This window comes from Luethyella okanaganae, from assembly GCF_042660285.1.
GTDB classification, from domain to species: domain Bacteria; phylum Actinomycetota; class Actinomycetes; order Actinomycetales; family Microbacteriaceae; genus Luethyella; species Luethyella okanaganae.
In genome coordinates this window covers 224,999-339,479 of record NZ_JBHSTP010000002.1, presented here as the reverse complement: position 1 = coordinate 339,479, position 114,481 = coordinate 224,999, and the positions used below count along the sequence as shown (strand labels likewise).

Below are 114,481 nucleotides of genomic sequence, written 5' to 3'. Positions count from 1 at the left end.
GCCGAGACTGCCCATCGCCGAGAGCAGCGAGACGCGCATCCGCTGGTTGAGCATGCTCGCGGTGAAGTCGTTCGGAACCTCGAGGTAGAAGGTGCCAGCTGCGATGCCCTTGGGCTCGACCAGGTTGAGGAAGCCGTAGAGCATCGGCGTGATGCTCTCGTCGTTGTCGAGTTTGGTGAGCACATTACGCCAGGTGTGCTCGATAGGCTGTTCCCCATCCGCCATAGTTCCCCACAATCGTCATGATGCGCCGGCCGGACCACGGATGTGGTGGTCGCTCGCCGTTGAGCAGCCCGGACAGACAAAGTACTCACAAAGTTATCCACTGCCTGTGTGTAAGACAGGCAGGTCTTCAGGTTTCACATACTCGAAGCTGGGGATAACTCGGTCACTCACGGTAGCCAATCCGATGGTTTAGACCAAATTCACCCTAGTTTCCCCCGCGTGTCGGTGCCAGAGGAACATTAGAAATTGTGAAGAATAGCTCTTTCGACGGTATTTCGGTTTGACCAGAACCGGACGAGGCCGTAGCTTTAATCAGTTGACTTCAGTCCTAGGACTGCCCCATTCTTTCCCGGCCGTTCGATCTGGCCTGCGGAGATCCAAAACGTGGAGATCAGACTATGAGCAAGAGAACGTTCCAGCCGAACAACCGTCGTCGTGCCAAGGTGCATGGCTTCCGTCTGCGTATGCGCACCCGCGCCGGGCGCGCCATCCTCGCCGCCCGTCGCCGCAAGGGTCGCTCCGAACTCTCCGCCTGAGCACTCCGGTGCTCGCCAAAGCGAACCGCATCACGAGCGCCGGCGACTACAAGATCGTTGTGCGCAGAGGACGTCGATTCGTCGCTGCCAATACCGTGACATACGTGCGTGCGAACTCGGGAGGTTCCGATGCTCGCTTCGGCTTCATCGTCGCCAAGTCCGTCGGGGGCGCGACGCGACGCAATCGGGTGCGCCGACAACTCAAGGCAGCGAGTCACCTTCTGGTGGGGTCGACGAACGCCGGAACGGATGTCGTGATCCGTGCGCTTCCGGGATCATTCGAGGCTTCGTGGGATACCCTGCGAGCTGAAGTGATCCAGGCAGTGAGCAAAGGCAGTGCACGGAGTGAATAAGACGGTGACGACGGCGCTCCTGTTGCCGCGCAATGCGGCCGTTCTCACCTTGCGCGGCTATCGTGCCGTTATCTCTCCTCTCTATGGGGATGTCTGCCGGTATTACCCGTCGTGCTCTGCGTACGCCTTGAAGGCGGTGCAGGAGCACGGGGTCGTCATCGGTTCGGCTCTCGCGGCCCGTAGGCTCTCGCGGTGTCATCCATGGGCCGAAGGAGGCATCGACGATGTTCCCCTCAAACAGGTTCGCAAGTACGGCGTGACGCCGTTCGGTTTTGTTGTAGCAGCTGGCCAAGGAAAGGGCTGACCCCGACGATGGACTTGATCTCTACGATTCTCTGGCCGCTGAAGTGGGTCGTCGAACTCCTTCTCGTCGGCTGGCACTGGTTGTTCTCCCAGCTCGGGCTAGACCCTGCGGCGGGGATCACCTGGGTGCTGTCGATCGTCGGACTCGTGCTTGTCGTGCGGGCCGCGCTCATCCCGGTTTTCGTGCGTCAGATCAAGAACCAGCGGCGCATGTTGGAGGTCGCTCCGCAACTCAAGAAGATCCAAGAGAAGTACAAGGGCAAGAAGGACCAGTTCTCCCGTGAGGCGATGTCGCGCGAGACGATGGAGCTCTACAAGAAGACAGGCACGAATCCGCTGAGCTCGTGTCTGCCCCTGCTGCTGCAGATGCCGATCTTCTTCGCGCTGTTCTCGGTGCTCAACGACGCCCAGAAGAGCAAGGCCGGTGTCGGCCCGCTGAACGCGACCCTCGCAGAGCAGTTCGGGGGCGCGTCGCTCTTCGGCATCGCTCCCCTGCATAGCTCCTTCGCGGGCGAGTGGGGCAAGATGACGGCGGGCGACCCCTACAGCGTCGCTGTCATGGTCATCGCGGCTGTCATGGTCGTGCTCATGACCGCTTCGCAGTTCATCACCCAGCTGCAGATTGTCTCCAAGAACATGTCTCCGGAGACCAAGGCGAGCCCGATGTTCCGCCAGCAGCGCATTCTGCTCTACCTGCTCCCCCTCGTCTTCGCCTTCTCGGGAGTGGCCTTCCCTCTCGGCGTCATGTTCTACTGGCTCACCTCCAACATCTGGACCATGGGGCAGCAGTTCCTCGTCATCCGCAACATGCCGACGCCGGGCAGCGAGGCCGCGAAGGCGCGCGAGGCCCGCCTCGCGCGCAAGGGCAAGCTCATCGCGACCGATGGCGACATCATCACGGTCGAGGAGCCGAAGAAGACCCAGCGGCAGCAGCCGATCAGCAAGAACCGGGCCAAAAAGCAGTCCGGTGACAAGAAGTAGGGCAGGCAATGACTGACGTTCACGAAGACCTCGTGCAGGAGAATCTCGATCAAGGAACCGTGGTTCAGGAGGATTCTGTGCCAGAGACCGGCTCTCCTACCGTCGAACAGCTCGAGAAGGAGGGCGATGTCGCCGCAGACTACATCGAGGAGTTTCTCGACATCTGCGATCTCGACGGCGACATCGACATCGATGCGCGCAATGGACGGGCTTACCTCTCGGTGAACGCGGGCGATGGCGCCAATATCTCCGTGCTGTCGAAGCCAGACACGGTGAACGCGTTGCAGGAGCTCACTCGCCTCGCCGTGCAGAACAGGACCGGTGAGTTCTCCCGGCTGATCCTGGACATCGGCGGTTCGCGCGAAGCCCGCGAAAGCGAGCTCGCTGCCCTCGTCGCGCACGCCGCCGAGCGTCTGCAGGCGGGTGCCGCCGAGGCGGCACTTCCTCCGATGTCCTCCTACGAGCGCAAGCTCGTGCACGACATTGTCGCCGCACAAGGGTTCGTGTCGGAATCGCGCGGCGAAGGTCGCGACCGCCACACCGTCATCACGCCCGCATAGTTTCACGTGAAACATTGACCGACGTGCTCGAGACAGAACCGGCTGCTGCCGAGTTCGTCTTCGGCGAGCACATCGAGAAGGTGCGGGCGTTCACCGCGAATCTCGCGGAACAGGGCGAGAGGCTCGGCCTGATCGGACCTCTGGAACTCCCCCGGTTGTGGACCCGTCACATCCTGAACTGCGGAGTCGTCGCGCCGCTGCTGCGTCCGGGCCGAGTCGGCGATGTCGGCAGCGGAGCAGGACTCCCCGGACTCGTGCTTGCAATCGCCCGCTCGGACGTCTCCTTCGTTTTGATCGAGCCCATGGAGCGTCGGGTCGCGTGGCTCGACGACCAGGTGGCTGTCCTGGGTCTCGATAACGTCGAGGTTCTGCGTGCCCGCGCGGAGGATACCAGTCTCAACGGAAGGCTCGACCAGGTGACCGCCCGCGCCGTCAGTGCTTTCCGCACTCTGATCCCTCTTACCGCTCCCCTGCTTCGCCCGGGAGGTGAGCTCGTGCTCATGAAGGGTGCGGGCGCGGCGAACGAGATCTCTGCGGCCGAGAAGGCTATCCGCAAGCATCGGCTCCGCGATGTGGAGGTCATTGTGCTCGGTGAGGGCCTCTTGCAGGAGGTCACCCGGGTCATCCGGGCTACAGTGGATTAGTCATCCGTCGACATCGCATCGTGGCACTATCCGCTCGGTGCCGTGCAACGGATGCTTCTCTGATCGAGTCTCCCGAGTGTGAACTGAACGGAAGTTGCTGTAGATGTCGAATGGCGCCGGGCGCGGGTGGTTTCAACGAAAGCAGCGCACCCCTGTGCGCGACGGCCATGACGGTCCGATCGGTGAAACGGGAGGAACCGAGGCTCCCTCTGAAGCGAGCGAGAACCGTGAGTCGCAGGATCACCACTCCGAAGCAGGAGGCGCAGAGTTCGCCACGACAGAGGAAAGGTTTCACGTGAAACAATCCGATCCGAAAGTCGATGGCCACGTCTCGGAGGTCATCGGTGAGACGGAGGCGATCGGCTCGTCGGGATTCGTGGCTCGCCGGAGCGATGTCGTCGGGGTCGCTTCCAGTGGAGCGGGAGAGCCCGCTGTCGTGGAAGCGTTTCACGTGAAACAATCCGGCCTCCCACACTCCGACTCTGTGATCGACTGGGACGCGGCTACGCACGCAGCGCTCTCTGCCGACGTACAGTCGACCGTGGGGCAGGCTGCTGAGAACGCCCATCAATCCGGAGGCGCCCGTCAAGAGCGGTCCAGTGAGCTCCTGGCATCCGAGACCACCCCCCTTGCCGAGGAGATCGCGAGTCTCACCCGGCGACGCCAGGCGGTCGCGGAGTCGCGACTGCCGCTCCCAGAGCGCACCCGCATCCTCACGATCTCGAATCAGAAAGGCGGCGTCGGCAAGACCACCACCACCGTCAACCTCGCAGCTGCCCTTGCGCGTTCCGGCGCCAAGGTGCTCGTGATCGATCTCGATCCGCAGGGGAACGCATCCACTGCATTGGGTGTCGAGCATCGTTCCGACACGAGGAGCGTCTACGACGTGATCATCGACGATCTGCCTCTCGCCGATGTCGTGCAGGAGAGTCCGGAGGAAGGCGCGCTCTACTGCGTGCCGGCGACGATCCATCTCGCCGGAGCCGAGATCGAACTCGTGTCCCTGGTTGCCCGTGAGCAACGGCTCCGTCGCGCGCTCGATCTTCATGTGAAGGAGATGGCGGAGCCCTACGACTACGTCTTCATCGACTGCCCGCCGTCGCTCGGCCTGCTCACGATCAATGCTTTCGTCGCGGCGGGCGAAGTGCTCATCCCTATCCAATGCGAGTACTACGCACTAGAGGGACTCAGCCAGCTGCTCAAGAACATCGAGCTGATCGAGAGGCACCTCAACCCGGAGCTTCGAGTGTCGACGATCCTGCTGACCATGCATGACTCGCGCACGAATCTCGCCAATCAGGTGGCTCAGGACGTGCGGGACCACTTTCCGGATCAGGTTCTCGAGACGATCATCCCCCGTTCCGTGCGCGTCTCGGAGGCGCCGAGCTACGGGCAGAGCGTCATCAGTTACGACATGAATTCCTCGGGATCCCTTTCCTACCAGGAGGCGGCGGCCGAGTTGGCACGGCGGGGTGCGCCCCGCAGCGGAGGAGGCAGCTAATGGCGAAGCGCACTGGTCTGGGACGCGGTATCGGCGCGCTCATCCCGACGAATGACGAGGGCAGACCGGCTCGACCGGTCGATGTCTTCTTTCCCGACGGTTCCGAGGTTCAGGACTCCGGATCGGACGGTCTCGTGGCGGTTCCCGGCGCCCGCCTCGCCCATCTCGATCCGAACGACATCGTTCCGAACGCGGTTCAGCCGCGTATCAACTTCGATGAGCAGGATCTCGCCGAACTCGTGCACAGCATCCGTGAGATCGGTGTGCTGCAGCCCATCGTCGTGCGCCCGCATCCCAGCCTTCCCGGCAAGTACGAGCTCGTCATGGGCGAGCGCCGCCTCCGAGCGACCAAGGAGGTCGGCCTCGACAGCATCCCGGCTGTCGTCAAGGACACCGCCGACGAAGACATGCTGCGGGATGCCCTGCTCGAGAACCTGCATCGCTCGCAACTCAACCCGCTCGAGGAGGCCTCGGCCTATCAACAGCTCCTGAGCGACTTCGGGATCACTCAGGAGGAGCTCGCGACGCGCATCGGCCGCTCTCGCCCGCAGATCACCAACACGATCCGTCTGCTCAAGCTGCCGTCGGCCGTGCAGGTGCGCGTCGCCGCCGGGGTGCTCACGGCGGGGCATGCCCGCGCGATCCTCTCGGTCGGCGACGCGGACGGCATGCAACGTCTCGCGGACAAGATCGTCAACGAAGATCTTTCGGTGCGAGCGGCCGAGGCTGCGGCGAACTCGACACCGCGTCTTTCGAAGCCGACAACGAGCGCAGGACGACGTCAGGGGCATCTCGATGAGATCGCCGAGCGTCTGGGTGATCGCCTCAATACGCGTGTGAAGATCGCGCTAGGGGCAAGAAAAGGCCAGATCACGGTGGATTTTGCGACGATTCAAGATCTCAATCGCATCCTCGGCGAGCTTGGTGAACCCGGTTACGGCAGCTTGTAAGAGGCGGCTCGTAAGAACCGCCTCGCCAGCCGCTCCCACCCGTAGCTGCGGTATCTGTGGCATCCTCGGTTCTTCCCGCATTATATGTTTCGTCTGCGTATGTTTCGTCTGCGCGATTTTCTGCGTTCCGCGCCACCCTAGACCGCCCGGAACGCAAGAAATGACGTAGAAGGAAGGTGGGTGGGATCAGGACCGGGCGGCCTCGGCGATCGCTGCGTAGACCGTCTTCGTTTCACGCCCGGATGCCTCGATCGCTTGCGGCAGCAAGGAGGTCTCGGTCAGACCCGGCAGGACATTGGCCTCGAGGAACCAGGCCGTCCCCGACTCGTCGACGATGAAGTCGATGCGTGAGAAGTGGCGCAACTTGAACAGTTCGTGCACGGCGACCGCGGTCTCGGCGACGTGAGCCGCGACATCAGGGGCTATCCGGGCCGGTGTGAAGAAGGTCGTCTCCCCCGCGTTGTAGCGCGCGTCGAAGCTGTAGATGCCGCCATCCGCCTGGATCTCCACCGCCGGGAGCGCGACAGCACCATCGCCTGCGTCGAGAACCGCCACGGCGAGCTCCGTGCCGACGATCCGACGTTCGATCAGTGCGACGTCGGAGTAGGTGTAGGCCTCGACCATGGCACGCGGCAGTGCCGAGCCGTCTTCGACGATCGTGACGCCCTGCGCCGAGCCGCCCACCGACGGCTTGACCACGAGCGAAGAACCGAGGTGCGCGAGAACCCGTTCGAGCACGTTGGCGGCACCGAGGTCGCGGAACGTCTCCTTGGCGAGTGTGATCGAGCCCGGCGTCGAGATCCCGGCGCGACGCGCGAGCGTCTTGGCGACGGGCTTCGACCACGCGAGCGCGGCGTCCTCCCCGCGCGCGCCGACGAACGGGATCCCCGTCGTCTCGAGCAGTGCCAGCAGGGCGCCATCCTCGCCGCTTGCCCCATGCAGAGCCGGCCAGATCACGTCAGGACGGCTCTCTGCGAGCTGCGCGAGCAGGTTCGCATCGGGATCGAGCACGGTGACCCGGTGCCCGGATGCGCCGAGCGCGTCGGCGACCCGACGTCCTGAACGCAGGGAGACGTCGCGCTCATGCGAGATTCCGCCGGCGAGCACGATGATGTCTAGAAACGATGATTCGCTCATGATCTGGGGTTTTCCTTGCTCCTAGAGGACTCACTGGCCACGTTATGACACATTGGGCGGCGGCGAGGTGAACTGCGCGCCACCCTGGACCATGTCGAGCGCTCCCGTTCCGGCGAAGGTCTCGAGCAGATCGAGTTCACCCTGGATCACGGTCGTCAGGCGACGGATACCGAGGCGGATCTGCTCCGGGGTCGGGTAGCAGAACGAGAGTCGGATGTTCTGCCGTCCGTTGCCGTCGGCGTAGAACGCGGTGCCCGGCGTGTATGCGACGAGCTCCTTGACGGCGCGCGGCAGCATGGCCTTGGAGTCGAGGGGTTCCGGGAGGGTGACCCACACGTAGAACCCGCCAGCGGGGTTCGTCCAGCTCAATTGCGGCAGATACTCGCCGAGCGCCGAGACCATGGCCTGCTTGCGTTCGGCGTACACGCCACGGAAGGTGTCGATCTGCGCCTTCCAGTCGGCCCGTGACAGGTACTCCGAGATCACGAGCTGGCTGAACGAGCTCGGCGAGAGCACGGCAGCTTCGTTCGCGAGCACGAGCTTCTCGCGGATCGCATGCGGGGCGAGCGCCCAGCCCATGCGAAACCCTGGGGCGAGGGTCTTGGAGAAGGTGCCGAGGTAGATGACGCCGTCCTCCTCGACCGAGCGCATCGCATCCGGAGCCTTGCGGTCGAAGTAGAGCAGTCCGTATGGGTTGTCCTCGAGGACCAGGATGCCGTTCTCTCGAGCGATCTCGAGGATCTCGAGCCGGCGCTCCCAGCTGAGGGTGACGCCGGCCGGGTTCTGGAAGGTGGGAACGGTGTAGAGCAGCTTGATGGTGCGACCGGTCGCCCGCAGTCGTGCGATGTGCTCGCGCAGCGCCTCGGGGATCATGCCGTGCTCGTCCATGGGCACGTGGTCGACATCCGCCTGGTATGAGCGGAAGATCACCATCGCCGTGACGTAGCTGGGACCCTCGGCGATCACGATGTCACCAGGGTCGAGAAAGAGCTTGCTCACGAGTTCGAGTGCATGCTGCGAACCGGTCGTCACGACCACATCGTCGGCGTTCGCGGATATCCCCTCGAGTGCCATCACTTCGAGGATCTGCTCCCGAAACCTCGGGATTCCCTGACCAGAGCCGTATTGCAGCGCGACGGCACCCTGCTCGACCATGACGCGGTCCATCGCGTCGATCACGAGGTCCTGCGGCAGCGCTGAGACGAACGGCATGCCGCCGGCGAGCGAGACGACCTCGGGTCGGGAGGCAACGGCGAACAGGGCGCGCACCTCGGAGGCGCGCAGGCCGGCGGCTCGCTCCGAGTAGTGGTGGTACCACGGGTCGAGGTTGTTACCGGCCTGCTGCTGTTCAGTCACTGGTCATCCGTTCTCATGCGGTGTCAATGTTAGTTGCTGTCTGTGAGATGGTCCGTCTGTGAGATGGTCTCCGTCCGTGCAAGCCCCTCCCCTGGAACTTCCCAGGAAAAGAAAGAACCCCCGGCCGTGTGGCCGAGGGTTCCCTGTAGGGTGGTCGGCTACGCGAGGTAGGCGGCCAGGTCTGCTTCGAGAGCGGGCTTCGGCTTGGCGCCGATGACGGTCTTGACGACCTCTCCGCCCCGGTACACCTTCATCGCTGGGATGGAGGTGATCTGGTACTTCATGGCGAGCTGCGGGTTCTCGTCGACATTCACCTTGACGATGTCGAGCTTGTCCGAGTGCTCCGTGGCGATCTGGTCGAGGATCGGGCTGACGGCGCGACACGGACCGCACCACTCGGCCCAGAAGTCCACGAGCACGGTCTTCTCGCTCTTGAGCACTTCCTGCTCGAAGGTTGCGTCGGTTACGGCGCGTGCGGTCATTTCATTCTCCTTTGTGGGGGTCTTCCGCGGGGTCGAGGTCGGGATCGGCTAGTTCGCCGCCACGAGCTGTTCTGTGCCGCTCGCCTGTGCGAGAGCGTTGGTGTCGCCGGCCTCGTCCAGCAATTCCTTAGGGAGTGTCGCGAGGTAGTGCTCGGCGTCGAGCGCTGCCACCGTGCCGGAACCGGCTGCGGTGACCGCCTGGCGATAAGTGGGGTCGACGACGTCTCCGGCGGCAAAAACACCGGTCAATGATGTTTTCGAGGTGCGACCGGCAACGGCGATCGTACCTTCGGGAGCCAGGTCGAGCTGTCCGTGGATGAGGTGGGTGCGCGGATCGTTGCCGATCGCGATGAACAGCCCGCCGAGCTCCAGCTCCGACTCGGCACCGGTCACCGTGTCGCGGAGAGTGACGCCGGTGACGGCATCCGCACCCGTGATGCCGATGACCTCGGAGTTCCAGACGAACTCGATCTTGGGGTCGTCGAACGCACGCTCCTGCATGATCTTCGAGGCGCGCAGGGCGTCTTTGCGATGGATGACGTAGACCTTCGAGGCGAAACGCGTAAGAAAGGTCGCCTCCTCCATGGCCGAGTCTCCTCCTCCGACCACGGCGATCGTCTTGTCGCGGAAGAAGAAGCCGTCGCACGTCGCACACCAGGAGACGCCGTGACCGGAGAGTCTCTCCTCATCGGCGAAGCCGAGCTTGCGGTAGGCGGAGCCCGTGGCGAAGATCACGGCGAGTGCTTCGTGGATGACGCCGGATCCGAGGGTGACGGTCTTGACCGCGCCCTTCAGGTCGAGGCTCGTCACGTCGTCGTAGACGACCTCTGTGCCGAAGCGCTCGGCCTGCTGTTGCATCTGCGTCATGAGTTCCGGGCCCTGGATGCCGTCTGGGAAGCCAGGGAAGTTCTCGACATCGGTCGTGTTCATCAGTTCTCCGCCGGCCTCGACGGAACTCGCGATGAGCAGTGGCTTGAGGTTGGCGCGTGCGGCGTAGATCGCAGCGGTGTAGCCGGCGGGGCCGGAGCCGATGATGATGATCTGGCGCAAGCTGTGCTCCCTCACTCGTGCGATGAGACGCCGTGTAGGCGCCGCGCAAAGATGTGAACACAGTCTAGGCGGTGGATATTCCGGATGACCTGGGTGGGCGTGGCGCGGTGTGGTTCAGGCTCGACGATGGCCCGTGGGCATCAGCGGCGGATGCGAGCGAGCAGCGGGTCGATCACGGGCTGCAACTCGGGGACACGGAACAGCGCGAGCAACCCGAAGTAGACGATCCCCATCGTCGCTCCGGTGGCGGTCATGCAGAGCACAGCGCCGGGGAAGCTCGCGGTTCCGAACCCTCCAGCGCCCACTCCGTCGGTGAGCACGAGCACGACGAAGCCGGCGAAGAGGGCCGGGAGTGCTGCGATCGCATAGCGCAGCAGGCTCGACACGATGCGATGTGACTCGAGGCCGTCGAGACGCTTGCTCAACAGGCGCCAGGCCAGCACCATCTGTGCCGTGCCCGCGATGCTCATGACGAGGGCGATGCCCAGGCCGATGACGACCTTCGGCAGTAGAAGGCCGACGAGTAGCGCTCCGCCCGAGAACAGCACGACCTGGAAGAGGGTGAAGAAGAACGGTGTCCGCGTGTCTCCGAGGGCGTAGAACCCGCGCTGGATCACGAACAGGATGCAGAACGGCACGAGTCCGAGCACGAAAGCGATGATGATGAGCCCCATGGCGACAATGTCGTCGTAACTAACGGTGAACAGGCTTGCGAACGGATAGGCGACGACGATGAGCACCGCGGCCGAGAAGACGATGAGCAGAGACGTCACGCGCACCGCGGCCGAGATATCCGCGCGCAACGATGCCCTGTCGTCGCCGCGGGTGTGTTCGGCCATGCGGGTAAAGTATGCCGTGGCGATCGAGACCGTGATCACCGAGTGCGGCAGCATGAAGATGAGCCAGGAGAACTGCAGCGTCGTCACCGATGCGTCGCCGGATGCGATGCTTGCCACCTGGGTCTCCACGAGACCGGCCAGCTGGGTGAGCAGCAGCATGCCGAAGGTCCATCCGGCCAGTCTTCCGGCCGCTCCGAGCCCAACGCCGCGCCAGGCGAAGTCTGGGCGGTAACTGAGCCCGGCCCGACGCCAGAACACGAACAGGATGAGCGCCTGTGCGGCGACGCCGAGCGTCGCGGATCCGCCGATCAAGGCGATCATGCCGGGCGTCCAGTCGGTGACCGCTCTGGCCGTGTTCGCGGCGGAGCCGAAGAGGGCGATGAAGCCGAGGAGCCCGAGGATGGCGACGACGTTGTTGAGCACGGGAGCCCAGGTGAACGGGCCGAACATCTTGCGTGCGTTGAGGATCTCGCCGAGTACCGTGTACAGGCCGTAGAAGAAGATCTGCGGTAGGCACCAGTAGGCGAAGGCGGTCGCGAGCGCCTGCTGTTCCCGTTCCCAGCTCGGGGCGTAGACGGTGACCAGCACAGGAGCGATGAGCACGGCGACGACAGTGGCCCCGCCGATGATGACGAGTGTGATGGTGAGTAGCTTGTTGATGTATCCGCGTCCACCATCGGGGTGGATGCTCGCTCGAACGATCTGCGGAACGAGCACAGCGCTCAGCACGCCGCCTGCGATGATCACGTAGAGGTTGTTCGGCAGCTGGTTGGCCACGGCGAACGCGTCGGCGCTCCTGCCGATGGTGCCGATCGTCTGGGCGAGCACGATCGCCTTCACGAAACCGAGCAGCCGTGAGACGATCGTGCCGGAGGCGAGGAAGGCGCTCGCGCGTCCGATACCGGACTCACTCACGAGGCGAGTTCCTCTGCGCGTCCGGAGTCGTTGAGGTGCCATCGCCGTCGCGCGAACCGTCGTTCGATGGCGGAGAGGTCTCCTGCTCGTCGCCGGCCTGGCGCGTTGAAGAAGCCTTGCCGGCTCCGGCCTCGCCCACCACGGAGCCTTCTGCGGCCGCGGCCGCCTGATCGGCGCCGGCCGCACGCTCCCGTCGGCGTCGCCGGATGTTGCGCCAGATGCCGAAACCGAAGAAGAGCACGACGAGGGACGCCAGGATCGCCGCCCCCAGCCCCTCCCAGTCGGCCTGGACGTTCACGGGGATGGTCGAGACCGAGCCGAGTTGCGTCCCGGTCGAGGAGAAGAGCGTGACGCTCAGCACCACTTGGCCATTGCCGACCTTCGCACTCACGGGAACCTGCACCGTGTTGCTCGACTCCGCGGCGATCGTCGCGCCCACCTGTTGTTCGACGACGAGGCGAGGGTTCGACGGCACGACCTGCACCCGCACGGTCACGGGCTGGTCGAACTTGTTGTTGACCGCGATGGGAATCTGGGCCGTGCTGCCAACGACATTGATCGAACTGCTCTGCACGACCGAGACGGAATCAAGGATCCCTCGGGTCAGGCTCAGGTGGTCGGCGACGGCCGTGTGCCAATCCTCCTCGTTCGCCCTCCAAGAGTTCGCGAGCAGTGCAAGGAGCCGCGCCCGCTCGCGCCCCGTGAGCACGGTCGGATCGGCGAGGGTGGTGGAGAAGTCGCCGATCTCGCCTTCGCGAGCCGCGAGCATGGAGACGGCGCCGACTCGTGCCTCGGACTCCGGCGAGTCACGGAGCGCCACGGCCGTCGGCGTCTCCGTGAGCATGTGCGAGAAGGCGCTCGGCGCCGCGAATGGGAGCGTTGCGAGCGCATCGAGCGTCTGCGTGAGGCGGGTGGTGGTCGGTGGCCAGCCCCGGCCGAGCGTAGCGAGGACCGTGCTCGTCGAAGTGGGATCCTCCGCTGCGGCGACCGCGAGGACGGCGGTCGCCCGTGCCATGGCTCCCTGCCACGCGACATCCGTCACGGCCGTGACCGCGTCGCGCACGGCGGCGGAGAGCTCCGTGTCGGAGACGGCCGCTTTCATCTCGCCGACCGTCGTCGATCCCCGCGGGGTCCACTGACTCGTCACGTTGGAACTCGAGAGGATGGTCGTGGTGACGGCGTTCGCACCGAACACCTTCAGGTCGCCCGTCGTCACCGTGGCGTCTCCCGGCCAGGCGATTCCGGTGACGGTGTACGGCCAGGTGAGCAGCTCGTCGAGCGTCGGAACAGCTCCGGGAGCGGGCGCCGGTGTCGGTGTCGCGTCGCCAGGAGCGGGCATCGGGGTCTTGTCCGCGACGGGTCCCGCGAAGTTCGCCGGGTCGAGCGTGTAGTCGAACGATGTCGGCGCGAGCAGGGTGGTCAAGCCCGCCTGCACCTGCACCGCTGGATCCGCGTCTGCATAGGCGAGGGGGAACACTTCGTTGCCGAGCCGGTAGAGCTGCTCGAGCCAGTCCAGGGCTGACTGCGGTGCGCTGGTGCCGAGTGCACGGATCGACACGATGATCATCGGGTCGATGCCGAGGGCGACGGGGCGGTTGGCGACGCTCTCGAGCTGGCGTGTCAGCAGGCCGTTGGGCGCGGTGAGGGTCTCGAGCGTACTTGCGGGAATGAGTCCATCGGATCCAGACGGCGTCGTGATCGGCATGGCTATGGCGAGGCGCGTGGGAACGACGGCATCGCCGGGGGACCAGACGATGATGCCGCGTCCTGAGGCCGTCGCGTTCGCGGTGGCGTCGACGGTCAGTTTCGCGGTGAGGCCGTATGCGCCGAGCGGCGAGCCGTCGAGCCCGACGGATGCCGCAGGCACGGTGACCGGAACGACCGCGCTCGTAGCCTGCGCAATGGTGGGCGTCGGCACGCTGGCTACGATGTCGCCCGGGGTCGATGGGGAGTCATCCGGATGCAGCCAGGACTCAAGCGCGGAACGGGTGTCGATCGGCGTATCGTCGAGGATCACGTGGACTGTTCCCGGATCGAGGGACTGCTCGGTCGAGTTCGTGATCGTAACGTTCACGGCGAGGTCGTGGGCCGGGCCGAGCACGGCGGAGTCGCTCGGTGCGACGGCGATCCTCACCCGATCGTCCGTGTTCGCAGCGGCCGGCAGGATCGTCGTGCCGGCGGTCGTCGTGCCGGCCAGTGCCGATACCGGCGCGAACGACAGCGCGGCAGCTGCGGCGGCCGCGGCGATTCGCATGCTCAATGGCGACCGCGTCCTCGACGGCGATCCTGTGCCGGAGCGCGCGGCGGCTCCCCGTGAGAGTGCAGGCCGACGCTCGTCAGTCGTCTCGGCCACCATGCAGGAGATTCTACGGCGTCGAACCGGGGAGCGACCCGCGGCATCTTGAGGAGTCGGATGCCGGGCAGCTCTCCGGCATTGAACATGGGGCGCCGTCATCGGCGGCCCGTCGGATGCGGGCCGGAGCAGGCGTCCGGCACCTCGGCGTGATGTTCACAGCTCAGGCGGTTTCGACTCGAACGTGAAGGCGGCCCGGGCCGGCGTGAAGCGCCGGACCCATCGCCCGGGAACCGCCTGAGCTGTGAACACGGCGACGACGCGCCCTCTAACATGGTCAGCATGCAGAGTGTCGCGGCAGCCCTCGCCAGGCTGGGCGAGCTGGCAGCCTCCCCCGCCGTTTCGCGCCTGGCGTCAACGTTCAGGGCGGCCGGTCATGAGCTCGCCCTCGTCGGCGGGCCTGTTCGCGACGCCTTCCTCGACCGGGGCACGAACGACCTGGACTTCGCCACCGATGCGACGCCCGACCAGATCCTCGCGATCGTCACCCCGATCAGCGAGGCGCACTGGGACATCGGCCGCCAGTTCGGCACCATCGGTGCCAAGGTCGCCGGTGAGACCGTCGAGATCACGACCTATCGCAGCGACAGCTACGACGGCGAGACACGCAAGCCAGAGGTCGTCTTCGGCGACTCGCTCGAAGATGATCTCGGGCGCCGCGATTTCACGGTCAACGCTCTTGCGCTCCGGCTTCCCGAGATGACTCTCGCCGATCCGTCCGGCGGCATCGAAGATCTGCTGGCCAGGCGGCTGCGCACCCCGTCGGCTCCGGAGGTCTCGTTCGGCGACGACCCCCTGCGCATGATGCGCGCCGCCCGCTTCACCTCGCAGCTTGGCTTCGAAGTCGACGATGGGGTGCGTGAGGCGATGACGGCGCTCGCCGAGCGCATCCGACGCATCTCGGCCGAGCGCGTCAGAGACGAGCTCTCCAAACTTCTGAAGACCGATGCCCCGCGCGCGGGGATCGAGCTGCTCGTCGACTCCGGTCTCGCCACCATCGTGCTGCCTGAGGTGCCCGCGTTGCGGCTCGAGGTCGACGAGCACCACAGTCACAAGGATGTCTACCGGCACAGCCTCACCGTTCTCGATCAGGCCATCGACTACGAGGGATCGAGGGGCCGCCTCGACTCCCCCGACCTCATCGTGCGCCTCGCCGCCCTCTTACACGACATCGGCAAGCCGGCGACGCGCCGACTCGAACCCGGCGGCTCCGTCAGTTTCTACCACCACGATCTCGTCGGGGCGAAACTCGCGAAGAAACGGCTTCGCGAGCTTCGCTACGACAATGACACGATCGCGGCCGTCTCCCGGCTCATCGAGTTGCACCTGCGCTTCTTCGGCTACACGGAGGGCGCATGGACGGCCTCGGCGGTGCGTCGTTATGTGCGGGATGCCGGTGACCAGCTTGAGCGGCTGCACATCCTGACCCGCGCCGATGTGACGACGCGCAACAGGCGCAAGGCGGACAGGCTCGGTTTCGCCTACGACGACCTCGAGCAGCGCATCGCAGCGCTCGCCGAAGAGGAGGAGATCGCTGCGGTCCGTCCCGATCTCGACGGGGAGCGGATCATGGCGATCCTCGGCATCAGGCCCGGCCGGGAGGTCGGGGAGGCCTACCGCTTCCTCCTGGAACAACGTCTCGACGACGGACCGCTTGGCGAGGAGGAGGCGACCAAGCGGCTGCGTGCATGGTGGGCGAACCGGGTGGGCTGAGCGGTATCCGCGGTTTCGGATGCCGCGAGCACGACCCGATGTCTCGCTCCGGTTCGACCCGGACTGCTACCGTCCCAGTGGAGGACTGATAGATGGCAACGCGCTCACGCACATTCGTGACGATCGCGGCCGCGATCTCGGTGCTGGTCGCCGCGGTCGCTCTGGGCGGCGGCATCGCCCTCGTCGGCGGCATCGTGGGATCCGGCAAGACGGTCGTGACCGTCCGGCTGTGGGACGACAAGGTCGCCGCAGCCTACGAGGCGTCCTTCGCCGAGTTCGAGCAGAGCAACTCCGATATCGCGATCGACGTCACCGTCATCCCCTGGTCGCAGTATTGGACTCAGTTGGAGTCCGATGTCTTAGCGGGCTCCGCCGCCGACATCTTCTGGATCAACAGCTCCTACTACGCCGACTACGCCGACAAGGGTGCGCTTCTCGACATCGACCGATCGTTCGGCACGAACGCCAAGAGCGGTTGGGCGCCGAGCGTCGTCGATCAGTTCACGCGCAACGGGTCGCTGTGGGGCATCCCGCAGCTCTCCGACGCGGGAATCGCTATCTACTACAACAAGGCGGCGCTCGCGGCGAGCGGGGTCTCCGCCGAGTCGCTCGAGGCTCTCGTGTGGAACCCCGATCCGGCGGCGGATACCTTCCTGCCGGTCGTACAGGCTCTGACGAAGGACACCTCCGGCCGTCCGGCGAACGATCCAGAATTCGACGCTTCGGCGCTCGCTCAGTTCGGATACAACGCAGCGAACGAGCTGCAGGCGATCCAGTTGCCGTTCATCGGTTCGAACGGTGGCCGGTTCCAGGATGGCGAGGAGTTCACCTTCACCAGCCCCCGGACGGCCGAGGCGATGCAATACCTCGTCGATCTCGTCAACCGCTACCGGGTGAGCCCGCCGGCCGCCGCCACGAATGCCGACGGCGACTACAGCCTCGACCAGTTCGTCGGGGGCAGGATGGCGCTCTTCCAATCCGGTCTCTACAATCTCGCCAGTGTCGCCGAGGCGGCGAATTTCGACTGGGGCGTCGCGTCGATCCCCGCGGGGCCGGCCGGCCGGGTCTCGGTCACGAACGGTGTCGCGGCCGCAGGCAACACCGCGTCGAGTCATCCGGGCGCGACCCGCAAGGTGCTCGCCTGGCTCGGCTCGGAGAGAGGGAACCGCTTCATCGGGGCGAACGGTGCGGCCGTTCCCGGCGGCGTCGACGCTCAGCAGGCCTACTTCGACTATTGGACCTCGAAGGGCGTCGACGTGTCGAAGTTCTTCGACGTCGTCGCCGGCGACGCCACGACGATCTCTCCACCACAGGGCACGAACTTCAACGCGGTGGTCGCGGTGTACGACCCGATCTTCGATGAGGTCTTCGCGAACGGCATCCCGGTCGCCGAGGGCCTGGAGCGTGCGGAGGCGGAGGCGAACGCCGTGATCGCGAAGTAGCCCGTCTCGTGCGGCCCGCGTTGCTCGGCCACCCCCGCGAGTGTGCCCATTTCCGACGAGACAGCCCGGTATACCGGGCACACTCGTCGGAAATGGGCACACTCGGTGCCGCCGAGACGGTTATCCACAGGTGCCCTCGTCCGCGAGTTGTGCACAGATTTCTCGCGCCGAGGATTTCGCGGTATCCCGTCCCGCCAGGCTCGAGATATGGCTCACACTCCTCCTCCCCACCCAGACGGGTTTGCCACGCCGTCTGCTCTCCAGGTGCTGCTGACCCGAGAACAGGGGCTCCGCGGGGCGGACGGTCGTGATCTTCAGAGGGGTGCGGACGCTGGCGCGCTCGAGCGCATCCGCCGTGGCGTGTTCCTCCCGAGCGAGGAGTGGCGGAATCTCGACGGGCGAGCAAGACATCTGATGCGGATGCGGGCGGTAGCGGAGACTCGCCACAGCCAGCCGGTCTACTCACACGTTTCGGCCGCCGCGCTCTGGGGGTTGCCGATCATTGGTCACTGGTCGGAGCAGGTGCATCTGTTGGCGCCGTTCAACTCGGGCGCACGCTCGAAGAACGGGGTGATATGGCATCATGATGCGTTCGTCGACGACGATGTCGTAGAACTCGACGGTGTGTTCGTCACTTCGTTGCAGCGCACGTTGATCGACCTCGCGCGCACGTCGTCGTTTCTCTCTGCGGTTGCATCGCTCGACCACGGAACGCGGCGTCAGCTCGTTGTGCCGCATGGTTCCCCCTGGAACGGGGTTCCGAAAGAGGTCCTCCTCGAACGATTGGCCAGGGAGGGGAAGCGGCGCGGGAGCAGCCGGGCCCGTGCGGCAGTGGCATTCTCCGACAATAGATCCGGCTCGCCGGGCGAATCGCTCAGTCGCGGGCAGATCCACCTCTGTGACTTTCCGCCGCCGCTTCTGCAGGTCGCTTTTGAACGAAGCGACGGTGGGAACGACGTCGTCGACTTCGATTGGCCGGACTTCGCGCTGATCGGTGAATTCGACGGCAAGGCCAAGTACCGGCGTGAGGAGTACACCGCCGGACTCCCGATCGAAGAGATCGTGTGGCGGGAGAAGCTTCGAGAGGATCGCTTGAGGAGTCAGGATCGGCGCGTTGTGCGCTGGGTCTGGGATGAGGCGATGCGGCGCGCAACGCTTCGCGCGATCCTCCTCAAAGCGGGACTGCGCCCGGCCCGATGACGGCTCATGGCTCACGCTCTTTTTTGAGTGAGTGGGTCCTTTTCCGACGAGTGTTCCCGATATGCCGGACCGTTTCGTCGAAAATAGCCACACTCGGCAGGGTAGGGATGCGGGGGTGCGAATGGAGTGCAGGGGTGGTGCAGGTGCAGGTGCAGGTGCAGGTGCAGGTGCAGTGCGGGGGCAGTTGCGGGTGCAGGTGCAGTGCAGGTGCAGGTGCAGTGCGGGGGCGGGTACAGTGCGGGGGCGGGTGCAGTGCGGGTGCGGGTGCAGTGCGGGTGCGGGTGCGGGTGGCGTGAGCGGCCGGCATCCGCTAGCCTATGAAGGTTGTTCACGTGCCGAGATCTTCGGCCTCCGTGTTCCACACATGCACAACCCTCCTGTTGCAGACAGTCTGCAACCGTTTAGTCCGAAGGAGGTGGGTTAGTCATGCATCAGTACGAGTTGATGGTCATCCTCGATCCAGAGATCGATGAGCGCGCCGTTGCTCCCAGCCTTGACAAGTTCCTCAACGTCGTTCGTAGCGATGGCGGAACCGTCGACAAGGTCGACATCTGGGGTCGTCGTCGTCTGGCTTACGAGATCAACAAGAAGACCGAGGGCATCTATGCCGTCGTCAACTTCACCGCCGAGGCTGCAACCACCACGGAGCTCGACCGCCAGCTGAAGCTCAGCGAAGCCGTCATGCGCACCAAGGTGCTGCGTGCCGAAGAAGCGATCGCCCAGGTTGCCGCCGCCGCTAAGCTTGCCGACGAGAAGGCCGCCCGCAAGGCTGCCGCTCCCGCCAAGGCCGCTGCGAAGGACGCCTAGTCCTCATGGCAGGCGAGACAATAGTCACCGTGGTGGGCAACCTCACCGCAGACCCGGAGCTGCGCTACACGCAGAACGGACTGGCGGTTGCCAACTTCACCATCGCATCCACTCCGCGCAATTTCGATCGTGCGGCGAACGAGTGGAAAGACGGCGAAGCGCTGTTCCTGCGCGCGAGTGTCTGGCGTGAATTCGCCGAGCACGTTGCCGGTTCATTGACCAAGGGTTCCCGCGTCATCGCTACCGGGCGTCTCAAGCAGCGTTCGTACGAGACGAAGGAAGGCGAGAAGCGCACCAGCATCGAGCTGGAGATCGACGAGATCGGCCCTTCCCTCCGCTATGCGACGGCCTCGCTCACGCGTGTGCAGTCCTCTGGTCCTCGCGGAGGCGGCCCCGCCGGCGGCGGCGGCGAGCCCTGGGCTCCCAGCGCACCTGCCGCCGCCCCCGGTGGCGGAGATGTCTGGAACACTCCGGGCAGCTACAGCGAAGAGACACCCTTCTAGGTCACCGGGCCGACTAGGCCCACCCCGGCGAACGGATTCCAGGATTCGAGGGCTTCCTCGAGCCGGTCGAAGGATCCCGACGCCATCGACAACTTCTTCATTAGACAAAGGAAAGACCATGGCTGGAAAGAGCAGCGGCGACCGCCGCAAGCCACTCCGCGGAGCCAAGGGTGGCAAGAACGCCGCCCCCGCGAAGTCGATCCGCGTTGGTGTCATCGACTACAAAGACGTCGCGACCCTGCGCAAGTTCATCTCCGAGCGCGGAAAGATCCGTGCCCGCCGCATCACCGGCGTTTCCGTTCAGGAACAGCGCCTCATCGCCCGTGCCGTCAAGAACGCCCGCGAAATGGCCCTGCTGCCTTACGCCGGCAGCGGCCGCTAAGGAGCACCGACATGTCAAAACTGATTCTGACGCACGAGGTCTCCGGCCTCGGCGCCCCGGGTGACGTCGTCGAGGTCAAGAACGGCTACGGTCGCAACTACCTCATCCCGCAGGGCTTCGCCGTGCGCTGGACCCGTGGTGGCGAGAAGCAGGTCGAGCAGATCAAGGCCGCTCGCGCGGCTCGTGAGCTCGCCACTCTCGAGGAAGCGCAGGCACTCAAGGCTGCCCTCGAGAACACCAAGGTCACGTTGACCGTCAAGGCCGGTGCCGAAGGCCGTCTGTTCGGCTCGGTGAAGACCGCGGATGTCGCAGAGGCGGTGGCTGCAGCCGGCCTCGGCTCACTCGACAAGCGCAAGATCGAGCTGCCGAACGCGATCAAGGTCGTCGGCGAACACGAAGCCACGATTCGTCTGCGCGACGAGCTGTCGGCCACCATCACCCTTCAGGTGGTTGCCGCCAAGTAGCTTGAGCATTTCGGTGTAGCGGCGAGCTTCAGCTCGCCGCTACACCTTTTTAAGCTGGCTGGGCAAGCAGGAAACCTGCTTGATTCCTCATCTCCATGCACAGGTCGCTGTGAAAACAGCCAACGTTCAAGTCGAAGTCTAAGCAACTTTCTACACACAACTGTGAGTGATTTTTATCCCTGATGAGGGCAGATAATTTTCTGAAAGTTTCTTCGTTACCCACAGCTTTACCCACAGCCTTTGCACACGTCGTCCGGCGTTTCGCGCAGATTCCTCACAGCGTTATCCACAGGTCTGTTTGTGGTGGAGGGCCGGCGTCCGTATGGTGGCAAGGCGTCGGTGTCGCGGGGGTGCGCAACGACTGAGATCCCCGCCGATGTCGGCGGAAGCTGATAACCCTGAACCAGGCACGGAATGGTGCCGGGTTCATTTTGCTGTTCGCTGCGCCCGCGCAGCGACACCCTGAGCACGCTGAGGAGGCGCGGAGTGTCGATCGCCCATCTTGGCCTCGCCGACCAGCGACAGTCCGGTGACAGTCGCCAGTCGGAACGCACTCCCCCTCACGATCTCCTCGCTGAGCAGAGCACCCTCGGCGGAATGCTTCTCAGCAAGGATGCCGTCGCCGATGTCGTTGAGACCCTGCGTGGGCCAGACTTCTACATCCCGAAGCACGAGATAATCTTCGACGCGATTCTCTCTCTCTACTCGCACGGCGAGCCGACCGATGTCATTGCAGTCACCGACGAGCTCACCAAACAGGGCGAGCTCTCCCGGGCCGGCGGAGCCGACTACCTGCACACCCTCACGAGCCTCGTGCCAACGGCCGCGAACGCCGGCTACTATGCGTCGATCGTCGCCGAACGCGCCCTGCTGCGCCGCCTCGTCGAGGCGGGCACCCGCATCGTCCAGATGGGCTACGCGGGCGAGGGCGAGGTTCTCGACCTGGTGAACAACGCCCAGGCCGAGATCTACTCGGTGACGGGCAGCACCGAAACCGAGGACTACGTTCCGCTCACCGAGGCGGTCACCGTCGCTATCGACGAGATCGAGGCCGCCAAGCACACTGATGGCAAGATGACCGGGGTTCCGACGGGCTTCGCAGATCTCGACGACCTCACCAACGGCTTCCATCCCGGCCAGATGATCATCGTCGCCGCACGACCCGCTCTCGGAAAGTCGACGCTCGCCCTCGACTTCGCCCGCTCCGCGGCGATTCACAACGACATGCCCACGATCTTCTTCTCACTCGAGATGGGTCGTTCGGAGATCGCGATGCGCCTACTCTCCGCCGAGTCATCCGTTCCCCTACAGAACATGCGCAAGGGGACGGTCGACAGCCGCGACTGGACGACGATCGCCTCGACGCGCGGCCGGATCAACGACGCCCCCCTCTACATCGACGACAGCCCCAACATGACCCTCGTCGAGATCCGGGCGAAGTGCCGTCGACTTAAGCAGCGCGTCGGACTCAAGATGGTCATCATCGACTACCTGCAGCTCATGACCTCGGGCAAGCGCGTCGAGAGCCGTCAGCAAGAAGTCAGCGAGTTCTCGCGGGCGCTCAAGCTCCTCGCCAAGGAGTTGCAGGTTCCCGTCATCGCGCTGTCGCAGTTGAATCGTGGACCGGAGCAGCGTGCCGACAAGCTTCCGGCGATCAGCGATCTGCGCGAATCCGGCTCGATCGAGCAGGATGCCGACATGGTCATCCTGCTGCACCGTGAGAGCGCCTACGAGAAGGACAACCCGCGTGCCGGCGAGGCCGACCTCATTGTCGCCAAGCACCGCAACGGTCCGACCCGCACCGTGACGGTCGCCTTCCACGGGCACTTCTCGCGTTTCGCGGACCTCGCCAGGGGCTGAGGCGGGTTGTAGGTTCTCGCGCAACCTGTCATATTCTCAGACGACGTGTCACGCACTTGGCAGAATGACAAGTATCTGAGAATCGAAGCCTCTGACCGGGGTGGCCGCCCGCGCGGGTCGTTGAGCAACTCCGCGGCATGGTCAGCTGCCTGCGATGATCTCGGCGATCGGGATTGTGCTGGCGCTGAGGCGATGAATCCGGTGGCAGCTATGCTGACTGCTGCGTCGGCAACCATCGCACTGGAAGGGATCCCCGCCGCGGCTGGGTCCGCGGCCGCGACGGGCCCAGGATGGTTGCCGGCAGCAGGGTCACCATCACGGGCGTTGTCCACCGGCCAGTGAGCCCCCGCGCGAACACCGGGCCGACCGTGAGCAGGTTCTCTGCGCATACTGCGACTGAGCTGGTCACGGTCGGCCCGGTGTCCGCGGCGGCGGGCTTCACGCCGTAGGGCTTAACACGGACACCTACTGTCGAAGGTCCTGTCGAAGGTCGGTCGCCGCGGGACCGGCTGGGACGGCGGGGGTTCGAGGCCAGGTCCAGGCGGAGCGCAGGATGAAGGCCAGGAGCAGCACCTCGACTCCGATGGAGAGGCCGTAGAAGAAGGCCCAGTCCCAGGACTCCCCTGCCGCGTTGAACACCGAGTAGGGGATGTAGAGCATTGCAACAACGAGGTTCGTGGCGCGGTTCACCCGGGCGGGCAGCGTCATGGAGAGCATCACCATTAGAGCCGGGATCGCCACGGACGCGAGCATAACGGTCAACAACGTCGGGCTGATGTCGTACTCAAAGACGACGCCGGCGCGGAGGTTGTCGATGACGCCGGGCTTGTGGAGGTGGAAGTAGTCGACGTAGATGTAGAGGAACATGAAGCTGGTCCATGCGGCGGCGAGCTTGGCCTGCACGGGGATCGGTGGGTTGTCGAGCAGGTTCGGGGTGTTCGTTCGGATGGTCATCGGTTCTTCTTTCGTGAGGAGCGGTCCGTCCGCCGGAGTGGCGGCAGGTCTGGGCGTGCATACGCACGGGTTGGGTCGTTCTCGTCGGTCCGGTCGTCAGACGGTGACGACGACCTTCCCTCGGGTGTGGCCGGCCGCGACGTGGCGGAGGGCGTCGGCTGCTTCGTCGAGGGGGTAGGTGCGGTCGATGACGGGCGTGACCTGCCCGGTCGTGAGCAGGTCGGCCAGGGTGAGCAGGTCCTGGCGCTTCTCGACCGACAGGAAGGGCTTCAGCTGCTGACGGGTGAACCCGGACAGCACGCGCGCTTTGACGATCCGACCGAGGGGGCCGAGCCAGCGGCCGCCGCGTCCGCTGTTGGGGATGAGGATGCCGGTGGGCGTCAGCGCTCGGCGGACAGCCGCCAGGGGCTGGGCTTCCACGTTGTCGAGGATGACGTCGTAGCGCATCTCGGTGCGGGTGAAGTCGGTCCTCGTGTAGTCAACGACGTGGTCGGCGCCGAGCGACCGAACCAAGTCGACGTTGCGGGTGCTGCACACAGCCGTCACCTCGGCGTCAAACGCTTTGGCGATCTGTACGGCGAAGGAGCCCACGCCGCCCGACGCGCCCGTGACCAGCACCGTCTGGCCCGGTCGAACGTTCGCGATCTCGCGCAATGCCTGCAACGCCGCCATGGCCGACGTGGGCACCGCTGCCGCGTCCACGACCGACAGGTTGGCAGGCACGGACACGAGGTTGTCCGCCGGGACGCAGGCGTACTCCGCGAGCGTTCCAGCGGTGCTCCAGCCGAACACCTCGTCGCCGGGGCGGAGAGCGGTGACATCCTTCCCGACCGCTGCCACCACGCCGGCGAGGTCCCTGCCAGGGATGCCGTGGCGCGGCCGGCGGAGCCCGAACGCCAGGCGCACCACGTACGGCTCACCGGTCATGACGAAGTAGTCGCCGGGATGTACCGAGGCCGCGCCCATCTGGACGAGCACATCGCCTCGACCGGGCAGCGGTAACCCGACCTCGGACGGCTCGAGCACTGAGGGCGGGCCGTAGCGGTGCTGGACGGCGGCCCGCATCGTCGCCGCCCGGGCCGGAGTCGCCCCCGGCACCAGGCGTGCTCCGGCATTCGATCGCTGTTCGATTCCCACAGGGGCCTCCTCACGTCCGAGCTGCGACTCTCACTGTTTCGTACGTCGTACGTCGTACACTGTACTATGATCGTACGTTGTACGATTGTCAAGCCGTTCGAGCGAGCGAGGAGAGCCGTGTCTGCGAGGGAACAACGCCAGGTCGCGTCAGACGCGGGGCTGAGCAAGCAGCGGGTGGTGGTCGAGGCGGTCCGGCTCGCCGACCGCGAGGGGGTCGACGGGCTGAGCATGCGCCGGCTGGCTGGCGCGCTCGGCGCGGGCGCGATGTCGCTCTACCACTACGTGGCGAGCAAGGAGGAGCTGCTGGACGCCATGATCGACATCGTGTTCGAGGAGGTCGAGCTCCCGCCTGAAGGGACCAACTGGCAGTCGGCGATGCGACGGCGGGCGGTATCCGCCCGACAGGTTCTCGCGCGCCACCCGTGGGCGATCGGCCTGATGGAGTCGCGGACATCGCCGGGGCCCGCGAACCTCCGCCACCGCGAAGCGGTCACCGCCTGCCTGCGGAGGGCTGGCTTCCCGGTCTTGATGGCGACGCACGCCAACTGGTTGCTTGACAGCTATGTCTACGGTTTCGCCCTGCAGGAAGCCAGCCTGCCGTTCGACACTGCCGATGAGCTCGCGGACATGGCCGAGGCCGTCTTCCTGCCCCAGCTTCCTCCTGACGAGTTCCCCTACCTCAACGAGTCCGCAGCGGCGCTCGTCGCTGCCGGCTACGACCCGGCGGAGGAGTTCATCTTCGGCCTCGACCTTGTCCTCGCCGCCCTCGAGCCCCTGAGAGCCTCCGCATAGCGACGCTCACGGACTGCGCGCGGCCCTCTGCACCGCAGTTCCGATCCATAGCCGCCGTGTTGTAGTGGGCTCGTAGCGGCCGTGCGCCTGGGGTGCCTACGTGACTTCGTCGATTGACTCTGCTGCACTGGCAACAGCAGCCACGGCCAGTTGTCCTTATCTAACAACACTCGCTGCCGAACCCACCTCGCGTTGTGGTGCCGCGACGCGCTGAGCGACCTCCTTGATGCGTCGGTGATCGAGGCTGGATACGGGATCGTTCTTGTAGGTTCCGCGGGTAGTTGCCAAGTCGAGAGACAGGGAGGTGAGTTCGTCTGTGGGCTCGTCCATCCACGGAACGAATATTTGGTGAGAAATCACGTCGAATAGGCACTCGACGTCGCGGTTTTGTCGGGACACCGAGCGCGCCGGTGCGATCGGCGTCAAGGGCAGCCCGGATTAGGTCTGCGGCAATCTCTCCACCCTCGTGAGGGTCGCGGGCAGCAAATCAGCTTCGGTCCAATTGTTCCCGTGGAGGTGCGTGTGACACGGGGATCACGTCAGGTCCACAGATTGCCCCTGAACAGCCTGGAGCTCGTTCTCGAGGTACATGCTGATTCGATCACGCGCATCGGCGCCTACTACAACACGGAAAGGAGTGCCCGGGTTATCCACCGCCCTCACGATCGCGCTCGCGACATCAAACGTCGAGCTGACCTGAGTGCCACTCGACCGAGCCAGTATTTGCTCGGTTCTCCGTACGGCGACATACTCGGAGCCGCTACCACCGCTCGTCGCCAGAGCCTGGTCCACCCACGCGGTTCGAATTCCGCCGGGCTCGATCACAGTGACTTTGATGCCAAGGTCGGTCAATTCGGATGCGAGGGCTTCCGACATTCCTTCCAAGGCAAATTTGCTTGCCGCGTAAATGCTGACACCAGCGGCACCCGTACGCCCAGAGAGAGAGCTGACGTTGACGATGTGTCCGGATTGCTGCTGTCGAAGGAAAGGAAGCGCGGATCGAATGAGGTGCACGGGTCCCCAGAAGTTGGTCTCCATTACACGGTGAGCGAGCTCGAGGTCCATCTCCTCCAGCGATGAGACGGCGCCAACACCAGCCACATTGGCGAGCACATCAATCCGACCATGGATCGCAACAACGCGCTCCACGGCATTCCGACATGACTGGGCGTCGGTCAGGTCTAGATAGACGGAGCTGTCGCTGTTGGTTGCACCACGGGCGCCTCCGACAACGATGTGGCCTCGATCGCGCGCCAGTTCGGTCACCGCTCGGCCGACCCCTCTGCTGGCACCCGAGACGAGCCATACCAGACTGCGATCATCATGCGCATGAAAAGTTTTTATCATGTATAAACGCTAACACGAACAATATTTGTACGACACTTGCGCGCCAGCACAGGCGCGACGTAGCCCGAGCCGAGGGCGCCCGCGGAGGGGAGTCTCCAAATTGGGGCCGTCGCTTGAGTATGGGGGCTCACAACGAGCGGCGAGCGCATCGACGACCAGCGCTGAAAGCGGCCGGCGGCTCCCGATTCCAGCGACCGACTTGTATGTTGCAGTCGTCGGCCCGTACCAAACCAACTCGGCGATGCCCGTGTATGCCATCTCCTCGGTCTGAGTGTCTGGCGCAATAAATCACGGAAGAATCGGGCGTTCACAGGTGGTTATTGCGGATGTCTTGTTCATCAGACGTTCCGGGCCGAGCGGCCGACACGGCGACACCGGTGATGTGTGCGACGAGCTCGTTCTGGCCCATCGATATAAGGTCGCTGGTAGCGACGTGCTTGCCGCGTCGCATCACGATGACTCGGTCCGCTATGCGGTACACCTGGTCAAGATTGTGACTGACCACCAAGACCGCAAGGCCTTTACGCTTGAGTGAGACAATCAAGTCCTCGACACGTGCCGTTTCCGCGACGCCCAGAGCAGCGGTGGGTTCGTCGAGAAGTACCAGACCTTTCGCCCAGTGAGTTGCACGGGCGATCGCGACGGCCTGTCTCTGGCCTCCGGATAGGTGCCGGATAGCCGTCCTTACGCCGGGAATCCGCACATCGAGTTCATCGATTAGCCGCTGCGCCTCGGCCGCCATCAGCTTGCGATCTAGCTGCCCGGTGAAGCGTCGGACTCGTTCTCTGCCGAGGAAAAGATTCATGTATACCGGCTGCCAGTCGGCGAGCGCTAGATCCTGGTAGACGACCTCGATCCCGCGGTCGCGCGCATGTGACCTGCTCCGAGCCGGGTCGCCATTGATAAGGATCTCGCCTCCGCTGGGGGAGTAGACCCCCGAGATCAGCTTGACGAGAGTCGACTTTCCTGCGCCGTTGTCACCGACAAGTGCGACGACTTCTCCCTTCCTGACCTCGAAGGACGCGTCGTCAACTGCGACAACACCTCCGAACTCCTTCCTCAGATTGCGCACAATAAGAGGAGTCACGCCCATTGTCAACGTTTCCGCTCCCTCAGGGTCAAGGCAACGGCTGCCAAGATCAAGATTCCTCGAAAAATCATCTGCTGCGAGACGGCCAGTCCGGCCAGAATTAGTCCATTGTTCAGCGTGGACATCAGCAGCGCTCCGAAGACGGTACCGATCACCGATCCGCGGCCTCCGAACAATCGGGTTCCACCGATGATGACCGCCGTGATGACGGTCATCAGGTCTAGGGCTGCGAAGTCGTAGCGTCCGACCTGCAATCTGCTGGCCAGGAGCAATCCTGTGAACGCTGCAGTAGTGGCGGCGACGACGAACACTGTGATTCGCACGCGTGTTACGCGGATTCCGCTCACCTCGGCGGCGAGCCTGTTGTCCCCTACAACCAGGACGTGAGCGCCGAATCTACGAGATCGGAGAAAGTATTGCGCAATGGCTGTAACGCCGGCCGCCCACAGAATGATGCTGGGAACTCCAAGGACCTCTCCGCCGCCTAATGCGTGTATGAAGCCTTCGGAATTGACTACGACCGATCGTTGGTCGGATAGCGTCATTGAGATGCCGGCGATCACCCCAGCTGTCGCTAGTGTCACGACAAACGAGGGCAGCCTTGCCAGCGTCACGAGAGCGCCGTTGATTGCCCCGACGATGACTCCGGCGGCAAGCGCGCTGCCCACCGCCAAGGCCGGGAAACCGGTTGCCTGCAGAACGAGCGCGGCTACTACTGCCGAAAGTCCCACAACGAATGTGAAGGAGAGATCGAGTTCTCCGGCGGAGAGTACAAAAACCACTCCAACGCCCATGACCACAAGCGGCGCAGCCTGAATAACGATGTTCTCGATGTTGTAGAGCGTGAGGAACCCCGCCGGTCCAAGCCACACCGCAAACACGATGAAGACCAAGGCCAATGCCAGGGGTGCGACGAGGAACTCTCGATCCTTCATGAGCAACGGACTTCGTCCGTTCGACTTTTTCGTTCGCGTCACAGCGCTCGCCCGCTCATCGACAGTCACTGTGTTGTGCTCCTTAGCCTTAATCAACGGCTATTCGCGGAGCGCGGCGGGAGCCTCAACGTTCAACGACTTCATCCACGCCTCTTGCAGGTTGTTGGCCGAGATAGGGACAGCCGGCACTATGACAAATGGTGGTGCTTCCTTCTGCAGGAGCCCGTATGCGGCAAGTTTTGCCAATGTCCGACCCAAGGTATAGGCCTCGTCTGCGACGATCCCGGCAACGTTCCCGCCACTTACCAGATCGAGAGCGATCGGTTCACTCAGATCAAGGGTGACCAGCTTCGTTTTCGTGTTACCCGCAGATCGCAAAGCGCTGAGAACTCCCTCTGCTGGCTGTGACCACGTGACGTAAATGCCATCGAGGTCAGGATTACGTAGAAGCATTGCGTTCGCCGTCTCTTCCGCGGACGACGGGTCTGTCAAGCCAGCCTCAGCGACAAGTTCAATGGAGGGATACTTGCTTTCAATTGTCGACTTGAACGCCTGGTCACGCTGATTTGTGACATAGAACTCGGCGTCGTGGTAGATGTAGCCGATCTTTCCGCTTCCCCCGATCGCCTCCGCGAGAGCATCCGCGGCTAGCGACCCCATCGCCGCGAGGTCGTCGGTTGCAACTGATACGTATTTGTCACCTTGAGTCCACCCGACCGGCACGTTGGACATGAAAACGATCTTGGATCCTGCGTCCAGGAGCGGTTGGTATGCCACGGCTCCTGAACTCGGATCGACGGGAAGCGAAAGAACAGCAGAGGGGCGTAGTGCTGTGGCCGTGGCGATGTCGTTCTGCTGCTTGGCCGGATCGAACTGTGCGTCCGTCGTCGCGACGACTTTGACGCCGAGATCGCCAAACTCGTCCGTCGCTCCCCGATTGACGGCATCGATGAAATCTCCCGATGCTGGCCACAGAAGTGCGGCAGTGTAACTGCCCGCGCGGAGCCGCTCCTTCTCGCTGTCCGACAGTGTGATATCGGACGACGGAGTGGCCTCCTCTCCGTTTGGCCCCCTCGTTGTGATCGAGGGCGAGCTTCCGCCTCCGGCCGGCTTGTCCGTGGCCGTTGGGGTGCATGCTGTCAGCGCGAGGCACGAGACCGCGATCAGTGCCGACAGGGCAATCGATTGTGAACGCATGAGGTCTCCTCGAGTACGGCGGGCGGGGCCCAACAATGGTTATGGAATGAATATACCTCAAACCAACGATACGCAATAATTTTTTTTATCTCGCCCTGCTGTCCCTTAGGCTTGCCTCATATGGCACTTTGGGGTCGACGACTCTGGCGGTTGAGTTTGGACTGCCTACGGGACACGAGATTCGCATGTCCCTGAGGTCTTCTCGTTCATTCACTTCTCGAATGTTGTGGTGGTCTGAATAAAGGGCAGGCATGGCCTCGGCCCATGACGACAAAGAAGTGGCTCGTTGGCGTAATTGCGCTAGGGGTCGTGGCCGTCGGCATACCGGCCCCCGCGCACGGTGATGAACGCAACGAGGTGATGTTCCGGATGCATCAGCGGCCTTGAACGGGACGTTCCAGACCCAAGATGGTTCCGCAGTCGAGATTGTCTCCTCGAGGAGCTCGGCGTCGGTTTCGATAGTGGTGCCGTTGACGTTGAGCCGGCCGACGATCGCGGAGGGCAGAGACCTATCGACCACTGGGTCGATGACGATGTCCTTCAGGAAACGCCTGCCGAGATGATCTCCAAGGATCCTTCATCGGGCGAAAGTCGGGCCATCACGCCGAGTGGAACGGTCACCTTGTCGCGCGTGTGACCGAGATCGATCCCGCTAAGAATCGGGAAATCGGATCCGTCACACGCTCGCGCAATGACGTCTGATAGGTCTTCCGATGACGTCCAGTAGCGCTCTCGAACGTCGACGCACGTGCCGACAACCAGGCCAGAGATCTGGTCGAGGACACCTGCGAGGCGCAGGTGAGTGAGCGAGGCGTCGACATCGTGAAACTCACAATCGATCTCCTCGACAAAAAGGATCGCGCCGGTCCAATCCGGCTCATAGGGAGTGCCGATGAGAGTCTGCAGGGTGCGGAGGTGACCACCAAGAATTCGTCCCTCGACCGCCGGCCCCCGTCTCACTACTTCTCGGGTGGAAACCTCAGGGATCTGGCCGAGCGGCTCCGCGCGCGTGATCACGCTATTCATCATCTGTTCGGAGAATTCCGTCACCCCCAACCGCCCGAAGTCCATACCGTTTGGTCCGTGGAAAGTGGTGACGTTGCAGCGGGTCGTGAGTGCGACTAATAGCGCGGATCCATCGCTGTGACCAAGAACGATTTTCGGGTCTGCCCGGAGAGCATCGAAATCGATCAATGGCAATAGCTGGGTTGACCCTTTTCCGCCCATCGACGGAACGATAACCCTCACATCAGGGTCTCGGAGCATCTCGTTGAAGTCATCTGCCCGTGCGCGCGCTGTTCCGGCCAGGAATCCTCCCTCGACGTCGCGCGCGTGACGACCGACCTTGACCGGGTTTCCGCGGGAGGTCCAGTAGTCGACCATACCTTCAATGCATCCAGGGCGCGGGGGAGAGGAAGGCGAGACGATTCCGACTGTGTCACCCTCGGAAAGCCTTGGCGGCAATTCAATGCTGGTGTCCATTCTTTTGCTCCGTTCAATTCCATCTTTGGCTGAAGTGGACCGGAATGCCAACATGGAGTCGCCCGTCCGGGTTTGGCGACATGCCGGCAGGGCCGGTTTGGATACAACGGGTCCGTGCTCAGTGAACTCGACGTGCTCAGTGAACTCGGCCTGATTCAAGGAGTAGTGGCGATCGCTTCTACCTCGATGAGCATTCTTGGATCGACAAGGGCACTGACGACGGTCGTGCTCGCAGGCGGGATCGACGTGAAGTACTTAGTACGAATGCGTGCATAATCTTTGGCGTAAGACGCATCAGTAACCCAAGCCATGAGCTTCACAACGTTGGCGGTCGACGCACCAGCCGCCTTCAGCAGCGATATCAGATTCTCCAGGGTTTGCTCCACTTGAGTCTCGATGTCGTTCTCGCCGACGAGAACTCCGTCTCGAAACGAGCATTGCCCAGACAGAAAAATCCACCGAGCCGGTGTGGGGACCACCACAGCAGCGGACCCGGGTACGGGTTCTCCGTCGATTTCGAAAGGCCTGACTGCGGGGGACCACACCTGCTCCAATTGTCCTTATCCTTCCTGGCTGTTCAAGCCGTCAAAGCGAACCGTGGCGAATGGAAAGCACGAACCACGCGAACATCGTCGAGTTCAATGCTCACTCGCGGCACGAAGTTGCTGAACCGCGCGGCGTGTGTGCGCGAGCGCGGCGGCACTCACGCGGTGGGTTCGACTAGCGGTCGCGACAAAGAGGCAGTCCACAACGAATAGTTGGGCTATCCGGCTTGAGGTAGCGCCCGATCGATATGTCGTCTCTCGAGTTGCCGAAGCCAGCACGATGTCTGCCTCGGTTGCGAGAGTGGATCGTGGATTGCTGATCGCGGCAATTGTGGTAGCACCTGACCTGGCGGCCTCCCGCTGGACAGCAACAGAAGATGCCGTTTCGCCCGACGACGAGAAGGTGATCGCCACGTCTCCCTCTCGCAGGAGGGAAGAAGCGCCGGCCGCGCGATCCGGGTCTAAGTAGCTCCAAGCCTGCAGATTCACTCTCTGGAGCTTTTGAGCAAGGTCTGACGCAACCAGCTCGCTAGCGCCGACGCCGAAGATCGAGATTCGTCCAGCCGAGGCTAGTGCGGAAGTCGCGCGCTCAAGCTGATCCATGTCGATCGTCCGAGCAGTCTCATCGATCGCGACTCGATCGGAATATGCGATCTTCTCTACGATCGCTGCAATTGGTTCGTTTGGCTCTATGTCTGAAGAGAGCGCGATGCCGCCTTCGACTGCTTCTGCCCAAGTGGAAGCTCGAGTGACGGCGAGCCGGAACTGCTTGTACCCATCGAATCCCAGTGTTCGAACCAGGCGCGACACCGTCGCTTCGCTCGTTCCACATCGTTGCGCAAGTTCTGAAATTGAAAGGCCGACGACGAGCGTGGGATCGGCGAGAACGTAATCCGCAACCCTACGTTCCGCGGGGTGAAAGGTTGCTAGCGCAGCGCGGGTACGTACGAGGGCATCGTCTGCTAACGCGCTATTGGCCATGGAGGAATATTACGCCACGTAAATGGTTTGCGCTATGCTCGTCTTGTAAGATAATTAATTACATGAACAGCGGGCGCATCACTGGCGGCTGTTGACATGAGCATTCGTGGACGAGCGCTCCGCATGCTCAGCATCCCATCGAGAAAGAGGTCCTGAGTTGAGTTCGCGATTGACGGAGGATCACCGCTCTGGCTCGGAAGACATTGAGTTGCGTCCCACCGCGGAACTCGTGCGCATCATGGTGGAGGATGTGAGCGACGTCGCCTCGGCGTTGCTTTCGATCGTCCCGGCCATGGTCTCGCTGATCGAGGAAGTCGCGTCTCGAATGGGGCGTGGAGGTCGACTCATCTACGTCGGTGCTGGCACTTCGGGACGGCTCGCTCAGCTAGACGCAGCGGAGTGCATCCCGACATTCGGATTGTCAGAAGGAACCGTGGTCGCTGTGCTGGCCGGCGGGATCGAAGCGGCCGACCGGGCTGACGAAGGGGCGGAAGACGACCAGGAAGCCGCTCGACGGCGACTTGCGCAGCTTGATCTCCACGCGAACGACACCGTGATCGGGATCAGCGCAAGCGGATCGACCCCCTTCGTTCTCGAGGCAGTGAAGGTTGCGACGGCCCGGGGAACGTTCACGGCGGGGATTACCAACAATCCCGACACACCGCTATCACGACAGGTCCAGCTTGCCGTCGAGGCTCCCGTCGGAGCCGAGATGCTGGCCGGCTCGACACGCCTGAAGGCTGGGACCGCCCAAAAGGTCATTCTGAACACTCTGTCAACTGTTGTAATGATGAAGCTTGGACGGACGTACGACGGGTACATGGTCGGTGTCCGGTCTACCAATAAGAAGCTCATCGAACGGGCACAAGGAATCACCCAGGAGATCACCGGCTTGGATGCCGCCGCTGCCCTCCTTCTTCTGAAGGACAGCGATTGGAATGTGAAGGCCGCTGTTCTTTCGCATTTTCTTGCCGTCGAGCCGCTGCAAGCACATGCGAGGCTCGCTGACGCGGCCGGCAATATTCACTCAGTTCTCGGAAAGGTACGCAAGGAGCCAGAATGACCAATCATCCCCTTGACCCGCTTTCTCTTGAGGAGGTCGCGCATGCCTCACGCCTTGTTCGCGACCTTCCTGAATACAACGCTTCTTGGCGGACGGTCTTTGTGCTTCTGCAAGAGATCGACAAAGAGGTTCTGCGTGCCTGGCAGGCTGGAGGAGCCCGTCCGCCACGTGAGGCCCTAGTAGTCATTCGCGACAAAGGTCGTAAGCTCAATGTCGATATCGTGGTCGATCTGGTGGCAAACGAAGTCGTGAGGCAGCGGGAGTACACCGGAGCCCAGCCCGCAATCATGCGCGAGGAGTCCCTTCAGGCAGAGCGGCTTGCGCGTTCCAACCCCGAGTGGCAGCAAGCCTTACGCCGGCGTGGCGTCGAGGACTTCGGACTTGCCATGCTCGACCACATGCCGCTCAGCTACCAGGACTCCGACGACGGTCCGCAATCCCGTCGCGGCATTGCTCTGACATGGATGCGATCCCCGTATGCGGAAGACAATGGGTACGCGCGCCCTGTCGAGGGTCTGATTGTGCATTTTGACCTCGACGCCATGACAATCCTCCGCGTGGAGGATCACGGCGGCGCGCCTATCCCCATGAACTCGGGGAATTACACGGCCGAGTCATTGAACCACCCCGACAACGTCGCATTTACCCCTGACGGCCCACGGCCCGAACTGGCGCCGCTAGACATCACACAACCGGCTGGCGCCGGATTCACCCTCGACGGATGGAAGCTGGAGTGGGGTAAGTGGGACCTTCGCATCGGGTTCAATGCGCGTGAAGGTCTGGTGTTATACGAGGTCGGGTACAGTGACGAAGGCCGACGTCGACCGATCGCCCATCGGCTTTCGGTCTCGGAGATGTTCGTGCCGTACGCAGATCCGAGCGTGACCCACTTCAGGAAACAGCTGTTCGACCAGGGTGAATCCGGGCTCGGACGCACCCTGAACAGCTTGCGTCTGGGGTGCGACTGTCTGGGAGAAGTGCTTTACCTAGATGGGTGCTATAACGACAACGACGGCGAGCCAGTGTTGTTGGAGAATGCAATCTGCATCCACGAGGAAGACTTCGGCGTCCTATGGCGTCATACGAACCTGCGGACGCGAGCGCCTGAATCACGCCGCTCTCGACGCCTTGTCGTCTCGACCTTCGCGACGGTCGGTAACTATGACTATGGCTTCTTTTGGTATTTCTATCTTGATGGGACCATCGAGTTCGAGACAAAGCTCACCGGAATCCTCTCAACGGGCGCTGTCGCTGTCGGTCAGGCGCCCGAGTACGGCACGCTTCTGAATGAGGGTCTTTACGCCCCGAACCATCAGCATTGGTTCAATGTGCGTCTCGACATGAGCATCGACGGTGACGCAAATCAGCTACAGGAGATCAACACGGTCTCGGTTGAAGATGACGACGTTAACTTCTTCGGCGGTGCCTGGAAAGCGGAAGTGACTTCGCTCGACTCTGAGCTCAGGGCACAGCGTAATCTCAACGCGCAAAGTTCGCGCTATTGGCGGGTCGTCAACCCGAACAAAGTGACCCCTCTCGGTGGCGTGCCTGGTTATGCGCTGATCCCTGGCGAGAATGCCGTTCATTACTACCGCCCCGATGCGCCCGCATTGGCGAGGGCCGCGTTTATCCAGCACCACCTTTGGGCCACCCGTTACCGCGTCGGTGAGCTCTACGCGGCTGGTGATCATCCCAACCAGCACCCGGGCGGCGCAGGGCTCCCGGAGTGGACAGCAGGTGATGCCTCTCTCGAGAACACTGACACCGTCGTCTGGTACACCTTTGGCGTTCATCATATTCCTCGGCCGGAAGACTGGCCGGTAATGCCCGTTCATCACGCCGGATTCAAGCTCAAGCCTTCCGGGTTCTTTCGTTCGAATCCCGCGGTAGACCTGCCCGTTGAAGATGTCACAGAGGCAGGGCACGATCACTGTTCAGTTTCGGCGCCGCACAACCCACATTCGCCAACATGATCTCTACGGTCGTGGGTGACATCGGAAAGAGCAAGATCCGGCTCGCGGTTCTTTCCGACGGTGCTTTGTCTCGAACCGTCGAAATCGAAAGTCCTGTGGCGTTGGGTCAGCCCGCGAACTCGCCCATCTTATTCGGGGTGGTGGCGGACGCTTTGTCACAATTGCGCCTTGAAGCTCCTATAGACCTTGGCTTAGGCCTGGCTGGGATGGCCACCACGACTGCCTCAGGAGCGTCGTTGGTAGAGGCCATTCGTGGCGTCGTCAACGTGAATCGCATCGTGATCGCCAGCGATGTCGTCGTAGCTCACCTGGGTGCCTTCGCCGGCGATGAGGGGACTGTGCTCATTGCGGGCACCGGGGCGGCGGCCTTGAACGTGGAGGCGGACAGCGTGCCGGTCCTGCGAGATGGACATGGACCTTACTTCGGGGACGACGGTTCTGGGGGCTGGCTGGGTGCGCGAGCAGTCAGAGCAGTAGTGAAGGCCGCCGAGGGACGTGGACCGGCAACCTCACTCACGAAGCTGCTGAGAGTCCGTACGTCGCTGGACCCTCAGACGATGGTCAGGCGCGGGAATGCAGCAGACAACCCTGCACGATGGTCGGGACAGTTTGCGCCGGACGTGTTACGAGCGTGGACCACAGGCGATCAGGTGGCAACTGGGATCGTTCGGGACGCGGTGACAGCGTTGACGACGACAGTGCTGTCAGCGCGGCGTCAGTCTCAAGCTATAGCTCTGACCGGTGGGCTGCTTCGGTGCGAGCCGTTTGCGCAGGACCTCATCCGCTCGATTACGTCCGCGACCCCGGAGGCAATCGTGACCGTGACCGAGGGGCGTTGGATGCAGGGCGCCAACGTGCTCCTCGAGCTCGAGCGGACCCGGATCGCAGGGTCGCTTCAATCGCTCACCGAAATACACGTCATAGCTGGTGGATGACAACGCATCCTGCTGGGCGTGTCAGAACTGTGGCCAAGAGCAATGCTGCCGCTGTCGGTAACTGTGGTCCTGCTCGCCACCTTCGGCTTCTCGACCTTGGCGGCTGGCGTGCAGCTCTTTCGAGCTGAGTCGAGGGACACGAGACTGGATGAGTTCTCGAAGTCGGCGGCCGGAGTAGCCTGCGGTGCGATGGTGATCCTCTCCCCGATCGGGTTGCTCGCAGTTGCGGAACTCATATTCTTCATCGCCGCCTCGGTTTGGTTCGCCACTCGAGTCGCCGGCGCTGTTACAGGATCGAATGCGTCCGAGCGCACCCTGATGGTGTCCAACCACATCCATTCGATGTCGATGATGGCCGCCATGTCCGCTATGGCGTTTCGATCGATGACGATGGAGCACTCAGACCTGCCACTTGGACCGCAGGTGGCACACCACTCCTTGGTCGTTGCCACGGCGAGTCAGTCCGCAACCACTTGGGGGGTTCTGCTGTTGGTGATCACCGAAGTCGTCTTCGCCGCCGCCGCAGTGGTTTCCTTCGGCGTCGCGCTCCCGAGATCAGGAGGCCGTTCTGGCTGGCGCCATGGGACCATGTGGGGGATCGGCATCCTCGAATCGCTGGGAACAATCGTGCTGATCATGGCGATGCTGTGGCACTGAACCTGTCGTTGTCGCCCGAGGACGGGCCTAACGAGAGGTTCTAGGGAAGATCCGCGTCTCAAGCGCTGCGGCGAGGGTATATCTCCGAAACGTGGATGCAACGCACCAGATGTCCAGTGCTGGTCGCTGCCGTGAGCTTCATCGGAGTCGTCGCGCACAAGCTCTCGACAACAGGACAACGCGGATGGAATCGACATCCGCCGGGGGGATTCGCAGGGTTCGGCACCTCACCCGCGAGCTCAGTCGGTAGTTCGCCGCTCCCATCCGGAAGGGGAACAGCTCCTAAGAGGGCTTGTGAATATGGGTGTTCGGGGGCCAACCCGACCTGCTCGCTCTGTCCGATCTCAACGAGTTGTCCGAGGTACATCACGGCAATACGATCTGCGAGCTCCCGCACCACGGCGAGGTCATGGGAGATGAAGATGATACCGATCCCGTGCTGATCGGCCAGGCGCCGGAATAGACCGGCGATGCTTGCCTGCGCAGAAGCATCGAGTCCGCTGATGGGCTCGTCGGCGACGATGAAGTCTGGCGCGCTCGCGAGGGTACGAGCGATAGCTACCCTTTGTCGCTGACCCCCACTCAGCTGGTGAGGGTAGCGATCCGCGAACGAGTAAGGCAGGCCAACCACCTCCAGAAGCCGGAGAACCTCAGCTGACGTCTCGACTCGGCCCATCGGACGATTCGCCTTGATCCCATCGGCAAGCTGACTACCGACCCTGCGGCGATAATTGAGCGAAGCGCTCGGATCTTGGAACACCATTTGTAGCGGTCTGAGCGAACGAGGCCGTTGTCCGCGGCCAAACGCCACACTCTGCCCCGAGAATAGGATCTGCCCGGCGGCAATATCGTTCAGACCGACGATCGCACGCGCCAGGCTCGATTTGCCGCAGCCGGATTCTCCTATCACACCGAGGATCTCGCCGGAACGAACCGAAATCGTGACCCCGTCGACTGCGCGTACTCGCTGTTCTCCGACCCGATACTCGACTACTACATCTTGAACCTCAAGCACGTCAGTCATAACCTGCCCCTAGACACCGCTTCAAGAAGGCTTCGAGTGTAGGGATGCGTCGGAGTGCTGAGCACCTGACGGCGACTTCCGTGCTCGACGACCACCCCTTGAGCCATAACGATCACCTTGTCGGATAGTGCGCTGATAACCCCGAGATCGTGCGAAATCAATGCGACCCCAATCCCAAGTTGACGTCGTATGCGGTCGAACAGGCCGATCACGGTTGCCTGCACCGTCGCATCGAGGGCGGTGGTCGGCTCGTCGGCGATCAACAGGCTCGGGTCGCAAGCGAGAGCAACCGCAATCATGATGCGTTGGCGCATCCCGCCGGAGAACTCCCCGGGACGTTTGTGCAGCGCTCCGACAGGGTCCGGGATCCGCATCAGGTCGAGCAGCTCGATGGCGCGTTGAGTGGCCGGTTTCATGCCGATTCCCAGATTGATCCGTTGATGCTCAGTGATGAGTGTCTGCACTGTCAGCAGCGGATGCAGACTTGCGCGCGCATCCTGCGCCACGTAGCCGATGTCGTGCGCTCGTGCGAGGCGGTGGGACTTTTCGGAGGATCCGACGAGTTCGGTTCCGTGTAGTCGAATCGATCCACTCACGGTCGCGGACGGCGGTTGCAGGCCGAGAATGCAGCGTGCGGTCAGTGTTTTTCCACTTCCGCTCTCTCCGACGATGCCGAGCACTTCGCCTTTCTCGATCGCGAATGAGACGCCTCTGATGACCGGAAGCGACGTTCCGAACCGTAGGCCTAGATTCTCCACCGCAAGCACGGCTGTCATGGATTGATTCCGATCTGGCTATCACGACGGTCGATGTGTCCCCGTACCTCGTCGCCTAAGAGGTTCCACGCCACTACTGTGAGGAAGATCGCCAGCCCGGGGAAGAGCGCGATCCACCACGAATCGAAGTTCGCAAACCCGTCAGCCACCATCGAGCCCCATTCGGGGGTGGGTGGCTGCACTCCAAGTCCGAGGAAAGACAGGCCGGCGAGGAGAAGGATGGCGGTTGCCACTTCGATGGCGGCGAAAACGACTAGCTGACTTGCGACTAGTGGTATCAGATCGGTGCGGATGATCGTGAGATTGCTTCGCCCGAGGAGGCGGCTAGCTTTCACGTAATCCGAGTTGCGAGCGGACATGACGAGCGAGCGTCCCAACCGGGCGTACGCAGGCCAAGATACGATCACGAGCGCGATGACGGCGTTGGTTACTCCTGCTCCTAACGCCGCGGTAACCGCCATCGCCAGGATGATCGCCGGGAAGGCGAACACCATGTCGGCTATCCGCATCAGCATGGCATCGACAACGCCACCGAAATAGCCGGCGACGACACCGATGATCCCGCCCACCAGCATGGATGCAACGACAACTGAGAGCGCGAGCGGAACGGTCGCACGCGCGGCGTAAACCAGTCGGGAGAATACGTCTCTGCCGAGCTGGTCCGTTCCCATCAAGAACTCTGAAGACGGGGGTCGCAAGCGCGGTCCGCTGGCTGCTAGCGGGTCGAAGGTGGCGATGAGGTTCGGGATGAGCATCGCTGTCAGAGCAACCCCGAGAATGGTCACGCTGACCAAGACATTCGGATTTACGCGACTGAGTTGTGCTTGTGGCGCAACTAGCACGCGCCTCCACCGGCTCATGAAACGCCTGCTCTGCGATCGAAGAGCACGATGAGAAGGTCGGCGATGAGGTTGACGGTGATGTAAACGAGCGCTATCAGCAGAGTGACTCCCATGATCGCTGGTAGATCGAGGCTGACGGAGCTGGTGTAGGCATATCGCCCTACTCCGGGCCATGAGAACACGATTTCGACGAGTACTGCCCCTGACAAGAGGCTGCCGAACGCGAGACTTCCTGCTGTGATGATGGACGGAACCGCGCTGCGCAGCACGTGTCGCAGTGCGATGTAACGCGTAGGCAGCCCCTTTGCTCGAGCAGCAAGGACATAGTCCTCGGACAGGACTTCGAGCACTGCTGTTCGCGTCAGACGGACGATAAGGCCGAAAGTTGGGATGGCGAGTACGACCGCTGGGAGTACCAAGTGCGATGCGGTGGACCCGAAGGCAGCCCAGTCTCCGGCGATGACCGAGTCGATGATGAGGAATCCTGTAATGCGCGGGGGGGCGGTTATCCCCGGATCGAGCTGGCCTGGACCCGGCGCAATTCTGAGCACGAAGTAGAACAGGTAGAGAACCAGAACCGCCAGCCCGAAAGAGGGGACTGAGATCCCGGCCATGCTGGCAAGTCTTACGGCCCGATCGACCCAGCCACCTTTCCGTAGGGCGGCAATCAGCCCGAGGGAGACTCCGAAGATGAGTGCGATTATGACGGATGCGCACGCCAGCTCGATGGTTGTGGGGAAGAACTCCTTGAGATCTTCGATGACGGGCCGGTTGGTCCGTTGCGACGTGCCAAGATCTCCCCTCAGGAGTCCCGCGACGTAGGTGAAGTACTGGACTGGCAGGGGTTGATCGAGGCCGTGTTTAGCGTTGTATGCAGCGACGGCTTCGGAGTCGCTGGCGGCGCGTTCGCCGAGGTTCGCAATCGCCGGGTTCGAAGGCACCACACTTGTGAGCAGGAAGACGACGAGGGTCACACCGACCGCCAGGAGCGTACCTTGAGTAAGTCGCTTCGCTGTGAACCTCCAGATGCTGGTTGTTGAAACCCTCGTCGTCTCTGCCATGCGCGAACTACCGCTCTCAGAAGTGCAGTGACTTCAGATCAACGAGCCAGACCGGATTGGCGGTCACGCCGCGAAGATCCGGATTGGCGACGAGAACCTGAGACGGCTGGATCAAGGGGACGAAGGGACTGCGCTTGAGCATGGGCTCCTGCGCCCGCTGGTAGAGGTCCTGGCGTGTGGTGGGGTCGGTGTCAACCGCGGCGCGGCTGGCCAGATCCGCAATGAGGGGCGACGCCGTGGCTGGCCAACCTGCTCGCGTGGCGATGAGGTTGCCAGGGAAGAAGATCTGGTAGTTGCCGGCGTCCGGGAAATCTGGCGTCCACGCCCACATGCCCATCTCGTCCCGCCCGGCGATATATGACTCCCGAGCCACTGACAGGGGCTGACCGTCAAGTTTGATCGTGATCCCCACCTCAGCGAGGCTGGACTGGATCGAGATCGCCATGTCGTTGAATGAGACACCGTTGATGACGACGTCGCTGGCATAGTGGAGGGTCGCGGTCGGATCTGCGCTCATGCGGCCCAAAGCCTCTTTAGCGCGGGCCACGTCTCGTTCTGGTGCCAGGTCTGAGGCGAGTGCTCCCGCGAACATTGAGGGAACGACGCCTGCAGCTTGGATCGCTCCTTTCCCGGCAAGAGCCGTCAGAGCCTCATAGTCGAGACCGTAGCGGACCGCCTCCTGGAAGTCAGGCGACGAGCTGATGGGCGAAATTGCCGGGTTGTCGTTACTGAAGAGGAAGATCAAGTTTGGCGATGCCCCGGTGACAACGTTGAGGCCCGTATCGCCCGCTATTTGGTCCGAAGAGAGGTCAAGCGCGAGATCGGATTCGCCGGCTGAGATGTTCAGCTTCTGCACGGTTGCGTCAACGTTGCGGATCACGATCTGACTGAATGCGGGTTCTTCGCCCCAATAGTCGTCATTTCGCGTCAACGTGACGGTGTCAACCGTGCTGAACGAGGTGATGGCGTACGGGCCGCTTCCCTGCGAGTCAGCGTTGAGGCTTGCCTCGGCGGTGTCCGACTGGTCTGCGCCGGGCCCTGACTGGCCGCCGTTCGATTGGACAACAGCCGAGTTGAGCACGCCGAGTGACGGACTGGTGACGATGGCGGGCACAGCAGGGTTGGGGGCGGTGAGGTTGATCACGAATGTTCGGGCATCGGGGGCGGCAAAGCTCATTCCCTCCACCAGGAACGACGGGCTGCCCTGGATGTTCTGAACCCGTTCGAACGAGAACAGAACGTCGGCGGCCGTCAACGGTGTCCCGTCAGCGAAGGTGACACCGTCACGAAGAGTGAAGGTGTAGCTCAGCCCATCGGAACTGACCTCATACGATTCGGCAAGGAGCCCCACGGGGGTAGTCGCATCCTCACTATCGAGGGTGAGGAGCGTCTCGTAGACCGCTTCACTGATCATGATCGCCGTCGGCTCGATGAGGCGGGCAGGATCAGCGGTGACGAGTTGGAAGCTTGTGTCGACCACGAGTGTCGAATCGCCAGGGCTCGGATCAGAGCTCGGCACACAACCTGACAAGATCAAGGCGAACAGAGCCGTCGTTGTCATTCCGATCAGATATTGCGGTGACTTCTTCATTGAATCCTCATCAGGTATGGCGCTTGGGGGGTCAGCACGTCAAGCTAGTATCCAAATAATTCACCCAATTATCAATATCGACGGAAATAAGTTACATGATGGTTGCATTCACCGGCCGCGGGAGGCGGTCGCCGTCAAACGCGGATCGAGGTGGAATACGCCCAAGGCCGCCGCTACGACGAACCGGCTGCTGCGCCACATACGAGGAGATCATCGTTGCCAGCGTTCAAAAAGGCTCTGCGCGCGGAGTGTCTCGCGCACCAATCAGAATCCCGACGCGGTGAAGAGCGGCACAACGGAAGCGATGATCGGCAAGACAAGCTGTCCGTACGCCTAAGAGACGTTCACAGCTCACCCACGCACAGAATGGAAAATCTAGCTACCGCATGGCACACGCAACCACCGCATCCACCCCGCTTCCCGCAGCGCTGGCCGCAGCTGTCGCTGAGAGCGACCGCATCAAGACCCGCGCGATTGACCTTGCTGCCTACGCGAGCGACGCTTCGCACTACCTGTTGACGCCCAACGCCGTCATCGTTGCGGCTGATTCCGCCGAGATCGCCCGCATTTTGGCGGCAGCCTCTCTCACCGGCTCGGGGATAACGTTCCGGTCAGGGGGCACAAGTCTGTCGGGGCAGTCCAGCGGTGACGGCGTGCTGATCGACGTGCGCCAGCGTTTCGGGGCAATTGAGGTGCTTGACGGCGGTCGTCTGGTGCAGGCTCAGCCCGGGGCGACCGTGCGGCAGGTAAACGCGCGACTCGCACCCTATGGCTATCGCCTCGGCCCCGACCCGGCGAGCGAGGTGGCCTGCACGGTTGGCGGTGTCGTCGCGAACAACTCCAGTGGCATGGCGTGCGGCATCGAAGAGAACACCTATCGAACGCTTGAATCAATGATCTTCGTCCTCCCGTCGGGGACGACCGTCGACACTGCAGCGCAGGACGCAGATGCGGCGCTGCGGCGGGCGGAGCCTGAGCTCGTGAACGGACTCGAGAGGCTTCGTCGGCGTGTGCTAGCCGACCCTGCTTCGGTCGCCCGTATCCGGAGCCAATTCGCCCTGAAGAACACGATGGGTTACGGCATCAATGCCTTCCTCGATTTTGAGCGTCCGGTCGACCTGCTCGCACACCTCATCATTGGATCGGAAGGCACGCTCGCGTTCGTTGCCGAAGCGACATTCCGCACCGTCAAGGTGCATTCGCTCGTCTCGACATCCATCGCCGTGTTCCCGACGATCGAATCGGCGACCACAGCGCTGCCCGACCTTGTCGCTTCCAGCGCGGCGACGCTTGAGCTGATGGACGCGGCCTCTTTGCGCGTCGGGCAGGGGCTTGCCGGTGCGCCGGACGACATCATTGGCTTTAGAGTCGAGCAGCACGCGGCGCTTCTTGTCGAGTACCGTAGCGACGATGCTGCCGAGCTCGCGGCGCTCGCCGCCGCCGGCGAACATGTTCTGGCCGCACAGCCGCTCCGTGGACTTGCTCAGTTCCGCGAGGACGCCGCCAGTCGCAGCCGTGCCTGGGCGTTCCGTAAGGGACTGTACGCCTCTGTCGCAGGAGCACGACCGTCGGGCACAACCGCCCTCCTCGAGGATGTTGTCGTGCCCGTGCCCGCACTCGCGGCGACGTGTAGGTCGTTGCAGGACCTCTTTGCGCGATACTCCTACGCGGACAGCGTCATCTTCGGTCACGCGAAAGACGGCAATATCCACTTCATGCTGACCGATCGTTTCGAGGGCGACGAGGCGCTGCGCCGGTATCTGTCGTTCACCGAAGAGATGGTTGAAGCCGTGCTCGCCGCCGGAGGCAATCTCAAGGCCGAGCACGGCACGGGGCGCGCGATGGCACCCTATGTGCGCCGGCAGTACGGAGACGAACTCTACGCCGTGATGCGGGAGCTAAAGAGTCTGTGCGACCCCGTCGGCATCATGAACCCTGGCGTCATCATTGACGAGGACATGAGAGCGCATGTCACTCACATCAAACTCCCCCTTCCGATAGAAGAAGAAGCAGACCGCTGTGTCGAATGCGGCTACTGCGAGCCGGCATGCCCGAGTCGCAACCTCACGCTGACGCCGCGTCAGCGCATCGTCGTGCGGCGTGCCGAGAAAGCGGCTCGTGAGCGCGGCGATCACGAGCTCGCTGACGAGCTGGATCGCCAGTACCAGTATGACGGCGTAGAGACGTGCGCCGTCGACGGGATGTGCCAGACAGCGTGCCCCGTGCTCATCAATACCGGGACTCTCGTCAAACGCCTCCGCCGCGAGGACGCAAGCCCGGTCGCTAAACGAGTGTGGCAGGCGGCCGCTTCTGAATGGGGCGCAGCGACGCGTATCGGATCCGCCGCTCTCACCGCTGTGAAGCATGTGCCCGCGCCGATTATCCGTGTAGCGACCTCGGTGGGTCGAGCCGTTCTCGGTGCCGATGCGGTGCCCGAGTACTCCGCCGAGCTTCCGCGTGGGGGACTTGCGCGCCGCCGCATGCGCCCACGGGTCGGCGCGCCCGACACGGAACCAATGGCCGCATACGTCCCCGCATGTGTCAACAGCATGTTTGGTCCCGCCGGAGACGGCCTCGGAGTGTCGAGTGCGTTCACGCGCCTGCTCGAGCGGGCGGGTATTGCCCTTGCCGTCCCGGAGGGCGTGGAGTCGATGTGCTGCGGAACGCCCTGGTCATCGAAGGGCTTTGTGGACGGCTACGCCATAAACCAACGCCGCACCGTGGCTGCGGTTCGGATGGCGACCGGTGACGGTGCGCTCCCGGTCATCGTTGACGCTTCCAGCTGCACGGAAGGATTCGTAAACCTCCTGAAGGGGCAAGGGATCCAGGTTGAAGATGCCGTTGCTTTCACCGTCCGCGAGATCCTGCCGCGAGTCAGCGCTGTACCGATCGTAGACTCGCTCGTGCTGCACCCGACGTGTTCGTCTGCGCAGATGGGTCTCGATCCGCAGCTTCGTGCGATCGGGATGGCAGTCGCACGCAACGTCATCGTGCCCCAGTCATGGGGATGCTGTGCTTTCGCCGGGGACCGAGGCATGCTGCATCCGGAGCTCACGGAATCCGCCACTCAAGCAGAGGCGGCTGAGGTCCGCGCCGTTGGTGCCGACGCGCATGCTTCGTGCAACCGAACGTGTGAGCTTGGCATGACTCGGGCGACTGGAGAAGAGTACAGCCATGTCATCGAGCTATTGGAGCGAGCAACCAGGCGCTCCGAAACGGGACTGGGAGCCGCCAGAAAAGGCCAGATCCGGTAGCCACATCACGTGTGTTTGCGGGATGACCATGCGACCTCCACACGGTGGACGATGCCGCGATCGGCGAGGCGTGGTCGGTGTGGCGCCCGGCACACCTAAGCCCAGGCCAACCGCATGGGACACACCGTCAACAACGCGCCTTGACTCGTAGAGGACCTCCGCGTAGCGGCGTGGCGCACCTCTCCATCGTCCCGGCCAGGCTGCGATCTCGACCGTGAAGACCGACTCCACCGTGAGACCGATGAGGCTGGGCCTAGGCGCGGGACCCATCGCCGGGTAGTTTGGTTTTGGGGGGTGGATCGCTCCCGGCGAGAAGGGGAAGCACATGGGATTTCTGGACGACGCGAAGGCGAACATCTCCGAAGGATTCGAGAAGGCGAAGGACTTCACCGAAGACACCGTCGAGAATGTCAAGGACTTCGTCGGTGATGCCGCCGACAAGACGCAGGATGTCGCAGGCGACGCGGTGGACAGGACCAAGGATGCCGCGGCCGATGTCACCGACAAGACGCAGGACGTCGCGAGCGACGCTGTCGAGAATGTCAAGCACGTCACCGGCGAGGTCGTCGACGATGTGCAGGGCTTCGCGAGCGGTGCCGTCGACAAAGCCAAAGGCGTCGCGGCCGACCTCAGGGGTGACTCGGGCGAGGCCGCCGCTGCCGTGAACCCCACAGAAGACGTGGCTGGGGGCGGTTCCGGAGTCTGACCCGTCGGCATTGCGCGCGGGGTTGGCGGTGCTCGCCACGGCCGGCACCATTGCGTCCGCCGAGCCGATCTCGGCCGACCACTCGATCGGCGTGCCGACGATAAGACCCCTTCTCGGCGAAAACGCCGCAGCTCTGGCGTACGCTACCGATAACCAGGTGCGGCAGGATCGCTCGCGCACGGGGCATCCGTTCCGCTCGGGCGTCTGTGGTGCGACGCGCAGAACGGAGCAACGGTGAGGGCAGGGGTGCCGCGCGAACGACGCGAGGGCGAGCGTCGGGTCGCCGCTACCCCCGAGACGGTGCGCCAACTCGTGGGGTTGGGACTCGAGGTCGAGGTCGAGACCGGCGCCGGGGTCGCATCCGGGCACGCAGATTCCGCCTACACGGATGCCGGAGCCGTCGTCTCACCGGAACTCGACCCGCTCGGCGTCGACGTCTACCTGCACGTGCGCCCGCTCACGCCCGAGCTCGTGGCGCAGCTGCGGCCCGGCACGGTCACCGTCGGCCTCGCCTCTCCGGCCACGGAGCTGCAGACTGTCGCCGCCCTCGCTGCCGAGCACGTCACCGCCTTCGCGCTCGAGCTCGTGCCGCGCATCTCGCGCGCGCAGTCGATGGACGCGCTCACTTCGCAGGCGCTCGTGACCGGCTACCGTTGCGTGCTGGAGGCGGCGTTGCGTTTGCCGCGTTTCTTCCCGCTCTTCATGACGGCGGCGGGAACGATTCCGCCCGCGCGTGTGCTCGTGCTCGGTGCCGGGGTCGCCGGTCTGCAGGCGATCGGCACGGCGAAGCGCCTGGGCGCCCGGGTCTCGGCCTACGACGTGCGCCCCGCGTCCGCCGATGAGGTCGCTTCGATGGGTGGGCGTTTCATTGCTCTGAACCTCGACGCGGTCGAGGGAGCCGGCGGCTACGCGCGCGAGCTGAGCGATGACCGGGCGACCCGGCAGCGCGAGCTGCTCGCCCCCCATGTGGCCGAGGCCGATGTCCTCATCACCACGGCGGCGATCCCCGGGCGCCCGGCGCCACTCCTCGTGACGGCAGACATGGTGGCCGGAATGCGTCCGGGCTCTGTCGTCGTCGATCTCGCCGCGGAGTCCGGCGGCAACGTCGAAGGGGTCGTGGCCGGCGAGGAACGCGCGGTGCGAACGAGAGCAGGTGACGGCACGGTGACGCTGCTCGGCATGAAGGACGCGGCGTCCGCGATGCCCTCTGACGCATCGCGCCTCTACGCCAAGAACGTCGCCAATCTGCTTGAACTGATGGTGGCCGATGGTGTGGTCGCACCGGACTTCGGCGACGAGGTCGTGGCCGGCGCGTGCCTGACCCATGACGGTGTGGTGCGGCATCCGCCGACCGCGGAGGCCGTCTCCGCCCAGACGCGGGAGGGGGAACGCTGATGGACGGCATCGCAATGCTCACGGTCGTGGTGCTCGCGGTCGTCGTGGGCTTCGAGGTCGTGTCGAAGGTGTCGAGCACCTTGCACACGCCGCTCATGTCCGGCGCGAACGCCATCCACGGCATCATCCTCGTCGGTGCGATCGTCGTGGCAGGCCAGGCGCAGAACGGTTGGGTACTGTCCGTCGCTCTCCTCGCCGTCGTGCTCGCGACCGCGAACCTCGTCGGCGGTTTCGTCGTGACCGACCGGATGCTCGAGATGTTCCGGGGCGGGAGCGGGGCGAAGCGCGGTGGCAGAGGCCGGGGCGCTGAATCGGAGAGGGGTGCCGGAGAATGACCGTGCTTTCCCCCACCTGGACAGCCCTGCTCTACTTGGTCGCCGCGGTCTGCTTCATCCTCGCGCTCAAGGGTCTCAGCTCGCCGCGCACCGCTCGTCGTGGCAACCTCGTCGGCGCGGCCGGCGCGCTCCTCGCCGTCGTGACCGTCTTCCTCTCCACCCGACTGGAGAACGTTCCGGCGATCCTCGCCGCGATCGTCGTGGGGTCGGCGATCGCCGCCCCGGTCGCACGTCGCGTGAAGATGACGCAGATGCCCCAGCTCGTCGCCCTCTTCAACGGGGTCGGTGGCGGCGCGGCCGCGCTCGTCGCCCTGCTCGAGCTCTCCCACAACGCGGACCCATGGGCGCGGCTCGCGATCGTGTTCACGGTGCTCATCGGCGCGATCTCCTTTGCGGGCTCCGGTGTCACCTTCGCCAAGCTGCAGGAGCTCATCACGACCAGGCCGGTGGTCTTCGCCGGCATGCGCTGGGTCATGTCCGCCGTGTTGCTGCTCGCCGTCGGCGGTGGTGCCGCAATCGTACCGACCGGTTCGGTCGTGCTCGCTGTCGTGCTGCTGGCCATCGGTCTCGCCGCCGGGGTGCTGCTGGTGTTGCCGGTCGGCGGAGCCGATGTGCCGATCGTCATCTCTCTGCTCAACGCGTTCACGGGGCTCGCGGTCGCGGCATCCGGGATCGTGCTCGGCAATGTGCTGCTCGTCGTGGCCGGAACGCTCGTGGGGGCGAGCGGAACGATCCTCACCCGTGCCATGGCGTCCGCGATGGGGCGCAGCGTCTCCGGTATCCTGTTCGGGGCGTTCCGGGGCGGCTCGACCGCCGGCTCGACGGTGCTCAGCGAGCGTCCGGTGCGATCCTCGAGTGCCGAGGATGTGGCCGTGCTGCTCGGCTATGCGCAGCGGGTCGTGGTGGTGCCTGGCTATGGGCTGGCCGTCGCGCAAGGGCAGCACACCATGGTGGAGCTCGCCGCCGCACTAGAGGCGCGCGGGGTCGAGGTCGTGTATGGCATCCACCCGGTCGCCGGTCGCATGCCCGGTCATATGAACGTGCTGCTCGCCGAGGCGAACGTGCCCTATGAATCGCTCAGGGAGATGGCGGAGGTGAATCCCGAGTTCAAGACGACGGATGTCGCGCTCGTCGTCGGTGCGAACGACGTGGTCAATCCGGCAGCCAAGTCCTCCCCCGGATCGCCGATCTTCGGCATGCCGATCCTCGAGGTGTCGGATGCGCGACAGGTGGTCTTCCTCAAGCGGTCGATGCGGCCGGGGTTCGCCGGCATCGAGAACGAGCTGCTCTACGATCCGAAGACGACGCTGCTCTTCGGTGACGCCAAGGAATCACTCGGAAAGGTGCTGAACGCGGTCAAAGCGCTGTAACCGGTCGCCCCGGATCCTGTGGCTGGTCGATCCCGCTCGTGGTAATCGATGCCGCTTGGTAGCCTCTATCGCACCAGCTTGCGCGTTGCGCCACCCAGGATGGCGCGGAACGCGGAAAGTGGCGCGGATGATGTGGAAGGTGGCGCAGGCGCGGTCGGACGCGGCCAGTCGCGGTCGGCGCGGAGCGGGAGCGTCGTGAACGAAGCCCCCATGCCGCGCACGTAGACTGGGGAGGTTCCTGATCGTGAGAAGAGGTCGCCGCGTGGCCAACCCCCGGGATGCCGCAGCGCACACCGCGCCGGAGTGGATCGTCCCGCTCGTCCGAGCGATTCTCGCCGTCGTTCCGGCTGTCGTCATCACCTTCTCGCCCGATCACTCGCCGGAGTCCGGTCTGATCGTCTTCGGCTGCTGGGCACTCGCGACCGGTCTCGTCGTCGGCGCGCTCAGCCTGCGGCGCTTCGGCGACAGAGTGAGCCGTTCCCTTTTCGCCGCAAACGGCGTGATCACCACGGCGGCGGGCATCCTGGCGCTCGGCCTCTTCGGTGGCGGTCTCGGCTTCTTCCTCTACCTCGTCACCGTGTGGGCTGCGCTCACCGGTTTCCTCGAGCTCTACGCTGGCCTGCGCGTGCGCGGCCGCTCTACGTCTTCACGCGACTGGCTCACGGCGGGAGGCCTCACGGCGGTTCTCGCGATCGTGTTCCTGCTGCTGCCGCCGAATGCGGTGGTCGCTGTTGGACTGCTCGGCGCCTACCTCGTGATCCTCGCCGTCTTCCTCGGCATCGCCGCGTTCTCGCTCAAGTGGAATGTGGCAGGCAAGGCGCGTGCGGCTACGGCCAGCGCCGCTCTCAGCGATTCGGACCCCTCGTGACCCAGCCGATGCCCCCAGCCAACCAGCCCAGCCGCCGTGACATCCTGCGGCCCGTCGAGATGCTGGTCGGCGCCGGTATAGCCGGGGTCTTCGTTGGGCTCGTGGTGCTGCTCGCGACCCGGGAGCTTTTGCTCTCGGTGATCGCGCTCGGTGTCGCCTTCATCGTCGTGCTCGTCGTGCTCGCGATGTTCGCGATGACATGGAAGCCGGATGCCGAGGAGACCGCCGACCTCGACGAGCAGGACCGCGACTCCGGTCACTGACCTGCCGGTTTGGTGCCAGCCGGCTTGGTGCCCGGTGTGGCTTGGTGCCCGGTGTGGCTTGGTGCCCGGTGTGTTTGGCCTTCCCAGATCAGGATCGACTCTCATCAGCGCCTGTGCGCGCCAGTTCCCGTGTTCCGCGCCGTTCTGGGTGGCGCAGAACGCGCGAACTGGCGCGGATCGTGTGGGTACGACCCGTGTGGGTACGACCCGTGTGGGTACGACCACACGGGGTGGCCGGAGCCGGGAGCGGGGTCAGCCGAGTTCGTCGACGAGCTCGTTCGCGAGCCCGATGTAACCGGCCGGAGTGAGCGCGAGCAGACGCTGCCTGGACGCGTCGCCGATGTCGAGGGTCTCCACGAACTCCGCGAGCTCCGCTTGTCCGATGCGCTTGCCGCGTGTGAGGTCCTTGAGCAGTGCGTATGGGTCGGAGATCTGCGAGCGTCCGGCGGCGACCTCCGCGCGGATGACCGTCTGGATCGCCTCGCCGAGGATCTCCCAGTTCGCGTCGAGGTCGGCGAGCAGTGCCGAGCGGTCGAGGTCGATCTCCCGCAGACCGCGCTGGATGTTGTCGAGCGCGAGCAGCGAGTGCCCGAAGCCGACGCCGATGTTGCGCTGTGCGCTCGAATCGGTGAGATCACGTTGCAGGCGCGAGGTCACGAGGGTCGCGGCGAGCGAATCGAGCACGGCGCTCGACAGTTCGAGATTGGCCTCGGCGTTCTCGAAGCGGATCGGATTGATCTTGTGCGGCATCGTCGACGAGCCGGTCGCACCCGCCTGCGGGATCTGCCGGAAGTAGCCGAGCGAGATGTAGGTCCATATGTCGGTGGCCAGGTTGTGCAGCACCCGGTTGGCGTGTGACACCCGTCCGTACAGCTCCGCCTGCCAGTCATGCGATTCGATCTGCGTCGTCAGCGGGTTCCAGTCCAGGCCGAGGCTCTCGACGAACTCGCGTGAGATCTTCGGCCAGTCTGCGTCGGGGTCGGCGACGAGGTGGGCGGCGAAGGTGCCGGTCGCGCCCGAGAACTTGCCGAGAAACTCGGTCGCCTCGATCTGATCCGCGATGCGGGTGAGACGGTGCACGAAGACCGCGAGCTCCTTGCCCATCGTCGAGGGGGTGGCCGGCTGGCCATGGGTGCGACTGAGCATCGCGGCATCCCGGTGCTCCTGGGCCAGAACGCGCAGGGCACCGACGACGGCACGCAGCTTCGGCAGCCACACCGTGCCGACGGCGTCGCTCACGGTGAGCGCGTAGGAGAGGTTGTTGATGTCCTCGCTCGTGCAGGCGAAGTGCGTGAGCTCGGCGATCGAGTCGAGGCCGATGGATGTCAGTCGCCGGCGTACGAGGTACTCGACGGCCTTCACGTCGTGGCGGGTGACCGCCTCGAGCTCGGCGAGCTCGTCGATCTCGCCCTGCCCGAACCCTGTGACGAGGCTGCGGAGCGACGCCTTCTGCGCATCCGTCAGCGGCGACGAGCCGAACATGGAGTGGTCGGTCAGATAGATGAGCCACTCGACCTCGACCTGAACGCGGGCACGGTTGAGCCCGGCCTCGGAGAGGAACTCCCCCAGCTCGGTGACGGCGCTGCGGTAGCGGCCGTCGAGCGGGCTGAGAACCTGAGGGGGCAGGGGACTCATCGGACTCCTTGTCGGATTGCGGGGGCGATTTGCCGGAACAGTGCCTGCGAAGACCTCTCAATCATCCCAAGAACCGTGTCGAACATCGCATCGTCCGAGTAGTAAGGGTCGGGCACTTCCCGCAGGTGAGCCTGTTCCGGGTCGAAACTCAGGATCAAGCGCACCTTGTCGCGGTCGCGGTTGCGGTGCGCCCACGCCTTGAGAATACGTTCCTGGCTGCGGTCGAAGACGACAACGAGGTCGAGTTCATCGAAGGAGAGCGGATCGAACTGCCGCGCCCGATGATTGCTGCCGTCGTAACCGCGGCGGGCGAGTGCCTCGATGGTGCGCGCGTCGGCCTGCTCGCCGACGTGCCAGTCGCCTGTCCCCGCCGAGCTCGTGCTGATGAAACGCCCCAACCCGGCGTGCGCGACCTGCTCGCGTAGCACCACCTCGGCCATGGGCGAGCGGCAGATGTTGCCCGTGCACACGAACGAGATTCGGAAGGGCGTCGCATCGTCGGAGCTGAGCGCGCCAAAACCCATGCGTCCCATTCTGCTGGACTTTGCTCTCCTGCACACCTGCAATCTCGCACGGATTTCGCACCGATTCCGGATGCGGCCACCTGGCTCGTGGCGAGAGTACGAGACTTCCTCCGGAAGGACGCATCGAAGGGAGGGCGTGACATGAACGACGACACGGACCGGTGGGATCCGGGTTCCGGCGCCACGCGCGGCACGGAACTAAGAGCGCAGCGAGGTATCCTCGCGGATTTGCTCCACGACGTCGAGGCGGCGCAGTCGTCGCTGTCGGCGTCGCTCGAGTTCGGTGAGTGGCGGTCGGATGCGCAGCGTGCCTTCGCCGGCAAGCTCGAGGAGTTGCGTCGGAAGGTCGCGCGCACGGCCCGTACGATCGACGACGCGATCGTCGCGTTCGACGGCTCGATAGCACGGCTCACGACGAGCTGAAGGTGTTCGACGATGACGAACGGTCTGCTTCGGCTGGGTCGCGCGGCGTTCTCGTCATCTCGGGTGGGGGGTCGACCGCGGTCGCGACCGAAGATCTGTCCTCCCGGTCGGCGATGCTCCGGCACCTGGGTGACGAGGCCGAGCGGTGGCGCACGGAACTCCGGCGCACGAGCACCCCCGACGACCTTCCCGCCCCGCTCTGGCGGGAAGGTGAGCCATCCGCCGCGCTCGTCGGTCTAGGGTTCGCGGTCGACGAGATCGCGAGTGAGGCACGAGTGCTGGCCGCGGCGCTCGAACAGGCCGGGGAGCAGTATGGGGCGACGGAGCGGTTTCTCGAACGTCTGCTCGGGACCTCGGGATCGTTCACGGCCTGGATCGTCGGTTTCCTCGGCGCGCGGATGCTGCCGGCCATCGTCGGTGCCGCAGTAGGGCTCACCGGGAGCATCGGGATCCCGGCATTGCTGGCGCTCGCCATCGCGCGAGGACCCCGCGCCTTCTCGGTCGCCGGGACCGGGCGCACTCTCGACGACTGGGTCCAACGGAATCGCGCGCTCTTCTGCAATCCGGTCACCTCCGCGCTCATCAGGGGCTTCGTGTCCTCCGTCGACGATCTGGTCGCCGGAGTCGCGGGTGTACCGTGGCCGATCACGGCCGCCCTCGGAGACGACGGTCTCGGCATCGTCTCCCTGGATACCTCGGCGGCCGGACTTCTCGTGATCTCGCGTCCGCTCGGCCTGTTGCGGGAGACCCCGGTGACGATGCGGCGCGTGACCGCGAGTGGGGATCCCCACCGGCCCGGTGCTGCGGCGGGAACGCCCGGGAGGACGCCCGGGCTTGAGGGAGTAAGCACGGATGCCGACGGACGCGTGGCGTCGACCCTAGGAACCGAAGGCATCGCCATTGCGCCGCCGGCGGGGATCCGCGATCTCGTCGAGCGGATCCCGCCGCCGCGCGACGATCTTCCGCAGGTGCGGATCGAGCGCTACGGCCCGGTGGAGGATCCCCGCTGGCTCGTCTACATCGGAGGGACGGTCGATTGGGGAGTTGCCGGCGTCGGGAATCCGTGGGATCTGAGGTCCAACGTCGAGGCCATGGCCGGTCCTGCACGCCCGCCGGAGAACGAGGTGCCCGGTGCGTCGGCTGAGGCGAGCACGAGCGGGGCGGGTTCCTACCGGGGGGTGGTCGCCGCGATGGCCGCAGCCGGGGTCGCGCCGGGCGACTCCGTGGTGCCGATCGGACACTCGCAGGGGGGCATCCTGGCCGCGCGACTCGCCGCGGATGGCGCGTATCGCAGTGAGGCGGTGCTCACCATCGGCGCCCCGGTGGAACAGATCGAGCTGCCACGGGGCCTTACTGCTCTGCAGCTCGCGCACACCGACGACCCTGTGCCGTCGCTCGGCGGCATAGCGGGTGCGGGCTCGGCGACGGGTGCTGCAGCGGAGGCCGGCAGCGAACGGGTCATCGTGCGCCGCGAGTACTTCGCCGGGCGCGCGGTGTCGGGCGAAGGACTCGTGCCGTCACACGCGATCTCCGCCTATGCCGAGACCGCCGCTCTCGCCGACGAGTCGGATGACCCGATGCTCACCAGATTCCGGGCAGTCATGGCATCCTGCGTCGGCGACGAACAGGGAGTCGTGACCTGGTGGTTGGGGGTGCGTCGTTGAGCGACGGCGAGGCTATCGTCTGTCCTCCCTCGTGACGGGGCGCAGGATCAGGCCGAGCAGCCAGCTGATGACACCCAGCACGAGCGCGCCGAGCACGCCCCACCAGAAGCCGTCGATGGAGAGGCCGAATCCGAAGAGTCCGCTGATCCACGCCACGAGCAGGAGCAGCAAACCGTTCACAATGAGGGCGAGGAGGCCGAGCGTGAGCACGTAGAGCGGGAATGCGACGACCCGCACGACGCTGCCGACCACGCCGTTCACGAGGCCGAAGATGAACGCGATGAGTAGATAGGTGAGCACCGTCGCGAGAGTGTCGTCCGCATACGGTCGCACATTCACGCCGGCCACGATGAAGGTGGTGAGCCACAACGCGACGGCGTTGACGATCAGCTTGAGGAGGAATCCGCCCATGACTCCACTATTCCACCGATGAACGCTGACGTCACGGGCGACACGATAGACCGGCGGCTCGCTCTGTTCATGCCGCCCCTGGCATACCTGAGGAATAGACTCGACAGGGTGACCGATACGACACCTGAGCCGGCAGTCGCATTCCCGAGTGGGCCTGTCGTCAGGCTGCGCCCCGAGATCGTGGCGCTACCGGCCTATAAGCAGGGCAGGCCCGCCGCGGCGGACGCGTTCAAACTGTCGAGCAACGAGAACCCCTTCGACCCGCTCCCGAGCGTTGTCGAGGCCGTTGCCGACGCCGTGGACTTCAACCGCTATCCGGATGCCACCGCCCTCGACTTGCGCGAGCGACTGGCCGCGAAGCACGGCGTCGGCGTCGGCGCCGTGCACGTCGGCGCCGGTTCCGTCGCCTTGCTCGCGCAGTTCGTGCTCGCGACCTCTGCGCCCGGTACCGAGGTCGTATACTCCTGGCGTTCCTTCGAGGCCTACCCTGGGCTCGTCACGGTGGCGGGAGCGACGAGCGTCCAGGTTCCGAACCGCGCCGACCACGGCCACGACCTGCCGGCGATGGCGGCAGCCGTCGGTGACAGCACCAGTCTCGTCATCGTCTGCTCTCCCAACAACCCCACCGGCACGATCGTCACCGAGAACGAGTTCCACGCGTTCATGGCCGCGATTCCGTGCGAGGTGCTCGTCGTGCTCGACGAGGCCTATGCCGAGTTCGTCGGAGACGTGGTCGGGGCGGATGGCAGCCCGGCCGTGCACGGCATCCCCGTGCTCGACCGCTATCCCAACCTCGTCGTGCTGCGCACCTTCTCGAAGGCCTACGGACTCGCCGGACTGCGTGTCGGCTATGCCATCGGCCCCGTCGAGGTTCTCGAGGCGGCGCGTTCGACCGCGATCCCGCTCTCGGTGACCGGTTCGGCCGCGGCCGCGGCGCTCGCATCGCTCCACGTCGAAGACGAACTGCTCGATCGGGTGCGCGTGATCGCCGCCCGTCGCGACGCGCTCTACTCGGCGCTCGGCGAGCAGGGCTGGGCCGTGCCCCGGCCGCACGGCAATTTTCTCTGGCTACCGACCGCCGAGCAGACCTCTCAGGCTGCCGAACAGCTTGCGGCTGCAGGCCTCGTCACCCGCCCCTTCCACCCGGAGGGCATCCGGGTCTCGATCGGGGAGCCGGAATCTGTGGAGAGACTCCTCGAGATCACAGGCAAGATTATGGAATCTCTACCAACGGGGCATCCAGCCCGACGGGTAGCGTAGAGCGGTGGCTGCCCCAGCGAATGACTTCAGCGTGCCGACGGTCCAGCTCCTCACTCCTGACGGCGAGTTCACGCCGAACGCCGCCGCCGCCGAGTTCCTGCCCTATTTCGAGCGGCTGGATGAAGCCGACATCCGTCGCTTCTATCGCGACATGGCCGTCATGCGCCGCTTCGACACCGATGCCGCGAACCTGCAGCGTCAGGGCCAGCTCGCGCTCTGGGTACCGAGCCATGGCCAGGAGGCCGCCCAGGTGGGCTCGGCCTACGCCACCCGCCCGCAGGATCACATCTTCCCCAGCTATCGTGAGCACGTCGTCGGCATGATCCGAGGGCTCGACCTCGTCGATATCCTGCGCATGTTCAAGGGTGTGACGCTCGGCGGATGGAAGCCAGAGGAGAACGGCAACTTCCACCTCTACACCCTTGTACTCGCCTCGCAGACTCTGCACGCGACGGGCTATGCGATGGGACTGCAGTTCGACGGCGTGACCGCGACGGGCGATCCCGACACCGACCAGGCGGTCATCGTCTACTACGGCGACGGGGCGTCCTCTCAGGGCGATGTCAACGAGGCCCTCGTCTTCGCATCGAGTTATCAGACCCCGCAGGTGTTCTTCCTGCAGAACAATCAATGGGCGATCTCGGTTCCGGTCGAACGCCAGTCGCGCACCCCCCTCGCGCTCCGCGGCCGCGGCTTCGGCATGCCTGGCACGCAGATCGACGGCAACGACGTGTTCGCGAGCTACGCGGTGACCGCGAAGCATCTCGACGATGCGCGTGCGGGCCATGGTCCCGCCCTCATCGAGGCGCTCACCTATCGTGTCGGCGCTCACACGACGGCCGACGACCCCACCAAGTATCGCCGTGCAGCCGAACTCGAGGAATGGGTCACCCGCGATCCCATCGCCCGGCTGCACGCGTATCTGCGGAAGAGGGGCGTCGAGCAGTCCTTCTTCGACGAGGTCGACCAGGAGGCCGCCGACTACGCCTCGGACGCCCGCCGTCGAGCCCTCGCCATCACGGCTCCGAGCGCGGAGATCATCTTCGACAACGTCTATGCCGAGCCGCATCCGCTCGTCGACGAGCAGAAGGTCTGGCTGGAACGGTTCGAAGCGTCGTTCGAGGATGGAGAGGTATGAGCACGGGATCGGTGACCGGTACCAAGACGACGACGCTTCCGCTCGGCAAGGCGGTCACGGCGGGTCTGCGGCAGGCGATGCTCGACGATCCCAAGGTGCTGCTCATGGGGGAGGACATCGGCCCGCTCGGCGGTGTCTTTCGCGTGACAGAGGGGTTGCACGCCGAGTTCGGCGACAAGCGGGTGCTCGACACGCCGCTTGCCGAGTCCGGCATCGTCGGCACCGCCGTCGGTCTGGCCATGCGCGGCTACAGGCCGGTGTGCGAGATCCAGTTCGACGGCTTCATCTTTCCCGGCTTCGACCAGATCACCACTCAGCTGGCGCGCATGCGCACCCGGCACGAGGGTGGTCTGATCATGCCCGTGGTCATCAGGGTGCCCTACGGCGGGCATATCGGCTCGATCGAACACCATCAGGAGAGCCCCGAGGCGTACTTCGCGCACACCCCTGGTCTGCGCGTCGTGAGCCCGTCCACCCCCAACGACGCTTACTGGATGATCCAGCAGGCCATCCGCTCTGACGACCCCGTGCTGTTCTTCGAGCCGAAGAGCCGCTACTGGCCCAAAGGCGAGGTCGACTTCGGCACGAGCGAGACGCCGTTGCACGCCAGCCGGGTGGTCCGGAGTGGAACGGATGTCACCATCGTTGGGCACGGTGCCATGGTGAGCGTTCTGCTCGAGGCCGCCGAACTGGCCGCCGAAGAGGGAGCGAGCGTCGAGGTCGTCGACCTGCGGTCGATCTCGCCGATCGACTATGCTCCTCTCCTCGAGTCCGTGGCCAGAACGAATCGCCTCGTCGTCGCTCAGGAGGCCTCCGGCTTCGTGAGCGTCGGATCGGAGATCGCCGCGACCGTCATGGAGCGTGCGTTCTACCTGCTCGAGGCGCCCGTGCTGCGCGTGTCCGGCTTCGATACGCCGTTCCCGCCGGCCGCCGTGGAGACGCACTTCCTTCCCAGTCCCGACCGCGTGCTCGAAGCCGTGGACCGGGTTCTCGCCTACTAGCCGACCGTCATCGTCACCAGGAGCGCATCATGAGCGAACAGCGGTTCAACCTCCCCGATGTCGGCGAGGGCCTGACCGAGGCCGAGATCGTGCAGTGGAAGGTCGCGCCGGGCGACACCGTCGCGATCAACGACGTGCTCGTCGAGATCGAGACGGCTAAGTCCCTCGTCGAACTCCCCTCGCCGTACGCGGGCGTCGTTGGAGCCATCCTCGTCGAGGAGGGCGTCACGGTCGACGTCGGGACGCCCATCATCTCGGTGTTCGCGATCACGTCTCCCGTGACGTCGGCTGCTGCTCTGGAATCGCCGACCCCTCCGAACGGCTCCGAGGCCACCGTCGCAGCGACGGATGACGCGGGCACCGTCTCCGCGGAGGGCGACGACAAGCCCGATGCCGTGCTCGTCGGTCACGGCAGCTCCGCATCCGGAGGCACCCGCCGCCGCCGCACTCGCAGCCAGGCCGCCGCGCACGAGACGCTCGCCCCGGCAGCTCCGCCGCCGGTTCGGCTGGCTGACGGCATTCAGCCGCTGCCGCGCCCGGCGCATGCCCCGGCGGCGTCCGCAGGCCCCGTGATCGCTAAGCCGCCGATCCGCAAGCTCGCGAAGGATCTCGGTGTCGACCTCGCGCAGGTGACCCCGACCGGGCCGATCGGCGATGTCACCCGAGACGACGTCGTGCGCGAGGCCTCACAGGTGACGGTCTTCCGCAACATCGAGACCCCTGCATGGCCCGAGATTCGCGAGGACCGCATCCCGGTCAAGGGCGTGCGCAAGGCGATCGCCCTGGCGATGGTCGGCAGCGCGTTCACCGCCCCGCATGTGAGCCTCTTCGTCGATGTCGACGCCACCCGCACGATGGAGTTCGTCAAACGGCTCAAGACGTCGACGGACTTCGCCGGTGTCAAGGTCTCGCCGCTGCTGATCATGGCGAAGGCGATGATCTGGGCCGTGCGCCGAAACCCGAGCGTCAATGCGGCCTGGACCGATGAAGAGATCATCGTCAAGCACTATGTGAACCTCGGCATCGCTGCCGCGACTCCGAGAGGCCTCATCGTGCCGAACGTCAAAGAGGCGCAGGAGATGAGCCTGCTCGAGCTCGCGGTCGCACTCGAAAGGCTCACCATCACGGCTCGCGACGGCAAGACCTCGCCGGCCGAGATGTCCGGTGGCACCATCACGATCACGAACATCGGCGTTTTCGGCATGGACACCGGCACCCCGATCCTCAATCAGGGCGAGGTCGCGATCGTCGCGCTCGGCACGATCAAGCAGAAGCCGTGGATCGTCGACGGTGAGGTACGCGCGCGCTATGTCACGACGATCGGTGCGAGCTTCGACCATCGGGTGGTCGACGGCGATGTGGCAAGCCGCTTTCTTGCAGACGTGGCGAGCATCATCGAGGAGCCGGCGCTCCTGCTCGACTAGCAGCTGCCTCCCCGGCTTTCTTCGGCGCGCGAGCAGAGCACGGTCGAGCGCTTGCGCGAGGACGTGGGCCTCTTCGTCGACGCCGGGATTGCGGAGCCAGAGGTTGATCGCTGTTCGCTCCATGAAGGAGACCTCTAGCCGAGTTCCTCGGCGATCATCCGGAAGATCTGCGACGCCTCGGATGCGGAATACGGCTGAATTCGATCTGCTGTGGCGCGAAGACCGGGGAGTCGATGACCGTCAGGGCGCAGAGATGGCGTTGTGCGCCGGCGCTGAGACGCCGGTAGATATCGGCTGAGCTGAGGGCCATGTCGTGAGACTCGTGGTTTCAGGATGCTCACGCCGAGCAGGGAGCCGACAGGCTCACCTCGAAGACGACGGTGTCGTCTCTGCGCCCCACCTCGCACATCCCGGCCTTCTCGAGCACGCGCAGGGATGCCGGATTGTCCGACGTGGTCTCAGCCCGGGCGAGAAGTGCTCCGTTCTCCGAGGCGAGGACGAGAGCCGCGCACACCGCTTCGGTCGCGAAGCCCTTCCCGCGCGCGGCGGGCACGAGTCCGTAGCCGAACTCGACGACACCGTCGGAGTCAGGTGCGCCGAAGAATCCGATCCCGCCGATCGCCGCCGTATCGTCACGCCGACGGATGATGTAGGGCCCGAACGGAGCGGGATCGCCCTGCTCGTCGACGATGCGCAGGAACATGCGCACCACGTCGAGCTCGTCGGCGAAGGGGTAGCCACCCTCCCAGCGATCTTCCGGTCCGGGGACTCCAGCGAGCACCCGCTCCGCTTCCTCGATGGTGAACGGACGCAGCACGAGACGGTCGGTGAGAGTGTCCACTCGCTCCACTCTGCCAGGCTCCACCGATGTGAGGCTTGGAGCGAACAGAGAGTTCCGATTCCGAGTCCACCCCTGGGGCGTGTTGCTAGACACTGTTCGGGAGGCTGTCCGGCCCGCATGAGCGCTGCCTTGAGCAACGCGTCCTAGCGGCACCCTCGCCTCTCTCAGCCTCTCTCAGGCGGACGAGAACGCGCCCGCGGTCGTGGGACGTGTGCCTGGTGGCGCCTCCTGCGATACGTCCGTCCAGACTTCGGTCGTCTGCAGGATCAGCCCCTCATGCATGCGCACGAAGGTCGCACACTCTAGTGATCGAATCCGTTATCCCTTCGTCCGGTGAGGTGCGACCGGCACGCTGCTTCGTTGGCGGCACCGACGAGTTCTTCAACCCGCAGATGATCGAGTCCAGGGTAGTCGGCGTCGCGTAAGACACCGGATGGGGTTTAGCAACATGCCCCGGCGGATGCTGCGTCGAGAGGAGCTGTTTTGACAATCATTATCAACAAGGACTAGCGTCGAAAGGCTCCCGAACTCCGGAACGCATCCATCGATTTAGGCAGGCCAACGCTTATGAAGACGCGAACTTTCGTCTCGCTCCTCGCTGTTCCTCTGACGGCTGCGCTCGCGCTCACCGGCTGTTCGTCGGGCGGGTCCGGCGCGTCCGCCGGAGCGTCGGACGACGCAAAGGTCTCGGTCGTGGCCAGCACCAACGTATACGGCGACATCGTCTCTGCGATCGCGGGCGACAACATCGCGGTGACCTCGATCATGAGCAACCCCGCGCAGGACCCGCACTCGTTCGAGGTCAACGCTCAGAATCAGCTCGCCGTGTCGAAGGCCGACATCGTGATAGAGAACGGCGGCGGTTACGACGACTTCATGGGAACCCTGCTGGACGCGTCGGGCAACGAGGACGCCGTGGTGCTGAACGTGTTCGACATCTCGGGCAAGGCCGACGGGGTCAACGAGCATGTCTGGTACGACTTCGCCTCGATAGGCAAGCTGAAGGACGCACTGGTAGAGGCACTGTCGAAGGCCGACCCTGCCGGGGCCTCGACCTTCGAGAAGAATGGTAAGGGCTTCTCAGAGACGCTCGCCGAACTGGAGAGCCGTCAGGCCGAACTCAAGACTAAGTATGACGGACAGGGCGTAGCGGTCAGCGAGCCGGTTCCGCTTTACCTGCTGGAGGGGGTCGGTCTGGTCGACAAGACCCCAGAAGCGTTCAGCCAAGCGGTCGAAGAGGGCGTAGACGTCTCCCCCGCCGTGCTTCAGGAGACCATCGACGCCGTCGTCGGCGGCAGCGTGAGGCTGCTCGTCTACAACGAGCAGACCAGCGGTCCCGAAACCGAGAAGGTGCTCGCCGCAGCGGAGGGAGCGGGCGTGCCGGTCGTGCCGGTGACCGAGACGCTCCCGAACGGCGAGGACTACCTCAGCTGGATGCGCGCCACCCTCGACGCCGTGGCCAAAGCCCTCGGCGCATGACCGACGCCGGGCCGCATGAGCCCGTCTCGAAACCATCGGAGCGCCCTATGGTTCTGCGGCTTCGAGACGCGAATCTCGGCTTCGGCACTCGCACGCTGTGGAGCGGCCTGAATCTGGACGTGCGCGCCGGCGAGTTCGTGGCGGTTCTCGGACCAAACGGCTCGGGCAAGACCAGCCTGCTCCGGACCATCCTCGGCCAGCAACCGCTCGACTCTGGCACCATCGAGTTCGACGGGCACCCGGTGCGGCGGGGTGACCGGCGACTCGGCTACATCCCGCAGCAGAAGCTCATCGCCGCGGGAACGCCGATGCGCGCTCGCGACCTGATAGCACTCGGCGTGAACGGTCACCGTTGGGGGCTGCCCATCCCCTCGAGCCGGGACCAGAAGCAGGTCGAGCAGCTGATCGACGCCGTCGGCGCTCGCCGCTACGCGAATGTTCCGGTCGGCAGTCTGTCCGGCGGCGAACAGCAGCGGCTGCGCGTGGGGCAGGCGCTCGCCGGGGATCCGGTGTTGCTGCTCTGCGACGAGCCGCTGCTCTCCCTCGACCTGCAGCACCAGCGCGGGGTGAGCGAGCTGATCGACCGACGTAGGCGCGAGCACGGCAGCGCCGTGATATTCGTCACCCACGACGTGAACCCCGTACTCGGGATGGTCGACAGGGTGCTCTACCTCGCCGGCGGACGCTTCCGCGAGGGCACGCCCGACGAGGTGCTTCGCAGTGAGGTGCTCTCCGCTCTCTACGGAACGTCTGTCGACGTCATCCGCACCCGAGGCCGCATCGTCGTGGTGGGCATTCCTGACGCGGAGACCCATGCTCACCACGAGCACAGCCGTGAGCGCCATCCGGAGCCGGTCGAATGATCGTCCACCTCGCCGAATCCCCCGACCTCTGGCAGCAGCTGTTCAACTTCTCCAACTATGGCGAGTTGCTCGTGCTCGTGAAGAACTCGATCATCGCCGGCGCCGTGCTCGGCATCGTGGGCGGACTCATCGGCGTGTTCGTGATGCAGCGGGATATGGCGTTCGCCGTGCACGGCATCAGCGAGCTCTCCTTCGCCGGGGCCGCTGCCGCTCTACTGTTCGGTGCGAACGTCGTTCTCGGTTCCCTCGCCGGCTCGCTCACCGCCGCTGTCCTCATCGGCCTGCTCGGTGCGCGGGCACGCGACCGCAATTCGATCATCGCCGTGCTGATGCCCTTCGGCCTCGGTCTCGGAATCCTGTTCCTCGCGCTCTACCCCGGTCGCAGTGCAAACAAGTTCGGGTTGCTCACCGGACAGATCGTCTCCGTCGATGACCCACAACTCGGCTGGCTCATCGCCATCAGCGCGATCGTGCTGCTCGGGCTCCTGCTGATCTGGCGGCCGCTGGCGTTCGACAGCCTGGACGCGGATGTGGCCGCCTCGCGCGGCGTGCCGGTGCGTTTTCTGGCGCTGGCGTTCATGATCCTGCTCGGGCTGGCGGTGGCGGTCTCCATTCAGATCGTAGGGGCACTGCTCGTGCTCTCGTTGCTGGTCACGCCCGCCGCCGCCGCGATGCGCGTCTCATCGTCGCCGTTGGTCGTCCCGCTGCTCAGCGTGGCCTTCGCGCTGGCCTCGGTGGTGGGCGGCATCATGCTCGCGCTCGGCAGTTCCCTGCCGATCAGCCCATATGTGACGACCATCTCGTTCGCGATCTACGTGGTCTGTCGGCTCGTCGGGGTGCGAAGGACAGGGACTCGACGGGGTTCGCGGCGACTCGTGAGTCAGGCGAGCTAACCTAGGGGGGTGAAACGCAACACCTGGCAACGCGAAGCCGTGCGAGGGGCACTCGACTCGACCGGGGGCTTCATCAGCGCGCAGGCGCTCCACGCGAGCCTGCACGCGACAGGCTCGCCGATCGGCTTGGCGACTGTTTACCGTGCGCTCGCCGACCTCGCCGGGCAGGGCGAAGCGGACTCGCTGCAATCGCCGGATGGCGAGAGTCTCTACCGCGCCTGCAGCAGCGACGGCCACCACCACCACCTGATCTGCCGCAACTGCGGACTCACCGTCGAGATCTCGGCTACCGAGGTCGAGACCTGGGCCAAGAGCGTCGCCGCCGAGCACGGCTTCACTCAGGCTGCCCACGTCGTCGACGTCTTCGGGCTGTGCGCGAGCTGCTCTGCGCTGCTGGCAGCCGGTGCGGCATCCGCGTGAGATGAGAACAGTCTTGCATCCAGGGCTGCCGACCACTCCGACCGCTGACCATTCCCTCGCGGCGGCACCGGGCCGCCAGCTTGCGCCACACGCCCGGAATCGCATAGAATCGCTCTTTGGCTGAGCGGGTCTCTCCCGCTCGGATCGCGCGCACATCCCGGTTCTTGCAACGTCGGGAATGGAGCGTGCCGACAAGGGATCTTGGGAAGGGCAGTCGCCCTTCGGTATTGGAGGACAACCATGGCAGCAACCTGCCAGGTGACCGGAGCCGTTCCCGGCTTCGGACACAACATTTCGCACTCGCACCGTCGCACGAAGCGCCGCTTCGACCCGAATGTGCAGAAGAAGACCTATTACGTGCCGTCGCTGCGTCGTAATGTCACTCTGACCTTGAGCGCCAAGGGCATCAAGGTCATCGATGCTCGTGGCATCGAGTCGGTCGTCAAGGACCTGCTCGCCCGTGGGGAGAAGATCTAATGGCAAAGCAGCAGGATGTCCGTCCCATCATCAAGCTTCGTTCGACGGCGGGCACCGGATACACCTATGTGACCCGCAAGAACCGCCGCAACGACCCCGACCGTCTCGTGCTCAAGAAGTACGATCCCGTAGTGCGCAAGCACGTCGACTTCCGCGAGGAGCGCTAACACATGGCCAAGAAGAGCAAGATCGCCCGCAACCAGCAGCGTCAGGCTGTTGTCGACCGTTACGCTGCGAAGCGTCTCGAGCTGAAGAAGGCTCTCGTGGACCCGAATGGAACCGACGAGTCCCGCGAGGCCGCGCGCGTCGGCCTGCAGAAGCTTCCCCGCAACGCGTCGCCCGTGCGTCTGCGCAGCCGTGACGCCATCGACGGCCGTCCCCGCGGTGTGCTCAGCAAGTTCGGCATCAGCCGTGTTCGCTTCCGTGACATGGCTCATAAGGGCGAGCTGCCCGGCATCACCAAGTCCAGCTGGTAGCTGCGGGCGTATAGGCCACGAGAGGGTGTCGGCTTCGGCCGGCACCCTCTTTTCGTCGCTGGCTTGGGCTCGTCGGGGAGTGGTTGCCCGTGGTCGCGACGGCCGAAACGGCTCAGCCTGAAGCGAACATGCCGGGAGAATGTGCGCGAAAGGCGTAGAAATCCCCGTAATTCCGGGGATCTCTGTTACATTCGAGGCGGTCAACCGACCACGGGGAACGGCTCGTCAAGCCTCCTCCCCTCCAATTCGATTGCTGTAACTCTCTACAGATGAAGGTCCGAGGAGGACACTCAATGGCTGACAAGTCGCTTAACAAGACCGAGCTCGTTGCCAAGGTTGCTGCTGCGACCAACCAGAGCCAGGCCACCGTTGACACCGTTCTCGGCGGTCTCTTCGAGGCCCTCGCCGAATCGGTTGCTGCAGGCACCAAGGTTTCGATCCCTGGATGGCTCGCCGTCGAGCGTACCCACCGTGCGGCTCGCACCGGCCGCAACCCGCAGACCGGCGAGACCATCCAGATCAAGGCCGGCTATTCGGTCAAGGTCAGCGCTGGAAGCAAGCTCAAGGCTGCCGCCAAGTAGTCCGGACCGCAGGGTCCCGACCACTTCGGTCTTCCGACCTCTTTCACACGGGATGTCGCCTTTTGGCGGCATCCCGTGTGTCGTTCCGCGACGCGTGTCGAGCGTGGCCTTTTCCGTCGAGCGTGCCTGGTACACCGGGCGATCTCGTCGGAAACGGCCACACTCGTTGGAATGGTCTCGCGAGGGGAGCGCTCGGTCTACGGACGGTTAGGCTTGCTGAGTGCTCCGCTACACCCGCATCCTCGGCCCCGCCGTCCTCCTCGTAGTCGCCGTGGTGTCCCTCGTCGTGGGGCTCGACTATGGTGGTGGAGCCAGCCCGCAACTGCTCGAGGATCCGGGTGCGGTCGTGCGCTGGGGCCTGCCGGTCGCGAAGCTGCTCGTGAACCTCGGCGCAGCTGGCATGATCGGCGCGCTCGTGCTCGCCTGCTTCGCTCTCAGCCCCGACGAGGACGAATTCAACGTCGCTCTCGACATCGCCGCAGCCTTCGCCGCGATCTTCACGGTCGCCGCGGCGGCCACCGGATTCCTCACCTACCTCTCGGTCACGAACGCGACCCCGAGCTTCGACGACCGGTTCGGGGCGTCGCTCAGCCAATTCCTTACCCAGATCGAACTCGGCCAGGCCTGGCTCGCGACGACGCTCATCGGTGCCGCCGTCACGGTGCTCTGCTTCGCCGTCCGCAACCAGACCGTGCTCGTCTTCGTCACCGTGCTGGCGGTCGCCGCCCTCGTTCCGATGGCGCAACAGGGCCACGCGGCCGGAACTGCGGGTCACAACGCGGCCATCATCGCGCTCGGCCTGCATCTGATCTTCGCGGCCGCCTGGCTCGGCGGCCTCGTCACGATCGTGTTGCTGCGCCGCCAGCTCGGCGCGCGGCGACTCGTTCCCGTGCTCGCACGCTACTCCACGGTCGCACTCCTCTGCTTCGTCGTCGTCGCGGTCTCCGGCTACGTGAGCGCGGCACTCCGCCTGGGAACATTCGACGCCCTCCTCACCCCGTACGGCGTGCTCGTGCTCGTCAAAGTCGCCGCTCTCGTCGCACTCGGCTGCTTCGGCGCTGTGCAGCGGCGCTACTTCATAGAGCGGCTGACGCGGCCGGGGGCATCTGTCTCGGTCTGGTTCTGGGGGCTCGTCGTCGCTGAGCTCGGCTTCATGGGCGTAGCCACCGGTGTCGCCGCGGCTCTCGGGCGCACGGCGACCCCCGTCAAACAAGTGGTCAGCGGCACGAGGACGCCTGCGGAGTTTCTGACGGGCGAGCGGCTGCCGCCGGAACTCGACTTCTCGCGGTACTTCACGGAGTGGAGCATCGATCTGCTCTGGCTGCTCGTCTGTGTGTTCGGCGTCTTCTTCTATCTCGCGGGCGTGTGGCGACTGCGCAAGCGCGGCGACGCCTGGCCTGTCTACCGCACAGTGCTCTGGGTGCTCGGGATGGTCGTGCTGTTCTACATCACGAGCGGTGGGGTCTACGTCTACGGCACCTACTTGTTCAGCGTGCACATGATGGCGCACATGGTGCTCACGATGGCCGTTCCCGTGCTGCTCGTGCCCGGTGCGCCGATCACGCTCGCGATGCGCGCGATCAAGCCGCGCAAGGACGGAAGTCGTGGTCCTCGTGAGTGGATCCTGCTGGTCGTGCACTCGAAGTTCGCCGGCGTCATCGCGAATCCCGTCGTGGCCGCTGTGCTCTTCGCCGGCTCGCTCTGGGTGTTCTATTACACCTCGCTGTTCAGCTGGGCGACGACCGACCACCTCGGCCACGAGTGGATGACGGTGCATTTCCTCATCACGGGCTACCTCTTCGTGCAGTCCCTCATCGGCATCGACCCGGTGCCGTACCGGCTGCCATACCCCTTCCGGCTCCTGCTGCTGCTCGGTACGATGGCTTTCCACGCCTTCTTCGGACTCGCGATCATGAGTGGAACGGGGCTGCTACTCGCGGACTGGTACGGCGCCATGGGTCGGCCCTGGGGGCCGACCGCACTCGTGGATCAGCAGCTGGGCGGTGGTATCGCCTGGAGCATCGGCGAGATCCCGACCGTCGCGCTCGCCATCACGGTGGCGATCCAGTGGAGTCGTTCGGACGCCAAGGAGACCAAGCGGCGCGACCGGAACGCCGACCGCACCGGCGAGGCCGAGCTCGCCGAGTACAACGCGCGTCTGGCCAGGATCGCAGAACACGACGAGCAGGCCGTCGCGCGACGCTGAGGAGCCGGATCCTCGTGCGAAGTCAGGCTCAGTGCAGCTCGATCGCGAGCGAGCCGTTCGGGCGGATGACGACGGCCAGGGCGATCTCGAAGGGCTTGTCCTCGTCGACCGTCGACATCTCGCCATCGAAGAGCGACTGCACCTCGACGACCACATGGACGGTTCCAGACGTCGGTGGCATCTCGAAGGCCGTCTTGCCTCCGGTGAGCGTAACGATGGGATACTCCAGCATCGACCAGCTCGGAAGGCCGACTACCCGGTCGTCGATGGTGATGCCGAACGGGCATCCGGCCGGCTGCAGCACCTGCTGCGTGACGCATTTGTCGAGGTAGCCGTTGAGCTCGTTCTGTACATCGCTCACGAACGCGGCGCTCGGCTGCACGTCGACCGAGACCTCCCGCGCACCTCCTGTTGTCACCGGAACCACCGTCGGACTCGCATGGAGAAGCCTCGAATCGTGACTGAACTCATAGAGGCTAGGGGTGAACGCGAGGTAGGACGCGCTGTTCGAGAAGCTCGGCGCCTGATTCTCGGGCGCATGCGCCCGAGTGTCGAGGGTGAGCCCGTTCACGGTGAAGACGGCGTCGTGCAACACGGAGACCGAGATCACGGCGAGCGGGCTGCTCGCGAACCGCCAATTGTCGAAGATCCCGAACCAGCTACCCGTGTGCTCGACCGTGAACTCGCTCGTCAGCTTCTGCCCGCCCAGCTCGTACTCGAAGCTCACGGCGTGCACCCCAGGCTCCTTCTCGGTCTCTCCGACGAGCCGCACCTCGCGCGGAGCGTTCAGCACCGAGTCGCGAAGCAGGACGGATGCCGCATTCGAAGGCAGACCGGCCGCCTGGAGCTTGGTTTCGTCGAGTTCTACCCCGGGGAAGGCCAGCGCGGCTTCGGCATCGTTGCGGGCGAGCGCGCTCAGATATTGGTGGACGAACCCGGAGGCGCTGAAGATGTCGCGGCTGAGCGCGCCGATCCCGGCGACCAAAGCGACGACGAGCAGAATCACCAGGCCGCTCCAGAGCGCGATGGGCGCGATCATGAGGGGCGGGCCAACGGGCGGGGGCGGGGGCGGGGGCGCCATAGGCATACCGGCATCCGGGGGAGCGGTCGCCGCTTCGGCCGCGTGCGCGCCGCTACGACCGATCCCGAGTTCTCGATCGGAGACGATCTGCACGGGAACGGTGATGCCCTGCGGGCTCGTCGAGGGCAAAGAGGTTGGCACGATCGAGGTCTCTACCGCCTGTTCGCGCTTGTCACCCGGCCCCGTGCTCACTCCCATATCTTACGGTGCCCGCGACTCGGAGAACGGTGGGAGTGTCGGTGTGCGCGACCCGGAGTCATCGGAGGGCGGATGCTGCGGCATCCGCCCTCCGCGGCTACAGTGGGAGCACCTACCGTCGCCCAGAAAGTGCCACCGTGTCGCAGATCGCCCTGTCGCCCGAGCAATCTGCCGTCTTCGAGGCGATCGAAGGCACCCGGGACCATGTCTTCGTGACCGGTCGTGCCGGAACGGGCAAGTCGACGCTGCTCAACCACCTCAACTGGAACACGAGCAAGCAGATCGTGATCGCCGCGCCCACCGGCGTCGCGGCGCTCAACGTCGGCGGTCAGACCATCCACTCGCTCTTTCGCCTGCCGATCGGTCTCATCGCCGACCACGAACTCGAACAGAACGACCAGACGCGCAAACTGCTCAACACGATCGATACGCTCGTGATCGACGAGGTCAGCATGGTGAGCGCCGACCTCATGGATGCGATGGACCGCAGTCTGAGGCAGGCCAGGCAGAAGCCGAACGATCCCTTCGGCGGCGTCCAGCTGGTGCTCTTCGGCGACCCGTACCAACTCTCCCCCGTGCCGGGCGACGCCGACGAGCGCGCCTATTACGCCGACAACTACCGCTCCATGTGGTTCTTCGACGCGAAGGTGTGGCATGACGCCGGTTTGCGGATCTTCGAGCTCACCGAGATCCACCGTCAGCACGACAACGAGTTCAAGGCCATGCTCAATGCCGTGCGGCATGGCCGGGTGAGTGCGGAGATCGCCGGGCTGCTCAATGCGGCGGGTGCGCGCCGGCCACTGCCGGAGGAGGGCGCGATCACGCTCGCGACGCGCAACGATGCGGTCAACCGCATCAACGCGACGGCGCTGCACCGCCTCGCGGGAACGACGCGGACGGCCGAAGCCGAGGTGCTCGGCGACTTCGGCGGACGCAGTTACCCTGCCGACATGAAACTCGAGCTCAAGATCGGCGCTCAGGTCATGTTCCTGCGCAACGACAGTCCGACAGACGGAGGGTCGCGCTGGGTGAACGGCACGATCGGCACCGTCACCCGCCTCACCGGCACCGTGTGCGTAGACATCGACGGCGAGGAGCATGAGGTGGAGCCGGCCACCTGGGAGAAGTTCAAGTACAGCTACAACCCTGTCACGAAGAGGCTCGTGAAAGACGTCGTGGCGGAGTTCACCCAGTTCCCGTTGCGGCTGGCCTGGGCTGTCACCATCCACAAGTCTCAGGGCGCGAGCTACGACACGGCAATCGTGGATCTCGGCGGCCGGGCTTTCAGCCCCGGTCAGACATACGTCGCCTTGAGCCGGCTGACGAGCCTGGATGGACTGTATCTCGCGCGCCCGCTGCGCCCGAGCGACATCATCGTCGACGAGAACGTTCGTCGTTTTCTGCGTGAGAGCTAGGGCGAACGTGGTCATCCCGGCAACGGGGGCAACCGCAAGGTGCGTCGTGCCGACGGCCGTCGCGGCGACCACCCATCCGACGATCGGAGCGAGCGCGCCGCCAGGGCTGCCCTCGTTGTGACGATCCGTCCGGCGCTGAGCATCGCGAGGCCCAGCCTGGACGAGCCGACTCCGAGCAGGACGATCGCCAGGTCGGCCGACACGGTGGATGCGATCCTCCGGTGGATGAGCGCTCCGCCGAGGCTGCTATTGCCGGTCAGTTCGGTGTCGGCGGCGAACCCAGCAGGTCGACGAGGACAGAGACCGCGCCGAAGCTGGTTTCAGGCAGCCGGTTGGGGGAGTGGGCATTTCTGGTTCCTCCTTGATGAGTAGCGCGGTGGTCGCCGTGCTGGGAGGGGTTCGGGTCACCGGGGAAACAGATTGGTCACGGTATGGCCGCTCGATGTGCTGGAACCGGCTTTCACTGTTGTTCGCGGGCTAGAATTCCAGTCATTGGGGGGCCAATGAGGAACGTTCTTGAGTTTGTGATGGGGAAATTGCCGAAAGGCATCCGAAGGATCGCGTCTTTCGCACTCGTCGTCGTCGCCATGCTGGGAGTCTCGGCCTGTACCATGCGGAGCGCGGCCGCGCCCGGTCCTCCCCCGCAGGCCGATGTGCCGCTTCCGCCGGAGGTGTCGGACCGTCTGGACGCGACGCTCGCCGAAGCGATGGAGCTCGCCGGCGCATCCGGCGCCATCGCCGGCGTCTGGGCGCCATGGGCCGGTGAGTGGGTCGTGTCTCCAGGAACGACGACCCTCGACGGCTCGGCGCCGCTCAGTCCCGACATGCGCTTCCGTATCGCGTCGAACACCAAATCGATGACCTGCACCGTACTGCTCAGACTCGCGGACGAAGGCGTCGTCGCATTGAGCGATCTCGTATCGAAGCACCTGCCTCGGCTTGCCGGTCTCGACGGCATCACGCTCGGCCATCTTTGCCAGAACACCTCGGGACTCGCCGACTACTTCGCTCAGCTCGGAGCGCAGTTCGTCAACAACCCGGAGCGGGAGTGGTCGCCGATGGAGCTGCTCTCGAACGGGCTCGCCTCACCGAGGATCGCGGCGCCCGGCAAAGCCTGGTCGTATTCGAACACGGGATTCGCCGGGCTCGGCATGGCCTTGCAGGCTGCGACGGGCAAGGACTGGAAGAGCCTCTACAAGCAGTACATCTTCGATCCGCTGGACATGTCCGACACGAGCTTCCCCGACCCGACCGACATGGACATGCCTGGCGCTCACCCGCACGGCTATGCGGCGGCGGTCAACCCAGACGGCACGCGCGACTGTTCCAGGATCCTCGACGAGACGCAACTCTCGAACTCGATGGGCTGGGTCGCCGGTGGCGCCGTCTCGACGATCGAGGACCTCAAGATCTGGGTGCAGTCGTTGGCGACCGGCAGTCTGCTGTCGGAGGAGTCGGCGAAGGCGCAGTGGTCGACCGTCGGGCTTGGCGGAGATGCCCCGTCATGGCAGAGGTACGGTCTGGGTGCTCTGCAGCTCGGACCGCTGCGGGGTCACGACGGCGAGATCCCCGGTTTCATCTCGACCATGCTCAGCGACCCCGAGAGTGGCCTGACCGTCGTCGTCATGCTGAACAACTCGACGGCCGGGGACGAATTCGCTCAGACGGTTGCGCTGCAGCTGGCCTCGATCGCGTCGAAGGCGCCGGCGGTTTCCGGTCGGACGGCCCCCGTCATCGAGCTGCCCTGGTCTGTCGAGCAGACAAATGCTGCACTGAAGGCCGCAGCGGTCTGCCAGCCTGCACCTGCCGGCTGAGCCGCATCCACGCGCTGGCTCAGTGCGACAGCCGCAGGGTCGCCGACGGATGCGCGGTCGGCTGGGAGCAGCTAAGGCTGCGTGCGGATCATGCGCCGATCATCATCAGCACGTGGTAGACGACGTACACCGGCCAGACGATCGCTTGGAGCAGCCCGAGCACAACACCCCAGAACGAACCGTTCGACACGGAGATGAAGTAGATGGCCGCTCCGACATACGCCAACAAGAATATGAAACCCCACGGTCCATCGCGCACGATTCCGGTCCGACTGTTCGATCCCATGTGATCCACCGCCTCACCGAGGTCATTCTCTGCAGACCCCACGCAAAAAGGCTAGCCGTTGCACGCCGGGGACGACACCCCTGGGGTTCCTCTTCTGCTCGGTATCAATGTCATTCAGCTGTGGCGCACTTCGCTTCTCAAGCATCCGCTACGGCCTAAAATCCCAGACGCCGTTGCGGCGATACGGCTTGACCGAACGGCAAGACCCCTCTGCCTGGAGGAGAGTTGTGTCGGGTCAGCGTGACAGCCGCACGGTCGCAACCTCGAAGGGGCGCAGCGTGAGCTCGATCGAATAGGCTCCGTCGTCCTGCTGGAGCGCGAGGGGTGCCGCCTCCTCGCGCGCCCGCTCGAGGAGATCGGTGTGAGAGGCACTCCGCAGGCCGGGGACGTCGAGCCGCAGCACGGCGCGCCCACGTCCGCCTCTCGACTCGTACACCCGCACGATGAGGTCGCCCGAGCGATCGTCGGCAAGCTTGACCGCGCTGACGATGACGGCCGGGTTCTCGCTCGACACGAGTGGCGCGATCGGGGTGCCGTGGCCGGTCCGAGCGGGCATGTTCAACCGCCAACCGGCCTCGGTGGCGCTCGCCACGTCGGCGCCGACGAGCACGCCGAACCGCATCGTCTGCGTACCGTGGTCGGTGCGGGGTTCGGGAAACTTCGGGGCCCGCAGCATGGAGAACCGGGCGAGCTGCGTGACGAGGCCGTCGGACTCGACCCGCGAGACGTCGAAGCCGTGACTCGAGTCGTTGAGGAACGCGACGCCGAAGCCCGGCTCCTCGACGAGGAACCAACGCTGCGCCTGTGTCTCGAACCGGGCGTCCTCCCACGAGGTGTTCGTGTGCGTCGTGCGGCTGTGGACGCCGAATTGCGTCTCTGCGACGGCGTGGTCGGCGAAGACATCGACAGGGAACGCGAGCTTCAGGAACTTCTCGGTCTCGGCCCATTCGACCGTGTTGTCGATGAGCAGAGTGCGACCGTCGTCGTCGAGGAAGAGCCGCTGCTCGATGCTGGATTCGCCGAACGCGAGGCGCACGACGATCGTGTGGTCGTCGAGCTCGACGTGCGCACCGCTGTCGAGGTCTTCACGCATCCCGAGGTAGTGGGCGTCGACATCCCACGCGTCCCACATGTTCGGGAAGTCCTGATGCAATTGCAACAGGTTGCCACGTCCGCCGGCTGGAATGGCCTCACGCCCGCTGGCGAGGTCGAGCGCGCTCAGCACGTGTCCGTTCGTGTCGACGGTGATGCGCACCTGCCCGCTCTCGAGCACGAAACGATCGCCCTCGCGACGCGCGGCCGCGGCGCCGATCGCCACTGGTGCGAGGATGGCGGATGAGGCGGGCGCACCGTTCCATGCCACTGGAGCGGCGTTCACGAGCACGGCCCGCGCAGAGGCGTTCGCCGAACTGTCCGCCGCGGTCACGGCCGAACCATCGGTGGCATCGAGTATGACGCCGAGTGTGGCGAGCGCCTCGGCGATGATCGCCTCGGTCCGCCGTGCGATCTCGGCGTAGCGCTCTTCGGCCTCGCGGTGCACCCAGGCGATCGACGTGCCGGGCAGGATGTCGTGAAACTGAAGCAGGAGCACCTCGCGCCAGAGCTCGTCGATCTCGTCGTGCGGGAACTCGTAGCCGGCCCGCACGGCGGCGGCAGAACCCCAGAGCTCGGCCTCGGCGAGCAGTTGCTCGCTGCGCCGATTTCCCTGCTTGGTCTTGTGCTGGGTCGTGAAAGTGCCGCGGTGCAACTCGAGGTAGAGCTCTCCGCGCCACACGTCGGGGCTGGGCAGCTCGGCCATCGCACGGTCGAAGAAGGCGTCGGGGGATTCGAACACGACGCGAGCGCTGCCCTCGAGATCGGCCATACGCTTGCCGCGTGCGAGCATCTCTCGTGTCGTGCCGCCGCCGCCGTCGCCCCAGCCGGTCGGCGCGAGCGAGGAGGAGGCCACGGCCTTCTCTTTGAACTGGCGTGCCGCTCGGGCAACCTCCTCTCCGGAGAGCTGTGCGTTATAGGTGTCCATCGGCGGGAAGTGGGTGAAGATGCGACTACCGTCGATGCCCTCCCAGAGGAAGGAATGGTGCGGGAAGCGGTTCACCTGGTTCCAGGAGATCTTCTGGGTGAGAAACCAGTCGAAACCCGAGCCGGCGAGGAGCTGGGGGAGCGACCCCGAATACCCGAAACTATCGGGCAACCAGGCTCCGCGGCATTCGATCCCGAACTCCTCGCGGAAGAACCGCTGGCCGTAACTGATCTGCCTGATGAACGACTCGCCAGAGGGCAGAACCGCATCGGGTTCGACCCACATGCCGCCGATCGGCACGAACCGCCCCGCAGCGACGGCGTCCTTGACCCGCGCGTAGACCTCGGGTCGCGCTCGCTTCAGCCAGTCGTACTGCTGGGCGCTCGACATCGCGTAGACGAACTCGTCGTCCTCGTCGAGCAGGGCCGTCATCGAGCTGGAAGTGCGGGCGACCTTGCGCACGGTCTCGCGCAGCGGCCACAGCCAGGCCGAGTCGATGTGGGCATGCCCGACGGCCGTGAGTCGGTGTGCGCTCGCCTCTGCCGGGCTCGCGAGCACCTCGCGGAGCTCGTCCCGAGCTGCGACGGCCGTGCCGGAGACGTTCTGCAAGTCGACTCGGTTCAGCGATTCGTCGAGCGCGCGGAGGATCCGGGCGCGTCGCGTCGAGTCGGCCGGCAGTTGCTGCGCGAGCTGGAGCAGGACCTCTATGTCGTGCACGAGCTCGAACACCTCCTCCTCGAAGATGCACACATCGACGCGGCGGATGCGGTAGAGGCACTCCTCGCTCGACGTCGACCAGTCACCCTGTTCGGTCGGCAGAAAGGGGTGATAGTCGAGCAGCACCGGGTTCGATGCCGCTTCGATGAAGTACTCGATCGCCTCGCCGCCCGCGGCTTCGCGGGTGACGGGGATCCACTGTGCCCTCGGGTTCAGGGAGCGCACCGGCGTCGAATCGCGAAGGTAGACGAGCCCCTCGGCTTGGAATCCCGGCATGTTCACGTCGAAGCCGAGGTCGGCGACGATCTCGACGCGTCGCCCGGCGAACTCGGCGGGAATCGTGCCGGTGATGCGCAGCCAGGTGGTGTCCCATGCTCTGCCCCACCAGGCGCCGATCCCGATCGGCTCGTAGTCCGCCGCGAGTCCCTCGGTGACGGGGATCGGCTCGCCGCCGACGACGTGGCTTGCGAGCTGGAGCCGGTGCGGCCGCGAATGGACCGCCGGGCGCAAGCGCTCCTCGAGCACGCGGAGGGCGCGTCCGATGGTCAGGGTCTGGTTCTCGTGCATCATGTCTCCCGTGTCGGTGCGAGCAGGACTAGTCAAGCGGATGCGAGGCGGCGGCGGGTTCAGCTCGCGAGCTCGACCAGCGGATGCCCGTGCATCCGCGCCTCCTCCATGTATCGCAGCCAGAACGCGCCGCCGGGTGCGAGGCCCGCCCGTCCGCCCACCTCGCCGAGGTCGAGACGCAAGGAACGGGGAGGGCTGGGCGTGGCATCCCTGGCGTTCGCCACCCGAGCGCGGGCTTCGCCGATAGCCGATCGCAGCACGCGGCCCTCGGGTTTTATCGCGCCCTGCTCGTCGATGAGACCCAGGTCGTACTCGAGCTCGGGAAAGTCGGCGAGCGATCGACTCACGTCGTGCGAGCACCACCACGTGATGCCGTAGAGTCCTGGCGCCTCGGCGAGCTGCGCGACGGTGTGCTCGATGAAAGGCGTCACGGATGCCTCGGGCAGCACGTTGCGGGGCGCCCCGAGCTCCTGCGCCCACACGGGCCGGCCTGGCTCGGACTGGAACGCGCGTGCGATCTCGATGAGGTAGCGCGCGTGCGCCCGCGTCTCGAACGAGTCGGCGCCGTAGCGCTGGGCGGTCCCGTTGAAGACCCAGGAGTGCACGACGGTGGCGTCGCCGAGCTGCGCCGCGTGTGCAGGCGTGAAAGGCTGGGTGTCGTCGTACCAGGTCGCGTCGTAGCAGGCATGCACCGCCATCGCATCGGGGGCGCCCTCGCGGCACGCCGCGATCATGGTCTCGAGCCAGTGCCCGATCTCGGAGCTTGTTGCCGGATAGGGCTCGGGGTGCACGGTGCCCGTGAACTGGTTGATCTCGTTGCCGACCGTCATGCCGATGAAGTTCTCGTGCGGCGCGCAGGCCGCAGCGATCGTACGCAGGTACTCTGCGGCCCCGTCGACGACGACCGGGTCGACGAAGAGGTTTCGTCGCTGCCAGCTCGTGAGCCACGCCGGCAGGAAGTCGAAGCCCGAGAGGTGGCCTTGCAATCCGTCGACGACGACGTCGATGCCCCGTTCGCCGGCGATCTCGAGCATCCGCTCGAGATCGCCGATAGCGGTCGGGCGGATGAGGGCGCGGTTCGGCTGGAAGAGTGGCCAGAGGGGAAAGACCCGCACGTGGTCGACGCCGAGTTCTGCGATGGTGTCGAAATCCCGGGCGACCTCCGTCTCTGAGAAATCGAGCCAGTGGTGGAACCAGCCCACCCGAGGCGTGTAGTTGACGCCGAATCTCATCTGCAGCCTTGCCTGTGTCTTGTCTCGCGGCGCCGAGCCCTGCGGCGCCGACGGAGTGCCCCCCCCCGATTGCTGTAGCGCTTGAGTAAATCAACCATATCTGCCCCATCAGGCGCAACACTAGAGTGAGAGTTCAAGCTATCGAGTGAAGAGGACGCGATGACGGTGCGTGAGGATGCCGGCGCGGTGGAGCCGCGCAAGCGCAAGCGGGTAACGATCGCCGACATCGCTGAACGGGCCGGGGTGACGAGCGGAGCCGTCTCTTTCGCCGTCAACGGCAAGCGCGGCGTCTCCGACGCCACCCGGGCCCGCATCCTCGACGTGGCGAACGAGCTGCATTGGCGCCCGAGCCACGCCGCACAGACGCTCATGGGCAAGAACGCCGAGACGATCGGGCTCGTGCTCTCCCGCCCCGAGGAGGTGATCGGTGAGGAGATATTCTTCGCGAAGTTCATCGCGGGGGTGCAATCGGTGCTGAGCCAGCGCGGCTACTCGCTACAGTTGCAGATGGCCGCCGACATCGCCTCCGAGATCTCGATTCACGAGAACTGGATCGCCGACGGGAGGGTCGACGGCGTTCTCGTGCTCGATCCGCGGGTCGACGACCCCCGTGTGCGGGCGCTTGCCGGTCTCGAGTATCCGACGATCGTCGTCGGCGGCGAGGTGGAGACCGAGACGGTGCGCAGCGTGCATGTCGACAATGGTGGGTCCATGCGGCTCATCGTCGAACACCTGTTCGCGCTCGGCCACCGGCGCATCGCCTATGTGACCGGCGATCAGAGCTTCTGGCACATTCAACAGCGCATGGACGCGTTCGCGGAGTTCTGCATCGACAACGGGGTGTGGGGTCACACGCTCGCGGGGAACTTCGACCCGGCCATCGCCAAGGACGCGACGAAGCGGTTGCTCGCCTCACCCGAGCCCCCGACCGCACTCGTCTACGACAGCGAGGTCATGGCGATCGCCGGCATGAGCACGCTCGCCGAACTCGGCGTGGCGGTGCCGGCCGACGTGTCGCTCGTCTCGTGGGAGGACTCGACGACCTGTCAGGTGCTGCATCCCACCCTCACCGCCCTCAACCGCGACGCCGTCACGCTCGGCAAGATCGCCGCGGCCGAGATGCTCCAGTTGCTCGCGCACGAGCCGGTCGAGCAGCCACCCGTCGAGGCCGCTATCGTGCAGCGGGAGTCGACCGCGCCGCCGCGCTGATTCGCGGTGTGATGCGGTGGAGTCATGCATCCCGTGTCGAATCGCATGATTGACAACAGCCGGACGTGATGCTTGTATTCGACTAAAGCGCTGTAGTAAAACTCTCGTGCAAGGCCCGGAACGCGGTCGCGTGACGGTTTCGACATTGGTTCAAGGAAGAAGCTCTATGAAACTCTCGACTCGTCTCGCGACGGCAGCGGCTATGCTCGCTGCCGGAGCGCTCGCATTCACCGGCTGCTCTGGCCCGAGCGGCGCCGACGGCGCCGGATCCATCGACACGAGCGGCGAACTCAGCGGCACCATCAAGTTCCAGAGCTGGTCGCTGAAGAACGAGAAGTTCACCCCCTACTTCGAAGACCTCATCGCCGCGTTCGAGAAGGAACACCCGAAGGTCACCGTCGACTGGCTCGATCAGCCCGGCGACGGGTACCAGGACAAGGTGCTGAGCCAGGCGAACTCCAACAGCCTGCCCGACGTCGTGAACCTGCCGCCCGACATCGCCTACCCGCTCGTGGCCGCAGGCAAGCTCGTCGACCTGGCCGCCGCGGACGACTCTCTCGAGAAGGTCTACGTGCCGGGCGCCTGGGCCTCGTACTCCTACCCCGGCATCGAGGGCGTCTACGGGTTGCCGTGGTACCTCGGCACCGACCTGAACTGGTGGAACGGTGCCGCGCTCACGCAGTACGGCGTCGACACCGCCGCCCTGCCCACCACGAACGAAAAGCTCATCGCCCTGGCCGAGCAGGTCGGCGAGGCATCCGGCGGTCAGATGCCGCTGCTCTCGTCGATGCCGACCATCGATCTCTTCGCCTCCAGCGATGTCGAGATCATCGACAACGACGGCCGGTTCGTGTTCAACACCGATAGGGCGGCGGCGATCGTGGGCGACTTCGCCGCCGCATACCAGGCCGGCGCCATCCCGGCCGAGGCGCTCACGGGCGACTACGGTGGCAACGCCGACATGTTCAAGCAGGGCAAGGTCGCGTACACGACCGCCGGTTCGGGCTTCGCGGGTGACCTGCAGCGCGATGCGCCGACGATCCGAGAGAGCGTGATCGCCTCGCCCCGCATCGGCGCTGCGCCGCTGTTCGTGCAGGGCGTCTCGGTGTCGAACGACTCGAAGAACAAGCCGGCCGCGCTCGCGTTCGCGACGTACCTCACGAACACCGAGAACCAGGTCGCCTTCGCCCAGCTCGCCCTCGGCTTCATGCCCGGCACGGTCGACGGCAGCGCGGATGCCGCGTCGCTCAGCGAGTCCGTCACCGACCCGCTGCAGAAGGAGGCGATGGAGATCGTGTCTGAATCTATGAAGACGGCTCGCATCCTTACGCCGTTCCAGTGGACCGGCGCGATGAAGACGTACATGGACCAGCAGCTCGCGCTCGCGCTGAAGGGCGAGCTGGACCCGAAGGAAGCGCTCGACAAGATCGTCGGGTACGCGAACGACAACCTCGTCGAGTACTGATCCGATACTGATCCGATGCGATGATCGTGACACCAGCACCCGACCCAGGAAGGCGAACATGAGATCGCACAAGTGGTATACACCCTGGTTTCTCGTGGCGCCCGCTGTGGTCTGGGTGCTGGTGTTCGGCCTCTGGCCGTTTCTCAACACGATCCTCCTGAGCTTCACCGACTCCCGGCCTCTGCGCCCGGGCGATTTCATCGGGTTCGACAACTACGTGAAGATGTTCGGCGACGAACTGTTCGGCTACGCAATGACGACGAGCGTCATCTACGTCATCGTGTGCGTTCCGCTCCTGACGATCCTGCCCCTGCTGCTCGCGCTCCTCGTAGAGAAGGTGATTCCCGGCATCAGCCTTTTTCGCACGACGTTCTATTTCCCGGTGATCGCCTCCGTGGTCGTCGTCGCCCTCATCTGGACGTGGATGTTCGACAGCCGAGGCGTGGTCAACCAGACGCTGCAGGCGTTCGGCCTCCTCGACAAGCCGGTCGCCTTTCTCGTCGACCGCTGGTGGCTGCTCGCCTGCGCGATCCTCCTCACCGTGTGGAAGGGGCTCGGGTACTACATGGTCGTGTACCTCGCAGCGCTCGGCAATGTTGGGCGGGAGTTGCACGAAGCGGCGATGCTCGACGGTGCCGGAGCGTTCCGTCGCTTCATCTCGGTGACCGTCCCGGGCGTCCGCGGCGCCATGCTGCTCATCTCGGCGCTCGTCGCCGTCGCGGCGATGCGTGTGTTCACAGAACTGCAGGTCCTCTCCAACGGCACCGGCGGTCCCGGTGGCCAAGACCTCTCGATCGTCATGCTCATTCGGCAGGTGGGCCAGGGGCTGAACGGCAACGTCGGCTACGCGTCGGCGCTGAGTGTCGCGCTCTTCCTCATCGCCGTGCTTCCGCTCGTCGCGATCGCTTGGATGAACCGCGAGAAGAAGGCCATGGCATGAGAGCGACCGTCACCCGGCAGGCACCATCGAACGCCGATGACGCCTCGACGGCCACCGGGACACTCGCGCCGCGCCGCATCCCTCGGCCGCTGCCCTTCCGTCGTCGCGGGTCGGGTGACTTCTCGCGGCCGACGCTCGGCGGCCTGATCGGTCGCTATGCGCTGTTGCTCGGCATGACCGTGCTCGTCGTCGGTCCGCTCGTGTGGCAGCTCTCGACCTCGTTCAAAGGGCCGGGTGACGACATATACACCTTCCCGCCGAACCTCATCCCGACCGACCCGACGTTATCGAACTATGTACGGGTCACCGACTTCATCCCGGTCTATCTCTACGCGTTCCACTCCTTGCTCGTCGCGCTCGGCACCGTGCTCAGCAACACCGTGCTCGCGACCTTCGCGGGATACGCGATCGGCTGCATGCGATTCCGCGGGAAGCGCATCGTGCTGGTGATCCTGCTCTCGACACTGCTGCTGCCCGGCGAGGTCACCGTCACGAGCCAGTTCCTCACGATCCGCAATCTCGGACTCGCCGACAGCCTGTTGGGCGTTTTCCTGCCCGGCGCGATCAGCGCCATGAACGTGCTGCTCGTCGCCACGGCATGCCGGTCCGTCCCGAGCGAGATGCTCGATGCCGCCACCGTCGACGGGGCCACGACGTGGCAGCGGATCCGGCACATCGTGTGGCCGAACGTGCGCGGCATGGTGAGCGTCGTCGCGATCTTCGCCTTCATCGGCGCGTGGGATGACTTCCTCTGGCCGCTCATCGTGCTGAGCGACCCGGCCAAGTACACTCTGACCGTCGGCATGGCCTACCTCAACGGCAACTTCCAGGCCGACCCGCGGCTCATCGCGGCCGGCACAATGATCGCCCTGATTCCGCTCGTGGTCATGTTCTCGATCACGCAGCGCTTCTTCTTCAAGGGTGTGCAGGAAGGCGCGGTGAAGGGATGAGGGTGGCGACCGTCCGTCGAGCCGCCGGGCCGGCCGACCCGCCGTCGTCACGCCCACGCGCCGGCGTCCTCGGCGGTGAGGTGTTCGCGTACCGCTTCGATCCTGCCCTCGGAGAGCAGCGGGTGCAGCTTCCGGTAGCGCTCGCGGGCGCGGTGACGCCGCTCACCGAGCTGCACTGGGCGTTCTACGCGGATGACCCGGTCGCCGTCAACGCACCGTATGCGTCGCTCGCGGTGTGCGTCGACGTACGGTTCGATGACGGCACGCGACTCGAGACCGGTCCCGGCGGAGTCGGAGCCCCAGCCCTCGCCCCACTCGACCGGTACGGGTTCGAGGTCTCCGCAACCGCCCAGTTCGACGCCCGCTGGAGCATGCCCGAGCAGTGGAACGCCGACACGGTGTCGTTGGCCGCCTGGGCGGGCCGGCGCATCGCGACGGTGGAAGCCGTGCTCGGCGCCGGCCCGCTTCGAGCTCTGGCGGCGGCGGGCGACCGCGTCGGCCGCTCGGCGAGGGGGTTCCTCGAAGTACGTCTCGTCGACCGCCGCCAGCCGGACGATCCGACGCCGGCCGAACGGGTGGACACCCGGCGCGGAAGCCACTCGGGCGACCGGTTCTCCCGTGGCAACACGGTGCCGGCTGTGGCATGGCCGCATGGGTTCAATCTCGTGATCCCGGCGACGGATGCTGCGAACCCTCGCTGGCCGTATCGTCCGTCGCTGCACGACGACGAAGCCGGGCGACGCCTTGAAGCGGTGCAGTTCTCGCACCAGCCGAGCCCGTGGATCGGCGACCGTGGCGTGCTGCAGCTCATGCCGTTCGCGGGGGAGCCGCGGTCGGATCGGCACGCGCGGCGTCGGTGGATCCGCCGGGGCACCGAGGTCGCGCGACCGCACCGCTTTGCCGCGGAGCTCGACGGCGGACTGCAGCTCGAGGTGACGGTGAGCGACCACGCCGCGGCCTTCCGCGTGCGCTCAGACGATCAGGGCTGTCGGCTCGGCTTCGTGCTCGACCAGCTCGACGATCGCGGGCGGTTGCGGATGGAACACGGCGACGACGGTCGGGTGCGGCTCTCCGGCTGGGTTCCCGAGGGCGATCCGCACTGGGGAAATGCACCGCGCATGTATTTCTCCGGAGCGAGCATCGAGCCGGTCGTCGATGCCGAGACCCTCCACGACGCCGGCCGTGGCCGGGTCGCCGGCGCGCTCACGGCGATCGGCGCGCTCGAAGTGCGCATCGCGACCTCGTTCATTTCCATCGAGCAGGCCAGGCATTCGCTCGAGCTCGAGGCCCCGGCTTCGACGAGCTTCGAGCGCCTGCGCGAAGACGCGCACGCGGCATGGAACGACCTGCTCGGCCAGGTGACCGTGCCGACGCCGCCTCGTGAGGAGTGTGCCAGGCGCGGTCTCGCGCACGAACAGCTCCTCGCCACCCTCGTCGGCAACCTCTACCGCCTGCACCTCTACCCGAGCCATGCGGGGGAGAACGCCGGCACGGCCGACGAGCAGGACTGGCTCTTCGCCGACGTCTTCGCCGAGGCGCGACCGCACGGCGAGTCATACACCGGCGCCCCGGTGGTCCCCGGTCGTCTCGCGGTGAACAACGGATACTGGGATACCTACCGCACCGCATGGCCGGCGCTGCACCTGCTCGATCCGGCGCTCGCGGGCGAGTTGCTCGACGGGCAGCTCGAGCAGTACCGCCAAGGCGGCTTCATGGCGCGATGGAGCGCACCGGGTTACGTCGACAGCATGGTCGGCACTTCGAGCGACCAGATCTTCGCGGATGCCGCGCGCTGGGGCGTCGGCGGTTTCCCGGCGGTGCTTGCGTTCGAGAGCGGGTGGAAGAACGCATGCGAGCCGAGCCTGCATCCGTATGCCGGGCGAAAGGGCATCGATCGGGCGCGGTTCACGGGCTACGTCGCGAGCGAGGTGCGCGAAGGCATGTCATGGAGCCTCGAGAACGCGATCAGCGATGCCGGCCTCGCGCGTCTCGCGGCACAGCTCGGCACGCAGGCGGCCGAGGCGAGGCAGGAGGGACCGGATGCGTGCGCCCGGTACCGGGCCTACGCACGGTACTTCGCCAACCGTTCCCGGTCGTATCGTCAGCTCTTCGAGCCCCGCTCACGCTTCTTCCGCGGCCGGGACGAGCGTGGGGCGTTCGCGGCGACCGCGCTCGATCCTCGTGTCTGGGGCGGCGACTACGTCGAGACCAACGCGTGGGGCATGTCGGTCGCACCCGTGCACGACGGCGCCGGGCTCGCCGCCCTCTATGGCGGTCCGGCCGGGCTTGCGGCCCACCTCGACCGGCTCTTCGCCGAGCCCGAGACCGCCCGACCTGAGCTCGGCGGCTCCTATGGCACCGTCATCCACGAGCAGCGCGAGGCGCGTGCCCAGCGGTCGGGCATGTGTGCGCTGTCGAATCAGCCTGCGCACCACATCCCGTTCATGTATCTGCACAGTGATCGTCCGTGGCAAGCCGCGCCCCTCGTGCACGGCCTCGCCGGGCGGCTCTTCGCCGGGGGCCACATCGGCCAGGGATATCCCGGCGACGAAGACAACGGCGAGATGAGCGCGTGGTGGCTCTGGGCGGCGCTCGGCCTCTACCCGCTCGAGCTCGGCTCGGGCGAGCTGCGCATCGGTTCGCCGTTGCTCGACGACGTGACCGTGCGGAGGCATGGGGGCGGAACACTGCGGGTGCGAGCGCATCGGGCCACCCCAGGCGCCCGATTCCTCTCCGTCGCCCAGCTCGACGGAGCACCGCTCGAGCGGCCGGTGCTCGCCATCGACGCGCTCACCGGGGACCGCGAGCTCGATCTCTGGTTTCGCGAGGACGCGTCGCATGACGCGCAGATCTGGCGGGCGGCGGAAGTCGACGTGGTGCCGTGGCACCGAGATCTGTCCTCGCGAGCCACGACCATCGCCTCGGGTGGCGTGACCCGGCCGGAGCGGGCGTTCGACGACGGTGCCGACGACGGTGCGTCCGGCGTCCGTCTCGAGCGCGGCGAATGGCTCGGCCAGGCTCTCCCGGTGCCTGCGCGCGTGACCGACATGACGCTGACGGCACTCGTTCCCGCCGAGGAGGATGCGTTCGCGGTCGAGTGGAGTCACGGCGGCGGCACGTGGTATCCAGCGGCGCTCTCGCATGCCGAGCCGCTCCTTGCAGACCGCACGACGCCGTTCGGTATCGAGGCGGCCGGCGCCGACGGCACGACGGGATCCTCGCCGTCGGTTCTGGCTGGATGCTGGCGGGTGCGAGCGCTCGCGCCGCTCGTGCTGCGGCAACTCGAGTGGTTCGCGCTCCACGATGTCTCGGTGAACCGCCGGGCCTGATGAGCGGCATCCAACCGTCGACGTGCCGACTTCGTTGCCGGAGTTGCCGGCGCGCCGAAGTCCGGTATCCCGGAACGTCCGTATCCTGCGTGGTCGCGCGGAAGACCCTAGTACCGGTCGGGTTCCGGCGCACGCTGGAAGCGGCGGCCGGAGAGAGACCCCGGCGTGATCCGCACGAACCTGTATTTCAGCGTCGGTATCCAGGGGTGCAGGGGCATGGCGTCGGCCGCCGCGATCTCCGACTGCCGTTCGATCGCGTGAGCCGGCCCCTTCGCGATCACGCTCCAGGCCTCGACATCGGTGTGGCCGTCGACCTCGAAGGCCACCTCCTCGTTCGTGGTCAGCTCGACGAGTTTGGTTCCGGGTGTCGTCCTGAAGAGGATCGTCGATCCGTCGGCGTAGTAGTTGATCGGAAAGATGTCGACGACTCCACCCACGGACGTCGCGATGCGCCCGAGCTCGTTCTCCCGGAGCAAATCCCAGCACTGAGATTCCGAGAGCTCGGCGACCTCACCTTCACCCTGCCACATGATGGTTCCTTCCATTCGCGACGAATCCGGCTCCGGGAATTCCCGCGCCGTCGATGGGGGCAGGGGCCTAGCTTCCATCCTGATCCTTTTCCACCATCCTCTGCAACACATCGCGCAGTTCGTTGATGGTGGTGAGCTGCTGACGGTTGATCTCGAGCACCGTTTCGATGTCGGCCTTCGCAGCCTTGTTGGTCTCGAAGTCGTGCTGTGCGAGGGTGGCCGCGATCGCATCCTGCCGCCTCGCTGCGATGAGAAGGATCGCGCCCTGCAGACCGGCCATCATGCTGAGAAAGAGGTTGAGGAGGATGAACGGATACGGATCCCACGAATGGTCGGAGGCATTGGCGATCGCCCACAGCACCATGAAAATCAGAAAGCCAGCGACGAACCCCCAGCTCCCCATGAAGTTTCTCATGCGATCTGCGGCCCGCTGACCGCGGGTCAGCCGATCACGTTGCTCCTCGTGCCAGGTTCGTGTTGGGACCCTACGGGCGCTCGTCATACTCATGCGGCATAGTGTACGGCTGCCGGCCCGCGTCGCGGCCTGTTTGGGAAGACTCGCCTTCGTCGCCTCGCCGGGACGCTCCGGCTCTACCGGTGCGGATTGTCGGTACTGGCGGAGGCGGAGCCGTTGGCGATCCGAGCGCCGTCATGACACCGTCTGGACTCATCGCCCTCTATTCCATAATCGCCGGCGGGCGAATTGTGGGAGTCGGTCAGACAGCACTCGTGGGAGCTTCGGCAACTGGATTCAGATCTAGCGAGGCCAGCGACGTGACCGCCGCCCGGGGACGCACCCGGGCGGCGGTCACGATCATAGGCCAGCGCTAAGCCGGACAGGCAGAGCTTTGTTTTTCTTCCGGCTTTCTTCGTCGCGTGGGATTGAGGTGTGACTGGCCTCACTGGCGGCAGCCGCGTGCTCGTGGTTGAGTGGCGTCATGGCCAGCGACACCGCCAACGCGTCCTCACAACAGCCGCATGCCGACGAGCCGCATCGGGGCGGCGTGGCGCAGCGGCTCAATTGGCTTCGCGCCGGCGTCCTCGGGGCGAACGATGGCATCGTCTCTGTGGCTGCCATCGTTGTCGGCGTCGCCGGTGTCACCACGGCGACGGCTCCCATTCTCACGGCCGGTGTCGCGGGGCTCCTCGGCGGTGCGATCTCCATGGCGCTCGGAGAGTACGTCTCCGTGAGCAGCCAGAGCGACAGCGAGAAAGCGCTCATCGCGAAGGAGCGCTGGGAACTCGCGGAGATGCCTGAGCAGGAGCTCGCCGAACTCGCCGGACTCTACGAGGCGAAGGGGCTGGCTCCCGCCACGGCGAGGCAGGTCGCCGTCGAGCTCACCGAGCACGACGCGCTCGCCGCCCACCTCTCGGCTGAGCTTCACATCGATGAGAGAGACGTGGTAAGCCCCTGGCATGCGGCGTTCGCCTCCGCCGTCGCGTTCACGATCGGCGCGATCCTCCCGCTCCTCGCGATCCTGCTCCCGCCCGAGGCCTGGCGTGTGCCCGTGACGTTCGTCGCGGTATTGGCAGCCCTGGCGATAACGGGCGCGGTCGGCGCGCACCTCGGCGGGAGCTCGCGTCTTCGCGCCATGCTCCGCGTCGTCATCGGGGGAGCGCTGGCGCTCGCCGTCACCTTCACTATCGGAATGCTGCTCGGAACGACGGGTGTGGTCTAGTAGTGCTCCGGTCGTGGCGGCGGATCGATGACGGCGAGCTCGTCAGGGCATGGGACTGGGGCGCGCTGCTCGCGCCGCAAGCGAAGAAACTCGACGGCCGGATCGGAGTCGAAGACGGCCCGGCCGACCCGGGGCGCAGAATGCGACGGAGGCGATTTCGCAGGATTCGCGAGCGATTGCGCGCCGGCACCGGATGCAGGCAGAATTACCAGATCGTTGATCACGATGGTCGCCCGACGATAAGGAGCCAGACGATGCCCGCATCTCCGGAGGCGATGGTCGAAGAGTTGACGGAGGAGTCATGCTGGGAGCTTCTGGGATCGGCAGTGATCGGGCGGCTGGCCCTCCTCGTCGACGGAGAGGTCGACATCTTTCCCGTCAACTACCTCGTCAAGGATCGGGTCATCTTCTTCAAGAGTGCGCCGGGCTCGAAGCTCATGAATATCGCGGAGCATCCAGTCGCGTTCGAGGTGGATGGTACCGCGCGTCGCGACCGGTGGAGCGTCGTGGTCAAGGGGCGGGCTGAGCGGATGGGGTTCGACACCGACATCGAGGAGTCCGGGATTCTCGGGCTTCATACTCTGGACCCAACGGAGAAGCGGAACTACGTGCGGATCGTCCCACACACCGTCTCTGGCAGACGTTTCACGAACGCGCGCCGTTAGCGAGACCCTGTGAGGCGTCCTGGGCGTCCTGGGAGCCAGCGCGGTGCGGGCGCAGGCGGGTCAGGCGGTTGCGAAACGGTTCGCGGAGCGCGCCTTGGCCTTCTCCGCCTCCACTTCGCGGTTCTTCGTCGGGGCGGAGCTCACGAGATCCTCGAGCAGGTGGCGCGTGATGTGGGCGATCTCCTCGACCGCCCGTTCGAAGACCTCGGCGTTCGCCTTCGACGGCCTGGTCGAGCCGCTGATCTTGCGCACGAACTGCAGTGCGGCCGCGTGAACCTCGTCGTCGGTGGCGGCCGGTTCGAAATTGTGGAGCGTGTGGATGCTTCGGCACATACCTCGAGGGTACCCAGCCGTGCCCGGCGAGGCTATGGCCGATCCGCCGCGACGGCGACGGGCGCGGCCCGCGGCCCATGGCGACGGTACGGCTGCCATCACGGGTTCTCCCTCGTGTCTGCGGGATACTGGAAGACCTCGTCGAGCGGGACCGCGAACACCTGTGCGATCTGGAATGCCATCTCGAGGGAGGGCGAGTAGCGGCCCTGTTCGATGGCGATGACGGTCTGGCGCGTCACGCCGACGTGTCTGGCCAGTTCTGCCTGGGTCATCTCTCCGTGCGCGAATCTGAGGGTGCGGATCGCGTTCGTGACCCTGGTCGGCTTCACCACGAGGTGTACCCCCGGTGGTAGGAGAGGATCTTCACGACGGACTGAAGGATCGCCGACAGCACGAAGGCGAGGTAGATCACGTTCGCGATCCAGAAGTAGTCCGCCTCGACCATCGCCAGGCCGAGCGCCACCACGGCGCCACCGACGACGAACCACAGTCCGGCGTACAGGCCGGAGCGACCGATCCCTCGGTCGCGCGCGTCGCTCGTGCGGCCCTCGCTCGGCTTGACGATCTCGATCACGATGCGGCCGACGATCGATGCGGCGATAGCGATGCCGATGGTCCAGAGCAACGGCGTGATGTATGGAGCCTCGGCGATGGGCATGGTGGCGGCTTGCGTGAGCACGAGCGCTAGATAGACCGCGTACGCGCCGACGCTGACCACGAGGTAGACCCACGTGCCCTTCTCTTCGTAGGACATTGCTGTTTCCCGTCTCGTATGAAGTATCGCTGATCTCTAATGTAAAGTAAAGCAGACAAAATGTCAATGAAAATATACATTTGCGAGAGAAGTCGACGTCGTCACGTCCAGAACCAAGATCCTCGTCGGCACGCCCTGGATCGCGACCGGGGCGGTGGATGCGGCGACCGGCCACTCCGTGCGGCGCGTTTCGCGCTCGCGGGTGCCTTCGCCGGGCCGAGCGGACGCGGTCGGAGCGGATCGGGTCAGTACGACACGACCGTGCCGCGAATGACGACGGAGACCTCGTCGCCGACTCGACACTCCGACTCCGCCGCGAAAACGCTCACCGTCACGCGCTCGCCGCCTCCCAGCGCCTCGATCTCGATGTACGAGCTCGCTCCGCGGGGCCGGATCGCCCGGACGACACCGTTGGCCGCGCCATCGGTGCGGACGCTCAGCTGCTCCGGTCGGAGCATCACGCGGGACCCGGCGACGGATGCCCGGTGTCGGATTGCGACGGCTCCGAACGCCGTGATCGCCGTGGAGTCGTCGATCCGCGCGGTGAGGAAGACGGCATCGCCCAAGAAGGCCGCGACCTCGGCCGTGACCGGTTTGTCGAACACGGCGGAGGGATGGCCGTGCTGCAGGAGAAGGCCGTCGGCCAGCACGCCGATCTGGTGGCCGAACATCAACGCCTCGTCCTGATCGTGGGTCACCAGCACAGCGGTCGCATCGCTCGCCTCGAGCGCCGCGATGACGGCGAGGCGCGAGTGCTCGCGCAGGCTCGTGTCGAGTGCGCTGAACGGCTCATCGAGCACGATCATCTTCGGTGCAGGGGCGAGCGCCCTGGCAACCGCGACCCGCTGCTGCTGCCCGCCGGAGATCTCGTGCGGAAACCTCCTCAGCAGTTCGAGAGGGAGTGCGACCAGCTCGGCGACCTCGGCGATCCGCGTCGAGCCTCGCTGCGCGTGTCGGAGCCCGAACCGGATGTTCTGCTCGACGGTGAGATGCGGGAACAGGGCTCCGTCCTGCGGGACGTAGCCGACGCCGCGACGATGCGCAGGCAGGAAGACGTCTCGCCCGGAGACGACGGTGTCGTCGAGGGCGATGGTGCCACGATCCGGCCGGGAGAAGCCGGCGATCAGGCGCAGCAGGGTCGTCTTGCCGCTGCCGGACGCGCCGACGAGGGCGGTACGCGTTCCCGTCGGGATCACGAGCGACACGTTGTCGAGAACGGCCGAGCCGCCGAGGGTCTTCGATATCTCGTGCACGGTCAGGGTCGTCATAGGGTCGTTCGCTTCTGGGACGGGATGGACATGAGAGCGACGGTCGGCACCGAGATGACGATCAGAAGGAGCGCATAGGGCGCGGCATCCGCGTAGGCGACGGAGGAACTCGCCGACCAGAACTGCGTGGCGAGGGTTCGTGTGCCGTTCGGGGCCAGCAACAGGGTCGCCGTGAGTTCGTTCGCGACGCCGAGGCCGACGAGGGCCGCTCCTCCCCAGAGGGAGGGAGTCAGCAGGGGAACGGTGACACGCAGCCGGGCGATGACCGGCGGGTCGCCGAGTGAACGCGCGACCTCTTCGAGGATGATCGGCGCCTGTCCGAGGCCGGCGCGCAGCGTGACCAGCGCTCTGGGCAGGAACATGATCAGATACGCCAGCAGCACGGTGGCGACTGTCTGGTAGAGCTCGGGCACGAGCCGGATGGTGACCGTGACGAGGGCCAGCGCGATGACGATTCCGGGCAGGCTGCTCGCGACGTAGGTGGAGTTCTCGACGAGTCGGCTCGCCGAACCCGGGTGCCGGATGCTCAGCCAGGCCAGGGGCAGAGCGGCGGCAACGGTCAGAACCGCACCGCATACGACGAAGAACACGGTCTGCATGAGCGCAGGACCGATCTCGGGTTGCGCCCAGGGCTCGCCCACGCCGAGCCAGCGTCCGATGCTGAGCAGCGGCACCCCGATCGCGAGAGCCGTGTAGAGGATCGTCGCGAGCACTGCCGCCGCTGTTCCGCGACCCAAGCGGTGACGCTCGGGCGGAAGCGGGGCCCCGGAACCGATGTGTGCGTAGCGGGCCCGGCCGCGAGTCGTGGCTTCGGCGGTGAGCACGAGCAGGCACAGCAGGGTGAGGACGATGCCGAGGGCGCTCGCGGCCGGTCCGGCGAACGTCGACTGGTACTGCACGATGATCGCCGTCGTGAAAGTGTCGAACCTGATCAGGGCGAATGCTCCGTACTCCGCAAGCAGGTGGAGCGCGACGATGAGTCCGCCGCCCCAGATCGCCAGACGGAGTTGCGGGAGGACGACGCGGACGAAGATCCGGGGAGTGGTCAGACCGAGTGACCGTGCCGAGTCCTCCAGCGCGGGATCGAGTCCGCGCAGGGTCGCGGCGGCCGGGAAGTAAACCAGCGGGGAGTAGGCGAGGGTGGAGATGAGCAGCCCGCCGCCGAGGCCACCGATGGAAGGAAGGAGACTCACCCAGGCGTAGCTGCTGACGAACGCCGGAATCGCCAGAGGGGCGGCGAACAGGATCGCCCAGAAGCGGCGTCCCGGCAAGTTCGTCCGTTCGACCAGCCAGGCGGCTCCGACGCCCGCCGCGACGCAGAGGGGCACGCCGATCACGACGAGGAGGATCGTGTTCAGGAGGAGCTCGCCGACCTTCGGGCGGAAGATCAGAGGCGCCAGTACGTCCCAGCCGGTCTGAACCGTCGTGATGACGACGAAGCCGACGGGCACGAGAGTCACCGCGGCGATCAGTATCGACACGGTGAGCAGGAGCGCGGAGGGGCGCGACGTCTCCGCCGCCGCACCCCTCCGTTCGATCTGAACCGTCACGTCAGCAACGGTACCGATCAAGCTGGAGCTGCATTCAGATGAGTCCCGCCGCGGTCATGAGATCGGTGACCTCGGTGCTATTCAGCTTCGAGGGGTCGATCACTGGTGCATCGAGCGTGCCGAGCGTGGGCAGGGCGGGATTGGGCTCGACCTCGCTGCCGACGGGGTATTCGAAGCTGGTTCCCGTGCGCAGGATGTCTTGGCCGGCCTTGCCGGTGATGAACTTCAGAAAGGCCTGTGCGGCCGCCTGGTTCTTGCTGGACTTCAGGACGCCGCCGCCGGAGACGCTGACGAACGCGCCTGGGTCCTGGTTCTTGAAGTAGAACAGCTTGGTGTTGGCGCTGTTCTCGCCGGTTCCGGCCTGATCGATGAACCAGTAGTAGTGGTAGATGACGCCTGCAGGCACCTCGCCCGCGTTGACCGCCTTCATGACCGTGCTGTTGCCCTTATACACCGCGGCGTTCTCTTTCATGCCGGCGAGCCAGGACTCGGTCGTGGCCGTTCCCTCCTTCTCGAGCACCGCGGACACGATCGCCTGGAAGTCCGCGCCGCTCGGCGAGGCCGCCCAACGGCCCTTCCATTGCGGCTGGGCGAGGTCGAGCATGGACTTCGGGAGTTCGCTCTCCGGCAGCAGGCTCGGGTTGTAGACGAAGACGGTCGAGCGTGCGGCGATCCCCGTCCAGGTGCCGGTGGAGGGCTTGTAGGCATCCGGAACCTGGGCGAGTGTGTCGGCGTCGACGCCGGCGAAGAGGCCCGCATTGTCGACGAGAGAGATCGCGGGGGAGTTCTCGGTCAGGAAGACGTCGGCCGGGGAGGCCGCCCCCTCTTGGACGAGCTGGTTGCCGAGCTCGGAGTCCGAGCCGTTGCGGAGCGTCACGGTGACCCCGGTCTGTTTCGAGAACTCGTCGGCCCACTCCTGGGCCAGCTCCTCGTGCTGCGCGTTGTAGACCGTGATCGAGGTGCCATCGATCGACTCGGGCGTCGGGGTGGTTTGGGGGGCGGATCCCGCCGAGCATCCCGTCAGTGCGAGAGTCGCCACGGCGATGGCGGCGATGGCGGCGATGGCGGGGCGGATCATTCGGTTCATGGATTCCTCGAGGCTCGGCGATTAAAAAATAGGTGAGGCTAACCTTATCAAATACTGAGCATCTGTCGAGACGTATCACGCAGTGTGGGAAGCGACGATGATGAGGTCCCCCTCGGGCCGGAGCGCGTCGGGCGACGCGATCGGACCTCCGAAGAAGCTCGGCGTGACGGTGTCGGTCGTCGGTCCATCGGCGTGGCGCAGACCAGCGTTGCTGTATCGTCCGGCTGGCCCAGACCGGCCTGAGAAGGCCCCTTGCATCGGCGCGGCGCAGAGCCATCGACGAACATTTCGTAGCCACCTCGTGACGTTGCGGCGGCTGTGATGTAGATTCGGCTGATCGCAAAAAACGAAACAAGGCCGGCCGAGCGACATCGTGTCGTTCTGGCCATGGCAATGGTGGCGGTCAGCACGAGGGGGGTCCGTGTCAGCTGTTCCGCTTACGTTCGACCAGGCGGTCTCGCGACAATTGGTGCACAAGCGCTCGACGGGCGAGGTGCTGCCCACCGATCTCTTCGTGCGAGGTCCGGACGCCTTCGAGGTCGCGTTGCAGTGGCCGCGGCGGCATGGCATGTACTCCGTCTCCCCGCTCAACTCGCCGTTGGTCGCTGAGTCGATACGGCAAGTCACCGTGTACGTCCTGCATGCAGGCCTGGATGTGCCGCTGGGTACGCGTTTTCTGATGACGGGAATGGGGTTCGAACTGCGCCGTGCGGCGATTGCGCGTCCGCGTGGAAAGGCCATCGAGATCAGAGCGAGCACTCGAACCGCGAACGTGCGAAGGAGCGGAGGCGGTGCGCTGCGGGGTGTCCGCATCGATGCTCGGTTCACCGACGACGACGGGCTCGTCGCGACCGGACACGGCGATGCGGTACTCGTCGACGAGTGCACCTACAGGCGAATGCGCGGTGAGTTCATCTCGGCGGCAATGCCCGCAGAGCGAGGGTCGCCGCCGGTCGCCGCGGCCGCAGTCGGTCGTACGACACCTGAGGATGTCGTCGTCTCCGCGGCTCCCGACGGCGTACACGTCAGTATCGATCCCGGTAACCCCTATTTCTTCGATCATGAGCTCGATCACGTGCCCGGGGTCGCCTTGATCGAAGCCTGCAGGCAGATGGCCTGCCTGCAGGTGGAGGATCCCGACGCGGACTTCGTCACCTTCGAGTCGACCTTCTATCGCATGGTCGAATTCGATGCTTCGGCCACCGTCTCGATCACCCTCCGGGACAGCGCCAGATTCGAGGTGCGCCAATTCGACACAGTTGCTGTGCGAGGCCATGCGGTCATCGCATCGCCTCCTCGTCACTCCCCGGCGCAGTGAACACATCGTCCAGCATCTGCAGTGCTGTCGCGAGGTTCTCGGCTGCCACGAGGGCGCGCACCAGAATCTCCCACATCTCACGGACGCGACCGGGAAGGTCCTCGCGTCCGGTGAGTGTGTCCGAGACCAGTTGCACACCGGTGAAGGCGGGAATGATGAACCTGGCCGCCATGTCAGGCGGTACCGTCGCTGTCGTCTCACCATTGTCTTGTGCGCGGGTGGCCAGCGCCCCGAACGTCTCGATCCAGTCCCGAAACGGGTCCCCGATGGGTGAATCGAACGTCGAAGTGTCGCTGGTGAGGCGTACTCCGGCACGAACGATCGGATCAGCGACAAGCCGTTGCGCGAGGTCCAGGCAAAGGTGCATCATCAACTCGAGCGCGGAGGCATCCGTGGCGAGTATCATCTCGGATGCCTCGCGGGTGATGCGGTGCTGCTCGTCCACGAGAGCCGCGGCGATGTCCAACTTGGACCCGAAATGAAAGTAGAGCGCGCCCCTGGTCACGCCGGATGTCTCGCTGATTTGTCCGAGGCTGGCTTTCGCGTATCCGACCCGTCGAATCACGTCGGCCGCGCCGAGCAGGATCTTCTCGCGCGTGAGCCGGGCTCGCTCCTGCTGAACCATGAACCAGTTCTCCTCGTCCGTTGCGGGCTCACTCCATGTTAACGAACCGTCTTATGGGGTCGGACGACGATTCCGGGCGCGACTCGCGATCGCTAGCCACACGTGACGACGACAGGCCGGTCCTCGCAGTCACGGGTGGAACGGGCTTCATCGGTTCGTGCGTCACGCGGGTCGCTGGACGAGGAATCGGCGGCTGGCTCGCGCGGCCGGTCAGCCGATTCGGTGGACCGGGCACGGTGAACGCCGACATCCGAGATCGCCGTGCAACCCTTCGCGCCCTCGAAGGAAGCCATGCGCTTGTCCACGCTGCGTCCTACATCGGTGGCGATGCGGCGCTCTGCGAGGAGATCAACGTCGGCGGCACAGAGAACGTGGTCGCTGCGGCGAAGGCGTGCGGCATCGGGCGTCTCGTCTACGTGAGCACCGCCGCCGTCTACGGTCGTGGGCCGTTCGAGCTCGTCACGGAGCGCGCCGCTCGGATTTCGCCGGCCTCGGCGCTGAGCTCGAGTCGCGCCGTCGCGGAGCGCATCGTGCTCGATGCCGGTGGCGCGGTCGTCCGGCCCCACCTTGTTCTCGGCCCCGGCGATCGGTGGGTGGGCAGTGGGATCCTGGCGCTCACCTCGGCCATCGAGGGACTCGTCGACGGCGGAACCGCGGTGCATTCCGTCATCGACGTCGCCGACCTCGCCGAGGCCATCGTCGGTCTGAGTGCCGCTGCCTCGTGCCATGGTGCCTATCACGTCGCCAATTCGAGACCCGTGTCTGTGTGCGAGCTCGTCAGCGAGCTTCGTGGCGCGGGGGTTTTCCTGCCGACCGGGCAGGTGCGCCTGGCCGAGGCCGAGGATCGTGTCGGCCATTCGGTCGTACTGCAGAACGCGCTGCGCCTGCTGTCGGTGGATCACTCGTTCGATAGCTCGCGACTCGCCCGAGATGCTGGCATCGTGTTCCGGATGCCGTTCCGTCTGTCCGGGTCCGCACGTGCCTGGTATGGGGAAACGCTCGGTTCGCAGCTCGCCTGATTCGCGTGTGAGCTTCGGTGAGCAGCCCTCGGTGCCGGCGTCGTCGATCTGGCTGAGTGAGAAGAGGACTCGCCGGGGCGCGTGGTCGAGACGCCTGCGCCCGCAGCTCAGAACTCGGTGCGTGTGACCACGGCGCGATGTGGAGACCGTTCTTGGTTGATGAGCCGGGTGTGAATGTCCTCGAGCGTAGCGATCCAAACGAGGAGAGTGGCGTCGTAGCACCCCATCAGCGACTGTGTCGTGACATCGAGGGTCGTGCGGTCGGGCTCGAGCTCTCGAGGTGACCTCGATCCTTTCGCCCTGCAACGTGACTGGAGCCGCCGGTGCTCCAGCTCCTGCTCGATGAGGAGGATCGCGCGGCGACGATCGTGCGCGGCGGTGACGGGGAGGCGCACCAGGAACTCGGTATCCGGCACGTGGATCGAAGGCCGGTATTCCGACTCGATCCACTCTGTCAGCGAGGCGCGCCCGGCCGGAGTCAGGTGCCAGAGCTCCGAGTAATGGCCTGCGTCGGCGTGCGCGTGAGCGAGTTCGACGTGTCCGTGGGCCTCGAGCTTGGCGAGATGTCGGTGCAGATCGTTCGAGGTGAATGCCGCGTCAACGAGCGGGGCGACCGAGAGCACCGCGCTTTCGAGCATACCCCGGCTGAGCGATTGGTCTGCGAGATTTGCCAGGATTAAAACCTCGACGAACACGATACCCCCCCCACTGGCGTCACGGTCATAACCGACCTTGGCCTAGAAAGATCTTACGATGTTTCCGTGCCACCGGCGGCCCAGGTTTTCTCTCGCGAGCCCGGATTGTTTCGTGAGTGGCTGCGCACTTCCGGGGACGCGATACGGAGATCGAGGTATCTGACTACCGACACCCGTGATTCCTCGTACGGAGCAGAGGTGGTGATGCTCGAACCTTATCGGAGAGGCCGTCAGGACCTTTGCGCCGATTCGTGCGCATGCTCGCCTCGAAGATTTGCACCCCTGGAGCCAAGTTGTCGAATTCCCCCGCCGAGCGTCCGCCGAAGACGCTCATCGTTCGCACCACCGCTGCGGTCGCGGTGCTCTTCACGGCCTGGCACCTCTTCGCCTCCTTCCTCTGGATCAGTCCGCCGAGCACTCTGCGTGAGCTGGTGCCTGGGAGCCTCCTGTCGAACTACATGCTGCCGTGGTTCGGCCAGAGTTGGAGCGTTTTCGCTCCCGCGCCGATCAACGGCGACTACCGCCTCCGAGTACGTGCGAACCTCGCGGACGGGGAGGGAAGGTCTCGCACGACGGAGTGGGTCGATGCGACAGCCGTGGAGCTGTCGATGTCGCATTACAACCTGTTCCCTCCGCGCGCCGCGGGACTTGCGACGCACCAGGCATCGTTGCTCAAGGACAGCTACGACGCGCTGAACGAGGACCAACGGAAGATCGTGGCCCTCGACTACTACGCGGGTGATAACTGGCTCGGCCGGATGCGTGAGGCGATGACGGTCGCGGGGAGCCAGGCTGTCGACGAATACGTCGTGCAGGAGCGCCACTCCGCGGCATACGCGACGCAGGTCGCCCTCGCGGTGTGGGGCGACGGTGTGACGAATGCACAGTTCGAGGTGAGCAGGCAGAACGTCGTTCCTTTCGAGAAGCGTAACGATCCCAACGCCAAGCGCCCGCCGCGACAGCTCGTCGACACCGGATGGCGCGGCTTGATCAAGCTGCCGGGGCAGTCCAATGAGGCGTTCGCGGCCACTTTCCGCGAGACCTACAAGCACCTGGAGCAGAAGTGATGAGCGTTCAGGAGGGGGGCGTCCGGGAGGTGGCCGATGGGGTCACCGGCGGCCGGGCGGAGGTGGCGGACCGGGATGCGTCGGCTCACGAGGAGCCGAGTCGCGGGAACGGCGTCATCGGGGATGCGGGGTTCGTCAGCGTCTGGCGGCACAGCGTTTCCGGCATCACCGCGCTCCTGCGCCGCGGAGAGGGGTGGCTCCTCGACGCCAAGCATGCGCTCTACGGACTCGCGGTGACCCGGATCCTCCTCGGCATCACGATCCTCGGCACCACCCTCGGCGAGTTCACGACCCGGGACTACACCTACGGCGTCGGCGGTGCATGGACCGGCCAGATCGCCGAACCGCAGAGCGACTTCATTGCGATGTGGCCGTTCAGCGTGACTCGGGAGCTGGCGAACACGCCGGCAGGACTGCTCGCGGTCTTCGCCATACTCCTCCTGCTCGGGGTGCTGTTCACGGTCGGCTATCGGACACGGCTCGTCATGATCCCGCTCTTCGTCGTCTGGGTCGGTTTCCTCGGTCTCTGCACCTATGTGCAGAACCAGAGCGACAACCTCACCCGCATCGCGTTCATCGCGCTTGCCTTCTGCGGACTTTCGGACCACTGGTCGCTCGATGCGCGGCGGGGAAAGCGCTTCGCCCGCCGTGACGGGAACGTCCTCCTCCGCCTGTGGCGCGGGCTCCCCGTGCTGCCCTCCTGGCTCAGCGTCCTCGCACACAACCTCGGCATCGTCGTTCTCGGTGCGCAGATCTGCTTCGTCTATTCGGCGGGAGGCCTCTTCAAGGCCGGTGGCGAACCGTGGCAAGATGGCACCGCCGTGTACGCGCCGCTGCAGACCGCGCAGTTCGGCACCTGGCCTATCCTGAGCGATATCGCCACCGCGTGGGGCCCGGCCGTCGGCATGGCGACCATCGGCACTGTCGTCATCCAGTCCGCATTCCCGCTGCTGCTGCTCCGCCGGGGGACCCGGATACTCGCGCTCATGGTCATCATGGGTTTCCATGTCGCGATCGGCGTGATGATGGGACTGCCATGGTTCTCGCTCGCGATGATCGCGCTCGATGCGATCTTCGTGCGCGACCGGTCGTGGCGAGGCTTCGCCCGCCGCGCCGAAACCCTGTGGCGGCGTGTCGTGTCGGACGCCCGGCGAGAGCCACTCGTCCCGGAGGACGACCGTGGCTGACGTCGCCGTCGTCGGGAGCGGTCCGAACGGGCTGGCTGCGGCTGTCGTCGCCGCCCGTGCGGGCCTCAGCGTGCGGGTATACGAAGAGAGCCCGGTTCCAGGCGGAGGCGCTCGCACGGAGGAGCTCCACGAAAGCGGGTTTCGCCACGACCTCGGCCCGGCCGTCCACCCGATGGCGCTCGCCTCGCCGTTCTTCCGGATGTTCGAACTCGATGCGCGGGTGCGCTTCGTTACGCCGGGGATCTCCTTCGCGCACGTCCTCGGGTCTGACAGCGTCGCGCTCGCCCACCGCTCACTCGACCTCACCGTCGCCGACCTCGGCCGTGACGGCGCGCCCTGGCGTCGCCTGTTCCAGCCGCTCGTGCGTCATGTCGACGCGGTCGCGCGGGCGACCCTGGCGCCGCCCGCTCGACTCTCGGGAGCGAGCGCCGCGCTCGTCCCCGTCGGTCTCGGCGCCTGTGTCGATGCCGCCCTGCGGGGGCGCGTCTTTCGGGAGGAGAAAGCGCGGGCGCTTCTCGCGGGCCTATCTGCCCACGCGATGAACGGTGGACGCTCCCTCGCCGGCTCGATCGTCGGCGTCACCCTCGCCGCGCACGCGCACGCGCGTGGGTGGCCTATCCCGATCGGCGGCTCCCAGGCGATCACCGACGCGCTTCTCGCGGAACTGAGCCTCCGCGGCGGGCGGGTCGAGACAGGCACCGTCGTGCGCGACCTCCGTGAGCTAGAAGGCCACTCGGCAGTCATTCTCGATCTCACCCCGCATGCGTTCAGCGACATCGCCGCCTCGGATCTCTCTTCCCGCGAACGTCGGCGCGCGTGTCGCTTTCGCTTCGGCCCCGGCGTGATGAAGGTCGACTATTCGCTCGATGGCCAGATCCCGTTCCAGGATGCCCGGCTCGCGGGGGCGTCGACGCTCCATATCGGCGGGACGGCGGCAGAGGTCGAGTCGGCCGAGGACGCGGTCTTGCACGGCTCACGCGCCGATCGGCCGTTCATCCTGCTGTCGCAGCCGACCGTGTTCGACCCCGCGCGCGCGCCCGCCGGCAAGCATGTCGCCTGGGCGTACGCGCATGTTCCCGCCTGGGACGACGAGTCCGATCCCGAACAGGTTACCCGCGCGATCGAGGAGATCGCGCCCGGCTTCCGCGACCTCATCCGAGGGGCCACCGTGCGGGCCGCGATAGCGATGCCGGGACTCAGCCGCAACTTCGTCGGCGGCGACATCGGCAGCGGGGCGGTCGGCCTACGCCAGCTTCTCGCCAGGCCCCGATTCGGCCCGTCGCCGTGGCGCACGCCCCTGCCGGGGGTCTTCCTCTGCTCGGCGTCTACGTCGCCAGGCCCCGGCGTGCACGGCATGGGTGGCTACCATGCGGCTCGGCACGCGCTCGCGTATCTTGGGATCCGCGACACGTTCACGCGTTCGGCCGCAAGACGTGAGGCCGAAGCGGGTCGAGCGGGGTATCCGTGAGCGATGCGCGCGCCTCCCAGACGGGCAATTCGCCGCGGATGCGCGGTCGCGCAGCGGAATTGGACGCGACGATCGCGCACGTGCTCTCCGGGTGGAACGTCGATGTCACCGGGGTGATAGGGGCGGGGCGCTCGACGTTCCTCCGCGCGGTCTCGCATCGCCTGTCCGATCGTGACTGGAAGGTCGTTCAGCTCACGGGCCTCGCCGCGCTCCACGAGTATCCGCTTGTCGCGCTGCACATCCGCGACATCGGCGTCAGCCGCGACGGGCGGCACGGCGTCGCAGCCGCGGTCCGCGGGCTCTGCGATCTCTCGATCGCCGGACCTTTGTGCGTGATCGTCGACGACGCCGAGGAACTGGACAACGCCTCTTGGGCGGTCATCCTCGCCGCGCACGCCGACCATGAGTTCCCGATCGTGAGCGCACGACGACCGGACTCCCCTGCGCCGCAGCACCACGGTCTGCGTGTGACTCTCACTCCACTCGGCTACGAGGACCTCTCTGCGGCCATGTGCGAGCGACTCGGTGGCGGCGTCGCTCTTGAGACGATGAGCCGGATCTTCGCGAAGTCGGCGGGCATCGTCGGCCTCGCCAATGCGATTGTCGACGCTGTTTCGGCCGAGGGCCGGTTCGTTCGCGACCGGGATGGAGAGTGGTCGGTCATCTCAGAACTCTGGACTCCTGCGCTCGCCGGCGTCGCCGAGGAGCGCCTCGCTCCGCTCACCGGGCCGGAGCGCGATGCGGTAGGCCTCATCGCCCTCGACCCGCATACAGATGTCGAGGAGCTGCGCCGTACGGTCGAGACAGGGGTGCTCGAGTCGCTCGAGCGGCGTGAGCTGATCAGGGTTGCGTTCGCCGGCTCGGGGTCGGCTGTCGTCATTTCGCCGCCGTTGATCGTTGAGTACCTTCGCAGGGAGCGGTCGAAGATCGCCAACAGAGGGGTCGCCGTGCGTCTGGTCACCGCGCACGGCGAAGACAGGGCCGGAACCGGGTTCGCTTCGGTCGATCCGGGGGCGGTTCCGCCGGCTGACGATGCGCTCCTCGTGCGCATGATCCGCGAGCGTCGTCGTCGGACTATCGGGGAGTTGCAGCACCTCTGGCAGCTCGAGCCGAGCGCAGGCGCCGCCGTTCGCCTTCTCGACGAGCTCCAGCACACCGATGTCGTCCGCGAGCGGGTCGACGAGATCCTCTCCGGCGTGGTGTGGGGCCTTGGCTCGGACCTGGATCGGGCGGAGCTCGTGGTGCGGCGCGCGTGGTGGGAGGCCTACACCGGACGTGGGCTGGACGCCGCGCTCACCCTGCTTCATGCCGACGCCGACATGCTCGGCCTGGCTGCACCTCTGATCCGAGTGGAGGCCATCTGCCTGCGTCGGAGCTTGGGCGATCCGATCGGCATCGAGGAGGTTGCTGTCACGGTTCCGAGCGGAACGCCGCTTGCGATCGTGGAGCGCGCGATCGACGAGCGGTTCACGCTCGAGCTGATGTTCGGCCTCGTCGGCGACGCCGCCGCATCGCTGGAGACGATCCGTGGACTACGGAGCCAGTCCACGGTAGATGTGCGCTCGCACGAGGCGATGCTTCTTATCGCCGATGGCCAGGTGCGTGAGGCGGAGCACCGCGCTCGGCACGCTCGAGAGCAGGCACGGCGGGAGCTGGGAGTCGGCGAGATCCGCGAGACCACGCACGCGCTCATGCTCGCACTCCTCTTTCAAGGTCGCTACGAGGAGATCCCGCACTTGCATGCCTCTGTGCTCGCGCTCGGAGAGCCCGCCATGATTCCGGAACCCGCGTTTCGCGCCATCCAGACCATCGCCGCTCTCGTCGAAATCCGCCGGGGGCGGTCCAGCACAGCAGATGAACTGCTTCGACGCGTCGACGAGCCCGGGGCGGGGTCTCGATCGGCGGGCATCTCATCGGCATGGGTGCGCGCGCAGCTGGCCGCGAGCAGAGCGGACATCGACGAGGCCTTCGCGATGCTCTGGGAATCCGGTCTTGATCGTTGGGGCCGTGGGGCTCGGCTCGGTGGCCTCGTCGATCTGCTCGCCGCGCTCGACGTGCGCTGCGACGAGGTCCACCTCGCCGAGGTCGAGAGGCGGGCTCGTGCCGTAGACAGCGGGCTTGTCACCGTGCTGCTCGCGCTCGTCCGTGCGAGTTTCACCGAGTCGGTCGACGATCTCCAGGACGTCGCACAACGGCTGGAGAAACTCGGACTGTACGGCCACGCCCGCTCGGCCGCGCGGGCCGCGGTCACGCTTGCGTGCGGGTCCGTCGCCGAACGTACGAGCGCGGAGTCCCACGTACTCGAGGAGTGCGAGATTCTCGCCGGAGCCGACGCCGAGCGCTTCGCTCGTCGGCATCTCGACCTGACCCCGCGGGAAGCGCAGATCGCGCGTGCTGCGAGCCTGGGCATGAGCAACGCGGATATCGCGCAGCAGCTCGTCATCAGCGTGCGCACAGTCGAGAGCCATCTCCATCACGTAATGCGCAAGGCGCGCGTTGAACGTCGTCATGAGCTCGCCGCATTCTCTTCGCTTTTCGTCGACCCCGAGGACGGACTGCGGCGCGAGTTTCCCTCCCGCGCGTAATGGTTCCGCCTCGACCGTCTTGTGCATGTCGGGAGCAGCGCTGACTGTCTGGTCGGCCGAGTTCGCTCCCTCATCGTTCAGCGACACTTTGGAGGAAGAATGAAATCCATATTCTGGGCTGGGAAACCTGAGGGTGGCCCGAACACAGTGAAGGTACGCTCGCGAGCGTGCCTTTCGGGTGCTGCATTCGCCGTGGCCGCAGGTCTCGGCGGTTCGGCCCTGCTCGGTGCCGCTCCTGCAACAGCTACTCCGACCGATGTCGAGTTCAGCGGATCCGTCCGCGCATACGGTGTCTTCGCCAGCACGTCGATCCTCGGGCTCATCAACAAACGCGCGAACATCGCCGAGTCCGTCGTCGTCGCCGACAGTGGGGGCCTCAGTGAGTACGCCGGTACCGGTCCCGGTGAGTTCGCGGTCCCGCCGACGATCGCCTCGAACCCAGCGGCACGCTCGTTCGCACGGAGCTCGCCGATCGGGATCGGCGCCTTCGGTATTCCGATCACGCCGGTCAAGGCGCAGTCGTTCTCGACGACGACGCTCGAAGGAGGCAAGGTCGTCCAGGATTTCCTCAAGACCGACCTCGGCCCGCTCGGAAGCCTCGACGCCTTGACCGGCACCGCTGAGTCTCACTGGAACTCGGCGGTCAACGCCGGGTCTGGATTGCTCGGCTCCGCGCAGCAGACCACGGGACGTCTGGTTCTGGTTCCGGGAATCAAACCTCCGGTCCTCCGAGGAATCTTCCCACTCGCCTCCGCAACCCTCGGAACGACGAGCGGCACGGTCGAGCTCGTCGGCGACAAGTGCTTGGCGGTCAAGTCGAGCTCGGAGTGGCAGTTCGCCGAGGCGAGTCTGCTCGGAGACCTGCTCCGTGTCTCGTGGGGCGCCGGTGCCGAAAGGCCGCCGCACATCGCGGCGCGCGCGAATGGCCGACCGGGCGGCGCCTCGGTTGAGATCGGCTCTATGCCCGACAAAATGACGGTCTCGACCGGCGGCGCCTCCCTTTCGATCAAGCCGGGGAAGACCATCGAGATCGGCGACGAGTTCCCGAAGGTCATCACCGCGATCCTCAAGGGCTCGATCTCCTACGACGGTCTCACTGATGTCCATGAGAACCCCGACGGCACCTCAGCCCGTGGAACCATGAACGGGCTGACACTCTCCGCGAGCTTCTTGGGCATTCCGTTCCTTCCTGCGGTCGGCAAAATCGAGATCGGCGTGATGCGGACCGATGTCGCGGCAAACATGGCTCAGACCTCCGCGGCGTGCGGCGGTGGCGACAAGAACGCCACCGCCCAGGCTGCGGCTGCGAACGCAAAGGCGAACGCGGCTGCCGCGAACGCCTCGACGTCGGCGAACGCAAGCTCTGCGACGAACGCCGCGAGCTCGACGAGTGCCGACACCTCGGCGTCGACTGCCGCGACTGCGACTGCGAACAAGGACGCGACTGCGACCGCGACTGCGAACAAGGACGCGACTGCGAAAGCGAGTTCGAGTGCGAACAGCGACGCGACGACTGCCGCGGCTTCTCCGGCTGCCAACGCCTCGACATCGACGAAGGCCGACTCGAAGGCCGACTCGAAGACGAACGCCACGGCTGCGGCGAACACGTCGACGTCGGCGAACGCAAGCTCTGCGACGAACGCCGCGAGCTCGACGAGTGCCGACACCTCGGCGTCGACTGCTGCGACTGCGAACAAGGACGCGACCGCGACTGCGAACAAGGACGCGACCGCGACTGCGAACAAGGACGCGACTGCGAAAGCGAGTTCGAGTGCGAACAGCGACGCGACGACTGCCGCGGCTTCTCCGGCTGCCAACGCCTCGACATCGACGAAGGCCGACTCGAAGGCCGACTCGAAGACGAACGCCACGGCTGCGGCGAACACGTCGACGTCGGCGAACGCAAGCTCTGCGACGAACGCCGCGAGCTCGACGAGTGCCGACACCTCGGCGTCGACTGCCGCGACTGCGAACAAGGACGCGACCGCGACAGCGAACAAGGACGCGACCGCGACAGCGAACAAGGACGCGACTGCGACCGCGACTGCGAACAAGGACGCGACCGCGACTGCGAACAAGGACGCGACTGCGAAAGCGAGTTCGAGTGCGAACAGCGACGCGACGACTGCCGCGGCTTCTCCGGCTGCCAACGCCTCGGCATCGACGAAGGCCGACTCGAAGGCCGACTCGAAGGCTGACTCGAAGACGAACGCCACGGCTGCGGCGAACACGTCGACGTCGGCGAACGCAAGCTCTGCGACGAACGCCGAGGGCAAGACCTCCGACTCGCTCGCCAAAACCGGGTTCGAACTGAGCCCGATCCTGGCCTGGTTCGTGGCACTCGCCTTCGCTCTGGGAGCGGGAGCCCTCGGGCTCGGCGCCTACCTCAAGCGTCGGGACTCCGCGGATGCGGACGTTGATCAGGACTTAGACGCCGACGCCTAATGGCGCGTCTCCTCGGTGGGGCGGGTGGCTTCGACCTCCGCCCCACCGTGGGGACTCCGTCCCAAACAATCGAGTGAAGAAAGGGAAACCGAAATGATGAGGGGAAGAGTCATCGCGGCTGTCGCGGCCGGAGTGATCGTTGCATCGGCCGCGACGGGATGTTCGAGCGAGCCGGAGTCGAAGAAGCCTCACGACCGGGGGACGCCGAGCGCGTCGGCCTCGTTGACGCCGACGCCCGAGCCGCCTACTTCGGCAGCGCCAGAAAAGGACAAGGAGGTGGGGGGCGACTACTCGGCCGTGCTGAACGCGAAAGACGACTGCACGGCCTTCCGCTCGCTCATCGAGATCGATACGGCGATGGGTTCGCTGAGTGGAGAGGCGGCGCAGGCGAGCTTCCAAGGGGTGCTCGCCCAGTCTCAGAAGGCCTATGCGCGCCTCGCCGAGATCTCACAGGTTCCGGAACAGGCGGCGAACTGGGCGAAGGCCGCCGAGCTGACCGGCGCTGCCGTTGAGGGGCTGGAAGTCAGCGGGGGCAGCCTCTTGACCGAGGCTGTTCTGAGCGCGCTCGGCGATCTCCGTCTCACGGTGATATCTGCGGTTGAGAGTGCCCGAGCCGATATAGAGAGTCGCTGCTCTCTCGACCTCGCCCCGCTTCTCGGCGGCGACGTCCGATGAGACGCCTCCTCGGCGGCGTCGCCGCACTTGCGGTCGTCGCGCTGAGCGGGTGCGCGCCGCCCGGCTCTGCAACGCCGACTTCCTCGGTAGCCTCAGAGGATGCGCCCCGGCCGGGAGCGGAGGATCTCGGCCTTCTAAAGCAGGCCCGTGCACGCCTCTCCAACGGCAAGGGCATGCAGGCGACCCTGCAGGCGACCCTCGCCGGCACGACCCTCGCGGGCGAGGCGGAGGTCCGCGGGGACCTCCTCGCCTGGCGTGGCACGATCGATAGCGGTGGCATCGTCCTAGACGTGATAGCCGCTCAGAGCATGGTGTGGTTGCGTGCGCCCGCCCCATACTGGATGGGGCTCGGACTGCCGGATGCGCCGGCGCAGACCGCGAGCCACGGCTACGTTCCTGTGCCCGGCTCGTTGGGAACCGAGCTTACCAAGTTCGCCGATTTCGGGCTGTTCCTGCAGACGGTCGCCTCCGCGAACGCGCTGGAACAGCCCATCGGCGTCGTGAGAGAGGGCACGACGCATATCTTCGTCTACGAGGATGAGGTCGAGACCACCCGGTTGACGATCGATGCGGTATCGGACGGTGTGCGAGTGAGCCGCGTCGAGTCACTGCGTGGCGACGGCTCGGGGACCGATGTCAGGCTCGAGGAGCTGGATGAGCCACCGGTCATCGAGCCGCCATCGCTCTCGCAGGTCGTGATCGGCATCGATCCCTACGCCGCGCTCGGGATCGGCTGATTCGTCCCCGAGCAGCAGCTCCGATCGGTGCGACGCCCTCGGAGTCCTCGGCGCTCTCAGTCTCAGTGATGGAATCGGGGCCGCCACCCAGTGCCACAGCTTCGCGGCCGTGGAGAGAGCCGAGGCGCAGCTCGCGCACGCATCGACGTGGCGGCGCAGGCGTCTCGCCTCGAGCGGTCGAAGTCGGGAGCGGACATGGGGGACGATATGGTCCATGGCCCAGACGTGCTCGGGTGAGCCGGGTCGCTCCGGAAGCTGTGCGCGGACCCAGGACCGTCGGAGCCCGTCCTTGGCGCGGAAGGTCAGCGCGGCGACTGCGTTCTCCGTCATGTCGAGACGTTCTCCGATGAGGCTCGGGCTGAGTCCATCGACGACCGACAGCCGCAGCACGAGCTGCCAGCGGTCGGGCAGCCGCTGGAAGGCGTCGGCCACGATTGCGTGCTCTTCCGGATCACAACCCGAATCGCCGGGTGCGGGGAGTTCGTCGGCGAAGTCGATAGTCGTCTCGCGCCTCGCCCGAGCCCAAGAGGCGGCGAGCCGCCGGAGCACGGCGAAGAGATAGGTCCGGAAGCCATACCGTGGCCCGACGCCTGCGCGGATGGCGGCGAGCACGGCGGTGAAGCCCTCCGACACGAGGTCCTCGGGGGCGGACGGCCAGCAGGCTCGGGCCAGGGTCAGCGAGGCGGCTCGGTGGCGACGCCACAGCTCGCCATAGGCGGAGAGGTCACCCGCGCGCACTGCGCAGAGGATCGTGTCATCGTCGTTCAGCTCACAAGGTTCGTCGATGTCGGTTGGCATGGTTGTCCTTCAGCTCGCGGTGAGGTGCGGTACACCTCCCACGTTCGGGGGCCATGCCCGACGGGACCGCGGCATCGAGCAGATCTCCGAGTCGCCCTCGCACTGTTCGCGTGCCATACGCGCCCTTCTCCGTACTGCCGCCCACGTCCCTCCGTACCGCGCTCGTCCCGCCTATCGCGATCGGGAAACCCGAGCAGGCACGCAACGGAGGAGTTCGGCTGCGGGCGTGGTGACGGCGGTTCGACTCCGGCGGCGCCGATCACGGCCGGGCGGTTCTCCTCGAGGCCGCCTATGGGGCGGCGTGCGCGGCGATCGACGTGAACCAGGCTGGGATGCTGGCCGCGCGTCGCGAGCGCGTCTGTTCAGCAGGTACGTCGACCGTGGTTCGACCGAGGCGAATGAGCCGGAACCGTCGCGGTCGGATGACATCACGCTTTCACTGCGCGAGAGTCCGGCGTAGCTTTGAGCCGTGAAGGTGAGCATCATCGCGACCAATCCCGCCTCGGGTGAGTCTGTCGTGGTTGAGGCGGATGGTGTCGATGAACCGACGGCTCTCGCCGCGGCGAGAGCACAGATACCTGACGGCTGGCGCGCCCTCAGCGTTCGCCGAGGCTGATCTTTCCAGGTACGAGCTGAATCGGAGCCGTCTGTGGACTCTGCGGGTCACGGAGATTCGCGGCCCGCGCCATCGGCACACCGAGCGTGTCTAGCTGGCCATGGGTGCGTTCGTCGGCAAGGACTGTTCTTTCGACGACAACTGAGGCGAGTCTGCGCAACGTACCGTCTACTCAACCGCTTCACACGCTCATCCCAGTTCCAGGTGGCAGCGTAGCAACTGCCGCCTCACCGATTTCCATACGGCGGCACTGGCACATCGAGGCGGTTGCATAACGCGTGCTGGGCGCCGGCGAGACGCGAAGGAACCTTTATGACAACGACCACCACTCCCGAACCGACCGCAATTCGCATGGCCAACGATGCCTCACCGCTGGTGCTGCGGCTGGTCCTCGGATTCATCTTCGTCGCCCACGGATCACAGAAGCTGTTCGGCGCTTTCGGGGGAGGAGGAATCCCCGGCACGGCGGCATTCTTCGAGTCGCTTGCTGTTCAACCGGCCACGCTCTGGGCGATCGCCGTCGCACTCGTGGAATTCGCCGGGGGGATCGCCCTCGCGGTCGGGTTCCTCAGCAAGATTGCCGCAGCATGTATCGCAATCGACATGGCCGTGGCCGTCGCTGTCTTCAACGGGCCGAACGGGTTCTTCGTCGAGACATCGACAGGAGGGTGGGAGCTGAACTTCATCCTGATCGCGATGTGCGTGTCGATCATCCTGACGGGAGCAGGCCGCTACTCGATCGATCACGGCCTTCGCCCGATCGTCGCCAAGCGATCCGCATCGCTCGCTCTACTGGTGTAGCGACCTCTTCTCGAAGGCACTTGGTGACCTCGGCTGAATTCGGCGCGCACCTCGGCGGAAGACGGTCATGACCAGGGTGTCGCCGGTCCGCGCGATGATCGCGGGGTCAGCATCCATCCGCGCTGACGGAACAAGACCTCGGGTGAGGACAAGTTGCCTTCAGAGGCATAGAGGTTCACGGCATCTCGTTCGAGGTGAGCCGGCCCAACGCCAGATCCCAGTCGACCCCGACTTTTCTCGATCTCGTCGGCCGGGTCGTCTGAAACGCCCAGATAGCCACGGGGAGCGGTGCGAACGATGCGAACGCGCGCTGAACCTGCGTGACGAACGCGGACCGATTGCGGCTGTGATGAAACATGTGTATCTCCCTCTTCTGGTATGACCTTCTGGTACGACTTCGATTACGACAAGTCAAAGATGTTTCATTGGCGAGCGGGAGTCCCTGATGAAACGGGTACTGGCAGGGCACCCCTCGCGCTGGGGCGGTGCCGTCGTGAGGATCACGGCATCCGGCACGGTATGGGCATCTCCCTGACCTCGCATGACCCGTCTCCCCGCATTCACGGACAGGGCACTACTTCACGGACAGGGCACTACGGTCTGGTAGCGTGCGCGGGTGACAGTTGATCGTTGGCGGGCGCTCGGATTCGGCGCGGCAGTGCACGTCCTTCGGTTCGGGGCGATCATGGGAGCCTTCGCGTTCGCGCCGCTGCTGGGAATCTCGGGCTGGCACCTCGGGCTCGCCGTCAACTTCGCATGCGTACTCCTTGCCGTTGTGCTCGTGACCGTGCGCGGACAGTGGCGCGCGTCCGGCCTGTTCTCGCTGTGGCGGGGGAGAGCCGCCGCCCTGTTCCTGGTGCCATTCGTTGTCGAGGTGCTGCTGTGGGCGGTGCCGAGCGGTCTCGTCGAGCGCCCGCCCGGGTTCGGGCTCTGGGCACTCACTCTGCTCCTCGTCGGTCTGAACGAAGAGCTCATCAGCCGCGTCGTTGTGCTGGAGCGGATGCGGCGTTCCTTCGGCCCCGCCGGTGCCGTCGCGCTCACCGGCGCCCTCTTCGGCCTCCAGCACCTCTCAGCATTAGCCACCACCGCACGCACGGCCGACGATGTCCTCCTCAACGTTCTCGTCTCCGCGTGTTACGGCATCGGGTTGGCGGCGTTCCAGTACCGCTTCCGCTGGGTGCTTCCGCTAGTGCTGGTACACGCCGCCGCCGACTTCACGACCATCCTCTCCGTGAACCCGCTGCCGGATGCTGTCGTCGCAATCACCTGCGTCGCCTTCCTTGCGACCGCGGCGGTAATCCTGCGCCCGTTCCTCACCGGTCGGCTTCCTTCCGCCGCTGCCGAACCCCAAGCAGGGACCTCCTAACCGATGATCGAGGGTTGCAGCCCCACGTCGACTCACGTCCGAGAGGGATCCCCCGACCGGGAATACCAAGGCAAACAAAAAACGGCTGAACCCCTAAAATCCGGGGTTCAACCGTTCACAACGTCCTGAGACACATCGCAAAGAGCGGATGACGGGAATCGAACCCGCGCTATCAGCTTGGGAAGCTGAAGTTCTGCCATTGAACTACATCCGCGTGCCCCGCATCCGTCGCCGGACTAGGAACGGAGACCATCCTAGCAAGGTCGGTGCGCGGGGCGGAGGTCTCGACCGGTTCGACCACCGGGGTCCGGCTCGGTCTGCGGTGGGGCTCGATAGGTGCGGGGTCTCGACGTGCTCGACAGGCTCTACCGGCGGTGTGGGTCTCGAGCGGCGGGGTCTCGAGCGGCGGGACTCCAGTGGGTGGGGGCTGCAGGGTGGAGAGCGGCGGCGCGGCTGCACAGCAACACGGCCGCGGCACGGGGCCCGGTCGCCGCCGCTAGGCTGGCACCGTGCTTCTCTCGGACCAGGACATCACCGCCAACATCGCCGCAGCTCGCATCCGCCTGGATCCCTACGATCGCGAGATGATTCAGCCGTCGAGCATCGATGTGCGGCTCGACCGCTACTTCAGGCTCTTCGACAACCACAAATACCCCTACATCGACCCAGCGGAGGACCAGCCCGAGCTGACCCGTCTCATCGAGGCGAAGCAGGACGAGCCGTTCATCCTGCACCCCGGCGAGTTCGTGCTCGGCTCGACGTTCGAGCTCGTGAGCCTGCCGGATGACATCGCCGCGCGCCTCGAGGGCAAGAGCTCGCTCGGCCGTCTCGGCCTGCTCACCCACTCGACCGCCGGCTTCATCGACCCCGGCTTCTCGGGCCACGTGACCCTCGAGCTGAGCAACGTCGCGACCCTGCCCATCAAGCTGTGGCCCGGCATGAAGATCGGCCAGCTGTGCTTCTTCATGCTCTCGTCACCGGCCGAGAAGCCCTACGGCTCGAGCGAGTACAGCTCCCGCTACCAGGATCAGCGCGGGCCGACCGCGTCGCGTTCCTTCCAGAACTTCCATCGCACGGATGTGAGCCTCAGTCAGGCCGGACCGTCCGGCGACTGAGCGCGGTCGCTGACCCGCAATCGGCCGGAGACCCTGCATATCGCCATCGCGAGCGCTTCGCCCAAGACAAGCCCGACTTCGAGCTGCCCGTCGTCGCGATGGCTGCACCGACGACACGGCGGAGGTCGGCGCCTCCTACTCGGATGTCCGCATCCGATGGTTCGAGCTGCCCAAGGGTCCGGGCTTCGGCCATGGAAACCGCAAGCGTCGCCCGCGCGACGCGCGCGGTGATGACGTGGCTTTCCTCGCTCACGACGACGTCATCGCTCCTGACCACTTGCGTCTGCCTGGCGAGCTACTCGACTCGACCGACGCGCCGCCGGGCTACTCCCGCCCCCCTCTGGGCGCACCCCCCCTCTGGGAGCACCCCGACGGCGATCGGGGCGTCGCGTTCCGACCTGCCCGGCTGCGGTTGGTCCGTTTCTCGTCTGTCATGTGCCGGAAACCTGTCGCAGGTAAAATCGGGTCATGACGACCGCAGCCGGATCTCCGTTCACCGAGGCACTCGTCTCCGAGGATGCGACAAGCGAGTACCCGGCGCGGATGAGGCGTTTCGGCCAGCTCGTCGGCTCCTGGGCCGCGAGAGGGCACCGGCTCGACGAGGCCACGGGGGAATGGCACGACCGTGAGTTCACCTGGATCGTCGCCTTCATCCTCGACGGGCGTGCCGTGCAGGACATCGAGGTCGTCGAGACGGAGCAGGGCAAGAGGGAGACGGTCGCGACCGGCGTGCGTGTCTACGATCCGCTCGCCGGCGCGTGGCGGGTGAGTTTCTTCTCGCCGAAAACGGGTGAGTATTGCCACCTGATCGCCACGAGCTATCGTGGCGGCATTCGTCAGGACGGAACACAGACCGACGAGCGGCCCATCCGCTGGAACTTCAGCGAGATCACGGCGGACTCGTATGTGTGGGATGGCTGGGTCTCGAATGACGGCGGCTCGAACTGGGAGCTCACGGAACACGTCGAGGCGACGCGCATCACCTGACGCGGACTGCGTCGGGGCACCTCTGCGTGGGGGCACCTCTGCGTCGGGGCACCCGCGTGTCCCCTCGCGAGTGTTGCCGTTTCCGACGAGGGTGTCCGGTTTACTGGACGTTCTCGTCGGAAACGGCAACACTCGTGGGTGCGTGGGTGCGTGGGTGCGTGGGTGCGGATGTCGTCAGTGCGACGTCGAGACTCCCAGCAGGTCCTGAGTGATGACCGACGCGACGCGTGCACCCGCTCCGGCGGCAACGATGAGCTGCTGAGGTCCTGGGGCCGCGACGTCGCCCGCCGCATAGACTCCTGGCAGGCTCGTGCGGCCGTCACGGTCGGTCACGAGGTGTCCGTCGTCGTCGCACGCCGGATTCAGCTCAGCGAGCGCGTCGACGACAGGGTGCCACAGGGGCCGCACGAAGCCGCCGTCGATCGGCACCCGCTCGCCGTCCACGAGGCGCACGGCCGTGACGCTGCCGCGTTCGCCCTCGAGATCGTCGATCGCGCGACGTTCGACGCGGATCCCGCGGTGTGCGAGGTGCTCCTCATCACCGGCTTCGAGCTCGGCCAACCCGTTCGTGAAGACGGTCAGGTCGCTGCTCCAGCGGGAGACGAGAAGCGCACGGGCCAGCAGGTCGGGCGTCTCGCCGATGAGAGCGAGAGGGCGGTCACTCTGCTCGTAGCCGTCGCAGGCGACGCAGCTGAACAGGCTCATGCCGTAGAACGCGCGGATGCTCGGAAGCGCGGGCAGCGTCTCTCGCAGGCCCGTCGCGACGAGCACCGTGCGGGCGAGCACGAGCCGGTCGCCAGCCTGTGTGCCGCCACGCACGGTGGCCAGGAACGGGTGGGAATCCGCGTCGGTGGCGGCACCCGTCTGGTCGATACGGCGGATGCCGACGACGCTCGAGCGCTGCACGATCTCGGCCTCGGGGTAGGCCCCGAGCTCCTCGCGCGCGATGCGCCGCAACTCGTGCGGCGGGATGCCGTCGCGGGTGAGGAAGCCGTGCGAGATCATCGTCGCCGCGTTCCGCGGCCGGTTGCTGTCGACGACGA

At 65.4% G+C, this 114,481-nt stretch carries 106 protein-coding genes and 1 tRNA gene (2 of these 107 cut by a window edge); 65 read left to right on the top strand and 42 right to left on the bottom strand.

Annotated elements, in window-relative coordinates:
• A protein-coding gene (gene dnaA, locus ACFQB0_RS09270) for a chromosomal replication initiator protein DnaA (protein ID WP_386730508.1) crosses the window boundary here: on the bottom strand, positions 1-225 show its 5' portion. 1,194 nt of this gene lie to the left of the window's left edge; 225 of the gene's 1,419 nt are visible here — the first part of the coding sequence; the start codon lies at positions 223-225; its stop codon lies beyond the left edge, outside the window.
• 398 nt (positions 226-623) lie between these two features.
• On the opposite strand from dnaA, the gene rpmH reads away from it, so the two are divergent.
• The 8 genes from rpmH (at position 624) to ACFQB0_RS09230 (ending at position 6,053) form a co-directional block, all read left to right on the top strand.
• A complete protein-coding gene (rpmH, locus tag ACFQB0_RS09265; RefSeq protein WP_096382907.1) occupies positions 624-761 on the top strand; it encodes a 50S ribosomal protein L34 in 138 nt (45 codons plus the stop codon).
• 8 nt (positions 762-769) lie between these two features.
• Complete coding sequence (gene rnpA / locus ACFQB0_RS09260) at positions 770-1,114, top strand: ribonuclease P protein component (protein ID WP_386730504.1); 345 nt, start codon at positions 770-772, stop codon at positions 1,112-1,114.
• On the top strand, positions 1,107-1,418 hold the full coding sequence (gene yidD, locus ACFQB0_RS09255; RefSeq protein ID WP_386730502.1) for a membrane protein insertion efficiency factor YidD: 312 nt from the start codon (positions 1,107-1,109) through the stop codon (positions 1,416-1,418). The genes rnpA and yidD overlap by 8 nt, the downstream gene beginning before the upstream one ends.
• An 8-nt stretch (positions 1,419-1,426) precedes the next feature.
• Positions 1,427-2,398: a membrane protein insertase YidC gene (gene yidC, locus ACFQB0_RS09250; protein WP_386730501.1), complete on the top strand. Its 972-nt coding sequence runs from the start codon at positions 1,427-1,429 to the stop codon at positions 2,396-2,398.
• Between the two features lie 8 nt (positions 2,399-2,406).
• Positions 2,407-2,958, top strand: a complete 552-nt coding sequence (locus ACFQB0_RS09245) for a Jag family protein (protein WP_386730498.1) — start codon at positions 2,407-2,409, stop codon at positions 2,956-2,958.
• A gap of 14 nt (positions 2,959-2,972) precedes the next feature.
• A complete protein-coding gene (rsmG, locus tag ACFQB0_RS09240; protein WP_386730496.1) occupies positions 2,973-3,602 on the top strand; it encodes a 16S rRNA (guanine(527)-N(7))-methyltransferase RsmG in 630 nt (209 codons plus the stop codon).
• 607 nt (positions 3,603-4,209) lie between these two features.
• On the top strand, positions 4,210-5,103 hold the full coding sequence (locus ACFQB0_RS09235) for a ParA family protein (protein WP_386731526.1): 894 nt from the start codon (positions 4,210-4,212) through the stop codon (positions 5,101-5,103).
• Positions 5,103-6,053, top strand: a complete 951-nt coding sequence (locus tag ACFQB0_RS09230) for a ParB/RepB/Spo0J family partition protein (protein WP_386730493.1) — start codon at positions 5,103-5,105, stop codon at positions 6,051-6,053. Before ACFQB0_RS09235 ends, ACFQB0_RS09230 begins: the two co-directional genes overlap by 1 nt.
• A 186-nt stretch (positions 6,054-6,239) precedes the next feature.
• Here the strand turns inward: ACFQB0_RS09230 and ACFQB0_RS09225 are convergent, their stop codons facing one another.
• The 6 genes from ACFQB0_RS09225 to ACFQB0_RS09200 all read right to left on the bottom strand — a co-directional run bounded on the left by ACFQB0_RS09225 (position 6,240) and on the right by ACFQB0_RS09200 (position 14,086).
• A complete protein-coding gene (locus tag ACFQB0_RS09225) occupies positions 6,240-7,190 on the bottom strand; it encodes a D-alanine--D-alanine ligase family protein (RefSeq protein ID WP_386730491.1) in 951 nt (316 codons plus the stop codon).
• A 42-nt stretch (positions 7,191-7,232) separates the two neighbouring features.
• Positions 7,233-8,546 carry an aminotransferase-like domain-containing protein gene (locus ACFQB0_RS09220; protein WP_386730489.1) on the bottom strand — a complete coding sequence of 438 codons (1,314 nt, stop codon included), beginning with the start codon at positions 8,544-8,546 and terminating at the stop codon, positions 7,233-7,235.
• A gap of 158 nt (positions 8,547-8,704) precedes the next feature.
• Entirely contained in the window at positions 8,705-9,028 is a 324-nt protein-coding gene (gene trxA, locus ACFQB0_RS09215; protein WP_386730487.1) for a thioredoxin, read from the bottom strand.
• Between the two features lie 48 nt (positions 9,029-9,076).
• Complete coding sequence (gene trxB, locus ACFQB0_RS09210) at positions 9,077-10,078, bottom strand: thioredoxin-disulfide reductase (RefSeq protein ID WP_386730485.1); 1,002 nt, start codon at positions 10,076-10,078, stop codon at positions 9,077-9,079.
• A gap of 140 nt (positions 10,079-10,218) precedes the next feature.
• A complete protein-coding gene (murJ, locus tag ACFQB0_RS09205; protein WP_386730483.1) occupies positions 10,219-11,832 on the bottom strand; it encodes a murein biosynthesis integral membrane protein MurJ in 1,614 nt (537 codons plus the stop codon).
• Complete coding sequence (locus ACFQB0_RS09200; RefSeq protein WP_386730480.1) at positions 11,825-14,086, bottom strand: DUF6049 family protein; 2,262 nt, start codon at positions 14,084-14,086, stop codon at positions 11,825-11,827. Before ACFQB0_RS09200 ends, murJ begins: the two co-directional genes overlap by 8 nt.
• A gap of 381 nt (positions 14,087-14,467) precedes the next feature.
• Here ACFQB0_RS09200 and ACFQB0_RS09195 point away from each other — a divergent pair, with 381 nt between their 5' ends.
• The 8 genes from ACFQB0_RS09195 (at position 14,468) to dnaB (ending at position 22,556) form a co-directional block, all read left to right on the top strand.
• Positions 14,468-15,898 carry a CCA tRNA nucleotidyltransferase gene (locus ACFQB0_RS09195; RefSeq protein WP_386730477.1) on the top strand — a complete coding sequence of 477 codons (1,431 nt, stop codon included), beginning with the start codon at positions 14,468-14,470 and terminating at the stop codon, positions 15,896-15,898.
• A 92-nt stretch (positions 15,899-15,990) separates the two neighbouring features.
• Positions 15,991-17,340 (top strand): ABC transporter substrate-binding protein, encoded by a 1,350-nt coding sequence (locus ACFQB0_RS09190; RefSeq protein ID WP_386730476.1) that lies wholly within the window; start codon positions 15,991-15,993, stop codon positions 17,338-17,340.
• Between the two features lie 207 nt (positions 17,341-17,547).
• Positions 17,548-18,540, top strand: coding sequence for a hypothetical protein (locus ACFQB0_RS09185; protein ID WP_386730473.1), 993 nt, complete (start codon positions 17,548-17,550; stop codon positions 18,538-18,540).
• Between the two features lie 426 nt (positions 18,541-18,966).
• A complete protein-coding gene (rpsF, locus tag ACFQB0_RS09180) occupies positions 18,967-19,347 on the top strand; it encodes a 30S ribosomal protein S6 (protein ID WP_386730471.1) in 381 nt (126 codons plus the stop codon).
• 5 nt (positions 19,348-19,352) lie between these two features.
• Positions 19,353-19,850 carry a single-stranded DNA-binding protein gene (locus ACFQB0_RS09175; protein WP_386730469.1) on the top strand — a complete coding sequence of 166 codons (498 nt, stop codon included), beginning with the start codon at positions 19,353-19,355 and terminating at the stop codon, positions 19,848-19,850.
• A 118-nt stretch (positions 19,851-19,968) separates the two neighbouring features.
• Positions 19,969-20,232: a 30S ribosomal protein S18 gene (gene rpsR / locus ACFQB0_RS09170; RefSeq protein ID WP_012039648.1), complete on the top strand. Its 264-nt coding sequence runs from the start codon at positions 19,969-19,971 to the stop codon at positions 20,230-20,232.
• 11 nt (positions 20,233-20,243) lie between these two features.
• Positions 20,244-20,696, top strand: coding sequence for a 50S ribosomal protein L9 (gene rplI, locus ACFQB0_RS09165; protein WP_386730464.1), 453 nt, complete (start codon positions 20,244-20,246; stop codon positions 20,694-20,696).
• A 486-nt stretch (positions 20,697-21,182) separates the two neighbouring features.
• Complete coding sequence (dnaB, locus tag ACFQB0_RS09160) at positions 21,183-22,556, top strand: replicative DNA helicase (RefSeq protein WP_386730463.1); 1,374 nt, start codon at positions 21,183-21,185, stop codon at positions 22,554-22,556.
• Positions 22,557-23,021: 465 nt separating this feature from the next.
• Here the strand turns inward: dnaB and ACFQB0_RS09155 are convergent, their stop codons facing one another.
• Positions 23,022-23,510, bottom strand: coding sequence for a DUF6326 family protein (locus ACFQB0_RS09155; protein ID WP_386730460.1), 489 nt, complete (start codon positions 23,508-23,510; stop codon positions 23,022-23,024).
• A gap of 96 nt (positions 23,511-23,606) precedes the next feature.
• On the bottom strand, positions 23,607-24,647 hold the full coding sequence (locus ACFQB0_RS09150; RefSeq protein WP_386730458.1) for an NAD(P)-dependent alcohol dehydrogenase: 1,041 nt from the start codon (positions 24,645-24,647) through the stop codon (positions 23,607-23,609).
• A gap of 117 nt (positions 24,648-24,764) precedes the next feature.
• Between ACFQB0_RS09150 and ACFQB0_RS09145 the strand changes: the two genes are divergently transcribed.
• Positions 24,765-25,439, top strand: a complete 675-nt coding sequence (locus tag ACFQB0_RS09145) for a TetR/AcrR family transcriptional regulator (RefSeq protein WP_386730455.1) — start codon at positions 24,765-24,767, stop codon at positions 25,437-25,439.
• Positions 25,440-25,973: 534 nt separating this feature from the next.
• Here ACFQB0_RS09145 and ACFQB0_RS09140 read toward each other — a convergent pair.
• The 7 genes from ACFQB0_RS09140 to ACFQB0_RS09110 all read right to left on the bottom strand — a co-directional run bounded on the left by ACFQB0_RS09140 (position 25,974) and on the right by ACFQB0_RS09110 (position 33,016).
• Positions 25,974-26,786, bottom strand: a complete 813-nt coding sequence (locus tag ACFQB0_RS09140) for an SDR family oxidoreductase (protein ID WP_386730452.1) — start codon at positions 26,784-26,786, stop codon at positions 25,974-25,976.
• A 307-nt stretch (positions 26,787-27,093) separates the two neighbouring features.
• Complete coding sequence (locus tag ACFQB0_RS09135) at positions 27,094-27,879, bottom strand: ATP-binding cassette domain-containing protein (RefSeq protein WP_386730450.1); 786 nt, start codon at positions 27,877-27,879, stop codon at positions 27,094-27,096.
• 2 nt (positions 27,880-27,881) lie between these two features.
• Positions 27,882-28,880 carry an ABC transporter permease gene (locus ACFQB0_RS09130; RefSeq protein WP_386730448.1) on the bottom strand — a complete coding sequence of 333 codons (999 nt, stop codon included), beginning with the start codon at positions 28,878-28,880 and terminating at the stop codon, positions 27,882-27,884.
• 30 nt (positions 28,881-28,910) lie between these two features.
• The gene (locus tag ACFQB0_RS09125; protein ID WP_386730445.1) at positions 28,911-30,008 is read right to left on the bottom strand and encodes a substrate-binding domain-containing protein; all 1,098 of its coding nucleotides are present in this window, start codon (positions 30,006-30,008) and stop codon (positions 28,911-28,913) included.
• Between the two features lie 540 nt (positions 30,009-30,548).
• Positions 30,549-31,490 (bottom strand): S66 peptidase family protein, encoded by a 942-nt coding sequence (locus tag ACFQB0_RS09120; RefSeq protein ID WP_386730442.1) that lies wholly within the window; start codon positions 31,488-31,490, stop codon positions 30,549-30,551.
• Positions 31,491-31,645: 155 nt separating this feature from the next.
• Complete coding sequence (locus ACFQB0_RS09115) at positions 31,646-31,969, bottom strand: RidA family protein (RefSeq protein WP_386730440.1); 324 nt, start codon at positions 31,967-31,969, stop codon at positions 31,646-31,648.
• Between the two features lie 159 nt (positions 31,970-32,128).
• Positions 32,129-33,016 carry a MurR/RpiR family transcriptional regulator gene (locus ACFQB0_RS09110; RefSeq protein WP_386730437.1) on the bottom strand — a complete coding sequence of 296 codons (888 nt, stop codon included), beginning with the start codon at positions 33,014-33,016 and terminating at the stop codon, positions 32,129-32,131.
• A gap of 106 nt (positions 33,017-33,122) precedes the next feature.
• On the opposite strand from ACFQB0_RS09110, the gene ACFQB0_RS09105 reads away from it, so the two are divergent.
• The 4 genes from ACFQB0_RS09105 (at position 33,123) to ACFQB0_RS09090 (ending at position 37,644) form a co-directional block, all read left to right on the top strand.
• Positions 33,123-34,079, top strand: a complete 957-nt coding sequence (locus tag ACFQB0_RS09105; protein ID WP_386730435.1) for an N-acetylmuramic acid 6-phosphate etherase — start codon at positions 33,123-33,125, stop codon at positions 34,077-34,079.
• Positions 34,076-36,052, top strand: coding sequence for a primary-amine oxidase (locus tag ACFQB0_RS09100; RefSeq protein ID WP_386730434.1), 1,977 nt, complete (start codon positions 34,076-34,078; stop codon positions 36,050-36,052). Before ACFQB0_RS09105 ends, ACFQB0_RS09100 begins: the two co-directional genes overlap by 4 nt.
• A complete protein-coding gene (locus ACFQB0_RS09095) occupies positions 36,049-36,987 on the top strand; it encodes an N-acetylglucosamine kinase (protein ID WP_386730433.1) in 939 nt (312 codons plus the stop codon). The genes ACFQB0_RS09100 and ACFQB0_RS09095 overlap by 4 nt, the downstream gene beginning before the upstream one ends.
• Before the next feature lie 189 nt (positions 36,988-37,176).
• Positions 37,177-37,644 (top strand): hypothetical protein, encoded by a 468-nt coding sequence (locus tag ACFQB0_RS09090; RefSeq protein ID WP_386730430.1) that lies wholly within the window; start codon positions 37,177-37,179, stop codon positions 37,642-37,644.
• Between the two features lie 58 nt (positions 37,645-37,702).
• Here the strand turns inward: ACFQB0_RS09090 and ACFQB0_RS09085 are convergent, their stop codons facing one another.
• The 5 genes from ACFQB0_RS09085 to ACFQB0_RS09065 form a co-directional block, all read right to left on the bottom strand.
• A complete protein-coding gene (locus ACFQB0_RS09085) occupies positions 37,703-38,668 on the bottom strand; it encodes an ABC transporter ATP-binding protein (RefSeq protein ID WP_386730428.1) in 966 nt (321 codons plus the stop codon).
• Entirely contained in the window at positions 38,665-39,444 is a 780-nt protein-coding gene (locus ACFQB0_RS09080; RefSeq protein ID WP_386730426.1) for an ABC transporter ATP-binding protein, read from the bottom strand. The genes ACFQB0_RS09085 and ACFQB0_RS09080 overlap by 4 nt, the downstream gene beginning before the upstream one ends.
• The gene (locus ACFQB0_RS09075; RefSeq protein WP_386730424.1) at positions 39,441-40,229 is read right to left on the bottom strand and encodes an ABC transporter permease; all 789 of its coding nucleotides are present in this window, start codon (positions 40,227-40,229) and stop codon (positions 39,441-39,443) included. The genes ACFQB0_RS09080 and ACFQB0_RS09075 overlap by 4 nt, the downstream gene beginning before the upstream one ends.
• A 71-nt stretch (positions 40,230-40,300) precedes the next feature.
• On the bottom strand, positions 40,301-41,347 hold the full coding sequence (locus ACFQB0_RS09070) for an ABC transporter permease (RefSeq protein ID WP_386730422.1): 1,047 nt from the start codon (positions 41,345-41,347) through the stop codon (positions 40,301-40,303).
• Between the two features lie 16 nt (positions 41,348-41,363).
• Positions 41,364-42,938, bottom strand: coding sequence for an ABC transporter substrate-binding protein (locus ACFQB0_RS09065; RefSeq protein WP_386730421.1), 1,575 nt, complete (start codon positions 42,936-42,938; stop codon positions 41,364-41,366).
• Positions 42,939-43,324: 386 nt separating this feature from the next.
• Here ACFQB0_RS09065 and ACFQB0_RS09060 point away from each other — a divergent pair, with 386 nt between their 5' ends.
• The 7 genes from ACFQB0_RS09060 (at position 43,325) to ACFQB0_RS09030 (ending at position 51,129) form a co-directional block, all read left to right on the top strand.
• Positions 43,325-46,192, top strand: coding sequence for an FAD-binding and (Fe-S)-binding domain-containing protein (locus ACFQB0_RS09060; RefSeq protein WP_386730419.1), 2,868 nt, complete (start codon positions 43,325-43,327; stop codon positions 46,190-46,192).
• Positions 46,193-46,517: 325 nt separating this feature from the next.
• Positions 46,518-46,898, top strand: coding sequence for a hypothetical protein (locus tag ACFQB0_RS09055; protein WP_386730417.1), 381 nt, complete (start codon positions 46,518-46,520; stop codon positions 46,896-46,898).
• 234 nt (positions 46,899-47,132) lie between these two features.
• On the top strand, positions 47,133-48,293 hold the full coding sequence (locus ACFQB0_RS09050; RefSeq protein ID WP_386730414.1) for a Re/Si-specific NAD(P)(+) transhydrogenase subunit alpha: 1,161 nt from the start codon (positions 47,133-47,135) through the stop codon (positions 48,291-48,293).
• The gene (locus ACFQB0_RS09045; protein WP_386730411.1) at positions 48,293-48,628 is read left to right on the top strand and encodes an NAD(P) transhydrogenase subunit alpha; all 336 of its coding nucleotides are present in this window, start codon (positions 48,293-48,295) and stop codon (positions 48,626-48,628) included. Before ACFQB0_RS09050 ends, ACFQB0_RS09045 begins: the two co-directional genes overlap by 1 nt.
• Positions 48,625-49,998 (top strand): NAD(P)(+) transhydrogenase (Re/Si-specific) subunit beta, encoded by a 1,374-nt coding sequence (locus ACFQB0_RS09040; protein WP_386730408.1) that lies wholly within the window; start codon positions 48,625-48,627, stop codon positions 49,996-49,998. The genes ACFQB0_RS09045 and ACFQB0_RS09040 overlap by 4 nt, the downstream gene beginning before the upstream one ends.
• A gap of 262 nt (positions 49,999-50,260) precedes the next feature.
• Complete coding sequence (locus tag ACFQB0_RS09035; RefSeq protein ID WP_386730406.1) at positions 50,261-50,866, top strand: DUF308 domain-containing protein; 606 nt, start codon at positions 50,261-50,263, stop codon at positions 50,864-50,866.
• Positions 50,863-51,129, top strand: a complete 267-nt coding sequence (locus tag ACFQB0_RS09030; RefSeq protein WP_386730404.1) for a hypothetical protein — start codon at positions 50,863-50,865, stop codon at positions 51,127-51,129. The genes ACFQB0_RS09035 and ACFQB0_RS09030 overlap by 4 nt, the downstream gene beginning before the upstream one ends.
• Positions 51,130-51,381: 252 nt before the next feature.
• Here ACFQB0_RS09030 and purB read toward each other — a convergent pair whose 3' ends face one another.
• Both purB and ACFQB0_RS09020 read right to left on the bottom strand, forming a co-directional pair.
• Positions 51,382-52,764 carry an adenylosuccinate lyase gene (purB, locus tag ACFQB0_RS09025; RefSeq protein WP_386730401.1) on the bottom strand — a complete coding sequence of 461 codons (1,383 nt, stop codon included), beginning with the start codon at positions 52,762-52,764 and terminating at the stop codon, positions 51,382-51,384.
• On the bottom strand, positions 52,761-53,288 hold the full coding sequence (locus ACFQB0_RS09020; protein WP_386730399.1) for a low molecular weight protein-tyrosine-phosphatase: 528 nt from the start codon (positions 53,286-53,288) through the stop codon (positions 52,761-52,763). The genes purB and ACFQB0_RS09020 overlap by 4 nt, the downstream gene beginning before the upstream one ends.
• A 141-nt stretch (positions 53,289-53,429) precedes the next feature.
• Between ACFQB0_RS09020 and ACFQB0_RS09015 the strand changes: the two genes are divergently transcribed.
• Positions 53,430-53,711, top strand: coding sequence for a hypothetical protein (locus tag ACFQB0_RS09015; protein WP_386730397.1), 282 nt, complete (start codon positions 53,430-53,432; stop codon positions 53,709-53,711).
• A 2-nt stretch (positions 53,712-53,713) separates the two neighbouring features.
• Positions 53,714-55,375, top strand: coding sequence for a hypothetical protein (locus ACFQB0_RS09010; protein WP_386730394.1), 1,662 nt, complete (start codon positions 53,714-53,716; stop codon positions 55,373-55,375).
• A gap of 12 nt (positions 55,376-55,387) precedes the next feature.
• Here the strand turns inward: ACFQB0_RS09010 and ACFQB0_RS09005 are convergent, their stop codons facing one another.
• A complete protein-coding gene (locus ACFQB0_RS09005; RefSeq protein WP_386730391.1) occupies positions 55,388-55,786 on the bottom strand; it encodes a phage holin family protein in 399 nt (132 codons plus the stop codon).
• 108 nt (positions 55,787-55,894) lie between these two features.
• Between ACFQB0_RS09005 and ACFQB0_RS09000 the strand changes: the two genes are divergently transcribed.
• Genes ACFQB0_RS09000 through ACFQB0_RS08985 form a run of 4 tightly spaced genes read left to right on the top strand, consistent with a single transcriptional unit; the run spans position 55,895 to position 60,609 of the window.
• Positions 55,895-57,046, top strand: a complete 1,152-nt coding sequence (locus tag ACFQB0_RS09000) for a histidinol-phosphate transaminase (RefSeq protein WP_386730390.1) — start codon at positions 55,895-55,897, stop codon at positions 57,044-57,046.
• A 4-nt stretch (positions 57,047-57,050) separates the two neighbouring features.
• Entirely contained in the window at positions 57,051-58,184 is a 1,134-nt protein-coding gene (locus tag ACFQB0_RS08995; RefSeq protein ID WP_386730387.1) for a thiamine pyrophosphate-dependent dehydrogenase E1 component subunit alpha, read from the top strand.
• On the top strand, positions 58,181-59,185 hold the full coding sequence (locus tag ACFQB0_RS08990; protein ID WP_386730385.1) for an alpha-ketoacid dehydrogenase subunit beta: 1,005 nt from the start codon (positions 58,181-58,183) through the stop codon (positions 59,183-59,185). Before ACFQB0_RS08995 ends, ACFQB0_RS08990 begins: the two co-directional genes overlap by 4 nt.
• Before the next feature lie 29 nt (positions 59,186-59,214).
• Positions 59,215-60,609, top strand: coding sequence for a dihydrolipoamide acetyltransferase family protein (locus ACFQB0_RS08985; RefSeq protein ID WP_386730382.1), 1,395 nt, complete (start codon positions 59,215-59,217; stop codon positions 60,607-60,609).
• 337 nt (positions 60,610-60,946) lie between these two features.
• Here ACFQB0_RS08985 and ACFQB0_RS08980 read toward each other — a convergent pair whose 3' ends face one another.
• Positions 60,947-61,450: a GNAT family N-acetyltransferase gene (locus ACFQB0_RS08980; RefSeq protein ID WP_386730379.1), complete on the bottom strand. Its 504-nt coding sequence runs from the start codon at positions 61,448-61,450 to the stop codon at positions 60,947-60,949.
• A gap of 567 nt (positions 61,451-62,017) precedes the next feature.
• On the opposite strand from ACFQB0_RS08980, the gene ACFQB0_RS08975 reads away from it, so the two are divergent.
• From ACFQB0_RS08975 to ACFQB0_RS08935, 9 genes are all read left to right on the top strand, one after another.
• Complete coding sequence (locus ACFQB0_RS08975) at positions 62,018-62,929, top strand: metal ABC transporter solute-binding protein, Zn/Mn family (protein WP_386730377.1); 912 nt, start codon at positions 62,018-62,020, stop codon at positions 62,927-62,929.
• A gap of 47 nt (positions 62,930-62,976) precedes the next feature.
• Positions 62,977-63,792 carry a metal ABC transporter ATP-binding protein gene (locus ACFQB0_RS08970; RefSeq protein ID WP_386730374.1) on the top strand — a complete coding sequence of 272 codons (816 nt, stop codon included), beginning with the start codon at positions 62,977-62,979 and terminating at the stop codon, positions 63,790-63,792.
• Positions 63,789-64,685 carry a metal ABC transporter permease gene (locus tag ACFQB0_RS08965; protein WP_386730373.1) on the top strand — a complete coding sequence of 299 codons (897 nt, stop codon included), beginning with the start codon at positions 63,789-63,791 and terminating at the stop codon, positions 64,683-64,685. Before ACFQB0_RS08970 ends, ACFQB0_RS08965 begins: the two co-directional genes overlap by 4 nt.
• A gap of 9 nt (positions 64,686-64,694) precedes the next feature.
• Entirely contained in the window at positions 64,695-65,105 is a 411-nt protein-coding gene (locus tag ACFQB0_RS08960) for a Fur family transcriptional regulator (protein WP_386730370.1), read from the top strand.
• Positions 65,106-65,345: 240 nt separating this feature from the next.
• Positions 65,346-65,582: a 50S ribosomal protein L28 gene (gene rpmB / locus ACFQB0_RS08955; RefSeq protein WP_123044529.1), complete on the top strand. Its 237-nt coding sequence runs from the start codon at positions 65,346-65,348 to the stop codon at positions 65,580-65,582.
• A complete protein-coding gene (gene rpmG, locus ACFQB0_RS08950; protein WP_018188987.1) occupies positions 65,582-65,749 on the top strand; it encodes a 50S ribosomal protein L33 in 168 nt (55 codons plus the stop codon). Before rpmB ends, rpmG begins: the two co-directional genes overlap by 1 nt.
• 3 nt (positions 65,750-65,752) lie before the next feature.
• Positions 65,753-66,058 (top strand): 30S ribosomal protein S14, encoded by a 306-nt coding sequence (gene rpsN, locus ACFQB0_RS08945; RefSeq protein WP_386730367.1) that lies wholly within the window; start codon positions 65,753-65,755, stop codon positions 66,056-66,058.
• 293 nt (positions 66,059-66,351) lie between these two features.
• Complete coding sequence (locus ACFQB0_RS08940; RefSeq protein WP_386730364.1) at positions 66,352-66,639, top strand: HU family DNA-binding protein; 288 nt, start codon at positions 66,352-66,354, stop codon at positions 66,637-66,639.
• A gap of 220 nt (positions 66,640-66,859) precedes the next feature.
• Positions 66,860-68,845 (top strand): cytochrome c oxidase assembly protein, encoded by a 1,986-nt coding sequence (locus ACFQB0_RS08935; RefSeq protein WP_386730361.1) that lies wholly within the window; start codon positions 66,860-66,862, stop codon positions 68,843-68,845.
• Between the two features lie 28 nt (positions 68,846-68,873).
• Here ACFQB0_RS08935 and ACFQB0_RS08930 read toward each other — a convergent pair whose 3' ends face one another.
• Positions 68,874-70,118: a hypothetical protein gene (locus ACFQB0_RS08930; protein WP_386730359.1), complete on the bottom strand. Its 1,245-nt coding sequence runs from the start codon at positions 70,116-70,118 to the stop codon at positions 68,874-68,876.
• A gap of 143 nt (positions 70,119-70,261) precedes the next feature.
• On the opposite strand from ACFQB0_RS08930, the gene ACFQB0_RS08925 reads away from it, so the two are divergent.
• Both ACFQB0_RS08925 and ACFQB0_RS08920 read left to right on the top strand, forming a co-directional pair.
• On the top strand, positions 70,262-71,539 hold the full coding sequence (locus tag ACFQB0_RS08925) for an ATP-dependent DNA helicase (RefSeq protein WP_386730356.1): 1,278 nt from the start codon (positions 70,262-70,264) through the stop codon (positions 71,537-71,539).
• Between the two features lie 527 nt (positions 71,540-72,066).
• On the top strand, positions 72,067-73,353 hold the full coding sequence (locus tag ACFQB0_RS08920) for a serine hydrolase domain-containing protein (protein WP_386730353.1): 1,287 nt from the start codon (positions 72,067-72,069) through the stop codon (positions 73,351-73,353).
• Between the two features lie 88 nt (positions 73,354-73,441).
• On the opposite strand, the gene ACFQB0_RS08915 is transcribed toward ACFQB0_RS08920, so the two are convergent.
• The 3 genes from ACFQB0_RS08915 to ACFQB0_RS08905 form a co-directional block, all read right to left on the bottom strand.
• Positions 73,442-73,681: a hypothetical protein gene (locus tag ACFQB0_RS08915; RefSeq protein WP_386730350.1), complete on the bottom strand. Its 240-nt coding sequence runs from the start codon at positions 73,679-73,681 to the stop codon at positions 73,442-73,444.
• Positions 73,682-73,874: 193 nt separating this feature from the next.
• Positions 73,875-76,946 carry an alpha-mannosidase gene (locus tag ACFQB0_RS08910; RefSeq protein WP_386730348.1) on the bottom strand — a complete coding sequence of 1,024 codons (3,072 nt, stop codon included), beginning with the start codon at positions 76,944-76,946 and terminating at the stop codon, positions 73,875-73,877.
• Positions 76,947-77,002: 56 nt separating this feature from the next.
• Positions 77,003-78,175 carry a glycoside hydrolase 5 family protein gene (locus tag ACFQB0_RS08905; protein ID WP_386730345.1) on the bottom strand — a complete coding sequence of 391 codons (1,173 nt, stop codon included), beginning with the start codon at positions 78,173-78,175 and terminating at the stop codon, positions 77,003-77,005.
• Positions 78,176-78,334: 159 nt separating this feature from the next.
• On the opposite strand from ACFQB0_RS08905, the gene ACFQB0_RS08900 reads away from it, so the two are divergent.
• The 5 genes from ACFQB0_RS08900 to ACFQB0_RS08880 all read left to right on the top strand — a co-directional run bounded on the left by ACFQB0_RS08900 (position 78,335) and on the right by ACFQB0_RS08880 (position 86,068).
• Positions 78,335-79,384, top strand: a complete 1,050-nt coding sequence (locus ACFQB0_RS08900) for a LacI family DNA-binding transcriptional regulator (RefSeq protein ID WP_386730342.1) — start codon at positions 78,335-78,337, stop codon at positions 79,382-79,384.
• 166 nt (positions 79,385-79,550) lie between these two features.
• Positions 79,551-80,849 (top strand): ABC transporter substrate-binding protein, encoded by a 1,299-nt coding sequence (locus ACFQB0_RS08895; protein WP_386730339.1) that lies wholly within the window; start codon positions 79,551-79,553, stop codon positions 80,847-80,849.
• A 58-nt stretch (positions 80,850-80,907) separates the two neighbouring features.
• Entirely contained in the window at positions 80,908-81,789 is an 882-nt protein-coding gene (locus ACFQB0_RS08890) for a carbohydrate ABC transporter permease (RefSeq protein ID WP_386730338.1), read from the top strand.
• Complete coding sequence (locus tag ACFQB0_RS08885; RefSeq protein ID WP_386730334.1) at positions 81,786-82,739, top strand: carbohydrate ABC transporter permease; 954 nt, start codon at positions 81,786-81,788, stop codon at positions 82,737-82,739. Before ACFQB0_RS08890 ends, ACFQB0_RS08885 begins: the two co-directional genes overlap by 4 nt.
• A complete protein-coding gene (locus tag ACFQB0_RS08880; RefSeq protein WP_386730332.1) occupies positions 82,736-86,068 on the top strand; it encodes a glycoside hydrolase domain-containing protein in 3,333 nt (1,110 codons plus the stop codon). The genes ACFQB0_RS08885 and ACFQB0_RS08880 overlap by 4 nt, the downstream gene beginning before the upstream one ends.
• 107 nt (positions 86,069-86,175) lie before the next feature.
• Here the strand turns inward: ACFQB0_RS08880 and ACFQB0_RS08875 are convergent, their stop codons facing one another.
• The gene (locus tag ACFQB0_RS08875) at positions 86,176-86,598 is read right to left on the bottom strand and encodes a pyridoxamine 5'-phosphate oxidase family protein (protein WP_386730329.1); all 423 of its coding nucleotides are present in this window, start codon (positions 86,596-86,598) and stop codon (positions 86,176-86,178) included.
• A gap of 67 nt (positions 86,599-86,665) precedes the next feature.
• Positions 86,666-87,106, bottom strand: a complete 441-nt coding sequence (locus ACFQB0_RS08870; protein ID WP_386730326.1) for a DUF1003 domain-containing protein — start codon at positions 87,104-87,106, stop codon at positions 86,666-86,668.
• Positions 87,107-87,536: 430 nt separating this feature from the next.
• Between ACFQB0_RS08870 and ACFQB0_RS08865 the strand changes: the two genes are divergently transcribed.
• Together ACFQB0_RS08865 and ACFQB0_RS08860 are read left to right on the top strand one after the other, a co-directional pair.
• Positions 87,537-88,277: a VIT1/CCC1 transporter family protein gene (locus ACFQB0_RS08865; RefSeq protein ID WP_386730324.1), complete on the top strand. Its 741-nt coding sequence runs from the start codon at positions 87,537-87,539 to the stop codon at positions 88,275-88,277.
• A gap of 254 nt (positions 88,278-88,531) precedes the next feature.
• A complete protein-coding gene (locus ACFQB0_RS08860) occupies positions 88,532-88,942 on the top strand; it encodes a pyridoxamine 5'-phosphate oxidase family protein (RefSeq protein WP_386730321.1) in 411 nt (136 codons plus the stop codon).
• Between the two features lie 60 nt (positions 88,943-89,002).
• On the opposite strand, the gene ACFQB0_RS08855 is transcribed toward ACFQB0_RS08860, so the two are convergent.
• The 6 genes from ACFQB0_RS08855 to ACFQB0_RS08830 all read right to left on the bottom strand — a co-directional run bounded on the left by ACFQB0_RS08855 (position 89,003) and on the right by ACFQB0_RS08830 (position 93,934).
• A complete protein-coding gene (locus tag ACFQB0_RS08855) occupies positions 89,003-89,275 on the bottom strand; it encodes a DUF2277 domain-containing protein (protein ID WP_386730318.1) in 273 nt (90 codons plus the stop codon).
• Between the two features lie 98 nt (positions 89,276-89,373).
• Positions 89,374-89,607 carry a helix-turn-helix transcriptional regulator gene (locus ACFQB0_RS08850; RefSeq protein ID WP_386730316.1) on the bottom strand — a complete coding sequence of 78 codons (234 nt, stop codon included), beginning with the start codon at positions 89,605-89,607 and terminating at the stop codon, positions 89,374-89,376.
• Positions 89,601-90,029, bottom strand: a complete 429-nt coding sequence (locus ACFQB0_RS08845; RefSeq protein ID WP_386730314.1) for a hypothetical protein — start codon at positions 90,027-90,029, stop codon at positions 89,601-89,603. Before ACFQB0_RS08845 ends, ACFQB0_RS08850 begins: the two co-directional genes overlap by 7 nt.
• Before the next feature lie 245 nt (positions 90,030-90,274).
• Entirely contained in the window at positions 90,275-91,297 is a 1,023-nt protein-coding gene (locus tag ACFQB0_RS08840; protein ID WP_386730312.1) for an ABC transporter ATP-binding protein, read from the bottom strand.
• A complete protein-coding gene (locus ACFQB0_RS08835) occupies positions 91,294-92,847 on the bottom strand; it encodes an ABC transporter permease (protein ID WP_386730309.1) in 1,554 nt (517 codons plus the stop codon). The genes ACFQB0_RS08840 and ACFQB0_RS08835 overlap by 4 nt, the downstream gene beginning before the upstream one ends.
• Before the next feature lie 34 nt (positions 92,848-92,881).
• On the bottom strand, positions 92,882-93,934 hold the full coding sequence (locus tag ACFQB0_RS08830; protein ID WP_386730306.1) for an iron ABC transporter substrate-binding protein: 1,053 nt from the start codon (positions 93,932-93,934) through the stop codon (positions 92,882-92,884).
• 421 nt (positions 93,935-94,355) lie between these two features.
• Between ACFQB0_RS08830 and ACFQB0_RS08825 the strand changes: the two genes are divergently transcribed.
• Positions 94,356-95,252: a ScbA/BarX family gamma-butyrolactone biosynthesis protein gene (locus ACFQB0_RS08825; RefSeq protein ID WP_386730304.1), complete on the top strand. Its 897-nt coding sequence runs from the start codon at positions 94,356-94,358 to the stop codon at positions 95,250-95,252.
• On the opposite strand, the gene ACFQB0_RS08820 is transcribed toward ACFQB0_RS08825, so the two are convergent.
• Complete coding sequence (locus tag ACFQB0_RS08820; RefSeq protein WP_386730301.1) at positions 95,215-95,877, bottom strand: ScbR family autoregulator-binding transcription factor; 663 nt, start codon at positions 95,875-95,877, stop codon at positions 95,215-95,217. The genes ACFQB0_RS08825 and ACFQB0_RS08820 overlap by 38 nt on opposite strands.
• A 53-nt stretch (positions 95,878-95,930) precedes the next feature.
• Here ACFQB0_RS08820 and ACFQB0_RS08815 point away from each other — a divergent pair, with 53 nt between their 5' ends.
• On the top strand, positions 95,931-96,896 hold the full coding sequence (locus ACFQB0_RS08815; protein ID WP_386730299.1) for an NAD-dependent epimerase/dehydratase family protein: 966 nt from the start codon (positions 95,931-95,933) through the stop codon (positions 96,894-96,896).
• Positions 96,897-97,003: 107 nt separating this feature from the next.
• On the opposite strand, the gene ACFQB0_RS08810 is transcribed toward ACFQB0_RS08815, so the two are convergent.
• Positions 97,004-97,534, bottom strand: a complete 531-nt coding sequence (locus ACFQB0_RS08810; protein ID WP_386730297.1) for a hypothetical protein — start codon at positions 97,532-97,534, stop codon at positions 97,004-97,006.
• A 350-nt stretch (positions 97,535-97,884) separates the two neighbouring features.
• Between ACFQB0_RS08810 and ACFQB0_RS08805 the strand changes: the two genes are divergently transcribed.
• From ACFQB0_RS08805 to ACFQB0_RS08780, 6 genes are all read left to right on the top strand, one after another.
• Entirely contained in the window at positions 97,885-98,658 is a 774-nt protein-coding gene (locus ACFQB0_RS08805; protein ID WP_386730296.1) for a DUF5819 family protein, read from the top strand.
• Positions 98,658-99,845 (top strand): HTTM domain-containing protein, encoded by a 1,188-nt coding sequence (locus ACFQB0_RS08800; RefSeq protein WP_386730294.1) that lies wholly within the window; start codon positions 98,658-98,660, stop codon positions 99,843-99,845. Before ACFQB0_RS08805 ends, ACFQB0_RS08800 begins: the two co-directional genes overlap by 1 nt.
• Positions 99,838-101,313, top strand: coding sequence for a phytoene desaturase family protein (locus tag ACFQB0_RS08795; RefSeq protein WP_386730292.1), 1,476 nt, complete (start codon positions 99,838-99,840; stop codon positions 101,311-101,313). Before ACFQB0_RS08800 ends, ACFQB0_RS08795 begins: the two co-directional genes overlap by 8 nt.
• The gene (locus ACFQB0_RS08790) at positions 101,310-103,898 is read left to right on the top strand and encodes a LuxR C-terminal-related transcriptional regulator (RefSeq protein ID WP_386730290.1); all 2,589 of its coding nucleotides are present in this window, start codon (positions 101,310-101,312) and stop codon (positions 103,896-103,898) included. The genes ACFQB0_RS08795 and ACFQB0_RS08790 overlap by 4 nt, the downstream gene beginning before the upstream one ends.
• 192 nt (positions 103,899-104,090) lie before the next feature.
• Entirely contained in the window at positions 104,091-106,343 is a 2,253-nt protein-coding gene (locus ACFQB0_RS08785) for a hypothetical protein (protein WP_386730287.1), read from the top strand.
• 93 nt (positions 106,344-106,436) lie between these two features.
• The gene (locus tag ACFQB0_RS08780; RefSeq protein ID WP_386730285.1) at positions 106,437-107,018 is read left to right on the top strand and encodes a hypothetical protein; all 582 of its coding nucleotides are present in this window, start codon (positions 106,437-106,439) and stop codon (positions 107,016-107,018) included.
• A gap of 605 nt (positions 107,019-107,623) precedes the next feature.
• Here ACFQB0_RS08780 and ACFQB0_RS08775 read toward each other — a convergent pair.
• On the bottom strand, positions 107,624-108,553 hold the full coding sequence (locus ACFQB0_RS08775) for an RNA polymerase sigma factor (RefSeq protein ID WP_386730282.1): 930 nt from the start codon (positions 108,551-108,553) through the stop codon (positions 107,624-107,626).
• Between the two features lie 469 nt (positions 108,554-109,022).
• Here ACFQB0_RS08775 and ACFQB0_RS08770 point away from each other — a divergent pair, with 469 nt between their 5' ends.
• The 3 genes from ACFQB0_RS08770 (at position 109,023) to ACFQB0_RS08760 (ending at position 111,336) form a co-directional block, all read left to right on the top strand.
• On the top strand, positions 109,023-109,169 hold the full coding sequence (locus tag ACFQB0_RS08770) for a hypothetical protein (RefSeq protein WP_386730281.1): 147 nt from the start codon (positions 109,023-109,025) through the stop codon (positions 109,167-109,169).
• A 312-nt stretch (positions 109,170-109,481) separates the two neighbouring features.
• Entirely contained in the window at positions 109,482-109,970 is a 489-nt protein-coding gene (locus tag ACFQB0_RS08765) for a DoxX family protein (RefSeq protein WP_386730279.1), read from the top strand.
• A gap of 616 nt (positions 109,971-110,586) precedes the next feature.
• On the top strand, positions 110,587-111,336 hold the full coding sequence (locus ACFQB0_RS08760; RefSeq protein WP_386730277.1) for a CPBP family intramembrane glutamic endopeptidase: 750 nt from the start codon (positions 110,587-110,589) through the stop codon (positions 111,334-111,336).
• A gap of 143 nt (positions 111,337-111,479) precedes the next feature.
• Here the strand turns inward: ACFQB0_RS08760 and ACFQB0_RS08755 are convergent.
• Positions 111,480-111,550, bottom strand: a tRNA-Gly gene (locus ACFQB0_RS08755).
• 295 nt (positions 111,551-111,845) lie between these two features.
• Between ACFQB0_RS08755 and dcd the strand changes: the two genes are divergently transcribed.
• Together dcd and ACFQB0_RS08745 are read left to right on the top strand one after the other, a co-directional pair.
• Positions 111,846-112,451, top strand: coding sequence for a dCTP deaminase (gene dcd, locus ACFQB0_RS08750; RefSeq protein ID WP_386730274.1), 606 nt, complete (start codon positions 111,846-111,848; stop codon positions 112,449-112,451).
• Positions 112,452-112,919: 468 nt separating this feature from the next.
• The gene (locus ACFQB0_RS08745; protein WP_386730272.1) at positions 112,920-113,438 is read left to right on the top strand and encodes a hypothetical protein; all 519 of its coding nucleotides are present in this window, start codon (positions 112,920-112,922) and stop codon (positions 113,436-113,438) included.
• A gap of 174 nt (positions 113,439-113,612) precedes the next feature.
• Here ACFQB0_RS08745 and ACFQB0_RS08740 read toward each other — a convergent pair whose 3' ends face one another.
• Positions 113,613-114,481, bottom strand: partial view of an NAD(P)/FAD-dependent oxidoreductase gene (locus tag ACFQB0_RS08740; protein ID WP_386730270.1) — the 3' portion only. Its footprint extends 97 nt past the window's final position; only the last 869 of its 966 coding nucleotides appear in the window; its start codon lies beyond the right edge, outside the window; it ends in the stop codon at positions 113,613-113,615.

What these genes read in the sequence shown, in the direction of transcription:
- rpmH (WP_096382907.1), top strand. Translation starts at nt 624, where the DNA reads ATGAGCAAGAGAACGTTCCAGCCGAACAACCGTCGTCGTGCCAAGGTG.
- yidC (WP_386730501.1), top strand. Translation starts at nt 1,427, where the DNA reads ATGGACTTGATCTCTACGATTCTCTGGCCGCTGAAGTGGGTCGTCGAA.
- ACFQB0_RS09245 (WP_386730498.1), top strand. Translation starts at nt 2,407, where the DNA reads ATGACTGACGTTCACGAAGACCTCGTGCAGGAGAATCTCGATCAAGGA.
- ACFQB0_RS09230 (WP_386730493.1), top strand. Translation starts at nt 5,103, where the DNA reads ATGGCGAAGCGCACTGGTCTGGGACGCGGTATCGGCGCGCTCATCCCG.
- ACFQB0_RS09225 (WP_386730491.1), bottom strand. Translation starts at nt 7,190, where the DNA reads ATGAGCGAATCATCGTTTCTAGACATCATCGTGCTCGCCGGCGGAATC.
- trxA (WP_386730487.1), bottom strand. Translation starts at nt 9,028, where the DNA reads ATGACCGCACGCGCCGTAACCGACGCAACCTTCGAGCAGGAAGTGCTC.
- ACFQB0_RS09200 (WP_386730480.1), bottom strand. Translation starts at nt 14,086, where the DNA reads ATGCGAATCGCCGCGGCCGCCGCAGCTGCCGCGCTGTCGTTCGCGCCG.
- ACFQB0_RS09195 (WP_386730477.1), top strand. Translation starts at nt 14,468, where the DNA reads ATGCAGAGTGTCGCGGCAGCCCTCGCCAGGCTGGGCGAGCTGGCAGCC.
- ACFQB0_RS09190 (WP_386730476.1), top strand. Translation starts at nt 15,991, where the DNA reads ATGGCAACGCGCTCACGCACATTCGTGACGATCGCGGCCGCGATCTCG.
- ACFQB0_RS09185 (WP_386730473.1), top strand. Translation starts at nt 17,548, where the DNA reads ATGGCTCACACTCCTCCTCCCCACCCAGACGGGTTTGCCACGCCGTCT.
- rpsF (WP_386730471.1), top strand. Translation starts at nt 18,967, where the DNA reads ATGCATCAGTACGAGTTGATGGTCATCCTCGATCCAGAGATCGATGAG.
- ACFQB0_RS09175 (WP_386730469.1), top strand. Translation starts at nt 19,353, where the DNA reads ATGGCAGGCGAGACAATAGTCACCGTGGTGGGCAACCTCACCGCAGAC.
- rpsR (WP_012039648.1), top strand. Translation starts at nt 19,969, where the DNA reads ATGGCTGGAAAGAGCAGCGGCGACCGCCGCAAGCCACTCCGCGGAGCC.
- rplI (WP_386730464.1), top strand. Translation starts at nt 20,244, where the DNA reads ATGTCAAAACTGATTCTGACGCACGAGGTCTCCGGCCTCGGCGCCCCG.
- ACFQB0_RS09155 (WP_386730460.1), bottom strand. Translation starts at nt 23,510, where the DNA reads ATGACCATCCGAACGAACACCCCGAACCTGCTCGACAACCCACCGATC.
- ACFQB0_RS09140 (WP_386730452.1), bottom strand. Translation starts at nt 26,786, where the DNA reads ATGATAAAAACTTTTCATGCGCATGATGATCGCAGTCTGGTATGGCTC.
- ACFQB0_RS09135 (WP_386730450.1), bottom strand. Translation starts at nt 27,879, where the DNA reads ATGGGCGTGACTCCTCTTATTGTGCGCAATCTGAGGAAGGAGTTCGGA.
- ACFQB0_RS09125 (WP_386730445.1), bottom strand. Translation starts at nt 30,008, where the DNA reads ATGCGTTCACAATCGATTGCCCTGTCGGCACTGATCGCGGTCTCGTGC.
- ACFQB0_RS09120 (WP_386730442.1), bottom strand. Translation starts at nt 31,490, where the DNA reads ATGGACACCAGCATTGAATTGCCGCCAAGGCTTTCCGAGGGTGACACA.
- ACFQB0_RS09110 (WP_386730437.1), bottom strand. Translation starts at nt 33,016, where the DNA reads ATGGCCAATAGCGCGTTAGCAGACGATGCCCTCGTACGTACCCGCGCT.
- ACFQB0_RS09100 (WP_386730434.1), top strand. Translation starts at nt 34,076, where the DNA reads ATGACCAATCATCCCCTTGACCCGCTTTCTCTTGAGGAGGTCGCGCAT.
- ACFQB0_RS09095 (WP_386730433.1), top strand. Translation starts at nt 36,049, where the DNA reads ATGATCTCTACGGTCGTGGGTGACATCGGAAAGAGCAAGATCCGGCTC.
- ACFQB0_RS09090 (WP_386730430.1), top strand. Translation starts at nt 37,177, where the DNA reads ATGGTGATCCTCTCCCCGATCGGGTTGCTCGCAGTTGCGGAACTCATA.
- ACFQB0_RS09085 (WP_386730428.1), bottom strand. Translation starts at nt 38,668, where the DNA reads ATGACTGACGTGCTTGAGGTTCAAGATGTAGTAGTCGAGTATCGGGTC.
- ACFQB0_RS09080 (WP_386730426.1), bottom strand. Translation starts at nt 39,444, where the DNA reads ATGACAGCCGTGCTTGCGGTGGAGAATCTAGGCCTACGGTTCGGAACG.
- ACFQB0_RS09070 (WP_386730422.1), bottom strand. Translation starts at nt 41,347, where the DNA reads ATGGCAGAGACGACGAGGGTTTCAACAACCAGCATCTGGAGGTTCACA.
- ACFQB0_RS09065 (WP_386730421.1), bottom strand. Translation starts at nt 42,938, where the DNA reads ATGAAGAAGTCACCGCAATATCTGATCGGAATGACAACGACGGCTCTG.
- ACFQB0_RS09060 (WP_386730419.1), top strand. Translation starts at nt 43,325, where the DNA reads ATGGCACACGCAACCACCGCATCCACCCCGCTTCCCGCAGCGCTGGCC.
- ACFQB0_RS09055 (WP_386730417.1), top strand. Translation starts at nt 46,518, where the DNA reads ATGGGATTTCTGGACGACGCGAAGGCGAACATCTCCGAAGGATTCGAG.
- ACFQB0_RS09045 (WP_386730411.1), top strand. Translation starts at nt 48,293, where the DNA reads ATGGACGGCATCGCAATGCTCACGGTCGTGGTGCTCGCGGTCGTCGTG.
- ACFQB0_RS09040 (WP_386730408.1), top strand. Translation starts at nt 48,625, where the DNA reads ATGACCGTGCTTTCCCCCACCTGGACAGCCCTGCTCTACTTGGTCGCC.
- purB (WP_386730401.1), bottom strand. Translation starts at nt 52,764, where the DNA reads ATGAGTCCCCTGCCCCCTCAGGTTCTCAGCCCGCTCGACGGCCGCTAC.
- ACFQB0_RS09020 (WP_386730399.1), bottom strand. Translation starts at nt 53,288, where the DNA reads ATGGGTTTTGGCGCGCTCAGCTCCGACGATGCGACGCCCTTCCGAATC.
- ACFQB0_RS09015 (WP_386730397.1), top strand. Translation starts at nt 53,430, where the DNA reads ATGAACGACGACACGGACCGGTGGGATCCGGGTTCCGGCGCCACGCGC.
- ACFQB0_RS09005 (WP_386730391.1), bottom strand. Translation starts at nt 55,786, where the DNA reads ATGGGCGGATTCCTCCTCAAGCTGATCGTCAACGCCGTCGCGTTGTGG.
- ACFQB0_RS08990 (WP_386730385.1), top strand. Translation starts at nt 58,181, where the DNA reads ATGAGCACGGGATCGGTGACCGGTACCAAGACGACGACGCTTCCGCTC.
- ACFQB0_RS08985 (WP_386730382.1), top strand. Translation starts at nt 59,215, where the DNA reads ATGAGCGAACAGCGGTTCAACCTCCCCGATGTCGGCGAGGGCCTGACC.
- ACFQB0_RS08975 (WP_386730377.1), top strand. Translation starts at nt 62,018, where the DNA reads ATGAAGACGCGAACTTTCGTCTCGCTCCTCGCTGTTCCTCTGACGGCT.
- ACFQB0_RS08970 (WP_386730374.1), top strand. Translation starts at nt 62,977, where the DNA reads ATGGTTCTGCGGCTTCGAGACGCGAATCTCGGCTTCGGCACTCGCACG.
- ACFQB0_RS08965 (WP_386730373.1), top strand. Translation starts at nt 63,789, where the DNA reads ATGATCGTCCACCTCGCCGAATCCCCCGACCTCTGGCAGCAGCTGTTC.
- rpmB (WP_123044529.1), top strand. Translation starts at nt 65,346, where the DNA reads ATGGCAGCAACCTGCCAGGTGACCGGAGCCGTTCCCGGCTTCGGACAC.
- rpmG (WP_018188987.1), top strand. Translation starts at nt 65,582, where the DNA reads ATGGCAAAGCAGCAGGATGTCCGTCCCATCATCAAGCTTCGTTCGACG.
- rpsN (WP_386730367.1), top strand. Translation starts at nt 65,753, where the DNA reads ATGGCCAAGAAGAGCAAGATCGCCCGCAACCAGCAGCGTCAGGCTGTT.
- ACFQB0_RS08940 (WP_386730364.1), top strand. Translation starts at nt 66,352, where the DNA reads ATGGCTGACAAGTCGCTTAACAAGACCGAGCTCGTTGCCAAGGTTGCT.
- ACFQB0_RS08920 (WP_386730353.1), top strand. Translation starts at nt 72,067, where the DNA reads ATGGGGAAATTGCCGAAAGGCATCCGAAGGATCGCGTCTTTCGCACTC.
- ACFQB0_RS08910 (WP_386730348.1), bottom strand. Translation starts at nt 76,946, where the DNA reads ATGATGCACGAGAACCAGACCCTGACCATCGGACGCGCCCTCCGCGTG.
- ACFQB0_RS08905 (WP_386730345.1), bottom strand. Translation starts at nt 78,175, where the DNA reads ATGAGATTCGGCGTCAACTACACGCCTCGGGTGGGCTGGTTCCACCAC.
- ACFQB0_RS08900 (WP_386730342.1), top strand. Translation starts at nt 78,335, where the DNA reads ATGACGGTGCGTGAGGATGCCGGCGCGGTGGAGCCGCGCAAGCGCAAG.
- ACFQB0_RS08895 (WP_386730339.1), top strand. Translation starts at nt 79,551, where the DNA reads ATGAAACTCTCGACTCGTCTCGCGACGGCAGCGGCTATGCTCGCTGCC.
- ACFQB0_RS08890 (WP_386730338.1), top strand. Translation starts at nt 80,908, where the DNA reads ATGAGATCGCACAAGTGGTATACACCCTGGTTTCTCGTGGCGCCCGCT.
- ACFQB0_RS08885 (WP_386730334.1), top strand. Translation starts at nt 81,786, where the DNA reads ATGAGAGCGACCGTCACCCGGCAGGCACCATCGAACGCCGATGACGCC.
- ACFQB0_RS08880 (WP_386730332.1), top strand. Translation starts at nt 82,736, where the DNA reads ATGAGGGTGGCGACCGTCCGTCGAGCCGCCGGGCCGGCCGACCCGCCG.
- ACFQB0_RS08875 (WP_386730329.1), bottom strand. Translation starts at nt 86,598, where the DNA reads ATGTGGCAGGGTGAAGGTGAGGTCGCCGAGCTCTCGGAATCTCAGTGC.
- ACFQB0_RS08870 (WP_386730326.1), bottom strand. Translation starts at nt 87,106, where the DNA reads ATGAGTATGACGAGCGCCCGTAGGGTCCCAACACGAACCTGGCACGAG.
- ACFQB0_RS08865 (WP_386730324.1), top strand. Translation starts at nt 87,537, where the DNA reads ATGGCCAGCGACACCGCCAACGCGTCCTCACAACAGCCGCATGCCGAC.
- ACFQB0_RS08860 (WP_386730321.1), top strand. Translation starts at nt 88,532, where the DNA reads ATGCCCGCATCTCCGGAGGCGATGGTCGAAGAGTTGACGGAGGAGTCA.
- ACFQB0_RS08855 (WP_386730318.1), bottom strand. Translation starts at nt 89,275, where the DNA reads ATGTGCCGAAGCATCCACACGCTCCACAATTTCGAACCGGCCGCCACC.
- ACFQB0_RS08845 (WP_386730314.1), bottom strand. Translation starts at nt 90,029, where the DNA reads ATGTCCTACGAAGAGAAGGGCACGTGGGTCTACCTCGTGGTCAGCGTC.
- ACFQB0_RS08840 (WP_386730312.1), bottom strand. Translation starts at nt 91,297, where the DNA reads ATGACGACCCTGACCGTGCACGAGATATCGAAGACCCTCGGCGGCTCG.
- ACFQB0_RS08830 (WP_386730306.1), bottom strand. Translation starts at nt 93,934, where the DNA reads ATGAACCGAATGATCCGCCCCGCCATCGCCGCCATCGCCGCCATCGCC.
- ACFQB0_RS08820 (WP_386730301.1), bottom strand. Translation starts at nt 95,877, where the DNA reads ATGGTTCAGCAGGAGCGAGCCCGGCTCACGCGCGAGAAGATCCTGCTC.
- ACFQB0_RS08815 (WP_386730299.1), top strand. Translation starts at nt 95,931, where the DNA reads ATGGGGTCGGACGACGATTCCGGGCGCGACTCGCGATCGCTAGCCACA.
- ACFQB0_RS08810 (WP_386730297.1), bottom strand. Translation starts at nt 97,534, where the DNA reads ATGCTCGAAAGCGCGGTGCTCTCGGTCGCCCCGCTCGTTGACGCGGCA.
- ACFQB0_RS08800 (WP_386730294.1), top strand. Translation starts at nt 98,658, where the DNA reads ATGAGCGTTCAGGAGGGGGGCGTCCGGGAGGTGGCCGATGGGGTCACC.
- ACFQB0_RS08780 (WP_386730285.1), top strand. Translation starts at nt 106,437, where the DNA reads ATGATGAGGGGAAGAGTCATCGCGGCTGTCGCGGCCGGAGTGATCGTT.
- ACFQB0_RS08775 (WP_386730282.1), bottom strand. Translation starts at nt 108,553, where the DNA reads ATGCCAACCGACATCGACGAACCTTGTGAGCTGAACGACGATGACACG.
- ACFQB0_RS08765 (WP_386730279.1), top strand. Translation starts at nt 109,482, where the DNA reads ATGACAACGACCACCACTCCCGAACCGACCGCAATTCGCATGGCCAAC.
- ACFQB0_RS08745 (WP_386730272.1), top strand. Translation starts at nt 112,920, where the DNA reads ATGACGACCGCAGCCGGATCTCCGTTCACCGAGGCACTCGTCTCCGAG.